General features: G+C 63.9%; 97 protein-coding genes and 5 tRNA genes (1 of these 102 running past the window's edge). 46 read left to right on the top strand and 56 right to left on the bottom strand.

The genetic code is table 11. The annotated features are described in order from the left end of the window. From C481_RS17460 to C481_RS17445, 4 genes are all read right to left on the bottom strand, one after another. Positions 1-909, bottom strand: partial view of a Na+/H+ antiporter NhaC family protein gene (locus C481_RS17460; RefSeq protein WP_006110647.1) — the 5' portion only. 765 nt of this gene lie to the left of the window's left edge; the window shows 909 of its 1,674 coding nt (coding positions 1-909); it begins with the start codon at positions 907-909; its stop codon lies off the left edge, out of view. A gap of 324 nt (positions 910-1,233) precedes the next feature. After that, complete coding sequence (locus C481_RS17455; RefSeq protein WP_006110646.1) at positions 1,234-2,319, bottom strand: aminopeptidase; 1,086 nt, start codon at positions 2,317-2,319, stop codon at positions 1,234-1,236. Positions 2,320-2,709: 390 nt separating this feature from the next. Continuing rightward, positions 2,710-4,491, bottom strand: coding sequence for an excinuclease ABC subunit C (locus C481_RS17450; protein WP_006110645.1), 1,782 nt, complete (start codon positions 4,489-4,491; stop codon positions 2,710-2,712). A 26-nt stretch (positions 4,492-4,517) separates the two neighbouring features. Continuing rightward, the gene (locus C481_RS17445; RefSeq protein ID WP_006110644.1) at positions 4,518-5,261 is read right to left on the bottom strand and encodes a hypothetical protein; all 744 of its coding nucleotides are present in this window, start codon (positions 5,259-5,261) and stop codon (positions 4,518-4,520) included. A 212-nt stretch (positions 5,262-5,473) separates the two neighbouring features. Between C481_RS17445 and C481_RS22310 the strand changes: the two genes are divergently transcribed. The 3 genes from C481_RS22310 to C481_RS17430 all read left to right on the top strand — a co-directional run bounded on the left by C481_RS22310 (position 5,474) and on the right by C481_RS17430 (position 7,712). Beyond that, entirely contained in the window at positions 5,474-5,743 is a 270-nt protein-coding gene (locus tag C481_RS22310) for a hypothetical protein (protein WP_006110643.1), read from the top strand. A 113-nt stretch (positions 5,744-5,856) separates the two neighbouring features. Further along, positions 5,857-6,783, top strand: coding sequence for an ABC transporter ATP-binding protein (locus C481_RS17435; protein WP_006110642.1), 927 nt, complete (start codon positions 5,857-5,859; stop codon positions 6,781-6,783). Continuing rightward, the gene (locus C481_RS17430; RefSeq protein ID WP_006110641.1) at positions 6,780-7,712 is read left to right on the top strand and encodes an ABC transporter permease; all 933 of its coding nucleotides are present in this window, start codon (positions 6,780-6,782) and stop codon (positions 7,710-7,712) included. Before C481_RS17435 ends, C481_RS17430 begins: the two co-directional genes overlap by 4 nt. Positions 7,713-7,772: 60 nt before the next feature. On the opposite strand, the gene C481_RS17425 is transcribed toward C481_RS17430, so the two are convergent. From C481_RS17425 to C481_RS17415, 3 genes are all read right to left on the bottom strand, one after another. Then, a complete protein-coding gene (locus tag C481_RS17425; RefSeq protein WP_006110640.1) occupies positions 7,773-8,174 on the bottom strand; it encodes a pyridoxamine 5'-phosphate oxidase family protein in 402 nt (133 codons plus the stop codon). A 100-nt stretch (positions 8,175-8,274) separates the two neighbouring features. Next, on the bottom strand, positions 8,275-10,371 hold the full coding sequence (gene ligA / locus C481_RS17420) for an NAD-dependent DNA ligase LigA (RefSeq protein WP_006110639.1): 2,097 nt from the start codon (positions 10,369-10,371) through the stop codon (positions 8,275-8,277). A 108-nt stretch (positions 10,372-10,479) separates the two neighbouring features. Further along, positions 10,480-10,908: a 2Fe-2S iron-sulfur cluster-binding protein gene (locus tag C481_RS17415; protein WP_006110638.1), complete on the bottom strand. Its 429-nt coding sequence runs from the start codon at positions 10,906-10,908 to the stop codon at positions 10,480-10,482. A gap of 221 nt (positions 10,909-11,129) precedes the next feature. On the opposite strand from C481_RS17415, the gene rio1 reads away from it, so the two are divergent. Beyond that, positions 11,130-12,005, top strand: a complete 876-nt coding sequence (gene rio1 / locus C481_RS17410; RefSeq protein ID WP_006110637.1) for a serine/threonine-protein kinase Rio1 — start codon at positions 11,130-11,132, stop codon at positions 12,003-12,005. 41 nt (positions 12,006-12,046) lie between these two features. On the opposite strand, the gene C481_RS17405 is transcribed toward rio1, so the two are convergent. After that, positions 12,047-13,702, bottom strand: a complete 1,656-nt coding sequence (locus C481_RS17405) for a bifunctional metallophosphatase/5'-nucleotidase (RefSeq protein WP_006110636.1) — start codon at positions 13,700-13,702, stop codon at positions 12,047-12,049. 322 nt (positions 13,703-14,024) lie between these two features. On the opposite strand from C481_RS17405, the gene C481_RS17400 reads away from it, so the two are divergent. Both C481_RS17400 and C481_RS17395 read left to right on the top strand, forming a co-directional pair. Beyond that, entirely contained in the window at positions 14,025-15,266 is a 1,242-nt protein-coding gene (locus C481_RS17400) for a tryptophan--tRNA ligase (protein WP_006110635.1), read from the top strand. A 120-nt stretch (positions 15,267-15,386) separates the two neighbouring features. Continuing rightward, positions 15,387-15,890, top strand: coding sequence for a YfcE family phosphodiesterase (locus C481_RS17395; RefSeq protein WP_006110634.1), 504 nt, complete (start codon positions 15,387-15,389; stop codon positions 15,888-15,890). A 51-nt stretch (positions 15,891-15,941) separates the two neighbouring features. On the opposite strand, the gene C481_RS17390 is transcribed toward C481_RS17395, so the two are convergent. Beyond that, positions 15,942-16,703, bottom strand: coding sequence for a proteasome assembly chaperone family protein (locus C481_RS17390; protein WP_006110633.1), 762 nt, complete (start codon positions 16,701-16,703; stop codon positions 15,942-15,944). 106 nt (positions 16,704-16,809) lie between these two features. On the opposite strand from C481_RS17390, the gene C481_RS17385 reads away from it, so the two are divergent. From C481_RS17385 to C481_RS17375, 3 genes are all read left to right on the top strand, one after another. Further along, complete coding sequence (locus C481_RS17385) at positions 16,810-17,370, top strand: KH domain-containing protein (protein ID WP_006110632.1); 561 nt, start codon at positions 16,810-16,812, stop codon at positions 17,368-17,370. A 167-nt stretch (positions 17,371-17,537) separates the two neighbouring features. Further along, entirely contained in the window at positions 17,538-19,199 is a 1,662-nt protein-coding gene (gene thsA / locus C481_RS17380; protein ID WP_049904736.1) for a thermosome subunit alpha, read from the top strand. A gap of 199 nt (positions 19,200-19,398) precedes the next feature. Then, the gene (locus C481_RS17375; RefSeq protein WP_006110630.1) at positions 19,399-20,451 is read left to right on the top strand and encodes an alanine dehydrogenase; all 1,053 of its coding nucleotides are present in this window, start codon (positions 19,399-19,401) and stop codon (positions 20,449-20,451) included. 125 nt (positions 20,452-20,576) lie between these two features. Here the strand turns inward: C481_RS17375 and C481_RS17370 are convergent, their stop codons facing one another. The 3 genes from C481_RS17370 to C481_RS17360 all read right to left on the bottom strand — a co-directional run bounded on the left by C481_RS17370 (position 20,577) and on the right by C481_RS17360 (position 23,697). Further along, complete coding sequence (locus C481_RS17370; protein ID WP_049904735.1) at positions 20,577-21,182, bottom strand: glyoxalase/bleomycin resistance/dioxygenase family protein; 606 nt, start codon at positions 21,180-21,182, stop codon at positions 20,577-20,579. Positions 21,183-21,316: 134 nt separating this feature from the next. Next, positions 21,317-22,762, bottom strand: a complete 1,446-nt coding sequence (locus C481_RS17365) for a sugar porter family MFS transporter (RefSeq protein WP_006110627.1) — start codon at positions 22,760-22,762, stop codon at positions 21,317-21,319. 173 nt (positions 22,763-22,935) lie between these two features. Beyond that, positions 22,936-23,697 (bottom strand): YqjF family protein, encoded by a 762-nt coding sequence (locus C481_RS17360; protein WP_006110626.1) that lies wholly within the window; start codon positions 23,695-23,697, stop codon positions 22,936-22,938. A 287-nt stretch (positions 23,698-23,984) separates the two neighbouring features. On the opposite strand from C481_RS17360, the gene C481_RS17355 reads away from it, so the two are divergent. Then, positions 23,985-24,896 carry a transcription initiation factor IIB gene (locus C481_RS17355; protein WP_006110625.1) on the top strand — a complete coding sequence of 304 codons (912 nt, stop codon included), beginning with the start codon at positions 23,985-23,987 and terminating at the stop codon, positions 24,894-24,896. Positions 24,897-24,988: 92 nt separating this feature from the next. Here the strand turns inward: C481_RS17355 and C481_RS17350 are convergent, their stop codons facing one another. Both C481_RS17350 and C481_RS17345 read right to left on the bottom strand, forming a co-directional pair. Continuing rightward, on the bottom strand, positions 24,989-27,091 hold the full coding sequence (locus tag C481_RS17350; RefSeq protein WP_006110624.1) for a minichromosome maintenance protein MCM: 2,103 nt from the start codon (positions 27,089-27,091) through the stop codon (positions 24,989-24,991). Between the two features lie 227 nt (positions 27,092-27,318). Then, on the bottom strand, positions 27,319-28,005 hold the full coding sequence (locus tag C481_RS17345; protein WP_006110623.1) for a DUF502 domain-containing protein: 687 nt from the start codon (positions 28,003-28,005) through the stop codon (positions 27,319-27,321). A 284-nt stretch (positions 28,006-28,289) separates the two neighbouring features. Here C481_RS17345 and C481_RS17340 point away from each other — a divergent pair, with 284 nt between their 5' ends. Then, on the top strand, positions 28,290-29,444 hold the full coding sequence (locus C481_RS17340) for an ATP-binding protein (RefSeq protein ID WP_006110622.1): 1,155 nt from the start codon (positions 28,290-28,292) through the stop codon (positions 29,442-29,444). Positions 29,445-29,715: 271 nt separating this feature from the next. Continuing rightward, positions 29,716-29,928: a hypothetical protein gene (locus C481_RS17335; protein ID WP_006110621.1), complete on the top strand. Its 213-nt coding sequence runs from the start codon at positions 29,716-29,718 to the stop codon at positions 29,926-29,928. A 246-nt stretch (positions 29,929-30,174) separates the two neighbouring features. On the opposite strand, the gene C481_RS17330 is transcribed toward C481_RS17335, so the two are convergent. Further along, a tRNA-Pro gene (locus C481_RS17330) sits at positions 30,175-30,247 on the bottom strand. Between the two features lie 82 nt (positions 30,248-30,329). On the opposite strand from C481_RS17330, the gene C481_RS17325 reads away from it, so the two are divergent. Then, on the top strand, positions 30,330-30,584 hold the full coding sequence (locus C481_RS17325; RefSeq protein WP_006110620.1) for a pro-sigmaK processing inhibitor BofA family protein: 255 nt from the start codon (positions 30,330-30,332) through the stop codon (positions 30,582-30,584). A 195-nt stretch (positions 30,585-30,779) separates the two neighbouring features. On the opposite strand, the gene C481_RS17320 is transcribed toward C481_RS17325, so the two are convergent. From C481_RS17320 to C481_RS17255, 13 genes are all read right to left on the bottom strand, one after another. Continuing rightward, complete coding sequence (locus C481_RS17320; RefSeq protein ID WP_006110619.1) at positions 30,780-32,846, bottom strand: DEAD/DEAH box helicase; 2,067 nt, start codon at positions 32,844-32,846, stop codon at positions 30,780-30,782. Between the two features lie 329 nt (positions 32,847-33,175). Continuing rightward, the gene (locus C481_RS17315) at positions 33,176-34,294 is read right to left on the bottom strand and encodes an ABC transporter substrate-binding protein (protein ID WP_049904733.1); all 1,119 of its coding nucleotides are present in this window, start codon (positions 34,292-34,294) and stop codon (positions 33,176-33,178) included. Positions 34,295-34,445: 151 nt separating this feature from the next. After that, positions 34,446-35,369, bottom strand: a complete 924-nt coding sequence (locus tag C481_RS17310) for an ABC transporter ATP-binding protein (protein ID WP_006110617.1) — start codon at positions 35,367-35,369, stop codon at positions 34,446-34,448. Next, positions 35,369-36,478, bottom strand: coding sequence for a FecCD family ABC transporter permease (locus C481_RS17305; protein ID WP_006110616.1), 1,110 nt, complete (start codon positions 36,476-36,478; stop codon positions 35,369-35,371). The genes C481_RS17310 and C481_RS17305 overlap by 1 nt, the downstream gene beginning before the upstream one ends. Positions 36,479-36,606: 128 nt before the next feature. After that, positions 36,607-36,972 (bottom strand): cupin domain-containing protein, encoded by a 366-nt coding sequence (locus tag C481_RS17300; RefSeq protein ID WP_006110615.1) that lies wholly within the window; start codon positions 36,970-36,972, stop codon positions 36,607-36,609. 522 nt (positions 36,973-37,494) lie between these two features. Continuing rightward, positions 37,495-39,339, bottom strand: a complete 1,845-nt coding sequence (locus C481_RS17290) for an acyl-CoA carboxylase subunit beta (RefSeq protein ID WP_006110613.1) — start codon at positions 39,337-39,339, stop codon at positions 37,495-37,497. A 3-nt stretch (positions 39,340-39,342) separates the two neighbouring features. After that, complete coding sequence (locus C481_RS17285) at positions 39,343-41,136, bottom strand: acetyl/propionyl/methylcrotonyl-CoA carboxylase subunit alpha (RefSeq protein WP_006110612.1); 1,794 nt, start codon at positions 41,134-41,136, stop codon at positions 39,343-39,345. Positions 41,137-41,145: 9 nt separating this feature from the next. Continuing rightward, positions 41,146-42,312, bottom strand: coding sequence for an acyl-CoA dehydrogenase family protein (locus C481_RS17280; protein WP_006110611.1), 1,167 nt, complete (start codon positions 42,310-42,312; stop codon positions 41,146-41,148). 129 nt (positions 42,313-42,441) lie between these two features. Then, entirely contained in the window at positions 42,442-44,169 is a 1,728-nt protein-coding gene (locus C481_RS17275) for an acyl-CoA synthetase (protein WP_006110610.1), read from the bottom strand. Positions 44,170-44,414: 245 nt separating this feature from the next. Further along, positions 44,415-45,854, bottom strand: a complete 1,440-nt coding sequence (locus C481_RS17270; protein WP_006110609.1) for a UbiD family decarboxylase — start codon at positions 45,852-45,854, stop codon at positions 44,415-44,417. Then, positions 45,851-47,422, bottom strand: a complete 1,572-nt coding sequence (locus C481_RS17265; protein ID WP_006110608.1) for a UbiD family decarboxylase — start codon at positions 47,420-47,422, stop codon at positions 45,851-45,853. Before C481_RS17265 ends, C481_RS17270 begins: the two co-directional genes overlap by 4 nt. Next, entirely contained in the window at positions 47,419-48,003 is a 585-nt protein-coding gene (locus C481_RS17260) for a hypothetical protein (RefSeq protein WP_006110607.1), read from the bottom strand. The genes C481_RS17265 and C481_RS17260 overlap by 4 nt, the downstream gene beginning before the upstream one ends. Before the next feature lie 198 nt (positions 48,004-48,201). Then, a complete protein-coding gene (locus C481_RS17255) occupies positions 48,202-48,396 on the bottom strand; it encodes a cold-shock protein (protein WP_004267330.1) in 195 nt (64 codons plus the stop codon). 207 nt (positions 48,397-48,603) lie between these two features. Here C481_RS17255 and C481_RS22770 point away from each other — a divergent pair, with 207 nt between their 5' ends. The 5 genes from C481_RS22770 (at position 48,604) to C481_RS17230 (ending at position 55,062) form a co-directional block, all read left to right on the top strand. After that, positions 48,604-48,798 (top strand): hypothetical protein, encoded by a 195-nt coding sequence (locus C481_RS22770; RefSeq protein WP_006110606.1) that lies wholly within the window; start codon positions 48,604-48,606, stop codon positions 48,796-48,798. Between the two features lie 146 nt (positions 48,799-48,944). After that, entirely contained in the window at positions 48,945-49,409 is a 465-nt protein-coding gene (locus C481_RS17245; protein WP_006110605.1) for an Lrp/AsnC family transcriptional regulator, read from the top strand. Between the two features lie 305 nt (positions 49,410-49,714). Then, complete coding sequence (locus C481_RS17240; protein ID WP_006110604.1) at positions 49,715-51,214, top strand: proton-conducting transporter transmembrane domain-containing protein; 1,500 nt, start codon at positions 49,715-49,717, stop codon at positions 51,212-51,214. Then, positions 51,207-53,789 carry a DUF2309 domain-containing protein gene (locus C481_RS17235; protein ID WP_006110603.1) on the top strand — a complete coding sequence of 861 codons (2,583 nt, stop codon included), beginning with the start codon at positions 51,207-51,209 and terminating at the stop codon, positions 53,787-53,789. The genes C481_RS17240 and C481_RS17235 overlap by 8 nt, the downstream gene beginning before the upstream one ends. 256 nt (positions 53,790-54,045) lie before the next feature. Beyond that, complete coding sequence (locus C481_RS17230) at positions 54,046-55,062, top strand: NADP-dependent oxidoreductase (protein ID WP_049904743.1); 1,017 nt, start codon at positions 54,046-54,048, stop codon at positions 55,060-55,062. 100 nt (positions 55,063-55,162) lie between these two features. On the opposite strand, the gene C481_RS17225 is transcribed toward C481_RS17230, so the two are convergent. The 3 genes from C481_RS17225 to C481_RS17215 all read right to left on the bottom strand — a co-directional run bounded on the left by C481_RS17225 (position 55,163) and on the right by C481_RS17215 (position 58,332). Further along, positions 55,163-55,960 (bottom strand): ABC transporter permease, encoded by a 798-nt coding sequence (locus C481_RS17225; RefSeq protein WP_006110601.1) that lies wholly within the window; start codon positions 55,958-55,960, stop codon positions 55,163-55,165. Further along, positions 55,960-56,988, bottom strand: coding sequence for an ABC transporter ATP-binding protein (locus tag C481_RS17220; RefSeq protein ID WP_006110600.1), 1,029 nt, complete (start codon positions 56,986-56,988; stop codon positions 55,960-55,962). Before C481_RS17220 ends, C481_RS17225 begins: the two co-directional genes overlap by 1 nt. An 81-nt stretch (positions 56,989-57,069) precedes the next feature. Continuing rightward, entirely contained in the window at positions 57,070-58,332 is a 1,263-nt protein-coding gene (locus tag C481_RS17215; protein ID WP_049904742.1) for a site-2 protease family protein, read from the bottom strand. Between the two features lie 233 nt (positions 58,333-58,565). Between C481_RS17215 and C481_RS17210 the strand changes: the two genes are divergently transcribed. Both C481_RS17210 and C481_RS17205 read left to right on the top strand, forming a co-directional pair. Beyond that, entirely contained in the window at positions 58,566-59,096 is a 531-nt protein-coding gene (locus C481_RS17210) for a 50S ribosomal protein L16 (RefSeq protein ID WP_006110598.1), read from the top strand. 256 nt (positions 59,097-59,352) lie between these two features. Next, on the top strand, positions 59,353-60,216 hold the full coding sequence (locus C481_RS17205) for an ATP-grasp domain-containing protein (RefSeq protein WP_006110597.1): 864 nt from the start codon (positions 59,353-59,355) through the stop codon (positions 60,214-60,216). A gap of 167 nt (positions 60,217-60,383) precedes the next feature. Here C481_RS17205 and C481_RS17200 read toward each other — a convergent pair whose 3' ends face one another. The 3 genes from C481_RS17200 to C481_RS17190 all read right to left on the bottom strand — a co-directional run bounded on the left by C481_RS17200 (position 60,384) and on the right by C481_RS17190 (position 63,357). Next, positions 60,384-60,785, bottom strand: a complete 402-nt coding sequence (locus C481_RS17200) for an Hsp20/alpha crystallin family protein (protein ID WP_006110596.1) — start codon at positions 60,783-60,785, stop codon at positions 60,384-60,386. Between the two features lie 89 nt (positions 60,786-60,874). Continuing rightward, entirely contained in the window at positions 60,875-61,888 is a 1,014-nt protein-coding gene (locus C481_RS17195; RefSeq protein WP_006110595.1) for a type II glyceraldehyde-3-phosphate dehydrogenase, read from the bottom strand. A gap of 101 nt (positions 61,889-61,989) precedes the next feature. Next, the gene (locus C481_RS17190; RefSeq protein WP_049904741.1) at positions 61,990-63,357 is read right to left on the bottom strand and encodes an outer membrane protein assembly factor BamB family protein; all 1,368 of its coding nucleotides are present in this window, start codon (positions 63,355-63,357) and stop codon (positions 61,990-61,992) included. Between the two features lie 197 nt (positions 63,358-63,554). Here C481_RS17190 and C481_RS17185 point away from each other — a divergent pair, with 197 nt between their 5' ends. The 6 genes from C481_RS17185 to C481_RS17160 all read left to right on the top strand — a co-directional run bounded on the left by C481_RS17185 (position 63,555) and on the right by C481_RS17160 (position 69,185). Further along, positions 63,555-64,514 (top strand): aminopeptidase, encoded by a 960-nt coding sequence (locus C481_RS17185; protein WP_006110593.1) that lies wholly within the window; start codon positions 63,555-63,557, stop codon positions 64,512-64,514. A gap of 26 nt (positions 64,515-64,540) precedes the next feature. Then, entirely contained in the window at positions 64,541-65,521 is a 981-nt protein-coding gene (locus C481_RS17180) for a winged helix-turn-helix domain-containing protein (protein ID WP_006110592.1), read from the top strand. A 77-nt stretch (positions 65,522-65,598) separates the two neighbouring features. Beyond that, on the top strand, positions 65,599-66,651 hold the full coding sequence (locus tag C481_RS17175; protein WP_006110591.1) for a M23 family metallopeptidase: 1,053 nt from the start codon (positions 65,599-65,601) through the stop codon (positions 66,649-66,651). 126 nt (positions 66,652-66,777) lie between these two features. Next, positions 66,778-67,431, top strand: coding sequence for an HVO_0476 family zinc finger protein (locus tag C481_RS17170; RefSeq protein ID WP_006110590.1), 654 nt, complete (start codon positions 66,778-66,780; stop codon positions 67,429-67,431). Positions 67,432-67,647: 216 nt separating this feature from the next. Then, positions 67,648-68,313 carry a protein-L-isoaspartate(D-aspartate) O-methyltransferase gene (locus C481_RS17165; protein WP_006110589.1) on the top strand — a complete coding sequence of 222 codons (666 nt, stop codon included), beginning with the start codon at positions 67,648-67,650 and terminating at the stop codon, positions 68,311-68,313. A 125-nt stretch (positions 68,314-68,438) separates the two neighbouring features. Continuing rightward, a complete protein-coding gene (locus C481_RS17160) occupies positions 68,439-69,185 on the top strand; it encodes a protein-L-isoaspartate O-methyltransferase family protein (RefSeq protein ID WP_049904740.1) in 747 nt (248 codons plus the stop codon). A gap of 219 nt (positions 69,186-69,404) precedes the next feature. Here the strand turns inward: C481_RS17160 and C481_RS17155 are convergent, their stop codons facing one another. From C481_RS17155 to C481_RS17130, 6 genes are all read right to left on the bottom strand, one after another. Further along, complete coding sequence (locus tag C481_RS17155) at positions 69,405-71,519, bottom strand: bacterio-opsin activator domain-containing protein (RefSeq protein WP_006110587.1); 2,115 nt, start codon at positions 71,517-71,519, stop codon at positions 69,405-69,407. Positions 71,520-71,706: 187 nt separating this feature from the next. After that, positions 71,707-72,120, bottom strand: coding sequence for a group I intron-associated PD-(D/E)XK endonuclease (locus C481_RS17150; RefSeq protein WP_006110586.1), 414 nt, complete (start codon positions 72,118-72,120; stop codon positions 71,707-71,709). Positions 72,121-72,249: 129 nt separating this feature from the next. Further along, positions 72,250-72,322: transfer RNA gene (locus C481_RS17145), tRNA-Asp, on the bottom strand. Next, positions 72,314-72,395 (bottom strand) — tRNA-Asp (locus C481_RS17140). The genes C481_RS17145 and C481_RS17140 overlap by 9 nt, the downstream gene beginning before the upstream one ends. 474 nt (positions 72,396-72,869) lie before the next feature. Then, positions 72,870-72,942 (bottom strand) — tRNA-Asp (locus tag C481_RS17135). Then, a tRNA-Asp gene (locus C481_RS17130) sits at positions 72,939-73,011 on the bottom strand. The genes C481_RS17135 and C481_RS17130 overlap by 4 nt, the downstream gene beginning before the upstream one ends. Positions 73,012-73,317: 306 nt before the next feature. Here C481_RS17130 and C481_RS17125 point away from each other — a divergent pair. The 7 genes from C481_RS17125 to C481_RS17095 all read left to right on the top strand — a co-directional run bounded on the left by C481_RS17125 (position 73,318) and on the right by C481_RS17095 (position 83,358). After that, positions 73,318-73,545 carry a DNA-directed RNA polymerase subunit H gene (locus C481_RS17125; RefSeq protein ID WP_006110585.1) on the top strand — a complete coding sequence of 76 codons (228 nt, stop codon included), beginning with the start codon at positions 73,318-73,320 and terminating at the stop codon, positions 73,543-73,545. Then, positions 73,546-75,126, top strand: a complete 1,581-nt coding sequence (locus tag C481_RS17120) for a DNA-directed RNA polymerase subunit B'' (RefSeq protein WP_006110584.1) — start codon at positions 73,546-73,548, stop codon at positions 75,124-75,126. Between the two features lie 6 nt (positions 75,127-75,132). Then, entirely contained in the window at positions 75,133-76,962 is a 1,830-nt protein-coding gene (gene rpoB / locus C481_RS17115; RefSeq protein ID WP_006110583.1) for a DNA-directed RNA polymerase subunit B, read from the top strand. A gap of 4 nt (positions 76,963-76,966) precedes the next feature. Further along, a complete protein-coding gene (locus C481_RS17110; RefSeq protein ID WP_006110582.1) occupies positions 76,967-79,894 on the top strand; it encodes a DNA-directed RNA polymerase subunit A' in 2,928 nt (975 codons plus the stop codon). Beyond that, positions 79,887-81,086, top strand: a complete 1,200-nt coding sequence (rpoA2, locus tag C481_RS17105) for a DNA-directed RNA polymerase subunit A'' (protein ID WP_006110581.1) — start codon at positions 79,887-79,889, stop codon at positions 81,084-81,086. The genes C481_RS17110 and rpoA2 overlap by 8 nt, the downstream gene beginning before the upstream one ends. 3 nt (positions 81,087-81,089) lie before the next feature. Continuing rightward, positions 81,090-81,527 (top strand): NusA-like transcription termination signal-binding factor, encoded by a 438-nt coding sequence (locus C481_RS17100; protein WP_006110580.1) that lies wholly within the window; start codon positions 81,090-81,092, stop codon positions 81,525-81,527. Positions 81,528-81,846: 319 nt separating this feature from the next. Further along, a complete protein-coding gene (locus C481_RS17095; protein ID WP_006110579.1) occupies positions 81,847-83,358 on the top strand; it encodes an aldehyde dehydrogenase family protein in 1,512 nt (503 codons plus the stop codon). Between the two features lie 38 nt (positions 83,359-83,396). Here the strand turns inward: C481_RS17095 and C481_RS17090 are convergent, their stop codons facing one another. Continuing rightward, positions 83,397-83,951, bottom strand: coding sequence for a 4-vinyl reductase (locus C481_RS17090; protein ID WP_006110578.1), 555 nt, complete (start codon positions 83,949-83,951; stop codon positions 83,397-83,399). A 418-nt stretch (positions 83,952-84,369) separates the two neighbouring features. Here C481_RS17090 and C481_RS17085 point away from each other — a divergent pair, with 418 nt between their 5' ends. From C481_RS17085 to C481_RS17075, 3 genes are all read left to right on the top strand, one after another. Further along, positions 84,370-84,798, top strand: coding sequence for a 30S ribosomal protein S12 (locus C481_RS17085; RefSeq protein ID WP_004267302.1), 429 nt, complete (start codon positions 84,370-84,372; stop codon positions 84,796-84,798). Positions 84,799-84,800: 2 nt separating this feature from the next. Then, a complete protein-coding gene (locus C481_RS17080; RefSeq protein ID WP_006110577.1) occupies positions 84,801-85,409 on the top strand; it encodes a 30S ribosomal protein S7 in 609 nt (202 codons plus the stop codon). 171 nt (positions 85,410-85,580) lie between these two features. Then, a complete protein-coding gene (locus C481_RS17075; RefSeq protein WP_006110576.1) occupies positions 85,581-86,921 on the top strand; it encodes an MFS transporter in 1,341 nt (446 codons plus the stop codon). 27 nt (positions 86,922-86,948) lie between these two features. On the opposite strand, the gene C481_RS17070 is transcribed toward C481_RS17075, so the two are convergent. Further along, the gene (locus C481_RS17070) at positions 86,949-87,710 is read right to left on the bottom strand and encodes a DUF5781 family protein (RefSeq protein ID WP_006110575.1); all 762 of its coding nucleotides are present in this window, start codon (positions 87,708-87,710) and stop codon (positions 86,949-86,951) included. A gap of 218 nt (positions 87,711-87,928) precedes the next feature. Between C481_RS17070 and C481_RS17065 the strand changes: the two genes are divergently transcribed. Continuing rightward, complete coding sequence (locus C481_RS17065) at positions 87,929-90,115, top strand: elongation factor EF-2 (protein WP_006110574.1); 2,187 nt, start codon at positions 87,929-87,931, stop codon at positions 90,113-90,115. Positions 90,116-90,320: 205 nt separating this feature from the next. Here C481_RS17065 and C481_RS17060 read toward each other — a convergent pair whose 3' ends face one another. From C481_RS17060 to serS, 3 genes are all read right to left on the bottom strand, one after another. Next, complete coding sequence (locus C481_RS17060; protein WP_006110573.1) at positions 90,321-90,650, bottom strand: HalOD1 output domain-containing protein; 330 nt, start codon at positions 90,648-90,650, stop codon at positions 90,321-90,323. Continuing rightward, positions 90,647-91,582, bottom strand: coding sequence for a DUF7344 domain-containing protein (locus C481_RS17055; RefSeq protein WP_006110572.1), 936 nt, complete (start codon positions 91,580-91,582; stop codon positions 90,647-90,649). The genes C481_RS17060 and C481_RS17055 overlap by 4 nt, the downstream gene beginning before the upstream one ends. A gap of 219 nt (positions 91,583-91,801) precedes the next feature. Further along, complete coding sequence (gene serS, locus C481_RS17050; protein ID WP_006110571.1) at positions 91,802-93,181, bottom strand: serine--tRNA ligase; 1,380 nt, start codon at positions 93,179-93,181, stop codon at positions 91,802-91,804. Between the two features lie 118 nt (positions 93,182-93,299). Here serS and C481_RS17045 point away from each other — a divergent pair, with 118 nt between their 5' ends. After that, on the top strand, positions 93,300-94,508 hold the full coding sequence (locus C481_RS17045; RefSeq protein WP_006110570.1) for a potassium channel family protein: 1,209 nt from the start codon (positions 93,300-93,302) through the stop codon (positions 94,506-94,508). A gap of 159 nt (positions 94,509-94,667) precedes the next feature. Here the strand turns inward: C481_RS17045 and C481_RS17040 are convergent, their stop codons facing one another. Both C481_RS17040 and C481_RS17035 read right to left on the bottom strand, forming a co-directional pair. Next, positions 94,668-95,132, bottom strand: a complete 465-nt coding sequence (locus tag C481_RS17040; protein WP_006110569.1) for a fluoride efflux transporter FluC — start codon at positions 95,130-95,132, stop codon at positions 94,668-94,670. Next, positions 95,129-95,548, bottom strand: a complete 420-nt coding sequence (locus C481_RS17035; protein WP_006110568.1) for a CrcB family protein — start codon at positions 95,546-95,548, stop codon at positions 95,129-95,131. The genes C481_RS17040 and C481_RS17035 overlap by 4 nt, the downstream gene beginning before the upstream one ends. 235 nt (positions 95,549-95,783) lie before the next feature. Here C481_RS17035 and C481_RS17030 point away from each other — a divergent pair, with 235 nt between their 5' ends. The 3 genes from C481_RS17030 to C481_RS17020 all read left to right on the top strand — a co-directional run bounded on the left by C481_RS17030 (position 95,784) and on the right by C481_RS17020 (position 99,855). Continuing rightward, on the top strand, positions 95,784-96,695 hold the full coding sequence (locus C481_RS17030) for a cation diffusion facilitator family transporter (protein WP_006110567.1): 912 nt from the start codon (positions 95,784-95,786) through the stop codon (positions 96,693-96,695). A gap of 45 nt (positions 96,696-96,740) precedes the next feature. Next, positions 96,741-97,661, top strand: coding sequence for an MBL fold metallo-hydrolase (locus tag C481_RS17025; protein WP_006110566.1), 921 nt, complete (start codon positions 96,741-96,743; stop codon positions 97,659-97,661). 151 nt (positions 97,662-97,812) lie between these two features. Further along, positions 97,813-99,855 (top strand): AMP-dependent synthetase/ligase, encoded by a 2,043-nt coding sequence (locus tag C481_RS17020; RefSeq protein WP_006110565.1) that lies wholly within the window; start codon positions 97,813-97,815, stop codon positions 99,853-99,855. 151 nt (positions 99,856-100,006) lie between these two features. On the opposite strand, the gene C481_RS17015 is transcribed toward C481_RS17020, so the two are convergent. Continuing rightward, positions 100,007-101,101, bottom strand: coding sequence for a phosphotransferase family protein (locus C481_RS17015; protein ID WP_006110564.1), 1,095 nt, complete (start codon positions 101,099-101,101; stop codon positions 100,007-100,009). A 159-nt stretch (positions 101,102-101,260) separates the two neighbouring features. On the opposite strand from C481_RS17015, the gene C481_RS17010 reads away from it, so the two are divergent. Next, positions 101,261-103,303, top strand: coding sequence for an AMP-dependent synthetase/ligase (locus C481_RS17010; protein ID WP_006110563.1), 2,043 nt, complete (start codon positions 101,261-101,263; stop codon positions 103,301-103,303). Between the two features lie 162 nt (positions 103,304-103,465). Here C481_RS17010 and C481_RS17005 read toward each other — a convergent pair whose 3' ends face one another. The 3 genes from C481_RS17005 to C481_RS16995 form a co-directional block, all read right to left on the bottom strand. Then, positions 103,466-104,044, bottom strand: coding sequence for a hypothetical protein (locus tag C481_RS17005; RefSeq protein ID WP_006110562.1), 579 nt, complete (start codon positions 104,042-104,044; stop codon positions 103,466-103,468). A gap of 104 nt (positions 104,045-104,148) precedes the next feature. Beyond that, a complete protein-coding gene (locus C481_RS17000; protein ID WP_006110561.1) occupies positions 104,149-104,748 on the bottom strand; it encodes a magnesium transporter in 600 nt (199 codons plus the stop codon). Next, positions 104,745-105,317, bottom strand: coding sequence for a magnesium transporter (locus tag C481_RS16995; RefSeq protein ID WP_006110560.1), 573 nt, complete (start codon positions 105,315-105,317; stop codon positions 104,745-104,747). The genes C481_RS17000 and C481_RS16995 overlap by 4 nt, the downstream gene beginning before the upstream one ends. 137 nt (positions 105,318-105,454) lie before the next feature. On the opposite strand from C481_RS16995, the gene C481_RS16990 reads away from it, so the two are divergent. After that, positions 105,455-107,146: an aldehyde ferredoxin oxidoreductase family protein gene (locus C481_RS16990; protein WP_006110559.1), complete on the top strand. Its 1,692-nt coding sequence runs from the start codon at positions 105,455-105,457 to the stop codon at positions 107,144-107,146. Positions 107,147-107,174: 28 nt separating this feature from the next. On the opposite strand, the gene C481_RS16985 is transcribed toward C481_RS16990, so the two are convergent. From C481_RS16985 to C481_RS16975, 3 genes are all read right to left on the bottom strand, one after another. Next, positions 107,175-107,537, bottom strand: coding sequence for a hypothetical protein (locus tag C481_RS16985; protein ID WP_006110558.1), 363 nt, complete (start codon positions 107,535-107,537; stop codon positions 107,175-107,177). Positions 107,538-107,651: 114 nt separating this feature from the next. Further along, complete coding sequence (locus tag C481_RS16980; RefSeq protein ID WP_006110557.1) at positions 107,652-108,647, bottom strand: M48 family metalloprotease; 996 nt, start codon at positions 108,645-108,647, stop codon at positions 107,652-107,654. 174 nt (positions 108,648-108,821) lie between these two features. Continuing rightward, the gene (locus tag C481_RS16975; protein ID WP_006110556.1) at positions 108,822-109,958 is read right to left on the bottom strand and encodes a thiolase family protein; all 1,137 of its coding nucleotides are present in this window, start codon (positions 109,956-109,958) and stop codon (positions 108,822-108,824) included. A gap of 151 nt (positions 109,959-110,109) precedes the next feature. Here C481_RS16975 and C481_RS16970 point away from each other — a divergent pair, with 151 nt between their 5' ends. Both C481_RS16970 and C481_RS16965 read left to right on the top strand, forming a co-directional pair. Next, on the top strand, positions 110,110-110,871 hold the full coding sequence (locus C481_RS16970; RefSeq protein WP_049904738.1) for a DUF5806 family protein: 762 nt from the start codon (positions 110,110-110,112) through the stop codon (positions 110,869-110,871). A gap of 332 nt (positions 110,872-111,203) precedes the next feature. Then, positions 111,204-112,046: a hypothetical protein gene (locus C481_RS16965; protein WP_006110554.1), complete on the top strand. Its 843-nt coding sequence runs from the start codon at positions 111,204-111,206 to the stop codon at positions 112,044-112,046. 211 nt (positions 112,047-112,257) lie between these two features. Here C481_RS16965 and C481_RS16960 read toward each other — a convergent pair whose 3' ends face one another. Further along, entirely contained in the window at positions 112,258-113,163 is a 906-nt protein-coding gene (locus C481_RS16960; RefSeq protein ID WP_241434705.1) for a hypothetical protein, read from the bottom strand. A gap of 314 nt (positions 113,164-113,477) precedes the next feature. Continuing rightward, the gene (locus C481_RS16955; protein ID WP_006110552.1) at positions 113,478-114,182 is read right to left on the bottom strand and encodes a lipoyl protein ligase domain-containing protein; all 705 of its coding nucleotides are present in this window, start codon (positions 114,180-114,182) and stop codon (positions 113,478-113,480) included. Between the two features lie 73 nt (positions 114,183-114,255). Here C481_RS16955 and C481_RS16950 point away from each other — a divergent pair, with 73 nt between their 5' ends. After that, positions 114,256-115,206: a hypothetical protein gene (locus C481_RS16950; RefSeq protein WP_006110551.1), complete on the top strand. Its 951-nt coding sequence runs from the start codon at positions 114,256-114,258 to the stop codon at positions 115,204-115,206. The last annotated feature ends 137 nt before the right edge of the window (positions 115,207-115,343 follow it).

Below are 115,343 nucleotides of genomic sequence, written 5' to 3'. Positions count from 1 at the left end.
TCCGGGCGTCACGCCAGCGGCCTGGAAGCCGGTGATCGTCGCTCCGCCGATGACGACGGTGACGAGGACGGCTACCGGGACGACGAACGTCCGGAGCAGCGGGTCGTCGACGGCGGGCTCGCCGAGATCCTCCTTCATGCTCTGGAGCGGGGTGGCGTCCTCCCGGGTCACCTTCCCCGTTCGCTGTGCGCGCGTTTCGGCGTCGAGCATCTCGCCGAAGTCCCGCCGGGTTAGCACGATGATAAGCACCATCAACAGGGCCAGCAGACAGTAGACGTTGAACGGGATCGACCAGAGGAACGTCCCGACGGCCGAGGGGGTCTCCCCGCTGATCGTCTCGGAGTCGTAGACGTCCTGAATGAGGCCGATCTGAAACGCGACCCAGCTCGAGATGCCGAACGTTGCAACCGGTGCGGCGGTCGAGTCTAAGATGTACGCCAGCTTTTCGCGCGACATCCGAACCTCGTCGGCGATATCCTTGACGGCCGAGCCGACGATGGCGGTGTTTGCGTAGTCGTCGAAGAACCACACCAGCCCGAGCAGCCACGCGGCCAGCCCGACCCGGCGGTGCGAGTCGACTCTCGTGGTGGCAGCCTGAGCGACGGCGACCGAGCCGCCCATCCGCCAGACGAGCGCGATGCCGGCACCCAGCAGGAACGTGAACGCGATGATCTCGGCGTGGAACGTATCGTCTCCGTAGGAGGCGACGATCCACCCGAACGCTTCCACGACGGCCACGAACGGGACGGCAACGAACTCGAGTGCGGTCTCCGCGCCGTCCGCTGCGATGATCGCGCCGCCCGCCCAGATGCCGATGAACAACGACAGCAGCGCCCGTCGGGTGACGATAGCGAGCGCGATCGCGAGCAGCGGTGGTACCAGCGATAGCGCACCGAATTCTGATGTCATGCTACTGTGGTTCATGGTATCATGATTTAAAAGGTACTGTGATTGCCCGCCCTTCATTGATTTGAGCTCCAAGAGCCGCGGATCCTTCGCTCGAGTGACTCCGTTGAAATCATTGACGATTGATAGGAACGGTCTGCTGAATACAGGGGATAGATTCAGCGTGATACGTGTGTCCGGTTCAGATCAAGTTGGCTCAATCAGCCGGTTCGAAGGTAGTCGAACCACTCACTCTATCCTGAAACATAGTGATTCTCCCGATGCCGTCACGTCTCCCGAATCTATACCCCGACTCTGACCTGAACTAGTGCGGTTCCTCGCTGGCCACTAACCATCGAAGCCTTCCTCCCAGCGAAACGTCCCGTTGCACTGGATGACCTCTCCGTCGACCTCCAGCCGGGTCTCCCCGCGGGTCATGTCGGTGATAAGATCGGTGTGAATAGCGCTCTGATTGCCCGTTTCGCCATCGGGAAGGCATTCGTTGTAAGCGCTCCCGACCGCAAGGTGGACAGTGCCGCCCATCTTTTCGTCGAAGAGAACGTTGTCAGTGAAGCGGTCGATACCACGGTTCATCCCAACACCGAGTTCACCTAGTCGTCGGGCACCCGCGTCGGTCTCGAGTAGTTCTCCAAGCGCAGTCTCACCCGTCTCAGCCGCGTGGTTGACGACCTCGCCGTCTTCGAAGCGGAGTCGGACGCCCTGGACGCGTCGACCCTGAACGGTCATCGGGACGTCGAAGTATACCTCGCCGGTCGTATGAGAGGGAACGGTGTACACCTCGCCGCTCGGGAGATTGACGGAACCATCGCCGATGACGGCCTTGCGACCCTCAATAGACATCGTGATGTCCGTGCCGTCCATGCCCTTCACAATTCGCACCTCACTGCCAGCGTCGAGCAGGGTCTTTAACTCTGCCATCTCATCGGCGAAGGCCTCCCAGTCGCGGAGCACGGCGTCGTAAACGAAGTCCTGATACGCCTCGTAAGTCATCCCGGCCTGCTGTGCGTGGGCCCGAGTTGGATGGACGGTCTTCACCCAGTCAGTCGCCAGCCAGGCTTCGCGAACCGGCTCGGTCGGCCAGGCGTGGCGGACCTCTTGGGGGACGTCCGCGAAGGTAGTCGTATTCCGCGACCCGACGAGAAGGAGTACTGAGTCGGTTTCCTCGTAGAGTGCGAGTTCGTGGGCCGGGGTTTCGTCGAAATCACGGTCATGAGCGCGGAGATACGCTCGTTCTATTTCGTCTGAGACGTACGTTGTGACTGGATGGGCACCGACAGCCCCGAGTTTCTCGGCGACGGCCACGCCGAGTTCGTGTGCGCCCTCACCGACCGCGATGACGACATCGTCACCCGCCTTAATGCTCCCGCTCCATTCGACGAGCACCGCGGCGTGCTCCCGAACTCGTTCGTCCATACCTACCAAGCCGCCGCCCCCAATTTAACCGTCCCCATATCTCCCGCAACTGTAATTTCACCCGAAATTTTCTAGTAAGGGTAGTCGGCTAGCTGCCCCTGCATCCCTTCCGGTACGGACTGACGATCACGGAATCGAGACGGCTACGGAAACACCGACGAGATTGATAGTTACACGGTCTACCTCTACCGATTCGATTGGAGCTTATTTGAACTAATCCCAGTGCTGCATACGCGCATTCTATTCGGTGCGGGTACGAAACCCCATCATGCATTTAGGAGTTCAACAGAGCCGTTAGAGTGAAACGATCGAGTGTCGGTGACACCGATCCGATCTATACGTGCGCTTCCGGCGGAGCGCTCCCGACAGAAGTCATCGGTCGACGCTACATCACAGCCGCTCCTTGACCGTCCGTGCCGTCTTCTCGCCGACGCCCGAAACACTTTGCAAGTCCGCTACGGTCGCCTCGCGGACGTTCTCGACGCTGCCGAACCGCCCGAGGAGCCGCTTTCGCGTTTCGGGGCCGATTCCGGGCACGTCATCGAGCACCGTCGACACGTCGTCGCGCAGCGTCTGGTGGTACTGCACGGCAAAGCGGTGGGACTCGTCGCGAACTCGCTGCAGGAGGTGCAGGTGCGGCGCGTCCGCGGGCCAGGAGAACTGCCGGTCCGGCGTGATGACCGTCTCCTCGGCCTTCGCGAGCGCGACGGCGGGCACGTCCCAGCCGACCTCGTCGAGCGCGTCGCGGGCGGCCTCGAGCTGGCCCTCGCCGCCGTCGATCAGCAGGAGATCGGGGTCGGACCGATCGTCCCGTCCCTCGACGGCGCGGCGGGCGCGCCACGCGAGCAGCGCGTGCATGTTATCGTAGTCGTCGTTTTGGTCTCGCAGTTTCTTCCGGCGATAATCTGCCTTCTCGGCGCTTCCGTCGACGAACGTGACGTTGCTTCCCACTGCTGACGTTCCCTGAGCGTGGCTCACGTCGAACCCTTCGATCCGCCGGGAGACATCGAGTTCGAGCGCGTCGGCGAGCATGCCACACTCGTCGCGGCGGCCGACGTTCCGGCGGGCGTTCTTGAGCGCGAGATCGACGAGTTTGGCCTCGCGGCCGGCCCCCGGAACCCGAACGGAGACGGTCTCGGCGTCGAGCCAGGCGGCGACCTCCTCGTCGCCGTGGCGCTCGGGGAGGAGGAGCGCGTCGGGCAGGTCGCGTTCGGCGTAGTACTGGACGATGAATGCGGCGAGGACGGCGGGGACGCCGCCCCGTTCGATTTCTCCTGCTCCCGTCGCGGCCGCGCCGGGTGCGTCGAGCGTGTGGCGCTCTCGATCCACGAGTTTGCCGTCCTCGGCTCGCAGGCGGGCGACGGTTGCGTCCTCGCCTTCGATCGCGACGCCGAGTACGTCGACCGCGCGCTCGTCGCCGACCGACTGGACCGCCTCGCCGCCTTCGCCGTGGAAGGCCTCGACGGTCTCGAGCCGGTCGCGGAGGTTCGCCGCGCGCTCGAAGTTCCGCTCCTGGGCGGCGGCCTCCATCTCCCGGCGCAGCGGATCGGTGAGAATGCCCGCCTCGCCCTCGAAGAAGCGCTCGACCGCCGTCACGTCCGCGACGTAGTCCTCGAGTTCGATTTCGCGGGTGCAGGGGGCGGTGCAGAGTCCCATCTCGTGGTCGAGACAGGGCCGATCCCTGTTTGCGTACTTGTGGTCCGAACAGCCGCGGACGCCGTAGGTTTCCCGGAGGGCTTTCACGACGGTTTCGACCTGTCGCTTGTTCGTGTAGGGGCCGAACACGGTCGGCCCGCTGGCAGTGCCTTGTGCCTCGCCGTCGGGATCGCGGGTGATCTCGATCCGCGGGGCCGGGTGGTCGGTCAACTGTACCATCGGGTAGGACTTGTCGTCCTTGAGCCGGACGTTGTAGCGGGGCTGGTGGCGCTTGATCAGGTTGGCCTCGAGCAAGAGCGCCTGCGTCTCGGTGTCGGTGACGGCGATTTCGATCCCGTCGGCGCGGTCGACCATCCGTCGGATGCGCGCGCTCCGCGGGTCGGCGTAGGAGCCGACGCGACTCCGGAGGTCGACGGCTTTGCCGACGTAGAGCGTCGTTCCGTCGGCCCGGAACTGGTAGACGCCGGGCTCACGCGGCAGCGATCGCGCGCGGTCGCGAACCCCGTCAGCGTTCATCACCGGTCCTAAGGCGTCGACGGCTTTCAGCCTGACTCATCGCGACCGCGCCAGCGGTCGCCCCGCGGGTGGGATTCGCCCGACTCCGAGGACCGGCTGAACTCGGCTCTCTCGGCCGGCGAACGCTGATCGGCCGTCGGACCCGGCTGAATGGCCTCGCTGAGACTGAGCGTGATCGGGGCAGCGTCGTCAGTCTCGCCGAGCGGAACGGCGATGTCGTCACCGCCGGCGACTTGGAGGACGAGTTGCCTCGATCGTGAGCGGATGTAGAGCCCGGCGAAGACGGCGGCAAGCGCGAGCGAGAGGATGCCGCCAACGAGGACGCCGGTATCGAGTATCTGGAACAGTACCCCGAGTGTCTCGAACGTGCTGTCGACAGCCGCAGTCGTTCCGGCGGCATCTCCGGCGTCGGTTGCCGTTCCCGCCCTGTCTCTGGCGGCTGTTCCGTCCAGTTCGAGTTCGGGAACCAACTCGCCGAAGGAGACGACTGCCGCGGTGGTAAGCAGCGTGAGTCCGATCGCGCCGGTCAGGAGGCTCCGGAGCAGGTGTCTCGTCGATCCGCTTTGGCTGACGGTGACGTGTTGGACGTTCGGGCGGTCGACGTGACGATAGGGGTGCGTCCCTGGTAGGCGTGAGCGACTGGAGCGATCGAACGCGAGAACGCGGTGGCTCGTGACGACGATCGTCGCGGTTTCGAGTTCGAGTCGCCGCTGTTCGGCTTCGCCGTCGTAGTGCAAGGCGTCGACGTGGTGTGTCCAGTTGACAGCCATCTGAATCGGAAGGTGAGCCGCATCGGGCGGGCGCTGGCTCGCGGTCGTCGTGAGTCGTTGCCCCAGAGTGCACCGCCGGGGGTCAAGTACGCTGGGGCGTTCTGCTGTGTGTGCGAACGCCGACCGGACGGCCACGCGACGGCTGGCTGCGCTGGCCCGGCACCCGGAAGCGACGCGATACTTTCTCGGTGGTCCGGCCGCAATTCCCGGGTATGTCTGACCCGACGGTCCGGTGCTGGCTGGTCGAACGCGACTTCGGCGCGCGAAACATCGTCACGCTCGTCTACGCGACGCCGGACGGATCGCAGTACCACCAGCGCGAACGATCCTCGACGGCGCTTCGAACGGGGCCTGCGGTCACTGCGGCGACCGACGTTCCCGAATCGGACCTCGAACCGGTCGACGATGCGGAAACGCGCGAACGATACGCGACCGAAGTTGACCGCGTCCAAGCGCAATACGAGCCGGACGACTCGATCTGAACTCGACGGTTCGATCACGACTAGTCGGAATCGGTTTCTTCACCGTCCATGTTCGGGTGTATTATCCTCCCCAAGTGGCAACTCTTATCGGTGAACGCCGAGATGACTCAGCCATGCCTGCACTTCGCGTCGACGAACTGACGAAGTCCTACGGGCAGACGCTCGCGCTCGATACCCTCTCCTTCGAGGTTCACGAGGGCGAGGTGTTCGGCTTTCTCGGTCCGAACGGCGCAGGGAAGTCGACGACGATCAACGTCGTGCTCGATTTCATCCGGCCGACTGCGGGACGGGTCGAGGTCCTCGGTCTCGACGCTCAGGCCCACAGCCGCGAGATTCGCTCGCGGACCGGCGTCCTCCCCGAAGGCTATCAAGTTTACGACCGCCTCACCGCCCGCCAGCACCTCGAGTTCGCCATCGAGTCGAAAGGAAGCGACGACGAGCCGGAGGCGCTGCTCGAACGGGTCGGCCTGACCGACGCGATCGACCGGAAGGCCGGCGGCTACTCGAAGGGGATGGCCCAGCGGCTCATGCTCGCGATGGCGCTCGTGGGCGAGCCGGACCTGCTCATCCTCGACGAACCCTCCACCGGGCTCGACCCCAACGGTGCCCGCGAGATGCGCGAGATCGTCCGCGAGGAGAACGCTCGCGGCGCGACCGTCTTCTTCTCGAGTCACAGCATGGAGCAGGTCGAGGCGGTCTGTGACCGCGTCGGCATCCTGCAGGACGGCCAGATGGTCGCCGTCGACTCCGTCGAGGGGCTGCGCGACTCCATCGGCGGCGGCACCTCGCTTCGGGTCACCGTCGACCGGATCGACGACGACGCCCTCCAGGCGGTTCGGTCGCTGCCGACCGTTTCGAACGTCGCCGCCGAGGACCGCGATCCGCCGACGATCACCGCCCAGGTCGACGGCTCGAAAACGACCGTCCTCGCTGAACTCGAAGACCACGGCGTCGAGGTGCGGGACTTCTCGACGACGGAGGCATCGCTCGAGGACGTGTTCCAGTCGTACACGACGGGCGCGGAGGTGACGGCGCGATGAGCGCCGAAACTGGAACCGACGCTAGCGCGTCGAGGACGGGGACGACGTCCAGTACGAGTTCGGTCAACCCGGACAGCGTTCGCGCAGTCGCGCGCAAGGACTTTCGGGATTCGATCCGCTCGTGGGTGTTCTGGGGCCTGAGCATCTTCTTTTTCATGCTGTTGGTTGCGACGACGGGGATCATCTCCTACTTCGGGGACGATATCGCCGCCCAGGGGCAGACGACGACGGCCCTCGTCGGTTTGGTGCAGGGGATCACGAGCCTCGTCATCCCGCTGATCGCGCTGATCCTTGGCTGGAAGTCGATCGCGGGCGAGCGCGAGTCCGGCAGTCTCAAGATACTGCTCTCGCTCCCGCACTCGCGAAAGGACGTGCTGCTCGGGAAGCTCATCGGCCGCTCGACCGTCCTGTCGGTCTCGCTGATCGCCGGATTCGTCCTCGCTGCTATCGTCGTCGCCGCGTTACTCGGGAGTTTCAGCGTCGCCGACTACGCGGGACTGCTCGCGGTGTCGATCCTCTACGGCGTCGCCTACACGAGCCTCGCGGTTTCGCTCTCGTCCGTAACGCGGTCGACGACGATCGCCGGCGCTGCGATGTTCGGCCTCTTCGTCCTGTTTTACATCATCTGGGACACCGTTATCGTCGCGCTTTCGATGTTGATGAACGCGGGATACCTGCCCCAGAACGAGACGACCGCCCAGGCCACTTTGCTGTTTAATAGCCTCTCGCTCAACAGCGCCTACCAGAACGTCCTCTCGCTCGTGACCTCGATGGGCGAAACTTCTCCGCAAACCGTCGCCCTACTCGAGGGCATGTTCGGTAGCGTCCCGTTCTATCTGCAGGACTGGTTCTCGTTTATCATCCTGCTCGCCTGGATCGTCGTTCCGATCGCGATCGCGCTCTATCGGTTCGACCGCGTCGATCTCTAAGCGCGGTTCGCGTTCGCACTCTCGTTTCTGTTTGCGTTCGCCGCCACGTTCGCGTTCACCCTATTGTGCGGCGTGGCGAACCTCTTCAGGTTCGATCGAGATGATGACCCGCTCGCTCTGGATCGGATTCTGGTACTCCTCGTTGCCCGTATATCGCTGTGCGAGTTCGTCGATGTGCTCGCGCGCACCGTCGGTCGTGATCTCGTCGACCGAACCCGTCACGGAGAGCATGCGATAGGGGCTGTCGGGATCGGTCATGCTCACGCCGATCCGCGAATCGTTGCTGGCGTTTTTCGTCTTCCGTCGGTCTCGTTCGGTGTTGATAAGCAGGCGATCCGCGTCCGCGTCGTAGTCGATCCACACGGGCGTGACGTGCAGCTCGTCGTCCGGTAACACCGTCGCCACGTGAGCGAACGTTTTCTTCTCGAACAGATCGTGGAAGTCGTCTGGAATCGACGCCATAGCCGCGGTACACCGTTCTGGTACTAAGTTACGCACCCTTCATGCCACTACAGGTGACTGCCATCCGCTGCAACGAGTTCGCCACCGAGCCGATAGCTCGTCACTCCGCGCTCAACTCGACGCCCCGTGCCGCGAGTGCAGCCCTGAACTCGCCCTCGCCGTCGTCGAGGATCGGCACGTCGTTTTCTTCTGCGGCGTCTAACTTCGTCGCGCCCGGGCTCTCGCCGGCGACGAGAAAGTCCGTGTTCCCCGAGACGCTTCCCGTGGCGTTCGCGCCGTGGGCTTCGACGAGTTCCTGCGCCTCGCTGCGGGTCAGTTCCGCGAGCGAACCCGTGAAGACGAACGTCAGCCCGTCGAGTTCGTCGCCGCCGGTCTCCGCTGTCGCCTCCTGCGGCGAGACGTGCGCCAGAATCGCGTCCACCGCTTCGGCGTTGGCCTCGCTCGCGAAGAACTCGTGGATCGTCTCGGCGACCGTCTCACCCACGTCGTCGACGGTCTCGAGTTGTTCCGGGTCGTCCTCGGCGGCCTCGCGGACGGCGTCGAACGTCCTGAACTCGCGGGCGAGTTCGCGCGCGGTCGCCGGGCCGACGTGGGGGATGCCGAGGGCCGAGAGGAAGTCGGGAAGCGGCGGCTCGCGGCTGTCCTCGATTTCGGACAGCAGGTTCTCGGCGCTGGTCTCGCCCCAGCCGTCGAGTTCGGTCAGGTCCTCGCGCTCGAGATCGTAGAGGTCGGCGACGGATTCCACCAACCCGGCGTCGACGAGCTGCCGAACGCTCTTCTCGCCGAGCCCTTCGAGGTCGAGGCCGCCGTCGCCCGCGTAGTACTCGATCGATCGCCGAAGTTGTGCGTCGCAGGCCAGGCCGCCGGTACAGAAGGCGATCGGGCCGTCGCGTTCGATAGCGCTGCCGCAGACGGGACAGCGGTCGGGGAGGTCGTAATGGCCGGTACTCCCTTTCTCGACGACGTCCTCGACGTAGGGGATCACGTCGCCGGCGCGCTGGACGCGGACGGTGTCGCCGACGTCGACGTTCTTGGCCTCGATTTCCTCGGGGTTGTGCAGGCTCGCTCTGGAGACGGTGACGCCGCCGACGTCGACCGGTTCGAGCAGGGCGACGGGCGTCACGCGGCCCGTGCGACCGATCTGGACGGCCACGTCGGTGATCGGCGTCACCTCGGCGCGGGCGGGGAACTTGTAGGCGAAGGCGTAGCGGTCGTGGCGCGCCGTGCGGCCCAGTTCCTCGCGGGCCTCGCGCTCGTCGACCTTGATGACGACGCCGTCGATCTCGTAGTTCAGGTCGTCGCGGATCTCGTGCATGCGGTCGCGGTAGTCGATCGCCCCCTCGATGTCGTCGACGACCTCGACGCGCTCGTTCGTCCGCAGGCCGTAGGCGGGAAAGCGCTCGAGTTCGTCCCGGTGGCTGTCGGCCAGGTCGCTCGCTTCGAGCACGTCGAAGTAGAAGACCTGGAGCGGGCGGTCGGCGACGATCGAGGGATCGAGTTGGCGGATCGTCCCGGCGGTCGCGTTTCGCGGGTTGGCGAAGGGTTCCTCGCCGCGTTCGATCCGCTCGCGGTTGTGTGCCTGGAAGGCGTCTTTGGGCATGTAGACCTCGCCCCGAACCGCGAGAAAGTCGGGATAATCGCCGTGGAGACGCTGGGGAACCGAGCCGATGGTGCGGGCGTTTCGCGTCACGTCGTCGCCCTCGCGGCCGTCGCCGCGGGTGACCGCCCGCGTCAGGCTGCCGTCCTCGTAGACGAACTCCATCGAGACGCCGTCGAACTTGGGCTCGCAGACGTAGTCGACGTCGCCGACCTCCCGTCGGACGCGCTCGTCGAACTCGCGGACGTCCGCCGCGTCTCCGCTGTTGTCGATCGACAGCATCGGCGCGACGTGCTCGACCGTTTCGAACGCATCGATGGGTTCGCCGCCGACGCTCCTAGTCGGACTGTCCGGATGGGCGAGGTCGAAGGCCTCCTCGAGTGCTTGCAGCCGGGAGAAGAGCGCGTCGTAGGTCCGATCGGCGATGATCGGGTCGGTTTCGACGTAGTACCGGCGGTCGTGCTCGCGGATGGCCTCGCGTAACTGTGCGACCTGTCTACGGGCCTCTTCTGCTGAGAGCGCATCGACTGGGCTGAACTCGGTCGGCGGATCACGAAGATACGGATTGTCTTCGTCCGCGTTCTCGTCGGCGAGGGACATTCTTGGTAGAGCGTTGCTATGCGCACCCGTTAACGTTACCGCAGTCGCTTGTCCGTCGGTGGCGCGACGATAACGGCTCACGGTCTGAGAGCGCGACGACGGGAGCGACTACTTCCACGGACTGTCGCCGACTTCCGCGCGCACCCTCGGCCCCACCTCGATTCGACAGTCGGCTCTTGGCAGCGCGATACACAGCAGCGCATAGCCGTCGGTGCGTTCGCGCTCGTCGAGCGCCCGCGGCGGCCGTCGGTAGTCGACGGCGGTCGCGGCGTCGGGGTGGTGGTCGCTCCGATCGCCGGACGGCGTCTCGAGTTCAGGTTCGGTTTCGGCCTCGGCCTCGGCTTCGGGTTCAGGTTCAGGTTCGCCGTCGACGGCGAGCACTCGTCCCACGCACGTCGTGCAAGTCCCTTTCCGACAGTCGGACGGGAGCCGGACGCCGGCCCGCCGGGCGGCCTCGAGTATCGTCTCGCGCTCGTCGACCGCGATCGTTTGGGTCGGGCCCTCGGTCCGTTCGAGCGTCACGTCGTAGCTGGTCATCGGTCGGCCGTCACCATCGGCTGGACGTTGGCGCGGTCGGTCGTGGTCGGGGGCCTGTTCGCGTTCATGGTCTCGTTCTGCGCTCCGTTCATCTGTAACCCTACGACGCGAAGCGAAAAAAGACAGGCCCGACATACTGATTCGAGGCGGGTGAAAGCCGTCGGTTCACCGGCGAGGGATACCCGGTCCTTTACCCGCCTGCGCCCCCTACCACGGAGTAGATGGGACAGGGAACGGACGCGGAATTCGGGTTAGTCGACCTCGACGAGGCCGAGACGCCGGGCGACGAGTGGGAGGAGATCGACGTGTCGGACACCGAAGCCGACCGAATCGCCCGCAAACGCGATCGCAAGTTCGAGCAGTTCGAGGAGCGTATCAAGGACGCCGACCAGTTCAAGGTCGAGCAGTCGGTGTTCGACGATGCAACGTTCGCCGCGCTGTACAAACTCGTCCAGGACGGCTACGTCGAGGCCTTCGGCGGGCCGCTCTCGACGGGCAAGGAGGCGAACGTCTATCACGCGCTCGGCGACGACCGCGACGTCGCGGTCAAGGTCTACCGGATCAACGCCTCGAATTTTCGCCAGATGCGCGACTATCTCGAGGGCGACCCGCGCTTCGAAGGCCTGGGCGGCAAGAAGAAAGACGTCGTCCTCGCCTGGACCAAAAAGGAGTTCGCGAACCTCCGGCGGGCCAAGAAAGCCGGTGTCCGCGTCCCCGAACCGATCGCCACCGAACGAAACGTGCTCGTCATGGAGTACATCGGCAACGCCGAGGGCCGGGCAAAGCGCCTCGGCGAAGTCCACATCGAGAATCCCCAGACCGCCTACGAGGTCATGCGCGAGTACATGCGCCGCCTCTACGCGGCCGGCATCGTCCACGGCGACCTGAGCGAGTACAACGTCGTCTTCCACGAGGGTGAACTCGTGGTGATCGACCTGGGCCAGGCCGTCACCGTCCACCATCCCAACAGCCGCGATTTCTTAGAGCGCGACTGCGAGAACGTGTCGAGTTTCTTCTCCCGGCAGGGCTTGGACGCCGACGCCGACGACCTCCTCGAGTTCGTGACCGATCCCGAGCCGGACCCGTCCCGGGACTGAGTCGGTTCGATCCTCGCCCGATCGCCTTCGCTGAGACTTCCTCAGACCGTTTCGATTCGTCCCTCGATGATCGGCGAAATCGTCCCGTTCGTCTCGATCGTCGCCATCGCGAGCGCCGACAACACCGTTCCTTCGTCCGGCGGAACTAGCACGGCGGACTCCTCGAGTTCGTCGTACCCGTCGCCGCCGCCCGCGAGGAAATCGTTGGTCCCGAGTTCGTACGTCGCGTCGGAATCGACCGAGTTCTCGCCGACGCGCAACTCTTCGACGCGGCGACCCGCTTCGGCGTCGGGATCGTACGCGAACGACAGGCCGCTGACCTGCGGGAACCGACCGTGACCGTCCGCCACCGCGCTGACGCCGTGTTCGATCGCGCCCTCGAGAGTCTCGCCGGAAACCTCGAGTTTCACCGTTCGGTTCGGGAACGGAAGGATATCGACGACCGTTCCGCGGGATAGCTCGCCCGCCTCGTACAGCCGATCGCTCCTGATGCCGCCGCCGTTCTGTATCGCCACGTCGGCGTCGACGTCGTCGCGGATCACGTCCGCGAGCCAGGTACCGAAGTTCGACTCCTCGCGACGGACCGTCTCCGCGCGGACGTCGAGATCGACCGTCGTTTCGCCGATCACCTCGCCGAGTTCCTCGTCGAGTCGCGCCTCGTAGTCGACGAGTAGCTCCCGAACGCCCTCGTGCGGGTCGACCGCACTGTCGTCCACGAGCGCCGCGAGATCGTGGCGCTCGAACGCGTACTCTTCGATAGCACCGCTCTCGCCCTCGCTCTCGATAGCGATCTCGAGGTCGAGTTGTCCGACGTAATCGAACTCGTCGCCGACGTACGAGAGGAGCGTCTCGTTTACCTCGACGGGCTCGTCCACGACGGACGCCGTGTGATCGCCGACGACGACGTCGATCCCGTCGACGGCGGCGACGAGTTCCTCGGCGACCGAACTCGCGAGGTGCGAGAGGACGACGATCACGTCGGCACCGTCCGCTTCGAGATCGGCGACGACGGCTTCGGCGGCACCGACGGGTTCGAGCACCTCGGCCGCACCGTCGACCGACGTGACGTCGGGCGTGTTCTCAGGTGCGAACCCGGTGAACCCGACCCGTACGCCGCCGATCTCTTCGGTCGCGTATCGAACTGCCCCCTCGTCGCTCCCGAAGACCGCCTCGGCGTCGCTCTCGAGAACGTTCGCGCTCACCCAGGTAAACTCGCTCGCGGCGATGTTCTCGCGCAGGCTTTCGGGACCGTTGTCGAACTCGTGATTGCCGATCGTGTTGTACGAGACGGGGCTCTCGTTGAGAATCGTCGTCACGTGGTTGCCGTCGAAGACGGACGATTCGACGGACATGTGCAGGTCGTCCCCGTTGCCGACCGCGACGGCGTGATCGGCTGCCGCGTACAACTCCTCGATCAGCCCGAAGTAGTTCGCGACGTTGTGGGGCTCGCCGCTGTTACCCAACCGTCCGTGGATGTGCGTATCGTGGAGGAGTCGGAGGGTCGTCCTTTCGTTTTCGGGCCCGTCACCGTTTCCGTTCCGTTTAGTTCCCTTCTCTCCGCTCGGTTCACCGTCGGTTCTCGCGTCGCTCGTCGCGGGTTCCTCGTTCGAGCACCCGGCGAGCGCGGCCGTTCCGGCGACCCCGACGCGAGTCAGTAACCGACGCCGTTCGATCTCGGGCCCGTTGCGCTCGGACATACTCCCTTTCTTTCGGCGATCGTAATGTAATATTGTAATAGTTCTACATTGAGGTACGTTATCACGCGGGTCGCTATAGCGTCGTCCGTCCTGACGCGACCCCGCGGCGTAACGTTCAATGGAACCGGGTTCGTACCGTGATTCGATGACGACCGCTCTCGAGCGGCGGTGGCGCTGGTCGGTCCCCTCGAGAGCGGACAGTACCGTCGCGGCTGTCGGCGCGACCTAACTCGTCGGTCGCAGCGGCGGTCGCTCCCTCCGTTCTGTGTCGGTTCTCGTTCCGCGCCGTAGCCACTGCAGTCGAATCCCACCGCCGATACGAATGTCAGATCCAACCGACAATCACCGCGAACCGAACGCAACCACCCCTCCCGAAGCCGACGGGTCTCGCTCGAGCGACGAGGCCGACGAGTTCACCGTCACACCGTACGCCGTCTCGGGCGAGGTCAATTACGACAAACTCGTAGCGCGCTTCGGCGCTGCCGAACTGACGGACGAACAGATCACACGCTTTCCCGACCACCCGCTGCTCCGCCGCCGGACGTTCTACGCCGGCCGGGACGTGGACGACTACCTCGCGGCCGCCGGGGCGGGCGACCCGCACGCGGTCGTCACCGGCAGGGGGCCGTCGGGGCCGATGCACCTCGGCCACGTCCTGCCGCTCTATCTCGCAAAGCGCTTCCAGCGGGAGACGGGCGCGACGGTCTACGTCCCGCTGTCGGACGACGAAAAGTTCCTCGCGAAAGAGCAGTCCTTTGCGTCGATCGGCGAGCACACCCGCGAGAACCTGCGGGATATCCTCGCGGTCGGGTTCGACCCCGCAAGGACGCGGATCGTGATCGACACCGCCGACGCGGACGTGCTCTACCCGATCGCGGTCCGCCTCGCGAAGCACCTCACCCCGGCGACCGTTGAGGCCGTCTACGGCGAGCAGGACACCGTCGGTCTGCAGTTCTACCCCGCTGTGCAGGCGACCCACCTCCTGCTTCCGCAACTCGTCGCCGGCCGACAGCCGACGCTCGTCCCCATCGCCGTCGACCAGGACCCACACGTTCGCGTCTGCCGCGACGTGGCCGCGAAGGAGGCCCTTCCGGTCCGAAAACCGGGCGCGCTGCTCGGGCGCTTCCTCCCGAGTCTCGCCGGCCCCGGGAAGATGAGTTCGTCCGGCGACGCGCCCTCGATCGAACTCACCGACGATCCGGAAACCGTCGCCGAGACCATTCACACGCACGCCTACACCGGCGGACGCCCGACGCTCGAAGACCACCGCGAGAAGGGCGGCGACCCGACGGTCGACGTTCCCTTCCAGTATCTCCGATACTTCTTCGAACCGGACGACGACGAACTCGAGCGCATCGCCGCGGCCTACCGCGCGGGCGACCTGCTGAGCGGCGACCTCAAAGACCTCGCGATCGAGCGCATCACCGACTTCCTCGCCGCCCACCAGCGCCGGCGGAACGCGCTCGATGAACTCGCGACCGAACTCGAGCCCTACCGGCTCACCGACGAGGAACGGCGACGGGCGCTCGATAGCGCCGGGGTGCCGTCGGTCGTCGGAGTCTGATCGCTGGGCCCTGGGCCCTGTTCCTGATCGTCCGATCCTGGCACTGTTCGACCCTCCGGGAAGGCCGCTATCGGGAAATCGGACCCAACACATTTGTCGGTCGCCCGCGGGGAACTGCGTATGAACATCGGCATCGTCGCCGACACCCACGACAACGTCGACGCGGTCGAGCGCATCACCGAGATTTTCGAGGACGAAGGCGTCGAGATCGTCGTCCACTGCGGCGACTTCGTTGCGCCGCTGATCGTGCCGTACTTCTCGGAATTCGAACTCCACGGCGTTCTCGGGAACAACGACGGCGACGCTCGCAACCTGCAGACGGCCTTCGACTCGCTCGGCGGCGGGAGCGAACTCCACGGCCGGTTCGCAGCTCTCGAGTTCGACGGGCTCTCGATCGCCGTCCTCCACGGCGAGTCGATGGACGAGGTGCGGGCGATCGCCGCCGCCGACGAACACGAGTTCGTCTGTTACGGTCATCACCACGTCAACGAACGCACCGAATACGGGGGAACGACGCTGCTGAACCCGGGGGCGCAGTTTCCGACGACGGCCGCGGAGGACCGGACGGTCGCGATCCTCGAGACGGGTTCGGAGTCAGTGCGGTTCCGCTCCGTCCCGGAGTAGTGCCGGCACTGTCCGGTTCCCCCAGCCGCTGCTCGGCCGGCGAGCCACGCGTTACATATACATCCGGTCGTCGGGAAGCGTTCGTCCCTCGAGCGGGGTGTCCTGGGACTCGATCGCCGCCATGCGCTCGGCGAGTTCGGCGTAGTATCTGGTGAGCGCTTCCGAGCGCTCGCGCAACGGCTCGGTGTCGATTTCGAGGTCGTAGTGCGCGGTCAGGAACGCGAGATAGCGAAGCGCCGCATCGAGATCCGGTCCCGGCGGGTGACTCGGCGTCACCAGGACGCCGACCGGCGGGACGTCGCCGTCGAACCGGCGGGTCGTGAGTTCGCCGGGCACGCCGTCTAAGATGCCGCCGCTGAGCGGCGTGCTGTCGGCGTCGGCTAGCCGTTGCCGTTGGTAGTCCGGTGTTGCCACCGAGAAGACCTCGTGTTCGTCGGGACCGTGCGGAAACGGGATGCCGTGCAAGACGGTGAGGTCGTCGAGCGCCGTCTCGGCGAGCCAGTCGACGACCGCGTCGGTGAACGCCTCGGCGGTCCAGACCGGGATGACGGTTTCGCCGAGCAGCACGCAGCAGTCGTCGTCGTCGCTCGCGTAGAGGCGGATCGGACGACGCGGCTCGCCGTTTCGGAACGGAACGACGGTCGGCAGGTTTTTCGTCCGCACGTGACCGATCTGGGTGAACTCGAGTTGCTGGACGAGGTAATCGGCGGCGGTGAGACCCGCCAACCCGAGATTCGAGAGGGAGAGGAACAGCGGTCCCTCGAGCCGGTCGGTGGCGCTCGTGACGAGTTCGTACTGCGGGTCGGTCGCCATACGACCGGTACGCTGAACTCGAGTATAGTTGCCGGCCCTGCGGACGGGTCGGCGGTGCTCGTGCGGGGACCAAGGTCTTAACCTCACGCAGCGAATACCCGGGTGTATGCAGCACGTGAAGATTCCGCAGGACCGGATCGGAGTTCTCATCGGTGAGGGCGGCGAGACGATGCGCGAGATCGAGGCGGAAGCCGAAGTGCGATTGGATATCGACTCGGAGGACGGTGCCGTCGCCGTCGAGACGGTCGGCGACCCCGTTCGCGGCCTCAAAGGCCCCGAAATCGTCCGTGCGATCGGGCGCGGATTCGCTCCCGAGGAGGCGCTGCAGTTGCTCGAAGACGACATGATGCTGTTCGACGTCGTCGACATCGACGCGGCGGCCCGGAACAAGAACGACCTGAAGCGCCAGAAGGGCCGACTCATCGGCGAAGGTGGCCGAACGCGCGAACTCATGGAGGAACTGTCGGGCGCATCGGTCGTCATCTACGGCTCGACGCTCGGTATCATCGGCACGCCGCCGCAAGTCGATGCGGTCCGCAGCGCCGCAGAGATGCTTCTCGACGGCGCGCCACACGGCACCGTTTACTCGTTCCTGGAGGAGCGACACAACGAGATGAAACACCAGGGGATGCAGTACCACCGCTTCCCCGGCTCCGGATCGTCTTGATCTGTCGCTTGACTCCCGTTTTTCGTTCGGTTCACTCATAAATAACCGCCGGTCGTTCTCTCTCGAAGCGATAGCCCCCGTCGATTCAGGCGCTCTGAGTGAATTGACACCAAAGGATTTATATAGAATAACAATCAATCCTTCGGGTGACTATGGCGCAACAGCAGATGGGCAACCAGCCCCTTATCGTTCTCTCGGAGGACAGCCAGCGAACCTCCGGGAAAGACGCGCAGTCGATGAACGTACAGGCCGGCAAGGCCGTTGCCGAGTCCGTCCGCACGACACTCGGACCGAAGGGGATGGACAAGATGCTCGTCGATTCCTCGGGCAACGTCATCGTGACGAACGACGGCGTCACCCTCCTCTCGGAGATGGAAATCGACCACCCGGCGGCCGACATGATCGTCGAAGTCGCCGAGACCCAGGAGGACGAGGTCGGCGACGGCACCACGAGCGCCGTCGTCGTCGCCGGTGAACTCCTGAGCCAGGCCGAGGACCTCCTCGATCAGGACATCCACGCGACCACGCTCGCGCAGGGATACCGCCAGGCCGCCGAAGAGGCCACGGAGGCCCTCGAAGAGATCGCAGTCGATGTCGACGAGGACGACGACGAGATCCTCCACCAGATCGCCGCTACCGCGATGACCGGCAAGGGCGCAGAGAGCGCCCGCGACCTGCTCGCCGATCTCGTCGTCGACGCCGTCCAGTCCGTCTCCGACGGCGACGACGTCGACACGGACAACGTCAAAGTCGAAAAGGTCGTCGGCGGCTCGATCGAGAACTCCGAACTCGTCGAGGGCGTCATCGTCGACAAGGAGCGTGTCTCCGACAACATGCCGTACTTCGCCGAGGACGCCTCGGTCGCGATCGTCAACGGCGACCTCGAGATCAAAGAGACCGAGATCGACGCCGAAGTCAACGTCACCGACCCGGACCAGCTCGAGCAGTTCTTAGAGCAGGAGGAGGCCCAGCTTCGCGAGATGGCCGAGCAGGTCGCCGACGTCGGCGCGGAAGTCGTCTTCGTCGACGGCGGCATCGACGACATGGCCCAGCACTACCTCGCACAGGAGGGCATCATCGCCGTCCGCCGCGTCAAGTCCAGCGACCAGTCCCAGCTCGCCCGCGCAACCGGCGCAACGCCGGTCTCAACGGTCGACGACCTGACCGAGGACGACCTCGGCTTCGCCGGCAGCGTCGCCCAGAAGGAGATCGCCGGTGACCAGCGCATCTTCGTCGAGGACGTCGACGACGCACAGGCCGTCACGCTCATCCTCCGGGGTGGCACCGAGCACGTCATCGACGAGGTCGACCGCGCCATCGAGGACTCCCTCGGTGTGGTGCGGACGACCCTCGAGGACGGCAAGGTGCTCGCCGGCGGCGGCGCGCCCGAAGTCGAACTCTCGCTTGCGCTGCGCGACTACGCCGACTCCGTCGGCGGGCGCGAACAGCTCGCCGTCGAAGCCTTCGCGGACGCGCTCGAGATCATCCCACGCACGCTGGCCGAGAACGCAGGACTCGACCCAATCGACTCGCTCGTCGAACTCCGCGCCGACCACGACGGCGGCAACGAGGCTGCCGGACTGGACGCATTCACCGGCGACACCATCGACATGGGCGAGGAAGGCGTCTACGAGCCGCTTCGCGTGAAGACCCAGGCGATCGAATCCGCCACCGAAGCGGCCGTTATGCTGCTTCGCATCGACGACGTCATCGCCGCCGGCGACCTCGCGGTTGCCGACGACGACGACGAAGAAGACATGCCCGCCGGCGGTGCCGGTGGCATGGGCGGTATGGGCGGCATGGGTGGCGGTATGGGCGGCATGATGTAAGCGAGGGACGACCCCCTTACACGCGACTTCCCGACCACCATCGCCGACCGCTTGCGGCGGCCCATTTTCTGCCGTTTGCCGTTCGTCTCCGCGCTCCAACCGGATAGCACCCGCTCAATCCGTCGCTCGGTCCACGTTCACACTCGCGCCGCGACCACAGGAAGAACCACTTAAGGTTCCGCCCGCAATATTCGCGGATATGAACACCATTCTTCTGGATAGCGACGATGTCGACGAGAACATTCGGATGGGGGCTCTCATCGACGCAGTCGAACAGGCCTTCGGCGCGTTCGAACGGGGAGACACCCAGATGCCGGCCAAGTCCTATATCGATTTACCCCAATACAACGGGGACTTTCGCTCGATGCCGGCCTACCTGAACGTTCGAGGGAGCGACGCCTCCTCGAGCCAGTCAGGATCACGGCGGGATGCTGACGCTGCCGATGGGTGGGACGCCGCCGGCCTGAAGTGGGTCAACGTCCACCCGGACAACCCGACCGACCACGATCTGCCGACCGTGCTGGGGACGATGATCTACTCGGACCCCGAAACCGCGTTCCCGCTTGCGATCATGGACGGAACGACGCTCACGATGAAACGGACCGGAGCCGCCGCGGCCGTCGCGACGGATCACCTCGCCGTCTCCGACGCCACGAGTCTCGGCCTCGTCGGCGCGGGCGTCCAATCGTACACTCAACTCGACGCGATCAGCGAGATTCGCCCGATCGAGGAGGTCGTCGTCTCGGACCTCGACGAGGAACGCGTCCAGCGCTTCATCGACGCCTACGACGACGAGTTCACCGTTCGCGCCGGCTCGATCTCCGAGGCCGGTCACTGTGACGTGCTCTCGACGGTGACGCCCGTTCGCGACCCGGTCGTCACGCCCGAGGACGTCGGCGAGCACACGCACATCAACGCCATCGGTGCCGACGCAGAGGGCAAACACGAACTCGCAGACGAACTTCTGCAGGCGGCGACGGTCGTCATCGACGACCACGAGCAGTGCACTCACTCCGGCGAGATCAACGTGCCCTACACCGACGGCACGCTCACCGACGCCGACATCCACGCCGAACTCGGTGAACTCGTCGTCGGCACGACGGACGGCCGCACGGCTGAGACGGATGTGACGGTGTTCGACTCGACGGGACTGGCAATTCAGGACGTTGCCGCAGCACACGTGGTGTACGAAAACGCGAGCGAGAGCGACAGCGGCTCGCGGTTTGGGCTGATCGATACGGACGTGCAGTAAGGGCAAGGAAAGAAACTGTAGGGCGCCGGGCAACGGTTCCGTCTCCCGAACCGGACTTGGTCTCGCAGTACTCTCTTCCCGATCCCAGTTCTACCCGGGTCGCAGCTACTCGAAACGGACGCCGTCTATGCACCAAGGAGTTCTGCGACGTCTATTCTCCTCGACTTTCGGTCAGTAGCGATCGTGAACGACTCCAGCCAGATCTCTTCACCGGATTCGATCGTCAACTGCGGTACGGCCCCGAATACAGAATCGAAATACGTTCGCACCGCACCGGCCTCCGGTACCGAGAGCAGTGCGTCCTCGATATGGTATGCGGCATCTCTGTCCCGTTCCGCCGTTCCTCGCTCCCCGTCAGCCCTCGGGTGCAACTCAACCCGGAACGTCCACGGCGTCATCACGAACGTCCGCCGGCTGTTCTGCCGAACGGACGCTCCACGCGAGCGCGCCCGCTCGAGCGTCCCATCGAAATCCGAACTGCGAAGGCCGAGATGATCAATTCGGGACCGCTTCCCAGGGGCAAGCGTGATATCTACGTTCCCCCGACGATGAACCTGCAGTTTGAATCTGAACTCGTCCGGAACGGCGTCTTCGGGACCGAGCGATCGACTCTCTCCACGAACGGTCCCGAAACGGCGCTTGCAGGGGAGTCCCTCCCGCTCGAGTCGATCGGCCGCGCTCTCTACGTCGGGTGTATTGAAGTGAAGGTGAAACAGTGTTGGTCCGTCCATAGTTGACTCAGGCGAGTAACGGAGATAATGATGCGGATTCGGGAGAAAGGAGTGAGGACCGGCGAACCGGGCGCGGTTCACATCACTTCAGCTCGGCTTCGACCGTCGCTCGTCGCTGTCGTCTCTCGTCGGTGTCAGTCGTCCGTTTGAACGGCGTCGGTCCGGTCCGTCGCGGACGAATCGGATCCGATAGAGGTGTTCCGGAGGTCGGCCTCGATCTCCTCGAGTGAGCGCCCCTTCGTTTCCGGGACGAGTCGGTAACAGAAGACGAGGGCGACGAGCGAGAGGATGCCGTACAGCCAGAACGTTCCGGACTGCCCGATGACATCGACGAGGCGGAGGAACGTGAGCGAAACGAGCAGGTTTGCGGCCCAGTTGAGTACCGTCACAACCCCCATCGCGATGCCGCGGACCTCCATCGGATAGATCTCCGAGATGAGCAGCCAGAACGCCGGCCCGAGGCCGATGGCGAAGAACGCCACGTAAAGCATTAGACTGCCGGTCGCGAGCACACCGAGTCCGCCCGAGAGGCCGGGCAGATAGTAGACGAGGCCGGCGATGCCGAGCATCGCCGTCATTCCGGTGAGGCCGGTCAGAAGCAGCGGTCGGCGGCCGGTTCGGTCGATCAACGCCACCGCGACGGCGGTCATGATGACGTTGACGACTCCGATTGCGACGGTTGCAAGGATCGAGTTCGTATCTCCGAAACCGGTCGACTCGAGGATCCGCGGCGCGTAGTACATGACCGCGTTGATCCCGGTCACTTGCTGGAATATTGCCAGTCCGCTGCCGACGACGAGCATCGGAACGATCCACGGCTGAAACAGATCGCGCAGGCCCCCGGTTTCGCTCTGGATAGTCTCCGTGATTTCGCGTAACTCGGCGTCGATCTGGTCCTCGGTCCGAATCCGCGAGAGCACGTCGCGGGCGGTCTCCTTGTAGCCCTGTTCGTAGAGCCAGCGCGGGCTCTCGGGCATGAACAGCATCCCGACGAACAGGATCGCTGCGGGGACCATCCCGAGGCCGAGCATCCAGCGCCACTCGCCGCCGCTCGAGAACGCGTAGTTCACGATGTAGGCGATGAGGATCCCGCTCGTAATCGTCAGTTGGTTTAACGCCACCAGCGACCCGCGGATCTTCGGCGGTGCGATCTCCGAGATATACAGCGGCCCGACGACGGAGGCGAAGCCGACGCCAACACCGTCGAGGATACGTCCAACGATCAGTATCTCAGTGTTCGGCGCAATCGCCATGATAAGCGAGCCGACGAAAAACACGACGGCCCCGACCAAGATGAGCCGCCGGCGTCCGATCCGATCCGCCAGCCGACCGCCGAGCGCGGCCCCGACGATCGCCCCGACCATCGCGCCGCTGACGATCACCCCTTCGACGAGAGACGGGTGGATCGACTGGCCGAATAACATCGTTATGTCGAACGTGTCCTTGATGTACAGCATTGCACCGGAAATCACGCCGGTATCGAACCCGAATAAAAGGCCGTTGAGCGCGGCTAACGCCGCAACTACGTACACGAACGAGTTCTGATTCCCAGTGGCTGTGTCTGTCTCTGAGAGTGCCATCGATTGTGTGCCATAATAATTATCTCGGATGATAGTAACATATCTATCGATCTCGGCAGGAACCGTTCAACCAATCTATAGATTAGTCTATTGAGGATTATATTTACTTCCAATACTGGCTTTCCCGGCGAAAATTCCGGTACGTAGTTTTCTCACCGCCGCCTGAAATCCGTTTAGAGTCGGCGCGGGATCGAGCCCGTCATCTCGAGTTCGTCGCAGTAGTAGACGAGTGGCTCATCGCGCGTCGGTGCCAGCCCGAGCGCGTCGAACATCGTATTCTCGGTGATGGTCGCCTCGGCTGGCTGGAGCGGCCACGGATCGTGTGCGACTTCGCAGACCAACACGCTGTCGCGATTCGGTGCATAGAATCGCCTCCGTTCGGTCAACCAGTGTTCGAGCGTTCCCGAATCGGGCGTCTCGACTGGGCCGGTTGGACGATACGTTGCGGCGAACCAGGGCGGTTCCGCACCTCCACCTGCACTCGGATCCGTATTCGCCGCTCTCGTTGCTTCGGGTTTCCGTCCCGACCGCATCGCGTCCTGGAGCCGCCGCTGCCAACTGGATGCATGCAGTCGCCGACTCGAAAATCGAATGCCCTCACCGCCGCCACCGACGTGCATCTTCGCCGGGAAAACCGGGAGTCGAGTGAGCCACCCGGCTACGCTTGCGAGGAGTTGCTGGCCGACATCGACACTGAAAAAGTACAGCCCCGGATCACCGCGGTACGTCACGTACGTCCGAACGTTGAGTTCCGCAAACGCGAATCGCGTACTCGCCGGTGTCCCGCGGAAACCGACGTTCGTGAGCACGAACGGGAGCACGCTAAGCCACGCCGTGCCGTCTCGGGTGTCGACCGTCAACTCGGACGGAACGTGGGGCCGAATCCGCTCGGGGTCGATCGGCCAGTTCACGAACAGTCCGTGTCGCAACGTCATCGATCCAACGTGTGGCAGCCGCCGTCCTGAACTCGACCTAAGCGGGGACCGATGCCGTCTCGCCTGTGTCCCTATCATCTCGATCCCTGATCCTCTCTGTCCACTCCACTGAACAGATGCATAAAACGACCCGTTGTCTGCCAAAACCGGTGGCCGTTCGGTGCTTTTCTTCTCCCCTTCTCCTCCCGAAAACCTGTTCCGTTCCGCCACGATATCCCTTAGTTTTCTACACTTCGATTATTTTAAATACTCTGGATTACTCAACACAATACGAAGATTACTTACCGATGGCACAATCCGATTCGTCTCCGACCTGTCCGGAGTGTGGTGGGTTCCTCCGACTGACAGCTACCGAAACCGTCTGCGAGGACTGTGGACTCGTTCTCGGCGAAGACCCGATCGATCGCGGTCCCGAGTGGCGCTCGTTTGCGGACGATGACACCGATCGTCGCCGAACCGGCGCTCCGCTCACCCGTTCTCGACACGATCGCGGTCTCTCGACGCAGATCGGCTACGGTTCTGACTCGGTCTCCGACCGTAGTACCCGCATTACCGGCCGGAAACGCCGACAACTCTCGCGTCTCCGCCGCGAACACACTCGAGCCACGATTTCGACGAAAGCCGAGTACAACCAGGTTCTCGGCTTCACCGAAATCAAACGGATCACGGCACGCCTTTCCCTTCCCGACTGCCTCCGTGAACAAGCCTGTGCGCTGTTCGACTCCGCCCAATCCGAAAATCTCCTGCAAGGCCGCTCCATCGAAGGCTTTGCGGCCGCCTGCGTCTACGCGAGTTGTCGGGTTCGATCGCTCCCCAGAACGATCGACGAAGTCGTCACCATCGCCGCGGCCACCGAAGCCGAACTCAAAGCCGCCTACGACGCACTTAATCGCGACCTAGGTCTCCCAACCGGTCCGATCGACCCCGGGCAGTACCTCCCGCGCTTCGCTTCGAACCTCGACCTCGACACAACCGTCGAACGCCGCGCCCGTGACCACCTCGATTCCCTCATCACTGCAAACCGTATTGGCGGCCGCAACCCGAGCGGCGTCGCCGCTGCCTGCCTCTACAAGGCCGCTTGTGACTGTCCGCACACCGAGTCGATCACGCAAACCGCCGCTGCCGAGGTCGCCGATGTCGCAACAGTAACGATCCGCTCGACACTCACCGAACTCCGCTCGCTTTCTGCCGACTCCTGACCGGTCCCGCCTCGTCCTCCTCGCTCGTCCGCCTGGTCCCGTGTTCTTTCGTCCGTCTCGAGCGCTACGCTACGTTCCGACTCGTGGGGCTATCACGTCGTTCGTAGCGTATCCATACTCGGCTCGTACACCTCTCCTTTCTGCTTTAGCTTCTCGATCTCGTGCTCTGCCTTCGATTGATCCAATCCGATCTCTTCGGCTCGCTCCATGACGATATCGACCGGCGCACCCTCGTCGTACTCCTCCTCGATATCGCTGATGAGTTGCTTGAGATTCTTGATCCGATCACGCTGGGACTTCGACGTCCCCGCCTCGACGATGTCCGCATCGAACTCGCCCGTCTCCGGATCCACCCCCACGTCCTGCAAACACGAGCGAACGATCTCGATCACCTGCTCCGCATCCGACTGCTCGACGGTATCCGACAGCCGAACTCGTGCACTCGCTTCCGAGAGGCGGACCAGCGCCTCGAGTTTTCGCGCCGTGACGGGGACGGCCGCGTCCTCGTCGGTTCCCTTCGAACGGAGGTTGACGTAGAAGTCTCGAATCGCCTCGCGGGCTTCCTCGGTCATCCGCGGGTGACAGTTTTGCTTGGCGTACGCGATGTACTTCCGGAGGAGTTCAGCGTCGATTACCGGATCGACCTGCTCGGTCATCTCCTCGAGTTCACCCTGGCTGACGTCGATGTTGGTCATCTGCTCGCGTTGGGTGGTCAGTTCGCCGGCGTAGTTGGTGGTGAGAATGTGCTCTGCGAGATTGCGGTCTTTCTCCTCGTCGGGGGTGTCCGTGACGGTGAAGATCAGGTCGAATCGGGAGATGAGTGCCGGTTCGAGGTCGATCTGCTCGCTGATGGGTTCGTACTGGTCGAAGCGGCCGTACTTGGGGTTGGCTGCGCCGAGGAGCGAACAGCGGGACTTGAGGGTGGCGTTGATGCCGGCCTTCGAGACGGAGATTTTCTGCTGCTCGAGGGCCTCGTGCATGGCACTCCGATCTTCCGACCTCATCTTATCGAGTTCGTCAACGGCCGCAATCCCCTGATCGGCGAGGACGAGTGCGCCGGCTTCGAGCGTCCACTGCTGGCCGTCGCCGAAGTCGTCTCGTACCGCCGCCGCGGTCAGACCCGCCGAGGATGAGCCTTTCCCGGAGGTGTAGACGGAGCGGGGTGCGATGTTCTGGATGTAGCCGATCATCTGCGATTTGCCGGTACCCGGATCCCCGATAAGGAGCATATGAAGGTCCCCGCGGATCCGCGATCCGTCGGGTAAGTGCTTCGTGACGCCGGAGAACAACTGGAGCGTCATCGCGAGTTTCTCCTGCTCGTAGCCGTAGATGGAGGGCGCGATGGAGCCGACCATCTTCTCGTAGACCTCCTCCTGGTTCGAAATCTCGTAGATCTCTTTCTTGTCCTCGTCGGTGATGTCCATGTCCTCGAACTGCTCTTCGTCGATGTCGACGGACATCCCCTCCATGTAGAAGTCGAACACCGGCGTCTTCTCGCCTTGATTGCTCTGTTGTTCGAGCCGCAATACCCCGGTTGCGGAGACGTGGTCGCCGGGCGTCACCTCGCCGGTGATATCGTCCTCGACGTGTACGTCGAGTGATTGGGGCGTCTCACCGCCGCGGAGTCCTTCGGGACTCTCCTGAATGCGAAGCTTCTGGGAGTCGACGAACTCGGACTGGTCGAAGTTGACCTTGAACGGCCCCTGTCGCTCGCAGCCCTGGCACTCGTGGGGTTCCTGGAAGTCGCCGCTCGACTGGGGAACACGGCTGAGTGTGCCACAGAGCTGGCACTCGAAGGCTGCCTCTTCGATCTTCGGGCGGACGTCCGTCGCCTTGCGGACGATGCCGTGGACCTCCACGAGCGAGTTCATGTCGCGGGCGCGGATCTCGCGGATTTCGGGGGTCTCCGTCTCGGGCAGGTTTTTGATGCGGACGTGGGCCTGGCCGAGGCTGACGTCGATCGGGAGGTCGTAGAGGCGAAGCGCTTCCTCGGCGTAGCGCTGGAGTTGTTCCGGTTGAGCTAAGACATCGTCAGCCAGATCGGGATCGAATCGATACAGGTCCTGCCAGTCGACGTGAAGCGATCGCTGCTCGTTGGGATACTGCTGCGCAAGCTGCTTGATCTCGTTGTCGTAGTAGTTGCGGAAGAACTGCTCGAATGCGTCGACGAGTTCAGAATTTCCCGCTTGCGCCATTACACTGTGGTAGGGCTGCCTTCGGGTATAAATGGTTGCAAAGCAGATCGGAACTGGTTGCGGTGAGTCTCACTGTGGCTGACGTGCGGTGCGGAAACCGGGTGATAGCGGGCGTCGATGTTTCTCTCCGCCTATCTGCCCGTCTGTCTAACCGGACGATCGTGATAGTGAGATCGCTATCCCTTCAGCCGGACGGTCACTATCGACCGTCCGTTGTATTTTATGCACTAAACCGGTGATTCGGAGGGAGTGGACGGTTCGGTCTCCGTCTCGGTTCCGATTTCGCCGGAGGCAACACCCAGCGTCGCGATGGATCGAATGGCTTCCTCGACGGTGACGTCCACGTCGTAGACGTGTTTTGCAGGCATGTGCATGACGAAGCCGTTAGTCGTCGGATTCGGTCCGAGCGGAACCATGACCGTCACCATCGCACCGCTGTCGAGTTGGCCTTCGATCACGGATGGCGTCGTTGCAGTGAGAAAGGCGAGCGTGTAGGCGTCTCTGTGAGGGAACTTGACGAGTTTCACGTCCTTGAATTGGTCCGTCTCGTCGTCGAGCAACAGCCGACTGGCCCGGCGGACGCTTTCGTATACGGTGCTGATGCCGGGAATGGTTTCCATCGTGGCGTGAACTCGTTTCGAGATGTATCGACCGGGGGTGTAGTCCGCGATGATACCGACGAGGAGGAAGAAGGCGACCAGCGACGCGAGCGTCACCAGTTGAACGACTGCGGTTGGTGGATCGTTCGGGAGCGCGTAAATGATTCCGTCGACGACGGGCGAGAGAACGCCGAGGACGAAATCGACGACGACGAGCAAGATAACGAGCGTAATCACGAGCGGAATCGTCACGACGACACCGTTGACGAGCCATCGTTTAAGCGCAGTCTGAACGCTGGTTCGACGAGCCGTCATGCATACAGCGTGTACTGCGGGTGAGGGTAGTCGTTCGGCTTGCAGGACCGATATCGAGGACCGGTATGGAACTAACGGCACCGGGCCCGTTCCTGTCAGTTTACCCTTCACCTGTGGGGTACGGACCGCGTCGACCCGGTACTCTTCTTTCCCGGTAAATGCGATTCGGTCGACCATGTTTCGAGACGATAGCTATTCTCGGCTCGTGTTCGAATCACCATCAGAGCGGTAACAAACTATTAACACACAAGGTCTATAATCAGCCCTGATCCACACGTATTGTCATGCTCCCGTGGGATCGCCTGGGAACTATTACCGGTGGGAGAACCGTCATCCTCGCCCTCGGCGTCCTGTACCTCGCACTTGCTGTAACCTGGGTGTCTCTGCCGATAGCCCAGGAATTGTCCCTCTCGAGCATCCTCATCGTCTCCAGTTTTATCGCCGGGCCCGGCCTCGTCCTTCTCGGCGGCGGGTATCGTTTGCCCCAGACCGACATCCATCCTCGATTCTACGCCACTATCGCGGGCTGGTGTCTCGTCGGTATCGGGGCGATGCTCGCCATTCTCGCGCTCTACAACCTCCAGCCCGGCCCGGCGCTCGCTAACCCGGTCCGATCCGTCCTTCTCCTCACTGGATTCAGTTCCGTCGCCGGATACGGCGTCGGCACCTACGCCGCCCAGGCGAAAACGCACGCCTATCGACTCGAACGACAAAACCGCCTTCTCGAACGAACACAAGCGCAACTCGAGGCATCGAACGAACGGCTCGAACAGTTCGCGTACGCGGCCTCTCACGACCTCCAGGAACCGCTCCGAATGGTGACGAGTTACCTGCAACTTATCGAGCGGCGCTACGGAGATGAACTCGACGAGGACGCCGACGAATTTCTCGGCTACGCGATCGACGGCTCGGAGCGAATGCGAGCGATGATCGAGGGACTACTCGAATACTCACGCGTCGATACGCGGGGGAAATCGCTCGAACCCGTTGCTCTCGACGAGGTACTTGCGACCGTTCGAAAGGATCTCGAACTCCGGCTTACCGAGACCGACACCACTATCGAAACCGAGGAATTACCGCGTACTGTGGGCGATAAGAGACAGCTACGACAACTCTTCCAGAACCTTCTTTCGAACGCGATCGAGTATAGCGGCGACGAGCCGCCCCGGATCAGTATTTCCGCGAAACGTAGTGCTGACGAGTGTATCATCTCGGTTCGAGATACCGGCATCGGAATCGATCCCGCGGATCAAGACCGTATCTTCGAAGTGTTCCAGCGACTCCACACTCGTGAAGAAACGTCAGGGACGGGAATCGGGCTCGCCCTCTGTAAACGGATTGTCGAACGCCACGGCGGCGAAATTTGGGTTGATTCTACACCCGGCGACGGATCGACGTTCTCGTTTTCGTTACCAGCAGTAACCGATCGTCCCCAGTGATCCCGCGGTGACCGCGACCCTGCAACCAGCCCCGAAGACAACTCCGTGAACTGCCGGCTATAGTACCAACCGCAACGATTCTCACACCATCACACAACCGTCGTGCGATCGGGTGTGCAGCGACCCGCAGTCTATTCTAACACCAACTCCGCCGTTGCGCTCGGGAAGCGACTATTTCGGCCGCCGTACAGCGCCGGACCGAACCCAGTATCCGCGCTTGGTTGGCCAGTTCAAGTCCGTTGTTTATCGTTCTCAGACCCAAACGTCCGATATGGCTGCCGTTAGCGACCGACTCATAATTCTCCTGATCGCAGCTACCGGACTGCTCGTCCTCTTCGTCGGATGGGAACTGGCCCTCGTGGAAGCTATCGAAGTCAACCTCTCGGGCTGGCTCGAAGCAGTCTTATTCTTCGTTGCATTCGCCGTTTTCGCCGTCCTCGTGTTCGGTGTCTGGGCCGCTTTGAAACGGATCGACGGGGAGTAACGGATTCGCTCACAGCGTTCCCGTTCACCTGCTCGCTCGGCTTCGATCGCTCGACACCGCCTCTCGTCAGGCCGCAGCGGATTGCTGGCCACTCGCTGCTGCTCACCAACTTCTTCCGGGCAACTATGGGCCCGCTCGAATTTGAACCACGCCCGAAAACCTGCACGGAGCACAGAACCTCGGTCTCCCTTAAATCTGCACTCGTTCCAATGACTGTCGCTCACGGATTTGTTCGCGACAACAATATGGGATCGCCCGGATTTGAACCGGGGTCACGGGCACCCAAGGCCCGAAGTATACCAGGCTAACCCACGATCCCGTACCAACCCTTCTGAGTGGAGACCATAAAGGGTTTCGTTCCGTTCCGAATGGTTTTGTTCCTTGCCACGCTAGAGTCGCCTATGGTTACAGGACTCGAAATCCTCCTCCTGGTCCTCGTCCTCGCCGTTATTATCGGCGCATCGACGATTGTCCAGACCGTCCGCCCCTTCATCGTCAACGCCGTCGTTGGACTCATCGTATTATTCCTCGCGCAACTGTTTGGCCTTCCAGTTGCCGTTACGCCGATCGTCCTCGTCATCGTCGCGATCGGCGGCTTCCCGGGTGCCCTGCTCGTCATGCTCCTGTCTGTGTTCGGGGTCGCGTTCGTCCCCTGACGGCTAACCGCCATCATCAGTCTCTTCGCACCGCTCCACTTTCCGTTCTCAGCCCTCAGTTCTCGACTCTCAACTCTCGACTCTTAGCTCTCCACCTCCACTCCCCGCTCGACGCTCAACCCGTAACCGCTGTACTCTCTTCATCTGAAAACGAGACAACGACACGCTACTCGACCAGCCACGCAACTCACCCCGTCACAACTCCGCATCGCGGAGTTCGATATCCGCCACGAGTTCGGCCGGCGCGGCGTCCTTGCGGATGCCGTCGAGCAGGGTGAACGCCTCGTCCGGTGCCAGGAAGTGCTCCGTGACGACGCGCCCGAGCGGCGTGGGCTCGAAGCCGTCGATGAACTCGTACTGGAGGAGTTTGCCGATAGCGTGTTTCGTCGGAACATCGCCGAGCATGCGGTCGTTGAGCGCCTTCGCGGCTTTGCCGCCGACGGTGATGTTTGCGAGCGTCTCCTCGATTGCGGCGCGTTCGTCGTAGTGGGTCATCACCGACTCCATCTCGCCTTTCAGGAGGGTGAAGGCGACTTCGTCCTCGGACATCTCCATCGAGTTGTGGTAGGCACAGTCGGGTTCGACGAGGACGTAGACGGTCCCCTTGTCGTGGTAGTCCGGGCGGCCGGCGCGGCCGAGCATCTGGTGGAACTCCTGGACCGAGAGCCACTCGATGCCCATCGCCAGCGAGTCGAAGACGACCTGCGAGGCCGGGAAGTCGACCCCTGCCGCGAGTGCAGCGGTCGTGACGACGGCGGACAGCTCCTGGTCGCCGAACTGTCGTTCGACCGTTTTTCGGCGTTTGTAGTCCAGCCCGGCGTGATAGGGTGCTGAAGAGTACTCGAGCTTTCGAGAGATTTCGTGACACCGACGGCGCGAGTTCGTGAAGATGATCGTCTGGCCCCGATATCCCTTGGAGGATTCGGTGTCGAACTCGCGTTTGACGAGTTTGTTTGCGACGCGGACTTTCTCCTGGCCGTCGGCGAAGGTGACGTGGCGTTCGATGGGGACGGGACGCTCTTCGAACTCGATGAGCGTCGATTCCAGCGCGCCGGCGAGGTGTTCGGGGTTGCCGACGGTCGCGGAGAGGTAGACCCACTGGGAACCGTGATAGTCGTCGCGGCGCTCGGCTCGCCGTTCGCAGGTGTGTTTGAGTCGCGAGATCAGCCCGTCCAGTCGGTGGCCGCGCTCTTCCTCTTTCAGGGTGTGGACCTCGTCGATGACGACGGTACCGATGTCGCCCATGTCCTTGCCCGTTCGCAGGGCGTGGTCGATCCCTTCGTAGGTGCCGACGATGACGTCGGCGTTGGGGTCGAACTGGTTGCCGTTGTCGGTGATCCGACTCGCACCGACGCGGATGGAGACGTCGACGAGGTCGCCGTACTCCGCTTCGAAGTCCTCGTGTTTCTGGTTGGCGAGCGCGACGAGGGGGACGAGAAAGAGCATCTTCCCCTTGCCGTTGAGAACGCGGTTGATCCCGGTCATCTCGCCGACGAGCGTCTTCCCGGTTGCCGTCGCCGAGACGACCATCTGATCCTCGCCGTCGAAGAGACCGTTTTCGACGGCGAGGCTCTGCACCGGCAGCAACGTCTCGAACCGGTCCTCGAGCAATCCCTGCAGTCCCGGGTGCAGGTTCAGCGAATCCACCCGGACGGGATCGACCTCGTCGGTCGTCGCCGAGATTGTATCGAACTTCGTCAGATCCGGGTCGAGTCGCCCCTGAAGCAGGTTGACGATCCGGTCTAAGTCCTGTACTTCGAGCATGAGGTCCTCGAGTCGGTCCTTCGCCGCCCCCGTCACTTCGCCGCCGCCCGAGTAGGAAAGCTGACGCTCGAGTTCGCGGCGGGCGCAGTCCTGACAGATCCAGTCCGCGTCGTCTTTGACCGCCGTCTCCGTCGTGATCGGCGAGTAACGCCCGGCGGAGGCGCAGTAGCGACAGGTCCGAACGGTCTTGACTTTGTCCGCGAGCTGGTAGCCCGACAGCATCTCGGTCAGTTCCTGGCGGCCCTCCTGGGAGGTCTGCTCGGAGATCCGAATGCGCTTTGCGCGGCGCGCGAGTTCGACGAACTCGTCGGGTTGGCGCGGCTCTTCGCTCGATCCGTCTTTAAGCCGGAATTTGGCGGGGCGAGGGCCGGCCGACGTTTCGGAGAGGCCGAGCTTCGCACGGAACAGTCGCTTGCCGTCCCGTTGGACGACGAGCAGATAGTCGCCGCCGGTTTCGTGGCAGAAGATCGTTTCGACCTGCTGGACCTGCTTCGACACGAGACGTGATACACGCGTGGCGTACTTGAGCGATTCGGACTTCGGCGGTCGCCGTTGTCGTCAGTAACTGAACGCACGCGTGCGTCTCCGTCAGATGCAGCCTCCGGCTCGTTGACCGCAGCGACCGCCACCGTATTCGTCGGTTGCTGTCACCTCCCGGCGAACCGCTGTTGCAGTCGTAGCGTGGTGATCGCTTCGGCGTTGGCGGCGTTATTGCGACGGATCGTCTCGCCGTGACGCCCGTCGACGGAGACGGTGCGGACGACTACGCGTTCGTCGGCAACGAGGGCCGTACAGGGCCGCAGATACGGACTATTACCGCGTCTACGCTACAGGTCGCCGGCGACGATATCGCCGACGCGGTCGCGGTCGAACAGTTCCTCGTCGACGCCGTAGACCTGCCGTGCTGCGCGTTCGGTCAGCACCAGGTTGACGATCGGCCCCTGGTGGAGCGGGCCGCCGCGGTAGACGTCGCCGTTCTGGACGGCCGTCAACTCGCTTGCGACGTTGTGGTTCTCCATGTGCGAGACGACCGTGTCGGCGAACTCGTCGGCGCTTTTTTGCTCGTTGCCGCGGATCAACAGCACGTCCGGGTCGATCTCGAGGAGCAGTTCGTAGTCGACCTCGGTTCGGCCGGCGTGGAAGTCCTCGACGTCCGTCGTCGCGAACGCGTCCTCGACGCCCAGATCCCGCCACTGCTTGAAGCTCGTTCCCTCGTCGATGAGGTACGGCGAGAACGTCTCGGGCTCCTCGGCCGGCTGGGGCCACATGATGGCGACCGACGGCCGCTCGTCTTCCGGCGGGACGATGTCGTCGAGTTCGTTCTGGAACTCGTCGTGGAGGGTCTCGAAGGCCTCGTAGCGATCTTCCTCCTGGAAGACTTGCGAGAGGTACTCGAAGGCTTCGTACAGCGTCAAGTAGTCGTAGTCGTGCCACTCGTAACCCCGCGAGAAGATGCTGTTGCCGAAGAAGGGCGTACCGGTGTTTTCGATGGTTTCGATGTCGTCCTCGGTCCAGTTATCGGTTCGACCGCGGATGAAGTTCGGATCCATGATGAAGACGTCCACGTCCTCGCTGAGTTCCAGAAACTCCTCCGTGGTCAGTTCGTCCCCCCAGAGCGAGTCCATCCCGACGTCCTCTTTGTCGATGCTCAGGCCGGGTATCTCCTCGTAGTGTTGCGTGTGAAACCGCTCGGTGAGGTAGACGGCTTCCGGCGGGTCCTGGCCGAGCGCGACGCCCATGCCGGCCCAGGTGCCGTTGTTGGCGGCCCACGTTTCCGGAACGCCGGAGAACTCGACGTCGCCAACTGGCGGCATCGACACCGTGTATTCGCTTTCCTGTTCCGTCTGTCCGAGGGAATCGAGACAGCCGGCCATCGCACCCACGCCAGCAATTGTGCCACTGGTTCGAAGGACGGTCCGTCTCGTCCACGGTCGTCGATCACTCATCAGAATTTAGGTGAGCCTAAAATTATAAAAGTGTTCCGAAGGGGACCGTCTTCCAGTTCAATTCAGCGTCCTCCCGGATCGTTTCAGCGATCTCTCAACGGAGCGTCTCGATATTTGAATCCAGCCGCCGGTTTTTCATCGCCCGGTGGGACTACAACCGACTGTTCGGCAGCGCTTGCTTTGGAAGCACCTGGAGTTCGGGCTCGTATTCGACGGTCGCTTCGACGCCGAAGACGTCGGCGAGTAACTGTTCGGTCACGACCTCCTCGGGCGGACCCCAGTCGTAGAGTTCGCCGTCGCGGATCGCGACGAGGTAGTCCGCAAAACGGGCCGCCTGCGAGATATCGTGCAGGATGACGGCCACGGTGACGCCTTTCTGTTCGTTCAACTGCCGGATCGTCTCGAGGACGCGGAACTGGTGGTGGATGTCGAGGAACGTCGTCGGTTCGTCGAGTAACAGGACGTCGGTGTCCTGTGCCAGTACCATCGCGATCCAGGCCAGTTGTTTCTGGCCGCCGCTCAGTTGCCCGAGTTCGGTGTCGCAGATGTGTTCGATTCCCGCGAGTTCGATCGCGCGCTCGACCGCCCGGTGATCCTCCTCGCTGACCGAGTCGAAAAAGCCGCGGTGCGGGTAGCGGCCGTGATACACGAGGTCTTCGACGGTGATTGATCCCAGCGAATCGTTCTCCTGTGAGAGGACGCTCAATTCGCGCGCTAATTCTTTTTGACTGAACGAGTCGAGGTCCTCGCCGTGGATCCGAACCGTCCCCGCGTCCGGATCGAGATGGTTCGAGAGGGATTTCAGCAGCGTACTCTTTCCGCTCCCGTTGGGACCGACGAGTGCGGTTACCGCGGCTTCGGGAATGTCGAGGCGGGCGCAGTCGACGATGGTTTCTTCGCTCGTGGGGTAGCTGAGTTCGAGACCGTCGCCGACCAGTGCGCTCTCGACTGTCACGCCGTTGCTGTCGGTGATCTGTCCCGCTTCCGTCTCGTGTCCGTCTCCGTTTCCGTGTTTCTGTCCCTGTTCTTGTCCTCGTTCTTGCTCCTCCGTCGCGGAGTGGTACTGGTGTGCCATTAGAGTTCACCCATCGAGTGCTGTTTGCGCATCAGGTAGAGGAAATAGGGGCCGCCGATCAGGCCGGTGACGATGCCAACGGGTATCTGGGTGCCGCTCAGCGCGAGCCGCGCGCCGACGTCTGCGGTGACCATCAGCGCGGGGCCGGCGAAGAGACAGCCGACCATCAGCCGCCGGTAATCCCCGCCCAGCGTGTTGCGGACGATGTGGGGCACGACGAGTCCGAAGAAGCTGACGATGCCCGCGACGGCGATTGCGACGCTGGCCGCCAGGATCGCGACGGCCGAGAGGAAAAACCGAACTCGCTCGACCTGCATCCCGAGCGATCGGGCGGTGGTTTCGCCGAGCATCAGGACGTTCAACTGCCGCGAGCCGGCGAGTGCGATTCCGATCGCGACGATCGCCGGCACAATCGCGATCCGAACTTCTCCCCAGCCGGTTCCCGTCAGCGAGCCCGTCAGCCAGGCGATCGCCGTCTGGACGACCCCCAGATCGTCCGCGAAGAAGAACAGTCCCTGCTGGAGCGACTGGAAGACCATGTTGACGATGACGCCAGCGAGCACGAGTCGGACCGGGCTCGTTCCCCCTTTCCAGGCGATCACGTACACGACCACGAACGCGACCGTTCCGCCGAGGGCGGCGACCAGCGGCAGAAGATGCGAGAGCCCGCTGAAAACGACGAGCGTCGCCAGGACGGCGAATCCTGCACCGGAGCTGACCCCCAGTATGAACGGACTCGCCAGTTCGTTTCGCGTTACCGCCTGGAAGATCGCTCCCGAGACCGCAAGCGTCGCGCCGGCGATGATCCCGACGAACACTCGCGGCAGCCGGAGGTCCCAGACGACGACGCTCCCGGTGGTCATGTTCGGGAGTTCGGTGCCGAAGAGAAACGCCGACCACGCGTCGAGGCTGAAGATCACCGCGGGATTGAAAACCGCCTCCCACGTCTCGACGAACGTCATCGAGTATTCCCCGAAACTCACCTGTATCAGTCCGGCGACGACGGTAATGATTGCACTCGCCAGACAAAAGAGAACGAGCCGTCCGGTCACCCACCCCTCCCGCTCCCGGACGGCTGCATGCTCGTCAATCGACTGCGCTTCTGCCATCTGGTTTTAGGTAACCCTAAAAAGATATAGTAGTTGCGGTTGCAAAACCGTATGCCAACGACGCACAATCTTTGCTGGTCCCGGCGGCCGACATCGGAGGCGTTGCCTGCAGCCGGGCCCGACGAGGGTTACTCCAGCAGGTCGATCTCGTCGTCGCCGTTTGGCACCGCACAGAGGAACGCGCCCCGGTCGTCGCTCTCGTTTCGGTACCAGTGGACCGTTCCTGCGGGAATCAGCAGCGAGTCGCCGGCTTCGACCTCGTACTCTTCGTCGTTAATCCCGACCGTATACGCTCCTTGTAGTACGTACTGCTCGTGTTCGACCTCGTTCGTATGTTCCGGGACTGCGGCTCCCGCCTCGAGTTCAAATCGGCGGATCGCGAAGTTCGGCGCGCCGTGCTCCTCGGCGATCAGGACGCCCTTTTCGAGGCCGTCCGCGGCGTCCACGGCGTCGTACTCGATCTCGTTTCCGGTGCGGATCAGCGGCTCGGTCATAGCCGTCGGTATGGCGGCCACGACTAAAACAGCATCCGATCCGAATCGAGTTCAGCGCGCAGTGATCGATGGACGGATTCGAGAGTGAACTCGTCGGTTCGGTGTGTCACGTCGGGCGTCACCCTGGTCGCCTAACAGCGGGTTTATCGTGTCACTGTGCAAACGGGACGATATGGTCTCGATACCGACACCCATCCTGGCCGGTCTCCTTTTCGGCGTTGCTGCCCCCGTTCTCGTGTATCTGGATACGATCCGGCGGAACCTTTCGTTTCGGCTGCAGTGTCTCTGAACCGGTTTCGTCGGGGCCGTCAGTGTCGCTGGGATCGCGACGGCGACCGCCGTCGACAACACTCTCTACAACGTGGCTCTCGACGTGACCGGAAACGCCGCTCTCGTTCGGACGCCGCGAACGGTCGCCGTAATACACCTCCGTCTCGGCCTCGCGCTGTGTTCGGTCGCCGTTCTCACGTACGGATTCGGTAGCCGTTACGGACCGCTCAAACCGGCACAACGGGACCCGCGTTAGAGGATCGTCCCGTGTTTCTTGTCCGGCAGGTCCTTCTCGACCGTCTCGTAGAACGCAAAGCGATTCTCGAGTTCGTCGCGCAGTGAACTCGGCGGGACGATCTCGTCGATGACGACCTCGCTCGCCATCCGGTGGATGTCGATGTCCTCGCGGTACTCCTCGCGCAGTTCCTGCTCGCGCGCGGCGCGCTCGTCCGGATCGTCGATATCCGCGAGCCGGTTCGCGTAGACCGCGTTGATCGCGGCCTCGGGACCCATAATGGCGATCTCGCCACTCGGGAGTCCGATCACGCTCTCGGGGTCGTAGGCCGGCCCGGACATCGCGTAGATCCCCGCGCCGTAGGCTTTGCGGACGACGACGGACTGCTTCGGGACGGTGGCCGAGGAAGTCGCGTAGATCATCTTCTTGCCCTGCTCTAAGATGCCGTCTTTCTCGACCTGCGAACCGGCCATGAAGCCCGGCGTGTCACACAGGTACAGCAGCGGCACGTCGTAGGCGTCGCAGGTCCAGATGAACTCGGCGGCCTTCTCGGCCGCGTCGGGGAAGATCGCCCCGGCGCGGTGGTTGGGCTGGTTGGCGACGATGCCGATCGGCCGGCCGTCGATCCGGGCGAAGGCCGTGATGATCTCCTTGCCGTACTCCGGTCGGAGTTCGAGCACCGAGTCGGCGTCGACGACGCGCTCGATGACGTCGAACATGTCGTATCCGCGGTTCGGTTCCTGCGGGACGACGGCGTCGATGCCGTCGGGCGAGAGTCGCGGTGCCGTCCCCTCGGTCTGTGGCGGCTTCTCGTCGCTGTTATCCGGCAGGTAGCCGATCAGCTTCGCCACGAGTTCGCGCGCGTGCTCTTCGTCCTCGGCGATCAGGTCGGCGCTACCGGAGTGGCGGGCGTGGACGTCCGGGCCGCCCAGATCTTGCAGATCGATGTCCTCGCCGGTGACCATCTCGACCATCCGCGGCGAGGCGATGGCCATCGCGCTTACGTCTCGGACCATAACGGTGAAGTCGGCGAAGACGGGCGTGTAGGCCGCGCCGGCGATACAGGGGCCGTAGAGCACGCAGATCTGGGGAACGCGTCCGGAGAGCATCGAGTGGTTGTAGTAGTACTTCCCGATGCCCTCGCGGTTGGCGAAGAAGCCGGTCTGCTGGTCGATCCGGCCGCCCGACGAATCCATGAGATAGAGGACCGGACGGCCGGTCTTCAGCGCTCGCTGTTGCATTCGGAGGAACTTCTCGACGCCTTTCTCGGCCATCGAGCCCGCCTTGACGGTGAAGTCGTTGGCCATGAAGTGCAGGTCCCGGCCCTCGAACTCGGCCGCGCCCGTGATGAGGCCGTCCGCCGGCAGGTCGTCCTCGGCGTCGAAGTTGGCGAACCTTCCGTCCTCGAACGTGATTCCGTTTGGTTTGTCACCGCCTGACCCGTCGCCGTCGCCGAACCAGAGGTCGAGCCGATCGCGCACGAACAGCTTTCCCTGCTCCGGAAGGCGTTCCTTGTACTTCTCCGGGCCGCCCTCGAGTATCTCCTCGATCTCTTCGCGCAGGAGTTCCTCGCGTTCGGTCGGTTCGAGGTCGTCCCGCTCGCTTCCTCGGTCGCGGCTGCGACCGGCGCTTTGTACTGGTCCAGGACCGCTGCCAGCGCCCCCGATTCCGGTTCCGGCTCCGGTTTCGGTTTCGGTTCCGTTGTCCGGCGGCGACGCGCTCGCGAGGAGTTCGTCACCGGTCTCGGGATAGAGGTCGACGGCTTCGCCGAAGTGGGTCGCAAGCGCCGTCGCGACCGCCTGTATCTCGTTTTCGTCCTGTCCTGCCGTCTCTTTCACACTGAGTCTGAGTTCCATCGTCATTGCTCACTCCAGTACGATCAGCGGGTCGCCCATGTCGACCGAGTCGCCCTCGGAAACGGGAACTGCGGCGACGGAGCCGGCCCCCGGCGCGACCACGTCGTTCTCCATCTTCATCGCCTCGAGCACGCAGACCACGTCCCCGGCACCGATCTCGTCGCCGGGTTCGACGTCGACCGAGAGTACGGTGCCTTGCATCTCGGCCGTGATGGCATCGCCGGCCGCGACCTGTTCGGTCGCGGCTGCGCCGCTGCTCGAACCCGAACTCGCCGATCCCGTGGTCGTACCTGCGTCGGCTCCGCCGTTGCTCGCCACCCGCGGACGATCGTCCTCGACGAGCACGTCGAACCGCCGCCCGTCGACTTCGACGACGAGTTCGTGCTCGTCCGTGGCGTCGCCGTCTGCTCCGCTCCCGGCCGCGCTGGAGCCCCACCGCTCGACCGCCGCAACGAGTTCATCTGCGTCGACCTCGCGGTCGAGGTAGTCGGTCGTGTGCTCGCCCGCGCGGAACCGCTCGTCGTCTATCATGAGCCGGTGGAACGGCACGATCGTCTCGGGACCCGAGATATCGAAATGGCAAAGCGCGCGCCGGGAGCGCTCGAGACACCGCTCGCGCGTCGGCGCGCGAACGATCAGTTTCGCGATCATCGAGTCGTAGTCGCCGGCGATCTCGTCGCCCTCGGTAACGGCGTCGTCGACCCGAACACCGAGCCCTCCGGGCGGGACGTAGGTCTCGAGTTCACCCGGCGTCGGCGCGAACTCCGCGGCGGGGTTCTCGGCGTTGATTCTGAACTCGATGGCGTGGCCGTTGATGTCTACATCCGCCTGCGCGAAGGGAAGTTCCTCGCCGGCCGCGATTCGTAGCTGTTCCCGGACGATATCGATCCCCGTCACCTCCTCGGTGACGGTGTGTTCGACCTGAATCCGGGTGTTGACCTCCATGAAGTAGAACTCGCCGTCTTCGACGAGGAACTCGACGGTGCCCGCGTTCGTGTAGCCGGCTTCGCGGACCCCGCGGCGGGCGGCCTCGCCGATCGCTTCGCGCAGCGCCCCGTCGAGTGCGGGACTCGGCGCTTCCTCGATGACCTTCTGATGACGCCGCTGGAGCGAGCAGTCCCGCTCGCCGAGGTGGAGCACGGTGTCGTGCTCGTCCGCGAGGATCTGGACCTCGACGTGCTTCGGGGACCCGAGGTACTTCTCGACGTAGACGGTCGCGTCGTCGAAGTAGGCCTCGCCCTCGCGTTTCGCGCTCTCGAGGGCGTCTTCGGCTTCGTCCGCGCTGCGGACGATCTTCATCCCGCGACCGCCGCCGCCGCCGGCGGCCTTGATCGCGACCGGGTAGCCGAACTCGTCGCCGAGTTCGCGAACCTCGGCGGCGGAGTCGACGGGATCGCTCGTCCCCGGGACGACCGGCACGTCGGCCGCCTGCATGACCTGTCGGGCCGTCGTCTTCTCGCCGAGGGCGTCCATCGCCTCGCTGGGCGGCCCGACCCAGGTAATTCCCTCTGCATCCTCGACGCGCGCGGCGAACGCGGCGTTTTCGGCGAGGAAACCGTAGCCCGGATGAATCGCATCCGCGCCTGCGCGGTCGGCGACGTCGAGGATCGTCCCCTGGTCGAGATACGACTCGCTCGCGGGTGCGGGGCCGACGTTGTACGCCTCGTCTGCGAACTCGACGTGACCCGCGTTGCGGTCCGCGTCGCTGTAGATCGCGACGGTGTCGATGCCCAGTTCTTCACACGCTTGCATGACGCGTACGGCGATTTCGCCGCGGTTGGCAACGAGTAGTTTGTCGAACATGCTAATAGATCAGTAGGACTTCGGGAATCCGAGCTGCTGGCTGATGTGGTTGTACGCCATCTGCTGGGAGACCGGTGCGAGCCGGGTCAGGTTGATCTCTCGCCACCAGCGCTCGACGTCGTACTCCGTGGCGTAGCCCCAGCCGCCGAAGGCCTGCATGGACTGCTTGACGGCCTCGATGCCGGCCGCGACAGCGGTCGCCTTCGCGACGTTGGTCTCGTAGCCACACTCCTCGCCCTGATCGTAGCGCCAGGCCGCCTTCTCGCGCATGAGCGCGGCGGTCTCCATCTGCGCGTACGCCTTCGTGATCGGGAACGAGACGCCCTGGTGGGAGCCGATCGGCGCGTCGAACACCTCGCGCTCGTTGGCGTACTCGATCGCCGTGTTCGCGGCGAGTTTGCCGATCCCCGTCCCCGCCGCGGCGAAGCCGATCCGTTCGGGGTTGAGCATGTCGACCAGCACCCACCAGCCGTCGTCCTCGTCGCCGAGCATGTTCTCGGCAGGGACGCGTACGTCCTCGAGGAACACCTCGCAGGACTTCGAGTAGTTGATCCCGTGCTTTTCGATCGGCGAGACGTCGATGTTCGGGTCGTTCATGTCGACGACGAACAGGCTGATCCCGTCCGTCCCGCGGTCGACCTCATCGCGAGGCGTCGTCCGCGTGACGATGATCATGTTCTCGGCGCGATCCGAGAACGTGATCCAGGCCTTCTGGCCGTTGAGGACGTACTCGTCTCCCTCCTTCTCGGCCGTCGTTGCCACGTTCAGCGTGTTCGTCCCAGCCTCGGGCTCGGTGATCCCGATCGAGAAGTTGCGCTTCCCGTTCGCGATGTCCGGCAGGTAGGTCTCCTTCTGGGCCTCGGTACCGTACTCGCGGATGCCGACCGCGGCCATCCCCGCGGTGAGGACCAGGTACCAGGTTCCGGCCATGCCGCAGCCCTCGGCGCAGAGTGTCTCCATCGCCAGGCCCATCTCCTGCATTCCCATGCCGGCCCCCTCGTACTCCTCGGGGATCAACAGGCCGTGAAAGCCCGCGTCCGCGAGTTCAGCCCAGAAGGCTTCGGAGAACTCGCCCGCTCGTTCTTTCTCGCGCCAGTGCTCCGGCCCGTACTCGGCGGCGACGTCGGCCGCCGTCCGTCGGATCATCTCGCGTTCCTGCGTGGATTCGAAGTTCATGGTGTCTCTCCGTTGTGTCTGATTTCGTCGTCGCCGTATCGTGTCGATTGCGGGTCTCGGTAGTTGCTCCTTGGGACCCGCCATCCGCTGCTTGCTCCTTGCGACTCGTTACTTGCTGCTCGCTACTCCCTATTCGGCCTCCGCGGCCGCCTCGTCCTGTAACTCCGTCCGTCGGATCTTCCCCGTCACCGTCTTGGGCAACTCCTCGCGGAACTCGACCTCGCGGGGGTACTCGTGGGCGGAGAGTTCGGACTTGACGTGGTCCGTGATCTCGTCTTTGAGCGATTCCGTGGGCGTCGCGTCGCCGCCCGGCACTACGTACGCCTTCACGATGTTGCCGCGCTCGCGGTGGGGCTTCGGTACGACGGCCGCCTCCGCGACGGCCTCGTGCTCGCCGAGCGAACTCTCGACCTCGAAGGGGCCGATGCGGTAGCCCGAGGAGAGGATCACGTCGTCCGCCCGCCCCTCGAACCAGAGGTAGCCGTCCTCGTCCTTGTGCGCGAGGTCGCCCGAGAGGTACCACTCGCCGCCAGCCGTCTCGTCCGGCGAGGATCGCATCGTCTCGCTCTGCTCACCGCCGTCGGGACCGTCGACGAAGCAGTCGGCCGTCTTGTCGGGCTTCTCCCAGTACTCGGCGAAGAAGCAGGGGTAGTCCCCGCGCTGGGCGATCTCGCCCGTCTCGCCGGGGTCGAGCACCGCGCCGGTTTCGGGATCGACTACCTCCGCCTCGATGCCGGGTAGCGGTTTGCCCATCGATCCCGGTCGGACCTCCATCGTCGGGTAGTTGTTGACGATCATGTTCCCCGTCTCGGTCTGGCCGTAGGTGTCGTGAATGGTGACGCCGAGGGTCTCTTCGCCCCACTCGACGACGCCGGCCGAGAGCGGTTCGCCGATCGACAGCGCGTGGCGCAGGTCGAGTTCGGTCCCCTCGAGTACGGCCTCGTTTTCCCGGAGCATTCGGTAGGCCGTCGGCACCGAGAAGAGGACGCTGATCGGGTAGGTGTCGAGCAGGTCGGCCCACGCCTCGGGGTCGAACTCACCCTCGTAGGTGAACAGGGCGGTGCCCCGGAACCAGGCTCCGAGCGTGTTGATGGGGCCGGTCAGCCAGCCGAGATCGGCCGTCGACCAGTACAGGTCCCCCGGTTGGAGGTCGGCGGCGTAGCGCTGCGTCGTTGCCACGCCGACAACCCACCGGTGTTTGTGGAGGACGCCCTTCGCCGGTCCGGTCGTTCCGCTGGTGTAGTACAACAGCGCGTCGTCCTCGCCGCTCGTCTCGGCCGTCTCGTACTCGCGGCTCGCTCGCTCCATGGCCGCGCGGTAGCTCACGTCGCCGCGGCGAAGCCCCGTCCCGTCGTCGCTGACGACGATGACGTGCTCGACCGACGGCGCGTCTTCGAGCGCCGCCTCGACGGTGTCTCGGTTGTCGGCGGTCGTGACGATCGCCTTCGCGTCGCAGTCGTCGAGCCGGTAGGCGATGCCGTCCGGCCCGAACCGCTCGTTGACACCGCCGAAGACGGCACCGCGTTTCAGCGTCCCGACGAGCGCCACGTAGTGTTCGGGAATCCGCGGCAGATACGAGAAGACCCGGTCGCCGCGCTCGATCCCGAGTTCGGCGAGGAGGTTCGCGAACCGGTCGGTTCGCTCGGCGAGTTCCCAGAAGGAAAACGTCGTCAACTCGCCGTCCTCGCCGACCTGGTACAGCGCCACCTTCTCCTTGTTTTCGGCGTGGCGATCGCAGACCTCGTGTGCGATATTTATTCGCTCCGGGGCGTCCCAGTCGGCTTCCTCGTAACCGTCGTCCCACGAAAACGCCTGGCGCGTCTCGTCGTAGCCCGACAGGTTGTGGTCCGCTGGCATACTCCGAAGCGGTTACTCCGGTCGTGATAACTGTTCCGGTAATTTTTGCGCCGCCGAGGCAAACAATGAATCGTGTTCGTTGCCGAGCAGCCAGCGCACTCCGACGCCCGCTTGCGTAAACAGTTTCGTATACGCAAGACTCGAGCACGACTGTCCCTCCAAACCCGATCACGAATCGAACTCGCAGAATCGGGCCGACGCTACTCGTCCAGTCCTCCTACCGGCCCAGCACCACCGGCCACAAGCTAACTCCCGGAGCCGCTCGCTTCTTCGAACGCAGCATCGGACTCGAAGCCGAGCTCAGCCCATGAGTCGCGAACCGCCGCGCGAATCTCCGGCGGATAGGAGTCGGTGATCGACACGCGCGGCGCGATGAACTCGTCCTTCCAGCGGGGGTCCCAGGTGGCATCGACATAGAGTCGCGCGCCCGTCTCGTCGTCCCGGCCGTAGGCCGGCAGCCGGGCGGCCGGGGCGTCGGCTTCGCTGAACAGCCAGTCCCGCGAGGGGTGGGCTTTGACCCAGCTATCGCCGAGTACTTGCCCGAGATTTCGCGGCCCGGTCTCGGTGTCGACGACGATCACCTTGTCGAAGCAGTCGGACAGCGAAAACAGCAGGTTCGCCAGTTGCCACTCGAAGCCGGCGTAGAGGATTTCTGAGGCGACCAGACAGAGCCCGAGCCGTCCCTCCGCCGGGAGCAACAGCCAGTCGACCGGTGACACGCCCCAGTAGCTGTTGACCCGATCGCACAGCGTCGCCGATAACGAGAGCGCCGCCAACTGGAGGTCGTCCGACAGCGCCGCTCCGAGCGGCGCGTACGGCACGACGGGGTCCTCGCGGGAGAAGACGGCCTCGGCTTCGAGCGTCAGCGTCGTACTCGGGACCAGGTGCTCCCAGAACTCGCGCTTCTCGGACCGGGTGTCGGGCTGGCGGTCCGCAACGGCGGTCTCGATGACGACCTCCGCTGAACTCGGGACGACGCCGCCCGCGGTGGGAATGAGCGGGACCGTCGCGCCGACGCCGCGGTCCTCGATCGGCGTCGCGAGCCGGTCGGTGATCGCAAGCAAGTGCGCCGCCGCGAGTGCTTCCGACGGGACGCCGAGCGCGATCGTGGCGGACGCGCCCGTCGAGAGCCGATCGTGGGCGGCGATCGCCTCGGGAACGCGGGCGCGGATCGTCCGTCCGTCGAGGATCGTGCCGTGAATCGGTGCCCAGTACGATCCCGCGTCGGCGCCGATCGAGAGCACGCCAAGCGTGAACCGGGGCCAGGCCTCGTCCGGCGGCGTCGGCAAGCCCAGCTCCCGCACGCCGAGTTCGGTCGCCGCGGCGGCGCGTTCGACGTAGGTCACGTCGCGTTCTGCCCGTCGCTCGCCGAGTGCGAGCAGGGTCTCGAGCACGTCGACGTACGCCGGATCGCGGTCGACTCCGAGGCCGAGCCCGAGGCGGGTCCAGGGATACCGGCCACGGGGTTGTCCCCGCGTTCGACCGCGCGTCTGGTCGATACCGCCGTAGACGCCGCTCGCGAGTTCAACGCCGGCTCGACCATCGGTCGTCAACTCGATCGCGGGACCGTCGGCTCGAAGCGCCTCCGCGGCGACGACCTGCGGGGAGAGACCATCGGGACGGTCGAGCGCGCAGCAGTCGTCGGTTCGACGGAGGAACTCGAGGTGATTCCGGAAGGCAGTCATCGGTTTGATCGGTGGGTCGTGGTCCCGGTGTCGGTGCTGGTGTTGGCGTTGGCGTTGGCGTTGGCGTCGGTGTCGGTCACATAGTGGGGTTCGACCGCCCCGTCGACGCCGGCCGTCGAGAGCAGATCGCGGGCGCGCTCGCGATCCTCGCGCTCGCCGATCGCCCGCGTCGGTCGGTCTCCGGCCGAAAGCGCATCGACGTACGCCTTCGCCGTCTTCGACTTCGAGGTTCCGACCGCCGCGTTGCCCTTCTCGTCGGGCGTCTGGTAGATGTTCAGCGGCACCTTCGGCATCCGCTCGACGCCGAACTGGTGGAAGTCCGTCGCCGGATCGGCGTGCAGCGCGAGCGCTTCCACCACCGCACGCGGGTGCAGCGGGTTGACGTCGGCGTCGACGAAGACGAAGCAGTCGATGTGGAGCATCCCCCAGGTCGTGAAGATGAAGTTCGCGAGTTCGTGCAGGTAGCCCGCGTAGGGGCGGTCCGTCGCGATCACCCAGACCGTCCGCTCGGTGAACGGCCAGGGAGCGGCCATGCTCACGTCATAGCCCGCGGCGCGCAGTCCGAGGGTAGCGTCCGGCCCGCCCGCTGCAACCTGGAGCGAACTCGTCGAGTTCTCGGCATAGCCGACGCCCGATCCGCCCACACAGAAGGGGAGATACGGCTGCTTGCGGTGGGTGATCGCGTCGACCGCGAGGGCGGGCATCGATCGCCGCGGGCCGTTGACGTAGCCGAAGTAGTCCCCGAACGGCCCCTCGTCGAGGCGTTCGTCCGGCAGCACGCGGCCCTCGATGACGAGTTCGGCCGACGCCGGGACGCGGAGGTCGTTCGTCTCGCAGGGGACGAGGTCGACCGGCGATTCCTGGAGGCCGCCGGCGAACGTCGCTTCCTGGCGGCCGACTGGAATCCACATCTCGCTTGCGGCCGTCACGGCCGGGGGCGTCCCGACCGTCAGCGCGACCGGCATCGCCTCGCCGCGGCGTTCGAACTCGTAGTAGTAGCGATTCGGCAACTGTTCGCCGGCGAGAAACAAGAGACTGGCCTGCGAGCGGCCGTGGATCATCGCGCGGTGGCGCGACCACCGGCCCCACGCGCCGTCCCGATCGGGCGCGACGAGCGTCGTCAGGGTCGCGTACCGACCGCCGTCTTGCTGGTGGATGTACGGCCAGGGAAAGTCGAGCAGATCGGCCGCCGAGCCGGTTCGGACGACCTCCTTGCAGGGGGCGGTCGCCGGATCGACGACGGTCGGTTCGCGCCGGTCCGCAAGTCGATCGATCACCCGTTCGTAGTACGCCGGTCCCGACAGCCCCGCCGGATCGGGCAGCTCGAACGCCCGCGAAAGGTGCTCGAAGACGCGCGCGCGCGGCCCTCGATAGGGATCGCCGACGAGGCGGGCGTCCGTCCCCTCGAACTCGACGGTTTCGAAGATCGGAATCCGTTCGTCGGTGGCGTTTGCCCGCATCGTAATCGCGCTCGCCTCGAGATCCCACGAGACTGACGTCTGGATCTCGTTGGCTGCGCCGGCATCGGTGAGCAACCGCAAAAAGTCTCGAAACGTCTCGGCGGTCATCTGGCCCCGGACCGGTCGGTTCCCGTCTCCCGTTCCGTTACCACGACGGCGGGATCGTCGGCGTCTGAGACGGCGTTAGCGTCCGTTTCCTCACGGCTTACACCCGCGAGCGCCTCCCGCAACGGGTCCGCGTCGTAGGCCGTCCGAATCTCGTCGTAGGCTTCGAGCACCGCCGGATCGCGGTCGGCGAGATGCTCGAACAAGATCGCTCTGACGGCCGCCGCCGTCGACTCGTAGCGGCCGGTCTCGACGAGATACCGCAACAAAACCGTCAGATCGTCGGACCGGGTGTTGACCACGTTCGAGCGCTCGCGCTGCTCGTCGGCGAGTCGCTCGAGTCGCTCTCTTTCGACCGCCTCGTCGACGAACTCGACGTACCACTGTTCGGTCGTGTTTTCGTGTGGCCCCCTGACGACCGACAGCGGCTTCGGATCGTCGAGCCGATCCGACTCCCTCGCGACGTGAACTCGCGCCTCGAAGATCTCTTTCGTCTCCGGATCCCGGATCTGGAGATGCGTTACGGTCTCGTCTGTTCCCGTCTCTGGCAGGTGCTCGTCGGCGGTAATGTACTGGTTCGCCATAGTCGAGTTCATGGAGGTGCGGATCGCGACCGCGTGTGGCCCACGACCAGCGAGTCTTTCGAGAGTACAGAATCGAGCGAGATAAAAGGTCACGTTTGTCCACGGGAAGACACGTTCTCCGCACAACCCTGACACACGGTGCTGTTGCTCGCCAAAATAAAATACTGCAGTCAAGTGCCGATACCGTACGAATCCGCCTTACAGGCGCTCGACGTTCGTCGCGCGCGGGCCCTTGGGGGCCTGCTCGATTTCGAACTCGAGTTCCTGTCCTTCCTCAAGGTCCGGGCCGCCGATGTCTTCCATGTGGAAGAACACGTCGTCGTCCGCGTCCTCAGTCTCGATGAATCCGTAGCCGCCAGTGTCGTTGAAGAAATCAACGGTTCCTTTCGCCATTGCCTCTAAAGAGAACGTCCCTGTATGCATAAACCCTGCGACTCGACATATTTGCCGATAGATCGTCCGTGCGTCCTCTTTTGGCGAGTTTAGACGAATCGAGGTCTCTTTCGATTCGACTGGCCAACCGAGACCGCGTCGAAGAACGCGGGTCGCCTACGTACTCCGGGTCTGAAACTATATGCTTTGGGGGTGCTATCATATGTCATGGATGGGGTCTTAAACGAAACAACGAACACCGTTCACAAGCACAAGACCGGCCGCTCCGACTTCAGAACACACTGCGGCGCGACGTCGCACGTTACGCACGATCGGCTCCGCCTCGTCTCGATTGACCGGACGACGACGGACCGAAACGTCTCCCGGTGTGGTCGCTGTTTCTCCGACGCAGGCGGGTACTAACCGAGCCGTTGCCGTCCTTCTCCTCGAGTCGAAAGCGAGGCGTGCGAGGCCGGCTCGAGACCGGCGAGCGCCGGTCCGTCGGACCCGGACCCGGTCCGCGGGACGCAGGCGAAGTCCCTTATATTCGCCGGTCGAAACGACGCGGTATGTCCGAGTACGAGCTCGACGCGGTCGACCGGGAGATCCTCTACGCGCTCCAGGAGGAGGCCCGGAACCTTTCGTCCGGCGAGATCGCCGAACGGACCGACGCGTCCTCGAGTACGGTCCGCAAGCGCATCCAGCGCCTCGAATCGGAGGGGGTCATCAAGGGGTACAGCGCCAACATCGATTACATGAAGTCCGGGTATCCGATCCGGATGCTCCTCTTCTGTACGGCGCCGATTCCGGACCGAGGCGACTACATCGACGACACTCTGGACATTCCCGGCGTCGTCTCGGTGCAGGAACTGGTAACGGGCGAGGAGAACCTCCTCGTAACGGCCGTCGTCAAGAACGACCGGGACATCACGCCGATCGCGCAGGAGATTTCGGACATGGGCCTGACGATTACCGACGAGGTGCTCGTGCGCAGCCACGAGTCGACCTCGTTCGACGAGTTCTCCGCGGAGTGACCGCACCGGTGCGGATTCCCGGCTCGATTTTTATACCACCTCTTCTCGCCCGCCTTCGACGATAACGGCGGGTGAGCGGCGTCTCAGTCGTGCCAGCGCGATTGGCCCTCCGGATCGTCGTCGGATCGGCAGGTTGGTTCACGGCACTTTTTGCGGTAGATCATGCTGTTCTCTCACACGGTATTTAGCGAACGATTTGTTCGAACAGCAGGATATAATAACCAGGGTGTTCAAAGAGCTGGTAACGCGACCAGACGGATCGACCCGTATGAACGCCCGCGCTGGTCGAAGGTGATACTCGATACATGACCGACGAACGCTCGATCGACGCCGTACAACTCTCGGAACTGACGACGACGGACGATTCGGTCGTCCCCCGGGCGTCGACGCGGCTGGTGTGGGCGCTGTTTCTCTGTAGCGTCGGCGTCCTCGCGCTGACGGTCAACCGCGGCGAGCCGTGGACCGGCGTCGACTACGTGGTCGTCGACGGCCTGACCGCGGTGCTGTGGATGGTGGTCACCTTCTTCAGCGGCATCGTCCACAGCTACTCCCGGCGCTACATGGCGGGCGACCGCGACCTCGAGCGCTTTTTCGCCCGCGTGCTCGGGTTCACGCTCGTCGTGATGGCGCTGACCGCGGCCGATCACGTCGCGCTGTTCGCGGCGGCGTGGCTCGCGATGGGGCTGCTGATGGCCGGCCTCATCGGCCACGTCCGCGACTGGGAGCAGGCCCGGGCCGCCGGTTCGCTTGCGCGTCGCTACTTCGTCGCCAGCAGCGCGGTGCTCGCCGGCAGTCTGGCGCTGCTTGCCTGGGAGACGGGAACGACATCGATCGCCGGAATTCTCGGCGGTCTCAGGGATGTTTCCGCGACGATCGGCCTCGTCGCCGCCGGCGGGATCGTCCTCGCGGCGCTGATCCAGTCGGCGCTAGTCCCGTTCCACGGGTGGCTGCTGTCCTCGATGACGGCGCCGACGCCGGCCTCGGCGCTGATGCACGCCGGCTTCGTCAACGCGGGCGGCGTCCTGCTGACCCGCTTCGCGCCGCTGGTTTCCGACCACCTCGCGATCATGTCGGCCGTCGTCGTCCTCGGCGCGGTCAGCGCCCTGCTAGGGCAGGCGATGTTGCTCGTTCAGACGAACGTCAAGCGCAAGCTCGGCAGTTCGACGATGGCCCAGATGGGCTTTATGATCCTCCAGTGCGGTCTCGGCTTCTTCGCGGCCGCGATCGCCCACCTGATCCTTCACGGCTGCTACAAGGCCTACCTCTTCCTCTCGTCGGGAACTGCTGTCGAGGAGGTCGCGCCCGCATCGACGGCCACACACGCCGGCCACACCGAGTTCGGCTTCGCGAGCGCCACCGTCAGCCTGGCGACGGCCGTCGGCGGCGGCGTGCTCTTCGGCGCCCTCACCGGAAAGGCGACGGGCCTGGCGTTCGGCAGCGGGACGATCCTGACGCTCGTGGTGGTCCTGACGACGCTGACCGCAGCGCGGGACATCCTCAACCGGACGACCCTGCCGCGGGCGGTTCGGTTCGTCAGCGTCCCGCTGGTCGTTCTCACCGCGATCGGCGGCTACGCCCTGCTGTACAACGCGATCTCGGCGGTGGTCCCCTCGGCGATGACCCACACGTCAACCGACGTGACGATCGCCCACGGCCTCGTCGTCGCCCTGTTCGTCGGGGCCTACCTCGCAACTGAATTCGGGTGGCACCGCTCGAGCGAGCGCCTCTACGTCTCGCTGGTGAACCTCTCGCAGCCCGATTCCGCGACCGTGCTCACGACCAAGGACGAGTACAACGATGTCTAAGCAGCCTTCCCAATCCGAACTCGAACGCGACGCCCGAACCGAACGGACGCTACAGCAATCCGATCAGGCGACGGACCGCCTCGAGACTGGCCCCGACGCCGATCAGGACCCCATCGCCGCGACGATCGAGCGCGCGGTCGAGCGGGTCGGGGCCGTCTGGCCGCTGTATTCGTTCGTCACGGCCAACCCTCTTTCGGGGTTCGAGGACCAGCCGTTCCACCGAGCCGTCGCCGACGGCGAGCGCCTGTTCGGCGGACGGGGGTATCCGCACCCCGACATCTTTCGCACGGCCTGGGAGCGCGGCCAGATCGACCCCGACGTGCTCGCCGTTGAACTCGAGGCCCACGGGATCGCGGACGATCCCGAGTCCCTCCTCGAAGAGATGGCCGCGGCCGAAGCGGCGCGCGACGCCGACGCTGAGCCCGACGAGGCGACTGAGATCCTTGACCGCGTGCTCTCGAAGTGGCTCGCCGCCTTCCTCGACGAAGGGCAGGCCAAGTGGCCGATGCCGAACCGCGAGGAGGGGTTCTACGCCGCCTGGCGTTCGATGGTCCCCTATGACGGCGACGTATCCGGCTGCGACGACTCGTCGGACCTCCCCGAGACGGCGACCGAGGCGCTCGAGTCGGTCCTCGACGAGTATCCCGAAGGCCGGTGGATCGACATCGCCGAGCACCACTTCGCCGCGCTGCCGGGCTGGACCGGGTTCATCAAGCAGCGCGTCGACGACGACACCGACCCCTGGCAGTCGACGTATCCGATCACGCTGCGCGAGTACCTCGCAGTGCGGCTGACGCTCGCGGAGTTACTGGACGCGCCGATCGAGCCCTCGAGCGACGACGAGCGCGGCGCCGATGCTGGCGACGAGAGCGAGGGTGAAGACGAGACGCCCCCGCTCCCCGAACTTTGGCTGACCGCCTGGGAGAAAAGCTATCGCGAGCGCCTGCTCGAGCAACTCGACGGTTCGGTGACCGAACCCGCCGATGCGGGCGAGTCGTCGCGGCCGGCCGCCCAACTGGTGTTTTGCATCGACACGCGCTCGGAGATCATCCGCCGTTACATCGAGGGGCAGGGCCGCTACGAGACCCACGGCTACGCCGGCTTCTTCGGCGTCCCGATGCGCTACCGCGGCTACGACGCGACCGCCGCCGTCGACGCGTGTCCGCCGATTGTCGACCCCGAACACCGCGTGGTCGACCGGCCCGACGACGAAGAGACGATGACGAAACGCGACCGCTGGACCGGCCTCGCGAAGGCGACCCGGAAACACTTCAAGCGGCTCAAGGCCAACGTCGTCGCCGCCTTCCCGTTCGTCGAAGGCGGCGGCGCCGCGTACGGCTCGGCGATGGCCGCGCGGACGCTCGCTCCCTCGGCGATCGCCTCGCTCGAGAACGCCGTCGAGGAACGTGTCCCGAGCCAGCACGAGTTCTGTTCGCCGGTCCTCGATTACGACGACCACGACGATCACAGCCACGCCGACCACGACCTTCCGCAGGGCATGCGCCCCGAGGAGAAGGTCGAGTACGCCCAGAACGCCTTCGCGCTCATGGGCTGGACGGAGTTCGCCCGGCTGGTCGTTTTCACCGGCCACGCGAGCGAGACGACGAACAATCCGTTCGACTCGAGCCTCGACTGCGGGGCCTGCGCCGGTAATCCCGGCGGCCCGAACGCACGCGTGCTCGCCGAAATCTGCAACGATCCGGACGTGCAAGCCGAGCTCCGCGAGCGCGGGTTCAACATCCCCGAGGATACGGTTTTCCTCGCGGGTGAGCACAACACGACGACCGACGAGATCACCCTGTTCGACGAGGGCGTCCCCGAGAGCCACCGCGAGGACCTCAAGCAGCTGCGGGCCGACCTCGAGCGCGCGCAGGCCGGCGCGGCGGCCGAGCGCCTCGAGTCGATGACCGACGATACCGATGTCGACCCCCGGGAGGCCGTCGCCGAAGTCGAACGGAAGGCCGCCGACTGGGCGGAAACCCGCCCCGAGTGGGGGCTGGCCGGCAACGCCTCGTTCGTCATCGGCCCGCGCGAGTTGACCGACGATGAGAGCTTAGACGGCCGCGCGTTCCTCCACTCCTACGACTGGACGACCGATCCCGAGGGCGAGGCGCTGGAGGCCATCGTGACCGGGCCGCTGGTCGTCACCCAGTGGATCAACAACCAGTACTACTTCGCGACGGTGGACAACGGCGTCTACGGCAGCGGCTCGAAGGTCACGCAGAACCCGCTCGGCAACGTCGGCGTCGTGCAGGGTAACGGCGGCGATCTGATGACCGGTCTCCCGCTCCAGTCGCTGCAGCGCTCCGACGACGAGCCGTACCACCAGCCGCTCCGGCTGACGGCGGTCATCCACGCGCCGCGCGAGCGCGTGACCGAGATCCTCCGCCGCCACGACGAGGTCGCCGAACTGCTCGACAACGGCTGGGTCGCGGACCTGACGGTCGTCGATCCGGAGCGTGATAACGAGGCGTTCCACTATCGGGGCGATCTCGAGTGGACATCGCAGTCACAGACGGCAATGTCGGCCCGCGATCGGGGACAGGGACGGATTTCAACGGCGGCGCAGGATTGATCCGTTGCTTACTGAGCGCTGATTGCCGACTCTTTTTCTCCGTCTTATCCTCTTCGGTGCTACTCCGGCGTTACAGTTCCTCGCGCTTCTCGAGCCTGTGGATCGTAATCGAAACGACGTGGACGAGCACGAAACGCAGGAAGCCGACGACGAAGCCGCCCAGCTCTCGAGGCCCCTCTCACCCCCGTCGATTGCAGCACCGGCACCGACTTCCGCGAGCCGGTGTTTCATCTGTCGCCGACCGCTACGACTCGGTATGGCAGAAACCAGACGGTGGCGACTCGCCAGCCGCCCCACCGGCGAACCGACCCGCGACAACTTCGAACTCGTAACCGTCGACCGTCCCGAGCCCGGTCCGGGCGAGGTCCTCGTGAAGACCCTCTACCAGTCCGTCGACCCCTACATGCGCGGTCGAATGCGCGACGCCGAGTCCTACGCCGAGCCCTGGGACGTCGGCGACCCGATGCAAGCCGCCATCGTCGGCGAAGTTCTCGAGTCGAACCACGATCGATTCGAGGCAGGGGATGTCGTTACGGGCGATCTCCTGTGGGCCGAACACGCCGTTACGGATGGGGACGAACTCCGCCCTGTCGACCCCGACCGCGGCCCGGTCTCAACCGCCCTCGGCGTCCTCGGCATGCCAGGCGTGACCGGGTACTTCGGCATGCTCGATGTCGCCGACCCCACGCCCGGCGATACCGTCGTCGTCTCGGCCGCCGCAGGCGCTGTCGGTTCCGTTGCGGGCCAACTCGCCCGTCTCTCGGGTGCTCGCGTCGTCGGAACCGCCGGCAGCGACGAGAAATGCGACTGGCTCACCGACGATCTGGGATTCGACGACGCGATCAACTACAAGGAGGTCGACGATCTTGGACAGGCGATGGCCGAAGCGTGTCCCGACGGCGTCGACGCGTACTTCGACAACGTCGGCGGCCCGATCACGGATGCCGTCTGGCGGCTGTTGAACGTCGACGCCCGCGTCGCGGTCTGCGGGCAGATTTCGATCTACAACGCCACGGACGTACCGACCGGACCGCGAAAACTCGCTAAGTTGATCGAAACCCGCGCCCGCGTCGAGGGATTCCTCGTCAGCGACTACGACGACCGCCGGAACGTGGCCCTCGACCGGCTCTCGACGTTCATCGCAGACGACGCCCTCCACTACCGTCACAACGTCGTCGACGGCTTCGAGAACGCACCCGATGCGTTCCTCGGACTGTTCGAGGGCGAGAACATCGGGAAACAACTCGTCCAGGTCGCCGAACGCGACGCCTAGAGGCGGACCGCCGTCCGCGAACTCCGACCGGGGATTTCGAACGATCGTTTTCCGTCCGTCGTTCGATGCTGAGTCGGGCGTGCATCGCTCGTCCGACGACTCAGTCCGTCAACCCGTATCCGATCTTGAACAGGTAGACGTCGAGTGTGAGGACGCCGGCTGTCAGCACGACCAGCACGCCGAGCGAGAGCAGCGGCGCGAACTCGCCGACGGAGGCCGGTGTCACCGCGAACATGTCGGAGTAGCCGAGCAGCCCGTACCGGACGCTATCGACCATGTAAACCATGGGGTTCAACAGCGAGACGGCCTGCCAGACCGGCTCGAGCATGGTCAGCGAGTAGAAGACCGCGCCGAAGAACACCAGCGGGCGAAGGATGAACTGATTCATCACGGTGAGGTCGTCGAAGTCGCGAGCGATCAGCCCACCGATGATCCCGAAACCGGCGAAGAGCGCGGCGATGACGACCATCGTTACGACGAGGAACACGGCGTGTTCGACGGTGACCGGAACGAACAGAGCGCCGATGACGGCGACGATGACGCCGACAATCAGCCCGCGAACCGCGCTCGCGGCGACGTAGGCGACGACCATCTCGACGTAGGACAGCGGTGAGGTCAACGTCTCGTGAATATACTCGTTCCACCGCCCGTGGAAGATCGAGAACGAGGCGTTCTCGAAGGCGTTGGAAATCACCCCGAGGACGACGAGTCCCGGGATGAGAAAGAGGATGTAGCCGATGCCGTCGACGGGCTCTTCGATGCGCCCGCCGAGAATCACCCCGAAGACCGCGAAGTAGAGCACGTTCGTAATCGCCGGCGGCATGAACGTGTTCTTCGGCCGGCGGACGAACCGCAACACCTCGCGCTTGAAGAGCGCGCGAAAGCCGACGGAGAGCATCAGGCGACTCCCTCCTGTTCCCGCTCGGATTCGTATCTCGACCCCGGATCGTCATCGGTCTCGGCGGCTGAACTCGGTGCATCCGATCGCGTCACCGAGCGATCCTCCTGTCTCGTCATGTCGACGAAAATCTCCTCGAGCGACGTGCGCGAAATCTCGAGATCGGCGATCTCGTAGCCCATCGTCTCGAGTTCACTCAGCAGTTGCGGGGCGGTCGAGCCGCCGTCGTCGACGCGGACTTCGAGGTGGTCGCCGGTGACGGTCACGTCGTGGGCGTACGCGCCGAGTTCGTCCGCGACGGTGGCTGCGGTGTCCGGCGGCGACTCGAGGCGCACGTCGACGGTATCGGTGCCGCGCTGTTTGAGGTCGTCCGGCGTGGCGACGGTGACCTTGTGGCCCTCGTTCATGATCGCGACGCGGTCGCAGAGGCGTTCGGCCTCTTCGATGTAGTGGGTCGTCAGGAGGATCGTCGTCCCCTCGTCGTTGAGTTCGGTGACGAGGTCCCAGAGGTCGTGGCGCAACTGCACGTCGACCCCGGCCGTCGGCTCGTCCAGGATGAGGAGGTCGGGATCGGTGACGAGCGCCCGTGCAAGCAGCAGTCGTCGTTTCATCCCGCCCGAGAGCCAGTCGAAGCGCTCGTTGCGCTTGTCGTAGATACCGACGCGTTTGAGTACCTCGTCGGCCCGTTCGGCGGCCTCGTCCTCCGAAATCCCGTGGTAGCCGGCCTTGTGCATCAGCACTTCCTTGATGGGGAAGAACCGATCCACGTTGAACTCCTGTGGCGCGAGGCCGATGGCGTCGCGCGCCTGGCGGTAGTCGTCCTCGACATCGTAGCCGAAGACCCGCGCCTCGCCGCCGGATTTGCGGACGAGGCCGACCAGCGTGTTGATAAACGTCGTCTTGCCGGCCCCGTTGGGGCCGAGCAGGCCGAAGAACTCGCCCGACTCGACGGTGAGCGAGAGTTCGTTCAGCGCTCGGAGATCACCGTAATCCTTCACGAGATCGACAGTATCGATGGCCGGTGGCATCGACACATCGTCAGCCACGGCTGCGGTTAAGAATGTTGGTCTCGGCACGGGAGACGGGTGTTTTAGCGGGAGAACGGGGTGTCAGTCCGCACGCTGTGTCTGTGAGAGTCCGACGGCACCGCTCTTCTGGACGATATCGAAGGCGGTCATGACGTCGGACCGCGAGATCAGGCCGACGAGGTCGTCGCCTTCCCGTGGCTCTCTCAGTTCCGTGGCGGACTCCGTAGAGCCATCGGTGCCGAGGGGCTGGGTTTGGGTTCGTGTCGGCGACTGTCGTTCGACGACGAGGAGGCGTCCGATATCGTGCTCTCGCATCCGTTCGATCGCGGTCATCGCGTCCGAGCCCGCCGAGATGGTCTGGAGGTCCGTCGTCATGATCTCCTCGACCGTGTAGGCGTCGCGTTCGACGGGTTTGATCTCGCGGGCGTCCGAGAGCGTCACGAGGCCGACCAGCCGTCCGTCATCGAATCCGCTCGCATCGATGACCGGATAGCCCGTGTGCCGTTCGCTGAACATCCGCTGCACCAGCTCTGCGACCGACGTCTCCGGCGAGACGGTGTGAAGATTGCCCGCGGGGGTCATGATGTCGGCGACGGTCACGTCCTGGAAGGCGGCTTTCATCGTCACCTGCTGGGCCTCGCTCGAGGCCGCGATGTAGACGAAGAAGGCGATCCCGATGAGGATGATATTGAGCTGAAACAGGCCGAACAGCCCCATCAGAACCGCGAGCAGCTTCCCGACGCTCGCGGCCTGCTGGGTCGCTTGCGCGTACGGCCTCGACCGGGCGAGAAACGCCCGCAACACGCGTCCGCCGTCCATCGGGAACGCCGGCAACATGTTGAACGCGGCGAGCGCGATATTCAGGATTGCAAGATACGCGAGAACGAACCGCGCGCCGTCGAGTCCGACCGGCGCCACGGTAAAGAGGACGAACGAGCCGACGCCGACGAGCACGGAGACGATCGGCCCGGCGACCGCGATCGTGAACTCCTGTCGCCAGTCCTCGGGCATCTCGGTGAACGACGCAACCCCGCCGAACAACCAGAGTGTAATCGAGTCGATCGGAAACCCGTACCGCTGGGCCGTCAGCGAGTGCCCGAGTTCGTGTAACACGACGCCCACGAACAACCCGAGCGCCGCCGCGAGACCGAAGAGCCACGGATTCACCCCGGACGTGATGTACCCGATGTCGATTCCGGCACCGAGGGTGGTGTTCAGGATGTCCGCAACATCGCCGATCTGGGACCCGATGAGGTACGCAAACAGCGGGAGCACCAGCAAGAACGTGATATCGAGTTTGATCGGTATTCCGAAGAGAGAGCCGATCCGGAAACTCCTCAACATGCCTTGTGTTACCCCCGGCGGAACCATAAAGACGCCGCCGAATTCCACCGACTGTGGCGGTTCATGTCGCGACGTTCGATCCGCGACTCGCACTGTGGCCGGCCCCGATCGAGTCGTCGTTTCGAACTCCGATAGATCGATCCGTCGGACGGCGTACCGATACTGAACTCGAGCGCGTGCTTCGAAGGCTTTATCCGGACGGTAGGCCTCCGTTTTCGTAAGTAACCACAACCATGTCCGACAAACCCGCCTCCATGTACCGGGAAATCAGCAAGCCAGCCTACACGCGACGCGAGTACATCACTGGCATTCCCGGCTCGAAGATTGCACAGCACAAGATGGGCGACCTGCAGGCAGACGCCGAGGATTACCCCATCCAGATTAGTCTCATCACGGAAGAGGAAGTCCAGCTCCGCCACGGTAGCCTCGAGGCTTCCCGGCTCTCGGCGAACCGCCACATGCTGAAAAACGCCGGCGAGGGCAATTACAAGATGATCCTGCGCAAGTTCCCCCACCACGTCATCCGGGAGAACAAGCAGGCGACCGGCGCGGGTGCAGACCGTGTTTCCGACGGGATGCGCCAGGCGTTCGGGAAGATCGTCGGCACCGCCGCCCGGATCGATCAGGGCGAGCGCATCTTCACGATCTGGTGTGACGTCGACGACGCCGAGTTCGCCAAGGACGCGCTCCGTCGTGCGTACAACAAGATCTCGCCGCCGTGTCGCGTCGTCGTCGAGAAGGGCGAAGAGCAGCTGATCGCGTAAAACCGAAGTTTTGCTCTGCGGACGCGGCTTCGCCGCGCCCTCGGCAAAAATTCGATTAAAAGCACTTCTCCGTCCGTTCCCTCACTCCAGATAGTCGTTCGTCCGCATCAGTCGTCGGCCCGTTCGTTCGCTCGGCTCACTCGCGGTCGGGAACGGTGCGATTGCCCCCTTCCGCCGAGTCGCACTCCCGGTCTCGGAGTGCATTCAGGTCGCAGTCTCGAGCAGCTTTTTACCGCTTCCATCCTGACTCCCGAGCATGATCGATCTCGCGGTTGCCAACGACCAGGAGACGTTCCGGCGGATGCGCGACCCGCTCGCCGAGCGCGGCGTTCGCGCCCACCACGTGCCCGTGAGCGAACGCGTCATCCCGCTCGGAGACCCGCCGTGGTCGCCCGACGAGTTCAGCGCTGGCTTCGTCTATCCGGGGCGGCTCATGGAGGGTGGCGTCGCCGATGCGCTGCTCGACGTGTCGTGGCTCAACGACCGCGATGCCGTGCTCACCTCGCGGAACAAGGCCGACGTGCTCGCCCGACTCGACCGGACCGGGCTCCCGGTCCCGCGGACGGAGTACGTTTCGAACGACGTGTCCGAGTCCGAACTGACGGCCGTCTTCGATCGGTTCGAGCCGCCGGTCGTGGTCAAACCGAACTCGACGACGCGAGGCGTCGGCGTCGCGAAGGCTCACGACCTGGATTCGTTCCTCGGTATCTGTGATTACCTCTCGCTGGTCCACGACTATCGAGCGACCGGCGACCGCTCGTTTCTCGTCCAGGAGTTCCTCCCCGAGGCGACCGATTACCGGGTGATGGTCCTCGAGGGCGAGTATGTGGGTGCGGTCGAGCGTCGACTTCCCGATGATGCGATTTCATCGGGACAGTGGAAACACAACGTCCATCGGGGGGCGGAGGCCACCGGCGTCGACCTGCCGGAGCCGTGGCGTGAACTCGCCGAGTCGGTTGCACGGGCGCTCGAGATTCCGTTCGTGGGGGTCGATTTACTCGTTACGGGTGAGGCGGTCGTCGTCAATGAAACGAACGCGCGACCGACGATCGACGAGGAGACGAAATACGAGCCGGACTTTTACGATCGGCTTGCGGCTGCGATTCGTTCCCGGGCGTGAGTAGCCGACTGACGAGTTCTCGAGCAAAGCGCGTCTTTCCGTGTGCTGCTCTCGCGCTCTCATGCCCTCGTGCTACCGCTCAGCGATATCGATACTCGATGGATGGTGAACGATGAAGGACGAGGGGGGATAGTGGGCGGCTGAAACGACTGTTTGACCGCGAAGACTTATTCGAGACTGATTCCCGAGGACTGCTCTGCGGGATCGAAGACGACCTCGAGAACGCCGTTGTTGTAGGTTGCGGAGGCCGTGTGTTCGTTGACGCGCTGAGGGAGGGTGATGCGTTCGTCGTACTGACGGTGGTCGCTGCCGGCGGAGATGGTCAGCGTCTTGCCGTCGCACTCGAGGTCGATGTTTTCCTTTTCGACGCCGGGGAGGTCGGCGACGACGCGGAGTTCGTCGTCCGTCTCGTGGATGTCGACGTGGGTGTCCATGCCGAAGCCGCTGTCGATATCCCGAGAGGTGTTGAAGTTGACGTTCGCATCGCTGTTGTTCATCATCTCGTTCATCATCCGCTCGATCTCACGAAAGAGGTCGTCGAAGGGCTCGTCGCGGTCGTCTCTTCGCATAAGGACTGGTAGTGGCCCGTGCGGGAAAAACTTTCTGTCGGAACTAGTTGTTTCGATGACCGGTGTCTGGCTGTGCGTTTGGCCTGGCTCTAGAAGCCGATTCCGAGCGCCTCGTTGGTCGTCCGGATGCTTTCTTCGGCGTCGGCGCTACCGGTGACCGCCCGGATCGCGTCGACGTTCTCGGGGACGACATCGCTTTCCTGATGAATTCCCTGGAAGAGATACAGGTCGCGACCGACGGTCGAGATGGACTCCTCCCAGACGGCGTTCTCCCAGATGTCGCCGCGCGGACGGCCCGCGTCGAGGGCGTACTCCTTGAGCTTGCCGCTGCCGTCGATCGACATGCGTTCCGGAATCAGGAACAGGCGCGACTCGTCGCCGAACAGGTCGCGAACCTCGGCGGCGTCGACCGCTTCCTCGAGCGTGACGTTGAGGCTGTGCATGTGCATCAGCGTCGCCGGCACCTTCATTCCGAGCGTGTCGATGTCCAAGTCGTCGAAGATCGTCTCCACGTCGGGGCCGTGGTGGGACGGAATCGTCACCGGGTCCGGAAGGACGTCGTTGATCGGACCGCGGGAAGTCTGGCCGGGATCGCCGCCGCGCCGGACGAGCGTCGCGCGGACCTTCTCGACGCCGAACGTTTCGCGAAGCGGCGCGATGACGCGCGAAAGGCCGGTCGTGTTACAGGAGACGACCCGGACGTGATCGGCGTCGACGGCGTCCTCGAAGTTCGAGCGGGCGTTGAAACTGGTGTCGACGAGTTCGGCGTCCTCGCCGCCCTGGTAGAGCGCGGGCGTGTCGTACTCCTCGTACAGCGATTTGTTCTCGGCACCGATACCGGAGGGCGTGGCGTCGACGACGATGTCCGCGTCGGCGACGAGTTCGGCGACGGGCCCGGCGATGTCGAGGCCGGCGGCCGCGAACTGATCTTCGCGTTCCTCGATGGCGGCGTAGAGGGGGAATCCCTTGTCGATGGCCGTTTCGGCCTCGAAGTTCGGCCGCGTCTTGGCGACGCCGAGGACTTCCATGTCGGGCTGGGCTCGGACGGCGTCTGCGACGCGTTTGCCGATGGTACCGTAGCCGTTGATCGCGACCTTGATCATTGTCTGTATCCGGCAGTCCACTACCGAGTCGGATAACCGTTTCGAGGCTTCTCGGGGGATTTTTACTCGGTTGAGAGTTTCCAGGCGGGTTCGATCGCGGCTCAAAAGCGGAGTCCGTACACGGCATCTCGAGTGCCGACGTACACGAGTTCGTCGACGACGTGGCTCCCAATATCGGCGATCGGCACCGCCGAGTGATTTTCGCCGCCGAACTCGTACCGGTGGATCGCGTCGGCGGTCACGACGTACACCGAGCCGTCGGCGGCCGAAATCGAGCGGGGTTCGGTTTCGGTTTTCGGTTTCGGTTTCGCGCCCGCTTGCTCCTTCTCGCCGCCGAGTTCAGTCGACCACCGTTCGTCGCCGGTGAGCGCCAGCGCGCGCAGGGTTGCGGGATCGGAGTCGGAGTCCGCGTCGGAAGCGATGTAGGTGCGCTCGTCACCGTCGGTTTCGGCGCTCGCAGCGACGTGGATCGTCCGATCGGTATCCGTATTGGTCTCGTCGCACCAGCGTTCCGTTCCGTCCGCGGCGTCCATCGCGAAGAGGTCGTCTCCGCGAACGACGAAGACGGTCCCCCGGACGACGGCGCGGAGTCGCTTCACCGATTCGAGTTCGGTCGTCCAGCGTTCGGTGCCGTCGCCGGCCGAGACCGACCCCACGCGCTCTCGCGTCGTGAAGAAGACGGCGTCCGTAACTTCGAGCGACGAGAGCCGGTTCCCGGCGTCGTAGCGCCACCGNTAGAAGACGGCGTCCGTAACTTCGAGCGACGAGAGCCGGTTCCCGGCGTCGTAGCGCCACCGTTCGTCGCCGTTCGCGAGGTCGAGCGCGCAGAGGACCTCGTCGTCGGTGACGTACGCGGTGCCATCGACGACGGTTTCGACCGTCGGACTCGGTGGTGCGGGGTCGCTCTTTCCCTCGTCCTCGCCCCCGACCGAGACGGCCCACAGTTCGTCGCCGCTGTCGCGGTCGAATCCGCGGACGACCCCGTCGTCGCTGCCGACGACCAGCAATCCGTCGGCGAGACGCGGCCGGTGATAGACGCTTCCCGTCTCGCCCGTCCAGCGCTCGGTGCCGTCCTCGGAGAGCGCGTAGACGGACCCCGAGCCGCTACCGATCGCGTCGTCGCCGTAGCCGGTGTAGACGAACTCGTCGACGATGGGTGCTGTGTACGAGCTGTACCCACCCGTTCGTCCGAAGCGCCACTCGGGCTCGCCGGTCGCGGCATCGAGAGCGAGGACGCCGCCGGTGCCGTCCACGAAATCCTCTCGCCCGTAGAGGATGCCGTCTCGAACGGTTTCGACGCTGCCGCCGGTGTCGTACCTCCAGGCGATCTCGTCGTATTCGTCGATCTCGTCACCGCCGTTCGGCGCACCGTCTGCCGACGCGTCGAGACACCCCGCAACGGCGACGGTACCGACCGCCCCGGCCGCGCCGACGACGCGGAGGACACCTCGGCGAGTGAACTCGTTCATACGGTGATCGTCGCGAGTCGTCCCCATAACTATCAGCCAAGGTGAAATGTTCGTTGTAGCGATTCCAAAAGAGCGTTTGGCGTCGGCTACTGCGTCGTCGCACCGGCAGACGGACCGTAGCCGATCGGCTATCGAGTTCACCAGCGTGGAACCGCCGGAGGGGAAGACATATTCGCTCGCCGTGCCCACGCTGAGGTATGTCCGCTTCTGATTCCGATCTTCGCGGTCCGTCCACGACGGCCGTCGAACAGTGTCTGGCGCTCGAGTCGGGCGAATCCTGTGCGATCATTACCGACGACAAGCGCGAGCCGATCGGCGAGGCCCTCTACCAGGTAGCGAGCGAGATCACGGACGACGCGGTGATCGTCCGCTACCCGCCGGGAGAAACCCACGGCGGCGAACCGCCCGCGCCGGTCGCGGCCGCGATGGCCGGCGCGGACGTCGTCCTCGCCCCGACGACCAAGAGCCTGAGCCACACCCGCGCCCGCACCGAGGCCAACGAGGCCGGTGCGCGCGTCGCCACGCTCCCCGGCATCACCGAGGAAGTCTTCACGACCGGTCTCGACGCCGACTACGAACTGATCGCCGACCACTGCGCCGACGTTCGCGAACAGGTCGACGGCGCGGGCGAAATCCGCGTCACCGCGCCCGCAGGAACCGACATCACGTTCGGGATCGGCGACCGCGAGTTCCTCTCGGACACCGGCATCGTCCACGAAGCCGGCGTCATGTCGAACCTCCCCGCGGGCGAGGTGTTCGTCAGCCCCGAGACCGCGACCGGCACGTTCGTCGTCGACGGGACGATGATGCCCCACGGCCTGCTCGATGACGAACGGCCCCTCTCCTTCGAGGTCGAGGACGGCTTCGTCACGGACATCTCGGACGACGACATCCGTGAGACGGTCGAGAGCGCGGCCGAAGACGTGGGCGACGCCGCCCGTAACCTCGCGGAACTCGGTATCGGAACCAACGTCGCCGTCACCGAACTCGTCGGCTCGGTCCTGCTCGACGAGAAGGCCGGCGGTACGGTCCACATCGCTATCGGCGACGACGCCGGTATCGGCGGCGACGTGGAAGCGCCGATCCACCTCGACGGCATCATCCGCGAGCCGACGGTGTACGCCGACGGGGAAGAACTCGACCTGCCGGGACAGTAACCGGCTTCGCTCGCACATCGGTCGCCATGGACGACACGACGGACGACTCCGACGCCGAGATGGACGCGAATACGAACAGGGAGACGGACGCGGACGAGTTCACCGCGGAAAACGCAGATACGGACGCCGCCGCTCCCGCGCGCGTCGATCCCGCGGACGCCTTCGCCGCGCTCGGGAACTCGATTCGCGTCGATATTCTTCGGGCGTTCCTCGAGCACCAGCAGGCGGCGGCCACTCCGGTCGTCCAGTTTTCGACGCTCAGGCGAGCCGTCGGCCTCCGCGACTCCGGCCAGTTTCGCTACCACCTCGAGCAGCTCCGGGGCGCGTTCGTCGAGAAGTGCGACGGCGGCTACCGACTCACGTACGCGGGCTCAGCGGTGCTCACCGCGATTGTCGCCGGAACCTACACTGACACCGATACGCTCGGACCGACGCCGCTCGACAGCGCGTGTACGTTCTGCGAAGCGGCCGTCTCCGCAACCTACCGAGACGGGGTTCTCACCGTCTCCTGCGGGAACGAGCATCCGCTTTTCGTCTGGGCGCTGCCGCCGAACGCGGCGGCGGGCGCGTCGATCGAACACTTGATCGAACTCGCGACGACGCTCGCCTTCCAGTCGTACGAACTGGTCGTCGACGGCACGTGTTCGGAGTGCTATTCGTCGATCGCGCCCGGGTTCGAGTCGACCGGCGACGGCACCGACGACGCAGCCGGACGGTCAATCCGTTTTACCGCCGCCTGCGACGCCTGCAGCGCTGCCTGGTCCGTTCCGGTCGGATTCGTGCTCCTCACCCACCCCGAAATCGAACGGCTGTACCACCGCCAGGGCCGCCCCCTGCGAACGCAGTACTGGTGGGAACTCGAACCCGTCACGTCCGCCGTCGAACTCGAGTCGAGCGAGACGGACCCGCCCCGCGTTCGGTTGTCGGTCGACATCGGCGATACGACCGTTCGGGCGACCCTCGACGAAACGGGCTCGGTCGCTGAACTCGAGTTCGCTACTGACTGAGTCGCGAAAGATATCGGAATGGTTATAGAAACGTTCTTCGCCAAACGTTGATCCCGACTCGGTCTGTGGGGAGCAGTATGGCAATACGACATCCGGTCGATTCGGATGCGGGGGCTGATCCGGGCCGGCTGAGGGCGATCGCGCGTCGCCTTCCCGATCCGATAACCGTCTCGTTACTCGGATTTCTGTCGATTCCCGGCTACCTGTTCGACTCTCTCGAGGGGCTCAAACTGTTCGCGCTCTTCTTTCTGGCGGCCTTTTGGCCGATTCTTCAGTTGATCCCCGGACTACTCTCGGGTGCGGGTTCGGACGGCGACCGGACGGACCCGGCACCGAGGGACTGGCTCGAGACGGACGACCGGGGAACGTCCCTTCGGATGGTCGTTTCGATGCTCCTGATTCAGTTCCAGCCCGTGCTGTTGGTCACCGGGATCGGACAGATGGCCGGCCAGTTGCCGGTCCTTGCGCGGTATCGAGGGAGCCTGCCGTCGCCTGCGGACCACGAGAGCGAGGTTGACTACCGGCTGCCGTTCGAGGGGACCTGGACGGTCATCAACGGGAGTCCGGACCGCGAGTATTCACACTCCTGGGGACTGTACGCCCAGCGGTACGCCTACGATTTCGTAATCACCGACGAGGACGGCCGAACGACCGATGGGGATCGAGGACCGCCAGACGAGTACTACTGTTTCGGGGAGCCGATCCTCGCTCCCGCCGACGGGACCGTCGTGAGCGTGCGAAACGACCACCGCGATTACCACCGGACCGACGGCTGGCTGGACCCGCTCCAGCGGAGCATCCTAGGAAATAACGTGATTATCGAACACGACGGCGAGTACAGCGTTCTGGCCCACCTCCAGCGCGGTAGCGTCGCGGTCGAACCGGGCGACTGCGTCGCCCGGGGACAGCGGATCGCCCGCTGCGGGCACTCGGGGAATTCGACGGAACCGCACCTCCACTTTCACGTGCAGGATCACCCGAATTTCTTCCTCGGGGCCGGGCTCCCGGTGCAGTTCGCGAACGTCAGAACGGCGCACCCGGACGCGGAGTCGCGTTCGCACGAGCGCGGATACGTCCACGCAGGCCAGCGGGTGACGCCCATCGGCGACGAAACCGAACCGACCGAGTGACGGCTGACCACGATTACCTGACGACTGCCCACCCGAGACAGGTGGCGAGAACGCCCGCCGCTACCGAGCGCTCGGACCGATTCGCGGTCCAATCGCCTTTTAGGCACGTAGCGTCTACGCCGTGCTATGAACGATATTCCGGAGCGCATTCCGACGGCGTGTCCGTCGTGCTCGCCGGACCTCGAGACGGTCCACGAGGTCCTCACCGAGGGCGGCGGCACCCTCACCGTCCGTTGTAGCGAGTGCAGCCACGTCCACAAGATCCAGCCCGAACGAGAGCGCGAGATCACGCTTGACGTCATCGTCTCCCAGGACGGCGAGTCCTTCTCGGCGAACGTCACCACCCCCGAAGACGAACCCGTCGAAGTCGGCGACGAGTTCATCCTCGAAACGGAGGCCGTCCTCTCGACGGTCCGCGTGACGAGCATCGAACTCGAGGGGCACAAACGGGTCGAGGAGGCCCCGGCGGACGAAATACAGACCGTCTGGACGCGCGAGGTCGACAACGTCTCGGTCAGCGTGACGATCCACCCGCAGGACGGCTCGCGGGACGACAGCCGAAGCATTACGGTCCACGTCCCTGGCGACTACGAGTTCGAGGTCGGCGAGATCGAGGAGTTCGGCGACGACGAGTTCGAAATCGATGCTTTCGTCGTCCGCGATGCGGTTCAGGGGTATCACCGCGACCGATACGAAATGGAAGGCGATACGGTGCCCGCAAAGGACACGAAGCGGGTCTACGCGTACGATCAGACGACGAGTGCGTGGTCCGCCTGGTAGGGGGCCTCCGTGACGTGCTGTCGCCGACCCGATCCGGTGACGGATGGGACGGCGCTCGCGTTCCGTGCCGAGCCGGCGCTCGGTAGTCGACGATACCTGCCGTCCACTGTCCCGGCGCTCGTGGCACCCGTACTCGTTTTCGACCGCGGCCTGCGGCCCGCGGCGGCACGCACGTGCGCCCGTTATGCTCTTGCTCCTGAGCGACGACAGACGACCATGCTCGATCGCTTCGGCCGCGACGATTCCGACGACTACGAATCCGCTCGCGAGCGGCTGGTTCGAACCGTCGCTCGCCGTATCGACGACGAGCGCGTGCTCGACGCTCTCGAGTCGGCCCCGCGTCACGAGTTCGTTCCCGAGAATCGGCGCGAAAGCGCCTACGCCGACCGTCCCCTGCCCATCGGCGACGGCCAGACGATCAGCGCCCCGCACATGGTCGCGATCATGGCCGCGCGGCTCGACCCCGATCCGGGCGACGAGGTGCTCGAAATCGGCACCGGCTGTGGCTACCACGCCGCCGTCACCGCCGAACTCGTCGGCGCGGCCAACGTTTACAGCGTCGAGTTCAGCGCTGAACTCGCCGAACCAGCCCGAGAAACGCTCGCGGAGACCGGCTACGGTGACGTCTCCGTTCGCGTCGGCGACGGTCGCGAGGGATGGGCCGAACACGCGCCCTACGACGGTGTCTATTTCACCTGTGCGACGGCGTCGATACCCGATCCCGTGATCGAGCAACTCCAGCCCGAGGGGGCGATCCTCGCGCCGATCGGAACCGGCCGGCAGACGCTCGTCGAGGCGACGAAACGCCCGACTGGGTCCGGAACCGAGGCGCTCGATCGAACCGAACACGGGGCGGTTCGATTCGTCCAGATGCGCGGCTGATCGTTCGGTGACGGTGCCCCTTACGGATGGACGAGGCGAGCACCTCGGGGTCGTCCGAGACGGCGTCCGCGAACCGACCGCAGCGCAAGCGCGCCATTCATACTCGCTCGTCGGATACGTCGACTATGGACCCCGCGGTACTGCGAGAGGACATGGTCGACGGACTCGAGTCCCCGGCCAAGGACGTCCTCCAGAACGAGGCCGTCGCCGTCGCCATGCGGGACGTGCCCCGCCACGAGTTCATCGACGACGATCGCACGGCCTACGCCGATCGCGAGCACGAGGTCCTCGGGACGCGCGTACTCGCGCCGAGTACCGTCGCTCGGCTCTTCGACGCACTCGCGCCCACCGCCGACGACTCCGTCCTCGTCATCGGTGCCGGCGTGGGTTACACCGCCGCACTCGCGGCTGAACTCGTCGGCGAGACGAACGTCCACGCCGTCGACATTGCGCGGCCGCTCGTGATCGAAGCCCGACGGAACCTCGCGGATGCGGGCTACGACGGTGTGCTCGTCGACTGCCGAGACGGCGCGGATGGGCTTCCCGAGTACGCCCCGTTCGATCGTATTCTGCTCGAAGCCGCGGTCGTCTCGCCTCCGCGTGCCGTAGTCGAGCAACTAGCCGCAAGTGGTCGGCTGGTCGTTCCACAGGGCACCCAACAACAGCGACTCGTCGCCGTCTCGGCTGATGGGTCACGCTCCGAGCGAGGCCCGGTTTCGTTCAATCCGCTCCTCGTCGACGGCGAGCAACTCGGCGCTATCGAACGAAATCGGATGGCTCGTGAGGACCGCGAACACGCCCGTCGGCGCGCCGAGTCCAGACGAGGCTGGGAACAGGACTGGATCGAGTGGGATCGCGCGGTCGACCACTGACACTGTTGTGTTCTCCAGCAGGAACGATCGGCACAGTACTGACTCACCGGTGTTCGTTATAGTGTCACTGCGTTACGGTGAGACGGAATTACGGAAAGTGGGGGGGTGGGGGATTAGGGGGGTGGCGACAGCCTTCGCAGATCGCCACTTGTCGGTACGATTGGCTGGTGGTTAAGTATGGTTTCTAGCTATGTAGGTGCCCCTTCATAGACATACTAATTATTTAGATGACCGACCAAGCGCCAGCGCGACGAGCTTTCGCTCCGCAGCCCGAAGGTGGTACTGATACGTCGGCGAAGAGACGTCGAGCACCCCTGCGAGGTCCTCGCCAGTACTCTCCCGGGGCCACTCGAAAAAGCCGCTGTAGTGTGCCGCCTGTAACGCCTCGTACTGCCTGTCGGTCAACTCCTCTTCGAGGTGGGTGTCCAGTTGCTGGGCCGACCGCGCACTCGCCGTCTCGCGTCGCGCCTCGAGTTCGGTGTCCGGGTAGCGTTCGCTGATCGCCTCGAACAGCGTGCGCGCTTCGACCTGCTTTGGCACCTCCAAGACGAGCGTCGAGGTCCCCGCCTCGGCGACCGCAGTCCGAACCGTCACGTCGTACGTCCGCAGTACGTCGATAAGCGGCGTCGTCGATCCCGTCACCTCGAAGAGCGTCTCGTCGTCGCCGTCCGAGACGACCGAACAGGTCTCGATTACTGCCCATTCGTCCGCAACTGGGCGGAGGTCCACCGACGACGGCGCACTCACGAAACAGACGAACTCGTCGTTCGGTCGGTCGATCACGCCCGCGACGGTGAGCGGTTCGTCGATACGGGTCGTCAGTCGATTGAAGAGCAATCGGGGGTCTCGACACTCGAGTTCGAGTTCGAGTCGGCTGTCCGTAAGCATCGCTCGCGTTCGTTCGACCGAGTGAATCGCATGGCCGATGGTTTCGCCGAGTTCGGCAAGCACCTCGCGCTCGGCGTCGCCGATCTCGTCGCCGCCGCCGATATGGACCAGCAGCGCGCCGAACTCGCGCTCGCCGTCCGTGAGTGGTACGGCGAGGACACGTTGGAAGCCGTAAGTCAGCGCCTCCGCTCGCCGTTGTTCCCAGGGCTCGGCATCGAGTACGTCGCGAACGACACAGGGTTGTTCGGTCGCGAGCGTCTGCCGGATCAGCGCCACTTCTGGAGCCTGATCGCTCGCCTCCCGAATGCGATCCATGTACGCCGCATCGACGCCGGTCCAGGCCGTCGGCACCGGTGGGTCGTCGCTTGCGATCCAGGCGAACCGGTAGCGGTCGGTGTCGGCAAGCCGTTCACAGACGGTCGATTCGATCCCGCTGCGCGTCGAGGCCTGTGCGACTCCGTGGTTGATCTCACGGATGATCTCGTTGATGTGGTTGAGCCGCGTCAACTCCTCGTTCTGACGTGTCAACGTCCGGTCGTGCTCGCGGAGCAACTGTTCGCGTTCCGCCCGATCGAGCGCCGCTTCGGTATTCGCCGCCAGTATCTCGACGACCTCGGCCGTCGTCTCGTCGAACGACTCCGCGTCCGTCCCCGCAACTAACGCTCCGTGCGAGCCGAGCGGAACGACGATTTCGCTTCGCTGAACCAGCTCGGTCTTCAAAATCCCACCCGGCCGCGTACACGCCTCGTACCGGGTCGTCGTCCCCGCCGAGAACGCTTCCCAGACGAGGCCGTCTTCGCGCGCGGCTTCGATTTCGGAATCGACAACCCCGCACACCTCCTCGGCCGACGCCGATACGACGTGGTCGAGCATCCGCGCCGTCGACTCGAACGCGTACGCCGCAGCAGCGACCACACCTCCCATCTCCGCCGCCGTCTCGACCGCCGTCTCGTAAATTCCCGCCTTCGTTTCGGCCCGCATCAACTCCCGCGTCGTCTCGTGGAGCGTCGTCACCGTCCGCTCGTAACGGCGCTCGCTCTCGCGCAACTCCGTCTCCGCTCGATACTGGGCGACCGCGTTCGTAATCTGATTCGCGAGCAACGCATACTGCTCCTGCCCCGTCCCCTTTTGCAAATACTGGGTCACTCCCGCGTCGATCGCCTCGCTCGCAACCGCCTCCGACCCTCGTCCCGTGAAGAGCACAAACGGAACCTCCGGATCGTCCTCTCGAACGCGTTCGAGCAGCTCCAGCCCCGTCAAATCCGGCATCTCGTAATCGCTGACGATACAGTCGACATCGCGTCGCTCGATGAACTCGAGCGCCTCCTCCCCGCTCGTTGCTGCCTCGACGACGAGTTCAGATCGTTCGCGTTCGAGCATCTCTCCGGCGAGGTCGGCGAATCCTGGCTCGTTGTCGACGACGAGGACGGTGATCGACTGTGACATAATCGGGGCGGTAGCTTGCGTTCTCATCCGCTTTCCACGAATCACGCGATCGTGGAGCGGTAACTACTGCTATAACTGACTAATGTGTACTAAAAATTATCCTTCCAGTGCTCGATGTGTTCACCTGCTACCGACATACTGGTTCACTGGCTATATAATAGGTCTCTAGTATCGGTGCTCACAGTCACTACAGCACTTCATCGAAGCGATATTCAGCGGCCAAATTCACGCTCGGATGGTCGATTTTAGGGGACTTGAGCCGCAAATATGTGCTTTTCGATCCGGCCTCCTCGACCGGGACCCAGTACAATTTATCTGTCACCGGACAGCGGACAGCAAACGCATTGATCGTCTCGCCGTAATCAACCCTCGTCACAGTCCCGTCGACCGTCGTCTTACTGGTGGTCTTGAATCGGAGGACTGCGCCGTCCTCTTCTCGCCACCCGGTTTTACACTGTACTCGGACCAGTTCAGCGCCAGTGTCCAGTACGAGATCATACTTTTCGTTGTCCCCGAACGGCACCGAGACCGTATATCCCGCTGCAATCAACCAACTCATGACCTTCGCTTCTGTTTCATCTCCTGTTTGTTTGGTACTCATAACCGCTATAATATATGGACGAGTCTTCACATAATAACTCGCGGATGGTGTCCTCCTCGACTCCCTGATAAAATCAGCCTTTAAGAGAAATCATGATAGCATTGCTTACGAAGTTAATATCGAAGAAGACGCCCGAGGCGGGATTTGAACCCGCGTCACGACCGTGACAGGGTCGTATGATGGGCCACTACACCACCCGGGCTTNCCGAGGCGGGATTTGAACCCGCGTCACGACCGTGACAGGGTCGTATGATGGGCCACTACACCACCCGGGCTTGCAACTCTTGATTTCCCGGTGAGAGTATTAAGGGTTTTGTTCTGGACTCGTTATCATGTGCTAATACGAACAGGTACGAACTCGCCGCTGGTGAACTCTATCTCGTACACGTGACCGTGGTCTCCGCCACCAAAGTCCAATTGGCCGGAGAAATAGTCAGGTCCCCAAAACGAGTTCACGCGACTTGGTTGTCACAGACTGGTGCCGGTCGGCCCGGACGAAGGCGTGAGCCATCATCGTCGCGAGACTGTCGCCAACTGTTGGATATCTTGTCCTCTCGTCGAATTCGTTTGCGGAAGAAGACGCCCAAAGCAAGAGTTGAACCCGACAGAAACGTTCCGGGCTGCGGTCGCTGTTCGACTGATTCGGGCATACGACGCTTTGTGTTCAAATTCCGATTCTGTCGCGCTTCAATTCAGTGTGTTTGTGACGCGACTGTATCGATCGCTTACTGAGTTAATATCGAAGAAGACGCCCGAGGCGGGATTTGAACCCGCGTCACGACCGTGACAGGGTCGTATGATGGGCCACTACACCACCCGGNCCGAGGCGGGATTTGAACCCGCGTCACGACCGTGACAGGGTCGTATGATGGGCCACTACACCACCCGGGCTTGCAACTCTTGATTTCCCGGTGAGAGTATTAAGGGTTTCCAATTGAACGCGCCGTGGTACGGGAAATCGGGACACAACTATCCGCGACTTTCGATTATTGTGTGGGTCCCTCACACGACCCACAAGGAATTTAACTGAGAATCGGCTATTCACGAGTGTGATCGGTTACTCCGGTCAGGTCCGCCCGGTCGAACAGCGACGCTTCTGAGTCGAGTTAGAAACCGTTAAATGCCTGCCGCCGCTACGTGGCTGTAGTATCTCGTGACAGCCGCTTCTCTCCCAATAGCGCACACGCACATCAATACATGGTAGACGTAAGCCAACACGAACTCGTGCCGGACCACTCCATCCTCGAGGAGGAGACGCTCGAGGAGGTCCTTTCCGAGTACGACATCGACCGCACAGATCTGCCGAAAATCAAACGGACCGATCCCGCGATCCCGGACGAGGCGGAGCTCGGCGACGTCATCAAGATCGTCCGCGACTCACGCACAACCGATCAGGCAGTCGTATACCGACTTGTGGTGGAATAAATGGCAATAGAACTCAACCGCGAGAAACGACGGGACATCTCACGCGAATACTTCTCGAGGGAACGGCTCGCAGAACATCACTACCGCTCGTTCAACTCCTTCCTCAACCGGGGGATGCAGGAGGTCGTCGACGAGAAGGAAACCATCGATACGGATATCGGCGACAAGGAAGGCGAAGAACCGGTCCACGTCGAGCTTGGCGACGTGCGTGTCGTCACGCCCCGCGTTCGGGAGGCCGACGGCTCCGAGGAACTCCTCTACCCACAGGAGGCCCGCCTCCGAAACATCACGTACTCCGCACCGGTCTTCATGGAGATGTCGATCGTCAAGGGCGAAGAAGGCGACCAGCGAGTCGTCGACTCCACGGAGACGAAGATCGGTCGGATGCCGATCATGGTCGGCTCCGATAAGTGTAACATCGCCGGCTTCTCGGACGAGGAACTGATCGAGATCGGCGAAGATCCGGCGGACCCGGGGGGCTATTTCATCGTCAACGGCTCCGAGCGCGTGCTGATGACCAGCGAGGACCTCGCGCCGAACAAGATCCTCGCCGAATACGACACCAAGTACGGCGACGAGATCCAGGTCGCAAAGACCTTCTCCCAGCGCCGTGGCTACCGAGCGCTCGTTCTCTGTGAGCGAACTCGCGACGGCCTGCTCGAGGTGAGCTTCCCCTCCGTCTCCGGCTCTATCAACTTCGTGACGCTCGTGCGGGCCCTCGGCCTCGAATCGGACGAAGAGATCGTCCACAAGGTCTCGAACGACCCCGAGGTCGTCAAGTACATGCTCGAAAATCTGGAGGAGGCGGACGTCCAGACCGAGGAGGGTGCCATCGAAGAACTCGGGAAACGCGTCGCCTCCGGCCAGGGCAAGAACTACCAGCTCAAACGAGCGAACTACGTTATCGACCGCTATCTCCTGCCGCACCTCCACGAGGACGGCGTCGAGGAAGAAGACGTCCGAATCAACAAAGCCCACTACCTCTGCCGGATGGCCGAGGCCTGCTTCGAACTCGCGCTCAACCGTCGCGAGGCAGACGACAAGGACCACTACGCCAACAAGCGGCTGAAGGTCTCCGGCGACCTGATGAAAGACCTGTTCCGGACGGCGCTGAACAAGCTCGCACGCGACGTGAAGTACCAGCTCGAGCGCGCCAACATGCGAAACCGGAACCTGTCTGTCTCGACGGTCGTCCGCTCGGACGTACTCACCGAACGCCTGGAGCACCCGATCGCGACGGGGAACTGGGTCGGCGGCCGCTCGGGCGTCTCCCAACTGGTGGACCGAACCGACTTCATGGGGGTTCTCTCGCACCTTCGTCGCCTGCGCAGTCCGCTTTCGCGCAGCCAGCCGCACTTCGAAGCGCGAGACCTCCACGCAACCCAGTGGGGACGCATCTGTCCTTCCGAGACGCCGGAAGGACCGAACTGTGGACTGGTCAAGAACTTCGCGCAGGCGATGGAACTCTCTCAGAACATCGAGGACGAGCAATCGCTCAAACGTGAACTCGCCTCGATGGGGGTCGAAGGGATTCCCGGTCTCGAAGGCATCGAACGAACGACATCACCGGCAGACGACTAATAAATCATGAGCAGCCAACAACGAGACGCCAAGGTCTACGTCAACGGGTCGCTGGTGGGAACGCACCCGAACCCGCACGAGCTTGCAGCACAGATCCGCGAAGCACGACGAATCGGCGACGTCAGCGAGATGGTCAACGTCTCGGTCAAAGAACGTACCCGCGAAGTGATCGTCAACGCCGATGCGGGACGCGCTCGCCGCCCGCTGCTCGTCGTCGAAGACGGCGAACCACGCATCTCCGACCAGGAGATCCAAGCCCTCCAGAACGACGAACTCGAGTTCGAGGATCTCGTCGATCACGGCTACATCGAGTTCATCGACGCCGAGGAGGAAGAGGACATCTACGTCGCCGTCGACGAGGACGACCTGAACGAGGAGCATACCCACCTCGAGATCGACCCGCAGCTCATCTTCGGGATCGGTGCGGGGATGATTCCGTACCCGGAGCACAACGCGTCACCGCGAATTACGATGGGGGCGGGGATGGTCAAGCAGTCGCTGGGGCTGCCCTCGGCCAACTACCGAATTCGGCCGGACACGCGCCAGCACCTGCTGCACTATCCGCAGCTCTCGATGGTCAAGACTCAGACGACCGAGCAGATCGGCTTCGACGACCGACCCGCGGCCCAGAACTTCGTCGTCGCCGTGATGAGCTACGAGGGGTTCAACATCGAGGACGCACTCGTCATGAACAAGGCCTCGGTCGAGCGCGCACTCGCCCGATCGCACTTCTTCCGGACCTACGAGGGCGAGGAACGCCGATACCCGGGCGGCCAGGAGGACCGCTTCGAGGTCCCCTCCCAGGACGTCCGCGGCGCGCGCGGTGAGGACGCCTACGCGCACCTGGACGAAGACGGCCTCGTCAACCCCGAGACGGACGTCGACGAGAACAGCGTCTTGCTCGGCAAGACGAGCCCGCCGCGATTCCTCGAGGAGCCGGACGACATGGGCGGCCTCTCGCCGCAGAAGCGCCGTGAGACCTCCGTTACCATGCGCTCGGGCGAGTCGGGCGTCGTCGACACCGTCACGCTGATGGAAGGCGAGGACGGCTCGAAACTCTCGAAGGTTTCCGTGCGCGACGAGCGCATTCCCGAACTCGGGGACAAGTTCGCATCCCGCCACGGACAGAAGGGCGTCGTCGGCCACCTCGCACCCCAGGAGGACATGCCCTTTACCGAGAACGGCGTCGTGCCGGACCTGATCGTCAACCCGCACGCGCTGCCGTCGCGGATGACGGTCGGGCACATCCTCGAGATGATCGGGGGGAAACTCGGTGCGATGGAAGGACGGCGCGTCGACGGGACGCCCTTCCTCGGCGAAGACGAGTCCGAACTCCGCGACGGGCTTGAGGATGCCGGCTTTAACTCCGCCGGGAAGGAGACGATGTACTCCGGCGTGACGGGCGAAAAAATCGAAGCCGAGATCTTCGTCGGGATCATTTTCTATCAGAAACTCTATCACATGGTCTCGAACAAGCTGCACGCCCGTTCGCGCGGGCCGGTGCAGGTGCTGACCCGCCAACCGACCGAAGGGCGGGCCCGCGAGGGTGGCCTCCGTATCGGGGAGATGGAACGCGACGTCTTCATCGGCCACGGTGCCGCGATGACGCTCAAGGAACGACTCCTGGACGAGTCCGACCGCGAGTTCATCAACATCTGTGGGCAGTGTGGGATGAGTGCGGTCGAGAACGTCGAGCAACGACGCGTCTACTGTCCGAACTGCGGCGAGGAGACGGACATCCACGAAATCGAGATGAGTTACGCGTTCAAGCTCCTGTTGGACGAGATGAAGGCGCTGGGAATCGCACCGCGACTGGAACTGGCAGACGCTGTCTAAAACAATGCGAAACAGTACACCAAAAGATATCGGATCGATCAACTTCGGGCTGATGGAGCCCGAGGAGTACCGGGAGATGAGCGCGACGAAGATCATCACCGCCGACACCTACGACGACGACGGCTTCCCCATCGACATGGGGCTGATGGATCCACGGCTCGGCGTGATCGACCCCGGACTGGAGTGCAAGACCTGCGGGAAGCACTCGGGGTCGTGTAACGGACACTTCGGCCACATCGAACTCGCCGCGCCGGTCATCCACGTCGGCTTCACGAAGCTCATTCGCCGGCTCCTGCGCGGGACCTGTCGTGAGTGTTCGCGCCTGCTGTTGACCGAAGACGAACGCGGCGAGTTCCGCGACCAGATCGACGAATCGCGAAAGCTCGGGCGGGACTTAAACGACGTGACGAAGGCCGCGATTCGGCAGGCCCGAAAGAAGGATCGCTGTCCGTTCTGCGGCGAGATCCAGTACGATATCGACCACGAGAAGCCGACCACCTACTACGAGGTCCAGCAGGTCCTCACCAGCGAGTACTCCCAGCGGATCGCCGGCGCGATGCAGGGCGACGAGGAGGAAGGCATCGAGCGAACCTCGCCGGACGAACTCGCCGAGGAGACCGACATTGAACTCTCGCGGATCAACGAGATCCTCTCGGGATCGTTCCGTCCGCGCGAGAATCAGCGCAAAGCGATCGAGAAGGCGCTGGATATCGACCTCACGGAAGAGGACACGAACAAGCTGATGCCGAGCGACATCCGGGACTGGTTCGAGGCCATTCCGGACGAGGACATCGAAGTGCTCGGCATCGATGCCGAGCGCTCGCGCCCGGAGTGGATGATCCTCACCGTCCTCCCCGTCCCACCGGTGACGGCGCGACCGTCGATCACGCTCGACAACGGCCAGCGAAGTGAGGACGACCTCACGCACAAACTGGTCGACATCATCCGGATCAACCAGCGGTTCATGGAGAATCGTGAGGCCGGCGCGCCACAGCTGATCATCGAGGACCTCTGGGAACTGCTGCAGTACCACGTCACCACCTTCATGGACAACGAGATTTCGGGGACGCCGCCGGCTCGCCACCGCTCCGGTCGGCCGCTCAAGACGCTCTCGCAGCGCCTGAAGGGCAAGGAAGGGCGCTTCCGCGGCTCGCTGTCCGGGAAGCGTGTGAACTTCTCCGCACGGACCGTCATCTCGCCGGACCCGACCCTTAGCCTGAACGAGGTCGGCGTTCCGGACCGGGTCGCAAAGGAGATGACCCAGACGATGAACGTCACGGAGCGAAACCTGGAGGAGGCTCGTCGCTACGTCTCCAACGGGCCCGAGGCCCACCCCGGCGCGAACTACGTCCGCCGACCCGACGGTCGCCGACTGAAGGTCACCGAGAAGAACTGCGAGCAACTCGCGGAGAAAGTCCAGGCCGGCTGGGAGGTCAACCGTCACATGGTCGACGGCGACATCGTCATCTTCAACCGCCAGCCGTCGCTCCACCGGATGTCGATTATGGCCCACGAGGTCGTGGTTATGCCGTACAAGACGTTCCGGCTGAACACCGTCGTCTGCCCGCCGTACAACGCCGACTTCGACGGCGACGAGATGAACATGCACGCGCTGCAAAACGAGGAAGCTCGTGCAGAGGCCCGCGTGCTCATGCGAGTTCAGGAGCAGATTCTCTCGCCGCGGTTCGGGGAGAACATCATCGGGGCCATTCAGGACCACATCAGTGGGATGTACCTCCTGACCCACGACAATCCGCGGTTCAACGAGACGCAGGCGCTCGACCTGCTGCGTGCGACTCGGATCGACGAACTGCCCGAACCGAGCGGCATCGACGACGCCGGCGAGCCGTTCTGGACCGGCTACGACGTCTTCTCCGAACTCCTGCCGGACGACCTGAACCTCGAGTTCACCGGCACGGTCGGCGACGAAGTCGTCATCGAGGAGGGCCAGTTGATCGAGGGAACGATCGCCGAGGACGAGGTCGGCGAGTTCGGCGGCGAGATCGTCGACACCATTACGAAGGTCTACGGCAACACGCGCTCGCGGATCTTCATCAACGAGGTCTCGACGCTGGCGATGCGTGCGATCATGCACTTCGGGTTCTCGATCGGCATCGACGACGAGACGATCCCGGAGGCGGCACAGGAGCGCATCGACGAGACGATCGAGGACGCGAACGATCGCGTCGAGGAACTCATCGAGGCCTACGAGCGCGGTGAACTCGAATCGCTGCCGGGCCGGACGCTCGATGAAACCCTCGAGATGAAGATCATGCAGACGCTTTCGCGGGCCCGCGACAACGCCGGGAACATCGCCGACGAGCACTTCTCCGACGAGAATCCGGCGGTCGTCATGGCGAACTCGGGCGCGCGTGGGTCGATGCTCAACCTGACCCAGATGGCCGGTGCCGTCGGCCAGCAGGCGGTTCGCGGCGAGCGGATCAACCGGGGTTACGAGGATCGTACCCTCAGCCACTATCAGCCGAACGACCTCTCCGCGGAGGCACACGGCTTCGTCGAGAACTCCTACACCAGCGGTCTGACGCCGCGAGAGTTCTTCTTCCACGCGATGGGTGGCCGCGAGGGCCTGGTCGACACGGCAGTCCGGACCTCGAAGTCGGGCTACCTGCAGCGGCGGCTGATCAACGCGCTCTCCGAACTCGAAGCGCAGTACGACGGTACGGTTCGGGACACGAGCGATACGATCGTCCAGTTCGAGTTCGGCGAGGACGGAACCTCGCCGGTCAAGGTTTCCTCGGACGACGACAACGATATCGAGGTCGCCCAGATCGCGGATCGCGTCCTGGACTCGGAGTTCGCCTCCGAGGCCGAGAAAGAGGAGTTCCTCGGCATGACGCGCCAGCCGACGAACCTCTCCGAGCACGCGGATACTCGCTTTGCCGAGGAAACGGAGGTGCCTTCGGATGACTGAGGTCGACTACGCCGTCGACGACGACACGATCGCCATTGTTGAGGACACCACTCTCCCCCGGCGGCTCAAGGATGAGGTCTATGCAACCCTGGAGGACCGCGGCGACGCGACCGTCGAAGATGCGGACGAACTCGCGAAGGCGGTCGAGGCACGCTACATCGACACCCGCGTCGAACCGCTCGAACCCGTCGGAACCGTCTCCGCACAGTCGATCGGGGAGCCGGGGACGCAGCTCACGATGAACACGTTCCACTACGCGGGAGTCGCAGAGATCGACGTGACCCAGGGGCTGCCGCGACTGATCGAACTCGTCGACGCTCGGAAGACGCCGGATACGCCGATGATGACGGTATATCTCGAGAATGAATATGCGACCGAACGCGAGAAGGCCCACGAAGTCGTCTGGAATATCGAGGCGACGAAGATCCTCGCCTTGGGTGACGTGTCGACGAACGTTGCCGATATGCGCGTTCAGATTTCGCTCAACGAGGAGACGCTCGAAGAGCGCCTGATCACGCCCGACGAGGTCGCTGAAATCATCGAGGATAACCTCGGCGTGAAGGCGATTCAGAACGGTACCGAAATCGAGTTCGGTCCGGAGGAACCGTCCTACCGTGACTTGCTCCAACTCGTCGAGGAACTGCGAGATATTACGTTCAAAGGGATCGAGGAGGTCTCTCGCGTTGTCATCCGTCGCGAGGAATTGGACGACGGCGGCGAGCAGTTCGTCCTCTACACCGAGGGGTCTGCCTTCGGCGACGTGCTCGAGATCGACGGCGTCGACGCCTCGCGGACGACGTGTAACAACATCCACGAGATCCACCGCAACCTCGGTATCGAGGCCGCCCGCGAGGCCATTATCGAGGAGACGAACAACACGCTCGCAGAGCAGGGCCTCGACGACGTGAACGTTCGTCACCTGATGCTCGTCGCGGACATCATGACCAATCGTGGCGAGATCGAGTCGATCGGCCGCCACGGCATCTCTGGATCGAAAGACTCCGTCCTCGCGCGGGCGGCGTTCGAGGTGACGGTTAATCACTTGCTGAACGCAGCGATCCACGGCGAGATCGATGAACTCGACGGTGTCGCGGAGAACGTCATCGTCGGCAAACCGATCAAACTCGGGACCGGCGACGTCGACCTGCGGATGGGATCGATCAATCCCGGAACCGGCGGCCAAGCAGACTGATCGATGGCGGTAACCCTCGACGACGACGCCCGGCAGTATCTCGAGACGTTCGAGGAGGTGACGGGTGCAGACGGTATCGACTGCATTATCGACACCGAGGCTGGCGGCGCACGAGTTCAGTTGACGATCGTCGTCGCGAGCGGTCAGTTGGGCGAGGCGATCGGGCCCGACGGACGGACGGTAACGCAGTTTCAGGAGCGTATCGGCCTGCCGGTTCGGCTCGTCGAAAACGCCGACGATCCGGAGGCGTTCGTCGCGAACGCGTTTGCACCCGCAGCGGTGTACAACGTGACGATCAGCGAGAACAACGATACGGTCGCCTACGTCGAAGTCGCCGATTCCGACCGCGGCGTTGCGATCGGGTCGAACGGTCGCACGATCGAGACCGTTCGTCGGCTCGCTGATCGACACTGCGGGATCGACGACGTACAGCTTATTTGAGCGGCTCCGGTCGCTTCGATATCTGCCTTCTCTGTTGAACTGTTCCTGTTAAAGTCCCCCTGTTGAACTGTCCCTGTTGAACTCGCGGGTGACCCGTTCAGTGACAGTGAACGAAACGAGTGGCCGAGCCACCAGACGCAAGCGGCTGGTTTGACATCGAACTCTTCGGTTCCGATTCGGCTGTTTAGTCGACGATACTTAATAATACGTACGTATCTCTTTCGGTGATAGTCATTGCTGTATAGGCCTATACAAGTAGTTTTTGGCTATGAGTATCATAACCAAAACAATAAACAGTATTCACTGAGACGAAGTTCGTATGCCGGGCACGAACGATTTCCCTGCCGAAGAGAGTGTTATAGATGAACTCGATATCGCGCCGGAGGACGGATGGAACGCGCTGTATCTCGACGGAGACTGGGTTCCGGCCGGTGACCGAGACCTGATCGAAGTCGAAAATCCCGCGACGCGGACAACCCTGACGAGGGTTCCTTCGAGTACCGTGGACGATGTCGACGAGGCGTACGCGATCGCGGACGAGGCCCAGGAAGCGTGGGCGAAGCGACCGCCGCAGGAACGTGCCGGAATCGTTGCGGATGCCTGTGCGCTGCTGGGTGAGTACGCCGAGGACCTTGCAACACTGTTTGCGGTCGAGTGCGGTGGTGTCCAGCTGAAGGCCGACTTCGAGACGCAACTTGCCCAGGGGACGATGGAGGTCGGGTCCGGACTGGCGATGCGCGACGGCGGCCGCCGCAAGGAGTCGGTGACGCCGGGCAAGGAGAACCTGCTCGTGCGCGAACCCGCCGGCGTCGTCGGCGTCATCACGCCGTGGAACTTTCCGCTGTATCTCTCCAGTCGGGTCGTCGCACCGGCTATCGCGCTGGGCAACAGCGTCGTGCTAAAGCCAGACGAACACACCCCGTTGACGGGCGGCCTCGTGCTCGCGAAGGTCTTCGAGGAGGCCGGCCTGCCGGCGGGCGTCCTGAACGTCGTCCCCGGCTACGGCCACGAGATCGGCGACCACTTCTCGGGTCACTCGGTCCCATCGGTGATGGCGTTTACCGGGTCCTCGGAAGTTGGTCGCGGCGTCGGACAGCGCGCCGTCGGCTCGTACACGGAACCGGCGCTAGAACTGGGCGGCAACAACGCGCACATCGTGCTCGAAGACGCCGACGTAGAGCGTGCGGTCGACGCTGGCGCGTTCGGTTCGTTCACTCACCAGGGCCAGGAGTGTATCTCGATCAACCGCCATCTGGTCCACGAGTCGCTGTACGACGAGTACGTCGCAGGGCTTGCAGACCGAACCGAACAGCTCCCTATCGGCGATCCGCGCGAAGAGGGGACGCTCGTCGGCCCGGTCATCAACGAGAGCCAGCGCGACAAAATCGTCGGATTCCTCGAGGAGTCAATCGCACGTGGCGCGACGGTCGAGGCCGGCGGTAACCACGACGGATTGTTCATCGAACCCACGGTGCTCTCGGATGTCACGGCCGATATGCCGGCCGCCTGCAACGAGCACTTCGGTCCAGTCGCCCCGGTTATCCCGTTCGAGACCGACGAGGAGGCGATCCGTATCGCCAACGGCACCGACTACGGGCTGTCGGGATCGGTTCACTCAACTGATGTCGCCCGGGCGCGCGACGTGGCCGACGCGTTAGAGACAGGAATGGTTCACATCAACGACCAGCCGCTGAACGACGAACCCCACGTCGCGTTCGGCGGCGTCGGTGCGTCGGGCATGGGCCGGTACAACGACGAGTGGATCATGGATACCTTGACGACGCTAAAGTGGATCTCGATCCAGCGCGAGCCGCGCGAGTATCCGTACTGACGTCGAATTCGAATTCGAATTCGAAAATCCGTAATCGGTTAGATCCACTCGACGCGGTACTCACAGTGCTGGCCGCCCTCCGACCGACACTGATCGCCGACCTCCTCAACCGTGACGTGGCTGTCGGCAAATTTCTTCGCAACGCCCTTGATAAGCCCCTTGTCGAACTCGCACGGATAGGGGTTCTCACAGATCATCACTCCCTCGTTCGATCCCGCTTGCTCGAACTCGTAGGACCCGATCTCCGAACCGCGGTGGTTCTGAGTATACGCCTGATTGATCCCCGGTAGCGCGTTCTCGACTTTGGACAGTTCTGGCGGGAATTCGACGTGTTCGGGGACGTTTCGACCCATATTCCGCATCCTGACATCGCCGTACTCATCGCGCATATCGTACAGGGCGGCGAGCGGGATTTTGAGTGAGTACCACTCCTCGCCTTCGATGTCCTCAAGGCCGTGCTGGGCGAGTTTGGTAGTCACCTGTTTGCCCACGAACGTCGAAACCGATTCGCCGGCAGCGATATACGACTGCGGACTCCGGCCGATCACCTCCGCGTCCTCGAGTGATCCCTCGTACCCGATTCGATCGTGCACCGTCGGCAGTTCATCATCTGATCGTGAGCTACTGTCACTAGAACCGAGAAGTCGCTGAATCCAGGAATTGGCGAGAAGTACTGTATTGAGTGTCATGCTGGTTGCAGAATGTGACCCGCCTAACTAATAGCTTCTCGTTACTCATACGATTTTATTCATATCCGTAGAACCATCACTAACTAAGAATTTACGGGAACGGCTGTCACTTCACTCACATCGACCGCGGTCTGGCACGGACGCCCGGTGCCGTTCGGGAACCTCCAGTCTGCCGAGGCCCGCTAATCGACGCTCGAGCGATAACTCGAGTTCACGAAACACGCTCAGATCCGGCGAGCGGGGTACATCGAGCGCTCTCGTGGCGTAACGGCGGATCGAAACAGGGATGCTTAAGTGTCTTCGTCGGATAGCGACGGACACTATGGCAAACGGCAAGTACGCCGCGCGTAAGCTCAAGAAGGACCGCCAGAATCAGCGGTGGTCCGACTCTGACTACGCGCGCCGCGCTCGCGGACTTCGCGAGAAGTCCGACCCTCTCGAGGGAGCGCCACAGGCACGAGGTATCGTACTCGAAAAGGTCGGCATCGAAGCCAAGCAGCCCAACTCGGCGATCCGAAAGTGCGTCCGCGTGCAGCTGATCAAGAACGGCAAGCAAGTCACCGCGTTCTGTCCCGGTGACGGCGCAATTTCGTTCATCGACGAGCACGACGAAGTTACCATCGCCGGTATCGGCGGGGCAAAGGGTCGTGCAATGGGTGACCTCTCCGGCGTCAACTACAAGGTCGACAAGGTCAACGGCGTCGCACTGAAAGAACTCGTTCGCGGAAACGCGGAGAAACCGGTGCGATAACCATGGCGGCAGAAGATCAACCGGACCCGGACGCCCCAGCAGGCGGTGCAGATGTCGGTGCACAGCTCTTTGGCACGTGGGAAATCGACGAAATCGCCTACGAGGACCCCTCGACCGAGCGCTACATCACGGTGACACCGGTCGCACACACCGCCGGTCGCCACGCCAGCAAGCAGTTCCAGAAGTCCCAGATCTCCATCGTCGAGCGCTTTATCAACCGCCTCATGCAGACCGAGGAGAACACGGGTAAGAAACAAAAGACGCTCAGTTACGTCCGCGAGGCGTTCGATCTCATCCACGAGCGCACCGAGGAGAATCCGATCCAGATTCTCGTGACGGCCGTCGAGAACGCAGCGCCGCGCGAGGAGACCGTCCGCCTGAAGTACGGTGGCATCTCGGTCCCGAAGGCCGTCGACGTCGCGCCCCAGCGCCGCGTCGATCAGGCGCTGAAGTTCCTCGCCGAGGGCGTCCACAACGACTCGTTCAAGTCGTCCACGTCGGTCCCTGAGGCAATCGCCTCTCAACTCACCGGCGCAGCGAACTACGACGTCCAGACCTACGCGGTCAGTCAGAAAGAGGAAAAAGAGCGCGTCGCGGCGGCCGCTCGCTAACGCCGATCGAGTCTTTCTCCTCCGCCGATTTCGTCACCGCTCGCAGTCACAACTGAACTCGAGCAGCGCAGTTCTCCTCTGAATAACTACTCTATTAGCAAATATGTATGATTGTTTACATAAACTGCGATCAGGGAACGACTAAACGGGACGCCACGCGACGATAGCATAGTGCTGTCCCCCGCCGATCGTCTTCCGAACACGACGATTCTGACGTACTACGGCTACCAAGCGACCGACTCGGTCGGATTCATCTGGCCGGTCTTCACGCTCTTTTTGCTCTGGAACGACCTCTCGTTTACCCGGATCGGGCTATTGAGCGCTATCTCCGCCGTTCTCATCGTCCTTCTCGAGGTTCCGACCGGCTACGTTGCCGACCGAATCGGCCGTCGGAACGCCCTCGCGCTCGGAATGACGTCGATGACCGCATCAGTCGTCGGATTCGTCGTCGCCGATGCGTACTGGCAGTTCGTCGTCCTCTACTCGCTGTGGGCCGTTTCGATCGCGTTTCAATCGGGAACCGCCGACGCCTGGTTGTACGAGACGCTCGCGACGGACCTGCGCAACGGCGACAACGACGGCAACGGCGACTACGACGAGTTCACTCGCGTGCGTGGTCGCGGCGGGGCGATCTACGAGTACACGTCGGCGGTTACGATGATCGCCGGCGGACTGCTCTACGTCGCCCATCCGACGTATCCGTTCGTCGCATCGGCGGCGTTGCACGCCTGCGGGATCGGCATCGTTCTTTCGCTTCCGCAGAACACACGCGGTGCTGGTGAGACGATTGCGACGGATCGGGTCGGCGTTCGCGAGTCGCTGTCGATCATCCGGACGGACCTGCTTTCGGGGTCGTTGCGCCCGTTCGTCGCCTTCATCGCGCTGTTTTTCGCCGTCGTCAACGCGGCGGATACCTTCATCCAGCCGATTGCGGAGGCTGTACTCGGTCGGGTACTCGATTCGATGGCAGCGATGGGTGCGAGCGCGGGCGGCGGGACGGGCGCTGGCACAGCGATTGGGGCGACTGGACTCCCAGAGCCCGCACTCCTGGGCGTGCTCTATGCTTGCTTTGCCGTCGTCAGCGCGATCGCGAGCGATAGCGCGGCCCGCGTTCGTGAACTCGTCGGAATTCGTGCAGTGCTTGTGTGGGTACCCGTCGCCGTCGCAGTGGCGCTTGTCGCGCCGGCGGTTCTCCCGCTGCTTGCAATTCCGGCGTTCGTGTTTCTGAAAGGGGCCGCTGCGCTATCGAAGCCGCTGGTCACCACGTACGTCAACGATCGAATCGGGTCGACCGGACGCGCAACCGTCCTGAGTGCGATGTCGATGTGTTATGCGGTCGTTCGTGCCCCGTTGAAGCCAGTTGCGGGGTACGTCGCCGATCTCACCGGTCCGCTCGAAACCGTGGCGTTGCTCGGCGGGTTCTTCCTGCTCGGGGGTGCGACGCTCTCGCTCGTCTCCGCTCGGCGCGTCGTCTCCGCTGAGCGTCACACGACGCCGTCCGAACGCACGTGACCGGCCGAGTCCGCAGGAGTGCGGGTATCAGTCCGCTGCGGGGTCGCTCATCGAGACGTACGAGCGCGTCGCGTCGACGAGCGCCTTCCGATACGTGCTCGAATCCGTCTCCCGCCCGAGTTCACGAAAGCGTCGCCTGAAGCCGTCGAAGTCGACCTCGGGGGCGTCCATGGCGGCCGCGTGGGCGAGATCGTACAGTCGGTGCGTGTGCTCGTCGTCGACGAGGTCGTGGCGCTCCGCGAGCGCGAGCGCGAACGCTGCGTTGACGGCCGTGATCTCGGGATCGGCGCTCGGCGAGAGTCGTCGCAGTCCCGGCCGCGACGGCGTGTCCGGGCGGTTCGCGACGGCCATTGCGAGACCGGACTCGAGAAAGGAGAGGAGTTTCTCTCCCGGGCCGACCTCGAGCGTGATGTCGTCGGCGTAGATGTCTTTCATGTGGTTCGCGATCTGGTAGCAGTGAGAGAGTTTTCGCTGTTCGACGCTCTTGCCGGCGAGTGCGAGATAGAGGACTTCTTCGGTCGATTGGGTGTGCGAGGGATGTTCCTGTTCGTGTCTGGCCATGTGGGCGAACTCGTGGAGGGCGAGTTCACGGGCCATCGCGCTGGAGGCGGCCTGTCGGGAGATGTTGAGGACGTGGCGGTTCTCGTAGTGGCCGGCCCAGGTACGTTCGTCGGGGTCATCGCGCAAGCGCACGTAGACTGGCCGTGAGAGGTCGTGTTCGGTCTCGAAGAGATCTTGGGCGCTGAGAAAGGGAGAGGTCGGACCGGGACCCTGAATACGAATGTCCATGTGCAAGGATAGCAAGGGATGGGCAGGTATGTCTCTTACGCCGGGTGGCAGTCAGTGGAACTCGAGCGCGGAGCGGACCGCGACTCCGTCGGCCCTCTTAGTGCATGTTATTCACTCACGCAAAATGGATATTCAACGGCACGAACGGGGGTACGCGTCGGATTCTGCCGCCGACGAAACACTACCCTTTTGACCCCGCTACCGGTATTGGGGGGTATATGGGCCGACGTAAGAAAATCGTTCAAGAGTGTGAACGGTTGATGGACGACCCGGAGAACATCCGGAACATCGCCATCGCCGCTCACGTCGACCACGGAAAAACGACGCTTACCGACAACCTGCTGGCTGGTGCGGGCATGATCTCCGACGAGACTGCCGGCGAGCAGCTCGCGATGGACACCGAGGAAGACGAGCAGGAACGCGGGATCACCATCGACGCGGCGAACGTTTCGATGACCCACGAGTACGAAGACACCAATCACCTCATCAACCTCATCGACACGCCCGGTCACGTCGACTTCGGTGGCGACGTGACTCGCGCGATGCGTGCGGTCGACGGTGCGCTCGTCGTCGTCGACGCCGTCGAAGGGGCCATGCCCCAGACCGAGACCGTCCTGCGACAGGCGCTTCGCGAGGGCGTCAAGCCGACCCTGTTCATCAACAAGGTCGACCGCCTGATCTCCGAACTGCAGGAAGGTCCCGAGGAGATGCAACAGCGCCTGCTCTCGGTCATCAGCGACGTCAACGAACTCATCCGCGGCATGACCGAGGACATGGACGACATCGACGACTGGACCGTCTCCGTCGAGGACGGCACCGTCGGCTTCGGATCCGCCCTGTACAAGTGGGGCGTCTCCATGCCGTCGATGCAACGGACCGGTATGGACTTCGGCGAAATCATGGAACTCGAGCGCGCGGACAAGCGCCAGGAACTCCACGAGCGGACGCCGCTGTCGGACGTCGTGCTCGACATGGTCTGTGAGCACTTTCCGAACCCGGTCGACGCCCAGCCCCGTCGTATCCCGCGCATCTGGCGTGGCGATGTCGACTCGGATCTCGCCGAGGGCATGCGCCTCGTCGATGAAGAGGGAGACGTCGTCCTGATGGTCACCGACATCGGGATCGACCCCCACGCCGGCGAAATCGCCGCGGGCCGCGTCTTCTCCGGCACGCTCGAGAAGGGCCAGGAGCTGTACGTCTCCGGTACCGCCGGGAAGAACCGCGTCCAGAGCGTCGGCATCTACATGGGTGGCGAGCGCGAGGAAGTCGACCGCGTCCCGGCGGGGAACATCGCCGCCGTCACCGGTCTCAAGGACGCCATCGCCGGTTCGACCGTCTCGAGCGTCGACATGACGCCGTTCGAATCGATCGAACACATCTCCGAGCCGGTCATTACGAAGTCCGTCGAGGCCCAGAACATGGACGACCTGCCGAAGCTCATCGAGACGCTACGACAGGTCTCCAAGGAGGACCCGACGATCCAGATCACCATCAACGAGGACACCGGCGAACACCTCATCTCCGGCCAGGGTGAACTCCACCTCGAAGTCATCACCCAGCGTATCGAGAAGAACCAGGGCATTCCCGTCAACACCGGCGAACCGATCGTCGTCTACCGCGAGCAGCCCCAGCAGGCAAGCGCCGAAGTCGAGGGCATCTCGCCGAACCGCCACAACCGGTTCTACATCTCCATCGAACCGATGACGAACGAACTCGTCGAGACGATCCAACTCGGCGAGGCCTCGATGGACATGCCCGAGCAGGAACGCCGTGAGGCCCTTCAGGATGCCGGCATGGACAAGGACACGTCCCAGAACGTCGAACACATCCACGGGACGAACATCCTCATCGACGACACGAAGGGTATCCAGCACTTGAACGAGACGATGGAACTCGTCATCGAGGGGCTCGAGGACGCACTCGACAACGGCCCGCTCGCCAACGAGCCGGTTCAGGGGACGCTGATCCGCCTGCACGACGCCCGACTCCACGAGGACACCATCCACCGCGGCCCGGCACAGGTCATCCCGGCAACCCGCGAGGCCGTCCACAAGTCGCTGATCGACGGCCAGATCAAGATGCTCGAACCGATGCAGGACGTTCGTATCGACGTTCCGAACGACCACATGGGTGCCGCCTCCGGCGAGATCCAGGGCCGTCGTGGCCGCGTCGACGACATGTACCAGGAAGGCGATCTGATGGTCGTCGAGGGCATCGCCCCCGTCGGCGAGATGATCGGTTTCGCCAGCGACATTCGCTCTGCAACCGAAGGCCGCGCCTCCTGGAACACGGAAAACGCCGGCTTCGAAGTCATGTCCGATTCGCTCCAGCGCGAGAAGATCATGGAGATTCGCGAGCGCAAGGGCATGAAGCTCGAACTCCCACCGGCGATCGAGTACATCTAAGCGCCTTTCTTTTCGACCGACGCCGTCGGTCTTTCTTGCTTCGAACGGTCGAGTCACCCGCAGCAACGGCGGAGCCGCCACGCCACGCTCCGGCCGCCCGACCGGCGATCACTATCTTCGCAACTCGCGAGTGTCCACGACGGCCGGTCGTTCATCGAGAACGAGATGCAATCACCGAACGCAGAGTCGCGATAGCCCGGCCCGGTTAGGTGTCCGTGTTCTCGTTCGCCCCGGCCCCGTCTCTCTCCCGCCGCACGTGAACCCCTTCACGAGTCACCGTCACATCGCAACCGCTGTACGTAAACGAAAACTCGGCCTGGACCGCCGCACTCGTTTTCTCGTACGTCTCGTCGATCTGCGCCGGATCGATAACCGTATACAGCGGCTCGAGTTCAAGTACCGGCGTGTTCGTCAGTGCGGCGACGGCCCGAACGATCGTCTCGCTCGGGGGTTGGTCATCGGTGAACTCGTGGGTCGATTGGACGGTTGCTGGCGGCGGTTCGTCGTCACCGCCGGATCGTGAGGTGTCGGTCATGGTTCGAATGGAAGTTCGCCCGTGAAGTGGTCGCTCTGATAATCGAGGTGGTCGAGGCGTGGTCCGAGTAGTTCTCGGACGAGGACGACGAGTGGATTGGTTGTTCCCTCGCCGATCATTGCGGTTTCGGTGGGTTTGATTGTCGTCTGGCTCCCGTTTTTCGTGTTGTGCGTGGTTGCAGTTTCGGTTTCAGTCTCGGACCCCGTCTCCGTGTCAGTTGTCGCTGCGCCATCGGACGGCGGCTCCTCTTGTAGCGAGAGCAACACCTTCTCACGGTCGGCCACGATGAGGCGATTGAGGCGCGGATACCGCGATGGCTCGTTCATCCAATCTAGCTGTGGCTCCCAGATGGTCGTTTCCGGAACGTTATTCCGGAAGAACCGTCTGACGTCGGGGTTCTGCGACCCGGCATAAAAGTCCACCCCGCGCTCGATCGCCCGCGTCGTGTGCGGAAGACAGCCCTCATCGAGCAGATCAACAGATGTATAGATGATGAAGAGTTCATCGTCGGCTTTGTCCGCCAGTTCGCGGCTGTAGTCGTAGATCGCTGCCTCTGTCTCGAGTATGCCGATCGTGTCGGGGCCACGCTTGCCGCCGAATCGCGAGAGGAACTCGTCGAGGAGATCGAACTCGAGCCATTCGGGATCGATGATGGCGTGGTCTCGGGCGGAAACGACGTTCTGCTCGGGGTCGTACGCGGCGAGTTCAGCGTCGTTGAGGCGGGGTAAGCGGGCGTGGTGCAGGGAGAGGCGCATCGAGTCGAGACGGCGGTCGTAGGTTGTTGCGTCGACAACGGTTGCGTCGCGAGAAACGAGTTGGTCGGCGAGCGATGCCACGGAGAGCGGTCGGGATGCGTCGTCGAGAATCGTCAGAATCGCACGGTTGTCCGGGTTAGCGATCAGCCGGATGACTCGTTCCTCGTATGACGCCATAGCCGTTCGTTCGATTGTCTCACAGTTAAACGTGACCGGTGGGTCGATGCTGCAGTCAACGCTCCAATTAGTATTGGAAACTCGTTCGAGAGACGGAGCTATTTTCCGCTGTTAATTCGTTTTGGCGGTTCGTTTGGGCGTCACGAGTGATGGTGCGGGTGCGCGTTGGGAGTCCCAGCGGCATCGGTTCGAGCGGTTCCGATCGCCGTCGGCGAGCCGTTACTCTCGTTCGCCGGCACCGAGTGCGCTCTCGCCGACTTTCTCGTGGCCCTCGATGCGCTCTTGGCCGCCCATGTAGGGGCGCAGCGCCTCGGGGACCGTGACGGTGCCGTCCTCGTTCTGGTAGTATTCGAGGACGGCTACCATCACGCGGGGAATAGCGACGCCCGAGGCGTTCAGGGTGTGGAGGTACTCTGCCGACTCGTGGCGCTCGGGGCGGTAGCGAAGGCCGGCGCGGCGGGCCTGGAAGTCCTCGAAGTTCGAGGCGGTTGAGACTTCGAGCCAGCGACCGCCTTCGTCGGGGCCGTCGTCCATATCGTCCGCAGGGGCCCAGACCTCGAGATCGATCTGCTTGGTCGCCTTGAAGCCGAGATCGCCGGTACAGAGTTCGAGCACGCGGTAGGGGAGGTCGAGACGACGAAGGACTTCCTCGGCTTCGCCGAGGAGGGTTTCGAGTCGGTCGTAGCTCTCCGCGGGTTCGACGAAGTTGACGAGTTCGACTTTGTTGAACTGGTGGACGCGGACGATGCCGCGGGTTTCGGTGCCGTGTTCGCCGGCTTCGCGTCGGAAGTTCGGCGTGTAGGCCTGGTGTTTGAGCGGGAGGTCGTCCGTGAGGAGGATGTCGTCGGCGTACATGTTGGTGACGGGGACCTCGGCGGTGGGGCAGAGCCAGAGGTCGTCGTCATCGTAGGGTTCGTCGTTGCGGCCGCCGAGCCGGTAGGCGTCGTCGGCGAACTTCGGGAGTTGGCCGGTGCCGCGCATCGACTCGCTGGTGATCGGGACCGGCGGGACGATGTCGACGTAGCCCTGTTCGCGGTGCACGTCGAGCATGAACTGGATGAGCGCGTGTTCCAACCGTGCGCCGTCGCCCTTGAGGAAGTAAAAGCCGGAGCCGGTGGTCTTCGCGCCGCGTTCCTCGTCGATGATGTCCATCTCCTCGCCGAGGTCGTAGTGGGGGACGATCTCGTCGGGGATCGTGCGCAGTTCGTCGAAGCCCCAGCGCCGGTCCTCGACGTTGTCAGACTCGTCATCGCCGATGGGAACGCTCTCGTGGGGGAGCTGCGGGATTTCGAGGAGGCGGTCGTCGAGTTCGTCGCGCAACTCCGCGGCTTCGGCCTCGACGGTTTCGATCTCGGCTTTGAGCTCCTTTGATTCCTCGATGGCGGCTTCTCGCTCCTCGTCTTTGCCGTCGGCGACGAGTTCGCCGATGCGGTCGGTGATCTCGTTGCGTTCGTGGCGGAGTTCGTCGCCGCGGGCTTTGAGTTCGCGCCACCGTTCGTCGAGGTCGATGAGGCCGTCGAGGTCGATGTCATCGCCTCGGTGGTCGAGCGCCTCGCGAACGGTCTCGGGCTGTTCGCGAAGAAGGGTTCGGTCGATCATTGCTCGTGGGTTCTGTGTGGCCGTCCAAAACCGTATCGGAAGGCGGCGTGCGATTCCGTGATAGCTGTGACGGGACCGGCGGGAAACGTTTTTTTCGACGCGGCGGGTTTGTCGAGGTATGGACCCGTTCGAGGGGGAGACTGCGGCGGTGTCGGTCGAGTACGAGCCCCGTAGTGTCAAGGATATCCTGGTCGAGATGAAGGATACGGCGGAGCTGTTGATCGATCTCTCGTACTCGGCCGTCTTGCACCGTAACGACGACCTCGCGCGGGAAGTGCTGCGCTTAGAAGAGCGCATGGACGTCCTCGAACTGCAGGCACGGATGAGCCTCATGATGGCGGTTCGAAATCCCGACGACGCGGAGCAACTGGCTCCCGTTCTAGGGATCGTCGCCGCGGCGGGCGACATCAGCGACGCCGCGGGCGACATCGCGAAGATCATCTTGGAGGAGGTCGGGTTGCCGGAGGCGATGCGGGCGGCACTTCCCGAAGCGACCGAGACGCTCGTTCGGGGCGTCGTCTCGCCGGACTCCGCGTTCGCCGACCGCACGCTGATGGACATCGATCTGGAGTCCGAGACCGGCGTCCGAGTGATCGCCCTTCGGCGCGGCAACGAGTGGTTGCTCAATCCCGGCCCGAACACGACGGTCGCGAGCGACGACGTTGCGCTCCTTCGCGGCCCGGATACGTCGATCGAATCGGTCTACGAGACGCTCACCGGCACGCCCTACGAATCCCCCGCAGTCGACGTTCCGGACATCGACGACCTCGAACGGGCGGTCGACACCATCGTCCACATGAAGAACCTCTCCGAACTCGCCGTCGATCTGGCTTACAGCAGCGTGCTGTTCGACAGCGAGGCCCTCGCCGAGGAGGTCCGCAATCTGGAGGTCGAAGTCGACGCGATGGAGTCTCGGTTCGAAGCCTGGACGCTTCGAGCGGCCGCCGACGCCGACGATCCGGTCGTCCTTCGGGGACTCATCCAACTGGGCAACAGCACGGAGGTTATCAGCGACGCTGCGGCCGACATTAGCGAGGGCGTCCTCCGCGATCTCGATGTTCATCCGGTCGTCCAGATGGCCGTCGAGGAGAGCGACGAGATCATCACCCGCGTTCCGGTCGAGCGGGAGAGCACCCTCGACGGCGCGACCGTCATCAGCGGCGTCCCCGACACCGATTCGACCATGTCGGTGATCGCAATCCGCCGCCCCGACGAGGGCTGGTTACTCGTCGGCGACTCCGACACGACGGTGCAGGCCGGCGACGTGCTGATTTCGAAGGGGACCCGGACGGCTGCGGCGGCGTTCGACGACCTGTCTCAGGCGTGAGCCGATCGGGCTGAACTGACAGTTTCAGCCGCGGTGTGACGAACTCCCGGCAAATCGAAACGACGATCGACGAGGCAAACGAGAACCAGTCACGGCGGGTCGATGCAATCGCACTGGGTATTTCGACGCTTACAGCGCCGACGAGGCCGTAGACCGCGGCTAAACGGGCCCCAGCGCGACGACGATCCACGCGAGACCGATTCCAGCGAGTGCGAGACCGAGATTCGCACCGGCATTGCCGACCGCGAGTAGCCGATCACCGCGCTCGTACGACTGCACCGTCTCGACCGAGAACGACGAAAAGGTCGTGAACGCCCCGCAGAGACCAGTTCCAAGCAACTGCAGGACCGACTCGGTCGCGCCCGCAAACATCGCAAGCGCGAAGGCAAAACTGCCCACGACGTTCACCAGCAGCGTCGGCCAGGGGAATCGGTCGCTCGAGAGCCGTTGATACACGCCGTAGCGCAACACCGCACCGATCGCACCGCCGGTCCCCACGACGTGTGCAGGTTCGGGATCGAACGTGACCGCTGCGATACTAACGTCCGGGACGGACACCAACGCGAACGGTCCGCCGATCGCCGTCCAGAGTTCAGCAAGCGACGCCGCGGCGGTCGCGCTCATGCCGTCTCACCGCCGGTCGTCGCGGCGGCCGGATCGCCGAGTCTGCGGGCGAGTTCACGGCCGGCGAGGACGCCGGTAAAGCCGAGGCCGTAGTTGCCGAGGACGATGGCGACGAGCAGGAGGGGGGCGGACGCGAGTGCGGATTGGATGGCGAACGTGCTGTAGGTTGTCAGCGAAGAAAGGAAGCCGGTCGTGAAGACGACTCTCGATTTGCGCGCGACGAGGCCGGTGTACTGGGATTCGTAGACGAGAAACCCGAGCGCGAAGCTGCCGATGACGTTGACGAGCAGGACGGACTGGACGTCGGAGAGCAGGCCCATCGCGAAGTAGCGGAGATTCGCGCCGGCGAAGCCGCCGACGGCGATCAGTGCGAGCGTTTCGAGTCGAACGAGGGGGTGGGGCTGGGATGCTGCCATGGCTGCGTAGTGGCAGGGACCGTCAGCCGGCGGTCGGTGCCGGCGGTTGGGTCGGGCGGGCCCCATCGCCCGAAGGGGGTGGTCACCACGTTTAAACCGCGTCGTGATTCGAACCGTCTTACTAGGCGGTCGTTCGCACAGGTTGATGAGCGTTATGACCTGCGACCGTTCCGGGACGCTCGCGGCGGTCGGTCGGAAGGAAAAGACCCAAGGTTAGACTGGCTCTAAACCGTCCATGGACAGTGTCGAGGACGAGCGACGCGGGTTCCGACGGGCATCGTGGGTCAACGTCCTCGGCAACGTCGCGAAAATCGCAGTCGAAGGGGCTGCGGGACTCGTCTTCGGGAGCGTCGCCCTCCTCGCCGACGCGGCACACTCGATCGCGGATCTCATCGCCAGCATCGTCGTCTATATCTGGGGACAGAGTTCGTACGACGAACCCGACGACACCCACCCCCACGGGCACGACCGCATCGAGCCGCTGACGGCGCTGTTCGTCGGCGCCGTCATCGCACTCCTCGGATTGAACCTGCTCTATCGCTCCGTCGAGGGACTGCTCACCGAGGTCGACGTCACCTTCAGCCCGCTGTTGCTCGGCTCGCTCGGCTTCGCAATCGTCGATATGTACCTGGTCTACCGGTACACGGTCGCAATCAACGCGGAACTCGACTCGCCCGCCCTTTCGGCGCTCGCAGCCGACTGTCTGAACGACATCTACACGTCGCTGGCCGCCGTCGTCGGCATCATCGGCGTCGCGTTCGGCCAGCCCCAACTCGATCCCGTCGCCGGCGGGCTCGTCAGCCTGCTGGTCGTCTACCAGGGCGTCGAAATCGGTCGCGAAAACGTCGACTACCTCGTCGGTGCCGCCCCGACGCCCGAGAAGCGAACGGCGGTGCTCGACGTGCTCCGGTCCCACCCCGACGTGCAGGGCGTCCACGATCTGACCGTCTTCTACGACGGTCCCGTCCTCGAAGTCGAAGTCCACGTCGAGGTCGACGGCGAACTCCCCTTCCGGCGCGCCCACGACATCGAATCAGAACTCGTCGATCAACTCCGCGGACTCGAGGACGTCGGCGACGCGCACGTCCACCTCGATCCGTCCGGCATCGGCGAGTGGAAGAATCAGCCGGACGAACTCGAACGGTAATGCTGGGACACGAGCTTTTATCCCGTCCGCCGACGGGCTTCCGGTATGGACATCGGTGACGTTCGCGAGGTGACCGCCGGCGACTGTTCGGACCTGTACTACCTCGATACCGGCATGTACGAGACGAGCGGCTACGGAGCCGTCTATATTCTAAACGACGACCGGCCGGCCATCGTCGAAACCGGTATCGGCACCAACCACGACCTGATTCTCGACGCGCTCGCCGAACTCGACATCGATCCCGCCGACGTCGAGGTCGTCACGATGACACACATCCACCTCGATCACGCGGGCGGCGCTGGCTTCCTCGCGGAGGCCTGCCCGAACGCCGACATCTGCATCCCCGCCGCCGGCGCGAGCCTGCTCGCCGACCCCGGCAAACTGGTCGCCGGCACGAAAAACGCCGTCGGCGACCAGTGGCAGTTCTACGTCGAGCCAAAGCCCATTCCAGAGGACCGAATCGTCGAACTCGAGGGCGGCGACGCGATCGATCTCGGCGACCACGAACTCCGCGTTCACGGCGCGCCCGGCCACGCGTTCCATCAGGTCGTCTTCGAGGACCCCGCAAACGACGCCGTCTTCACCGGCGACGCCGCCGGCATCTGGATTCCCAATCGCGAGGAAATCGTCGAAACCTCCCCGCCCTCCGACTTCGACCTCGAACAGTGTCTCGAAGACGTCGAACTGCTCGCCGAGATCGACCCCGACGTCCTTCTCTATACGCACTTTGGCCCTCGTTACGTCGGCGACGACGCCGAACGCGTGCTCGAGGAGTACGCGACCGTCCTCACCGAATGGGTCTCCGCAGTCGAGACCGAGCGCGCCGAACTCGACGCCGACGAGGACGTGATGGCCCACTTCGCGTCCGCGACCGAGAAGGGCGAGGCCTGGAACGAGCAGAAAGCAAGCGCCGAGGCGGCGATGAACGTCCGCGGCGTTATCGGTTATCTTGACAGCCGAGAGTGAACTCCCGGTTGCGCGACGCTCCCGCCGCTTCGAGTTCAGTTCCCGAATCCGCTCGTTTCCGGGACGGTCGGCGCTCACACCTGAATAAACGAATCGTCGAGTGAAACCAGTTTCATCACGTTTTATCGCACAGGAACGACTCTGAACGGATATGAACTGGCGGGACACCGAACGCGAGTACGACGACGAGGTGATCGGGACCACGACGCTCGGTCGGCTGTTCGAGGACGCGGCCGAGCGGAACAGGGACCGGCCTGCCCAGCGATACAAGGGCGGCATCTACGATCGTTCGCTCACCGGCACCGACTCGGACGCCGTGCTTCCGCCGGCCGAACCCGATGCCTTCCGGGCGATCTCGTACGCCGAGATGCGCGACATCGTTCGGAACCTCGCCGCCGGCTTTCGCGACCTCGGCGTCGAATCCGGCGACCGGGTCGGTATCTTCAGCAACACTCGCATGGAGTGGGCCCAGACCGACTTCGCGCTGCTCGGGGCCGGCGCGGTCGTCACCACCGTCTACACGAGTTCGTCTCCCGAGCAGGTGTCGTACTTGCTCGACGATCCCGACGCGGACGGCGTCGTCGTCGAGAACCGAGAACTGCTAGAGCGGGTGCTCGCCGTCGAGGACGAACTCGAACTCGAGTTCATCGTGTCGATCGACGAGCTGCCGGGGACGGAGTACGACGACCGGGACGACGTGCTGACGCTCGCGGAGCTTCACGATCGCGGTGCCGCGGTGTTCGACGCCGAGACCTACCAGGAGTGGGTCGACGAACCCGCGGTGGACGATCTGGCGAGTCTGATCTACACGAGCGGGACGACCGGGCAGCCGAAGGGCGTCCGGCTCACCCACAGCAACTTCCGGGCGAACGTCAATCAGATCCGCAAGCGCTTCGCGCCGCGGCCGGACAGAGACGCGGACGTGCCGGTTATCGACGCCGAGAGTCAGGCGATGTCGTACCTGCCGCTGGCGCACGTCTTCGAGCGGACGGCGGGACACTTCCTGCTGTTCGCAAGCGGTGCCTGTGTCGCCTACGCGGAAAATCCGGATACGCTCCAGGAGGACTTCAGTATCGTTCGGCCGAACACGGCGACCAGCGTCCCCCGCGTCTACGAGAAAATTTACGATACGATCCGCGAACAGGCGAGCGAGTCGCCGGTCAAAAAGCGTCTCTTCGAGTGGGCGACCGACGTCGGCGTCGCGTACCAGCGTGCCGACTCGCCCGGCCCCGTGCTCGCGGCAAAGCGAGCCCTTGCGGACAAACTGGTCTTCTCGACGGTCCGCGAGGCGCTCGGCGGCGAAATCGAGATCCTGATCAGCGGCGGCGGCAGCCTCTCACCCGAACTCTGTCGGCTCTATCACGCGATGGGACTCCCGATCTTCGAGGGCTACGGCTTGACCGAAACCTCGCCGGTCATCGCAGTCAATCCGCCGGACGACCCGCGGATCGGGACGATCGGTCCGACGGTGACCGACGTCGACGTCTCGATCGACGAGAGCGTCGTCGACCAGGACGCCTTCGACGATCCGGGGGCGGTCGGCGAACTCCTCGTCCGCGGGCCGAACGTCACCGAGGGCTACTGGAATAAACCCGCGGCAACCGACCGGGCGTTCGCCGAGGCTGCGGCCGAGGACGCTGCTGGAGTCACGTCTCAGCCCGACGGTGGCGCCGTACTCGATACTACGGACGACTCGACCGCCGAGCAGTGGTTTCGCACCGGCGACGTCGTCCACTTGCGCGGGGACAACTACATCGAGTTCCGCGACCGCGTGAAACAACTGCTCGTCCTCTCGACCGGCAAGAACGTCGCTCCCGGTCCGCTCGAGGACGCCTTCGCCGCCAGCGAGGTTATCGAGCAGTGCATGGTCGTCGGCGACGGCGAGAAGTTCATCGGCGCGTTACTCGTCCCCAACGTCGAGCACATCCGGGCGTGGGCGGACGAACAGGGCATCGACCTGCCCGACGATACCGACGCCATCTGCGACGACGAGCGCGTTCACGAGTACGTCCAACGGGAGGTCGACCGGGCGAACGACGGCTTCGAAAAACACGAGACGATCAAGCGATTTGAACTCGTTCCGGTCGAGTTCACCGAGAAAAATGAGATGCTGACGCCGACGATGAAGAAGAAACGCCGCGTCATTCTGGACCGCTTCGAGGGCCGTGTGGACCGGATCTACGAGGACGCGTGAACCATCAGGGAATCGTCAGGAGCGGTTTCGAGCGAGCAGCCCGCTGTTCTCGTAGCCAGCGTCGCGTTTTCATACGGACTGCTGTCAGTCGTTTCCGGCGCAACCACGAACCGTCCCGGGTTGCGCCGGCGAATCGGTACCGCAGACCCTATCAGTCGATGCGGGTCCGCACGTCCGCGCTGATGCGGTCCATCACCGCCGTTTCGGCTCCGTCGGGGAACTCCAGGTGGCGGAAGTCGTTCATGACCCGGACCATCGCGAGCGCCTCGTAGAGCGGTTCGGGGGCCGAAACGTCTTCAGCACGGTCCGGCGCTGTCTCCCGGTAGCCGGACAGCATCGCGTCGCGGACGAGGGGCCGCCGGTCAGAGACATCGGGAAGTCCTGCGAGAAACGCCCCGCTGTAGAGGTACACCGCGAACTCGAGGTCGAAGGCCGCCGGCACGGCGAGCGTGTACCCCCAGTCGAGCATCGCGGTGATCTCGCCCGTTTCGGGATCGATGAGGAGATTGTGGAGTCCGTGATCGTTTCGCCCCAGGACGGGATCGAACGGTCCGTCGAGTTCATCGATGGCCGTTTCGACCCACCGGCGGAGTTCGGGTGTGAGATCCGAAAATCGGGAGTCCGCGTGCCGGTCGAGTTCACGATCAGCGTAGTTGCGTAGTGCGGTTGGCCACGCTTCTCGCGGGGGTTCGACGGTCAGGGTCGCCGGATCGCCGGCAGGCTGACCGCCGACGAGTTCGGGGCCGTCGTGACGGACGTGTCCGAACCGGTCGACCGCCGAAATCGCGTGCAGTTCGGCCAGGTACTCGCCGGTTTCTCGAGCGAGTCGCCGGAGCGAGGCGTCTTCGAGTCGGCACACGCGCTCGTAGGCGACTTCCTCGCCGGACAGTGCGCGCATGAGATAAAACGGCGACGGCAGGGAGTCGTGATCGTCGACGACGCCGCAGACCGGCGGAACCGGAATCGACGTGTGAGCGTTGAGAACTGCCTGAATCCGAGACTCGGTCGGAATGCTCCACGTCTGCCCGTCAGGAGTGGCTTTCAGGTATCCCTCTCGCGTCGCGTTCCCGTCGGCACCTTCTCCGCCGGAACCGATGATGCGGTACACGGAACAAAAGCCGCGCTCGACCGCTGTTGCCTCCACGAGTTCCGGTTTCGGTTCCGGCTCCCACTCCCATTCTACGGAGCGAAGCATCTCTTCGATGGTCGATTTCGACAACTCCTGTGCCGCTTGACCGTCGCCCATACGCCAGGTTTCCGGGCTTCCGATAGAACTGTTTCGGTGGTGTGGGTTACGTACGCACACCTCGACTATCGTACGCCGCTCCTATCCTAATATCATAATAAACAGTCCTGAATTCCCTGTACTTTCAAGAGTTCCCCGCTCCTCTTGGTATAATATACCATGGATTGGCAGACCGCGGAACGCGAGTTCACGAGTCCGGTGCTGGGTATGGAACCGTTGGGAGGGATGTTCGAGGCGTCGGTCGAGCGCCATCCGAACGCGATCGCCCAGCAGTACCAGGGCGGCATCTACGATCGCAGTCTCTCCGGGACGGCGGTCGACCCCGCCCCACACGGCGACTACGAGAGCCTGACCTACGCGGAGATGGCCGAGATCGTCCGCCCGCTGGCCACCGGCTTCCGCGACCTCGGCGTCGAGGCCGGCGACCGGGTCGGTATCTTCGCCCAGACGCGCATGGAGTGGGCCCAGACCGATTTCGCGCTGCTCGCCGCGGGTGCAGTCGTGACCACCGTCTACAAGAACTCCTCGCCCGAGAAGGCACACTATCTGCTCGACGATCCCGGTGCCAGCGGCGTCGTCGTCGAGAACGCGGCCGTCCTAGAGCGGGTGCTCGCCGTCGAGGACGAACTCGAACTCGAGTTCATCGTGTCGATGGACGAGCTCGGCGGTGCGGGCGAGGACGCGGCAACGGACTGCTACACGCTCGCCGAGGTCTACGAACTGGGGGACGAGCGGTACGATCCGGATGCGTACGAGGAGTGGCTCGCAGCGCGCGACCCGGACGACCTGGCGAGCATCATCTACACGAGCGGGACGACGGGGAAGCCGAAAGGCGTCGTGCTCACCCACCGGAACTTCCGGACGAACGTCAACCAGGTCTACCGGCGCTACGGCCCGCGACCGGACAAGGACGCGGACACGCCGGTCATCGACGAGAACAGTACGCTCGTCTCGTACCTGCCGCTGGCGCACGTCTTCGAGCGGACGGCGGGGCACTTCCTGCTGTTCGCCGCAGGGGCGACCGTCGCTTACGCCGAGAGTTCGGATACGTTGAAAGAGGACTTTCGCACGGTCCGGCCGACCGGGGCGACGAGCGTCCCGCGGGTCTACGAGAAGATTTACGATGCGATTCGGGAGGAAGCCACGGAGTCCCCGATCAAGGAGCGCATTTTCGACTGGGCGACGGACGTGAGCCGAGCCTACTATCGGGCGGACGATCCCGGACCGATCCTCGAGTTCAAGCTCTCGGTCGCGGACAAACTGGTGTTCAGTAAGGTCAAGGCGGCCCTCGGCGGGAACGTCGAGATGCTGGTCAGCGGCGGCGGGTCGCTCTCCGAGGACCTCTGCACGCTCTATCACGGCATGGGACTGCCGATTTTGGAGGGATACGGGCTCACAGAAACCTCGCCCGTCGTAACGACGAATCCACCGGAGGCACCGAAGATCGGCACTGTCGGGCCGGCGGTTATCGACTGCGACGCGACCGTCGACGAGTCGATCGCGCCGGACGGCGATGCCGCCAGCACGCCCGGCGAAACTGGCGAACTCCTCGTCCGCGGACCGAACGTCACCGAGGGCTACTGGAACAAGCCGGCGGCGACCGACCGGGCCTTTACCGAGGACGCGCCGGGGGAGAGTGCAAACGACGCCGACCGAGACGGGGGCGCGTCCAGGACCGACGCGGACGACGGGTGGTTCCGCACCGGCGACATCGTCACCATCCGCCCCGACGGCTACATCGAGTTCCACGAGCGAACGAAGCAACTCGTCGTCCTCTCGACCGGCAAGAACGTCGCGCCCGCGCCGATCGAGGACACCTTCGCCGCGAACGAACTCGTCGAGCAGTGTCTGGTCGTCGGCGACGGCGAGAAATTCATCGGCGCGCTCATCGTACCGAACATCGATGCCCTCGAACGGCGTGCCGAGACCGAGGACGTTGCGCTGCCGGACGACCCGGCAGCCATCTGCGATCACGAGTGGGTCCGCGAGCGGATCGGTCGGGAGGTCGAGGCCGTCAACGAGGACTTCGAGGCCCACGAGACGATCAAGGAGTTCCGACTCGTGCCGATCGAGTTCACCGAGGAAAACGAGATGCTGACGCCGACGATGAAGAAGAAACGCCGGACGATTCTGGACGCGTTCGCCGACGAGGTGGACTCGATGTACGCCGAGGAGTCGACGGAGCAGGCTCCGGAGGCCTGATACGGACTGCTGTCAGTCGGTTCTGGAGAATCGCAACCCATCCCGCGGCGTCCTGTGGGTGCGCCGAGAAACCGGTACAGCAGACCGTCTGAAACGCAACCGCTGTTCCGTTTCGCGGATGGCGGTGACCACACGCCGAGTGGCGGCGCAATCCAGTGCTCGTTACGCGTCCGCCGAGATCGGTTCTTCGACGGTCTTCTCGTTCTCCCGGTAATCGACAATCGTGAACTCGACGGATTCGGGGTGATCCTCCCCGACTGACACGCGAACGAGAGCGGCTGGAAAGGCCAGTGCGCCATCGCCTTCGGTTGGATCGTCGCCGATCGCTGTTGCGGTTCCGGTGAACGTCCCGGGCGTTCTGTCGAGTTCGCGGACGCGGATTCCGAGGAAGTCCCGTTTCGGCCAGACCGACGTCACGCGGACGAGAAGTTCGGTGTCGAAGTTCGTTTCGTCGACGAACGCGCGACTTGAAGGCGTCTCGCCGTCGTGATCGGCAAACGAAAGCGTTCGATGGACGTCCGCGCTCGAGTCGAATACGTCGAGTTGTCCCGTGACCGCTCCGTCGAATTGCAGCGATGACCCTTGTCGAACCCCCAACTGCTGGATGTCGTACTGGATGGTCGTTTCGGCGGCTGCCGTAGACGGGTCTTCGCCGCCGGTATTCGGCAGGGACGACTGTAGGCAGCCACCGGCGATGGAGAGACCGATGCCGGCAGACGCGAGAAGATGACGGCGGTGCATGCTCGCATCTCACCACGCGTGGTAGATAATGACTGGGATGGGTGAAACAGGCGTTGTACCGTCTGCCGCCTCAGAGACCGATCGAGACCACCGCCAAGACCGCCTCAGAGAACGATCGAGACCACCGCAAAGAGGATGAGCACGCCGGTGATGTCACAGACGTTCGTGACGACGGGAATCGTCGTGTCGTCGGGGTCGTAGCCGAGCCGGTAGGAGACGTAGACCGCGGTCGTACTGACGATGACGACCCAGACGGCAAGAAGCATTCCGCTGGTGACCGTGATCACCAGCAGCGGGGCGAGTCCGAGTTCGCCACCCAGCAGGTGCCCGATAGCCCAGGAGGCGATGCCGAGCAGGACGAATACCGTCCCCGCGAGGCCGACGATCGCCCCGACTGTCGCTCGCAGATCCGGATTGGTCGGCGAGAACTCGAACGTCCCCAGGTGTAACTGCGTCGAGAGGCGGGCGCACATGATCGAGCCCAGGTTTCCGGCGGTCCCGATCATCACCGGGACCAACACGAGCAACGCGGGGTTCGTCAGTAACGCCGCTTCGAAGGTCTCGAGGACGGTTCCCGACACCATCTGCAACACCGACAGGACGGCCAAGAGCGGGACGAGCGTCGTGACGATATTCCGGATCGTCCAGTCGCCGATGTGATCTCGCCCGAGTTCGTCGCCGGCGCGGGCCTCGTCGGCGCTCACAGTAGTGCCTCCGTCACGGCGATCCCGACCAGCAGGAAGAAGACGCCGAACACGTCACCGACGGTCGTCACGACGGGGCCGATGACGTTGTCGGGGTCGAGGCCGCGGCGATAGCCCTTGAAGATCACGGGAAGCAAGACGCCGAGCATCGCGACGGCGCTCAAGAGAGCGGCGACGAAGAGGATAATCACGAGTTCGAGCAACGCAGCCTCCCGTCCCAGGGCTAGCATTACGGCCCAGGTGAGAACGGCGATAAACAGCGAGACGATCATGCCGTTCAGGAAGGATGCGATAATGGCGTTTCTGAGCCGCCCGCTCCACTCGAAATGAGGGTCGAGCAGTCCCTGGTGGAGCGCGCTCGACAGCCGCGCTCCGAGCGAGCCATAGACCCCACCGCGGGTGGCGAGAAAGGCCGGCAACAGCAACAGCAACCCGGGAACCCGGCTGATTCCCTCACGCATCGTTTCGCTGCCGAGCAGCGTGCCGGCGAACAGGCCCGCGACGAGACTGACGACGATCACTGGTAACGCCTGCCGATAGATGTCGGCGGCGGAGTCGTGGCCGGTCATTATCGAAGTCGTCCAGTGCCGATACATTAAGCGTTGGCTGATTCGACGGACTCGCCGTTCCAACGGTGATGCCCGCGTCTTCCCCGCTGACAACGTACCGGTACCGTTTTGCCACCGCACGTCCCACGGTATCGAGTATGAAGCACGTCCGGGGGCCACTGTGTACGATCGATGTCGGGGAACAGACGAGCGAAACCGAACAGATCGACGACCTCCTCGAGTCGGCAATCGGCGGCCGCGCGCTCGGGACGAAACTCGCTCACGCTCGCATCCCGTTCGACGCCGACCCGCTCGGGGCGGACAACAACCTGTACTTCGCGACCGGCCCGCTCCAGCACGCGACCATGAGCTTTACCGGCCGCATGTCCGCAACCGGCGTCTCGCCGCTGACCGACGGCCTGCTCTCCTCGAACGCCGGCGGCTTCCTCTCGCGTAACTTCACCGCAACCGGCTACAGCGCCGTCGAGATCACCGGCGCGAGCGACGACCTCGTCATCGTCCACGTCACCGACGACGGCGTCTCGTTCGAAGCCGTCCCCGAACTCGAAGAAGCGACCGTACCCGAAACCTGCGCCTACATCGACGACGAACACGGACTCGGTTCGGAGCACACCGTCGTCGTCGGTCCCGCCGGCGAGAACGAAGTTCGCTTCGCCTCGATCATGACCTCGGAAGAGCGCGCGTTCGGCCGCGGCGGCCTCGGCGCGGTGCTCGGCGCGAAGAACGTCAAGGCGATCACCTTCGACGGCGACTCCACCCGCGAGGTCGACCTCCCGTCGCTCCAGATGGAAATCCACGGCGAGGCCGCCCAGTCCGACAGCCCGATGCGCGACCAGGGGACGACCTCGGTCGCAACGTACGCGAACATGGTAGAGGCCCTGCCAACGCGGTACTTCTCCGAACTCTCCTACGAACACATCGACGACATCAGCGGCGACCGCGTCGAGGAGAAAAAGTACAAGAAAGGCACCTGCTCGGCCTGCGCGTTCGCCTGCAAGCTCCCGACGAAAGACGAGGAGACCGGCCTCGAGACCGAAGGCCCCGAGTACGAGACCCTGATGGCCTTCGGATCGAACTCCGGCGTCGACGACATCGTCGACGTGATGAAATCGAACAAGCTCTGCGACGAACTCGGCCTCGACACGATCTCGGCCGGCGACGTCGTCGCCGCCTACCTCGCCAGCGAAGACGAGTTCGGCGACGCCGACCTCATTCACGAAACCGTCGAGAAGATCGCCTACCGCGAGGGCATCGGCGACCAACTCGCAGAGGGCGTCGCCCGCTGTCACGACGAACTCGGCGTCGACAACTGGTCGGTCAAGGGTATGGAGTTCGCCGCCCACGACGGCCGCACGCTGAACGGCCAGGGCCTCGCCTTCGCGACCTCGAACCGCGGTGCCGACCACATGTACGCCGAGTTCTACCCCTACGAGTACCCGCTGGTCGACGCCGACGACGCCTTCGACAAGGCGGGACTCGAGAACAAGCCGCCGAAGCTCGTCGAACTCGAAAACATCAACGCGATCAAGGACAGCGCCGTCCTCTGTAAGTTCTCCCGGGACTTCATGACGACCGAGCGGTTCGAGACGCTACTCGACGCCGACTACGAGGAACTGCTCGCGATCGGCAGTGACGTCGTCGCCCTCGAACGCCACTTCAACAACCAGCGCGGCTTCGACCGGGCGGACGACACGCTGCCCTACGAGATCCCGGACTTCGAGCGGGGACTCGACGAGTACTACGACGAACGCGACTGGAACGACGACGGGACGGTTCCCGCGAGCGAACTCGAGACGATCGATTCGGAGACGGCACCCGCGGACGACTGAGTCGTCACGACGGTACTCCGCTATGGCACTACTCCGGCGGTGAACTCGACCGGTCGTTTTCGTCGCTATCCTCGTCGGTCCACGCGCCAGCGTCTCCCTCCGGCGTCAGTCGGTCGTCCCCGCGGGACCGAAGCGGCGTGTCGTCGGCCCGCGAGGGGTGGATATTGAAGTTGTTTCCCCGGTAGGGATCCGTTTCCGGATCGTAGTCGAGTTCACTGCGCTCGAAGAGGTAGATGAAAAAGCCAAAGAGCGGGAGCACGGCGGTGATCGCTGCCCACTTCGCGGGAGGCTCGAGCCCGACTTTCCCGGCGTCGTAGTAGGTGAACACGGTCAGCCCGACGTGCCAGGCGAGCGGAATGCCGACGACGATGGACAGGAGCAGCGGATCCATGGGAATTAGCCGACGTACGTGCTCGATGGTTGTAAATCGACTGTCGGTGCTCGCGACCGCGTTGCGTTGCTCCGTTCGATTTTGATTTTGGTCTCGATCTCGGTCTTTGCAGTCTTACTCTCGGTCCCGTTCCGATTCCAGCCCCCGTTCGCGTTCGAGCGACCGAAGCGTCTCGAGTCGGTCCTCGGTCGGCGGGTGGGTCGTAAAGAGTCGCCACTTCAGCCGGTCGAACCACCGGTACGACGGTTCGATGTCGCCCTCCGGGCCGAGGCGAATATCTCGACTCCCCGGATCGGCTTCGAGCGGCAGAATCGAGAGCGACGAAACGCTTTCGACCGCTCTGAGGTCCCGGGTCGGCGTCGCTTCGATTCGATCGTCGAGGGTGGCCAGGGCGGTTGCGAGAACCGCGGGCGATCCCGTCACTTCGGCGGCCGCGCGGTCGGCGGCGCGCTCGCGAACACGAGCGAGAACGGCCGTGATCGTTCGTCCAGCGACCCAGACGGCGTTCGAAATGAACAGCAACGGAACGATAACGATCGACGCCGCCCCCTTGCCCGCCGGTTCGGGAAGGCGCGTTCGCAATCCCGCCGCGAGCACCACCGGAACCGAAAGCGCCGTCATCACCATCGCATCCCTATTTTTCACGTGGGCGAGTTCGTGTGCGATCACCGCCTCGAGTTCATCCGCATCGAGCGCATCGATCGTGCCCGCGGAGAGCACGAGGTGAATCGCGTCCGGCCGGTAGCCGACGACCATCGCTTCGGGTGCGTGACTGTCCGAAATCGCGATCGTCGGTACGGGCACGTCGAGCATCGTTGCGACCGTCGTCGCCGTCCGGTACAGTTCCGGTTCCGCGTCGCCGTCGACCGGCGTGGCTCCCGCGAATCGTTCGACCGTCGAAACTTGGGTGAACTCGAGGGCGGCGATAGCTCCCAGTAGACAGACGCTGATCACCGACGCCGCCGTCACCGGTTTCTCGACGCCGACGATCGACAGGAGTCCGTAGAACACGCCCCAGATGCCGGCAATGAAGCCGATCAGGACGATCCCGAGCAGCGCAAGAGAGACGACCATCCGCAACTGGAGTAGTCGGCGGTTGGCCGTCGTCATCGTCGGTCGAGATCCCACCGTACAGTAGCCGGGCGGTGTCGATGGGAGAACCGATCCAGCGTATCCATATCCGAACGGAACCTGTCCGCAACAAAACGTGTGTCGGTCCGCCGCGATACTCGTTCGACAGACGAATCGGTGGTCCGAGGCGACACCCGAACGGGTTCACCCGGCTTAATTCACGTCGAACTCGATCGCTGCACCCTGGCCGAAGCCGACGCACAGCGTCGCCAGTCCGAGGCCGCCGCCGCGCTTCTGGAGTTCGTTGATCAGCGTCACCGGCAGGCGCGCACCGGAGGCGCCGAGCGGGTGGCCGATGGCGATTGCGCCGCCGTTGACGTTGAAAATCTCGGGGTCGATGCCGAGTTCGTCGCGGGAGTAGATCGACTGGCTGGCGAAGGCCTCGTTGAGTTCGACGAGGTCGTACTCGTCGATGTCGCGGCCGTTGCGCTCGAGCAGGCCCCGCGTTGCGGGGACCGGACCGATGCCCATGACGGTCGGATCGACGCCGGCGACGTTGTTCATGCCGATTTCGGCCATGATCTCGAGGTCGTGGTCCTCGGCGAATTCCTCGCTCGTGACCAGCAGGGCGGACGCACCGTCGGAGATCTGGGAGGCGTTGCCGGGCGTGACGGAGCCGTCGGACTTGAAGACGGTCGGCAGTTCGGCGAGTTTCTCGGCGGTCGTGCCGGGGCGCAGGCCCTCGTCTTCCTCGACGGTGCCGTCTTCGGTTTCGATCGGGACGATCTCGTCGTCGAAGCGTCCTTCCTCGGTGGCCTCGACGGCGCGTTGCTGGCTCTGTGCGGCGTACTCGTCCTGTTCCTCGCGGCTGACGCCGTACTCCTCGGCGACCTTCTCGGCGGTCATCCCCATCTGGAGTTCGCCCATGTTGTACAGTTCGGCCATCTTCGGGTGGACGTTCGGGGTGTTTTCGCCCATCGGGACGCGGCTCATGCTCTCGACGCCGCCGGCGATGACGGCGTCGCGGTTGCCGGCGGCGACGGCGTCCGAGGCGGAGATGACGGCCTGCATCGAGGAGGCACACCAGCGGTTGATCGTCGTCGCCGGGACGCTCTCGCCGAGTTCAGAGAGCAGCGCGATGACGCGAGCCAGGTTGTTACCCTGTTCGCCGCGCTGTTGGGCACAGCCCCACATCAGGTCGTCGACGTCCTCGCCGGAGAGGCCGGTTTCGGCCAGGATGTCGTCGATGAGCGGGACCGAGAGGTCTTCGCTGCGAAGATCGGCGTACACGCCGTCCTCTTTGCCCTGTGGTGTCCGCACGGCCTTGACTACGACTGGCGTCTGTGACATACTGTACCGAAGATCCTTAACGGACTTAAATCCGGTCGAACTCCGAAGGATGCGGATGGAGTTTATCTGGACGGCGCCGGCCCACCGGCTTCTACCGGCGGTGTCGCCGTCGAGAACAACCCTTATCTCGCGCGTCTCGGAATACACGGCTATGGACGAGGACGGACCGAACGAGCGACGAGAACTCGATCAAACGACCGCGACTGATGAGTCCGCCACCACCGCCGTGACAGCCGACGACGCAGCCGAGTCCGCATCCCGCCCCGAAACGGAATCGGAATCGGAATCCGCCGGAACCGACTCGAACTCCACCGGAACCGACCCCGCTGCAACCGACGCTTCCGAACCCGACTCGGATCCTGACGACACGTCAGCCGGCTCCATGCCAGGCGTCCCGGACACCGAACCCGAAGAAACCGACGTCCCCGACGACGTCCAGAAGTACGCCCGCTTCAAGAAAATGGACGGCGCACAGTACGACCGCGTCAACGAGTTCTTGCGCGACCGGACCTACATCACCGCCCGCGAGTGGGCCATCGCCCGCCTCTGTGCCGACTTTCGGACCGAAACCGGCGTCGAGATGACCAAGATCGGCGAGAACCTGCCCGAACTCGTGCCGTTCATGACCGACACCTACACGCCCCAGGCGGTCAACCAGGCCCGCTCGTCCTTCGAGGACAAGGTCCGCACCGCCGGAGCCACCTTCCTCTACGGCGCGATGTGCGACTTTTTCACCGCCGAGGAACTCGACGACGTGATGTACGAATCCACGGAAGTCGCGAAATTCCTGCTCGAAGTCGAAGGCGTCGACCTCTCCGTCGAAGACGAACTCGAGGCCGAAGAGCGCATCTCGAGCGTGATGCGGGAGGTTCGAGAGGCGAGCGAGGAACTGCGGGCGGAAGACGACTCGTAAACCACCGCCAAACGGCGAAAGCGATCGAGTTCATTCGGCCGACCGGTGGTGCGGTTGAAACGAGCCGGGATGTCGTGACTGTTGTGGCAACGGGAACTATCCGGACTTGATGGTAATCACCGTGGAATACTGTTTTTGCTACTGGGACGGTCAGGTAGCAAATTCGATACTATCCACTGGCGTATGAGAGTGGGACGTGCATGGCTGAATATCCCGCTGGCGGTGATCGGCACGCGCCAGCACGGCATTCCGAGGCGGAATCGACCGATCGCTCTTCGACCAGATCAATTGACGCTGGCGTCACGCGTCGACAAACATTACGTGCGGGCGGTGTGCTCGGTGCGGGGGGTCTCCTCGGTATTCTCGGGAGTAGCACCGACCGTGTTGCAGCAGCGTGTGACCGGCCGGACGACGTGATTCACCTCGACTACGACGACTACGATAGCTGGGACGATATCTACCGGCTGTCGAACGGTGACAGCGAGACGCTCGACCTCGTCACCGATCCGGTCTACTCCGAGAACACCGCGTTGCAACTGCAGGTTCGTGAGGGCAACCACTGGGGCGCGAGCATGCACTACGGCTTCGAGGACGGCCTGTTCGAACTCACCGGCCGCGTTCGATTCGGACTCGACACCGGGTGGGGAATGGACGGCCGTTACCCGGCGAACTGCCGGCTCTGGAACTGTGCAATGGCGCTCGGCGAGGGCAGCGCTGGCGGCGGTATGCCCACCGGTTCCAACGGCTGGAGTAACCGGATGTACATCACCAATCGAGATTCCGATCCCGAGGGCCCGTTTTACCTCCTCTCGCACACGTACCACCTCGATCAGAACCAGGACCACGACTTCATCATGGACGGCGAGGAGTACGCCTACGGGCAACCAGAAATCGTCCCCGGGAACTGGTACGAGTTCAAATATTACGTCTGCGTGAACACGATCACGAACGGCGTGGCGAACCCGGACGGCATCGTCCGCTACTGGCTCGATGACGAACTCGTCTACGAGCGCACGAACTTCCGGTTCACGGAGGACCACGACGACAACATCATCGACTCGAACGGGCCGGCCGGTCACTACGGCGGCCGATACGAGGCGCCCCAGAACCTCTATGCGTACTACGACGATCACTCGATGGCGTTGAACGGTCGACTCGAGTTCGGTCCCTGCTGAGACGGGCCGCCGTCGGTCAGTATCGGCGCACCCGAGACCGTCCTGCGGTCGCCCGGAAAATCGGCACAGCGGACCGTCTGAGTCGGACTTGCGGCCGGTGTCTGCCGAGTCGGTTGCCCGCGAGCAGTACGGTCGACTCGCGGACGACGTTTCCAGTTACAGTTATCGCGAGAGAGAGCGAGAGTGAGGGGGCGATCCTGATCGGGCCACGTCATTCGGCCGGATTCGGTTGCATCTCGGCCGGCGACACCGACGAAACGTGCTCGCTCGAGACGGCGTCGCCGATCGGGGCGCGGATCCGTGCGTCGTCGATGGCCTCTTCTAGCGTATAGACGGTAGTCGTTGGAATGTTACCGAACGAGCCGATCGGCTGCGTGTGCGTTTCTATTGTCACGTCGGTGAACGCGATATGGAAGTCGAGTGCGATGTGTTCGACGGACCACTCGCGGCGGATCTGTTCCATGACTTCGGAGAAGGTCGATTCGTGGGGTCGCGTTTCGGGCGTCCCCGCGAACGAAATCCCCGCTTCGAATTGGGTCGGTAAACTGTTCGGTTCGATTCCGTCGTGTGGGCCGGGGTTCTGGGTGCCGCGGTCGGCCTCCAGTTGCGGGGCAGACGTCTTCCAGAGGTGCGCCCAGGCCGGGTCCGCAACGGAGTCGGTACGCCGTCCGTTATCTCGTAGTTCGGTCGGCCCGTTCGTCGTTTCCCCGTTCTGTTTGTAAACGACACACTGCAACTGAAGGTTCCGAGCGGGACCGTTCCCTCGGTTCTGGAGCGTTACGTGGAGCGTATTTTGCTCGGCACCGACCGCTTCGAGGTCGATAATCGGTCGGTGGTTGGCCTTCAGAAAGGCCGTTTGTTGTTCCATCAGATCCGCCTGCGTCTGCTGGATCGACGCCATGAGATCCTGTATCTGGTACGTCCGCCAGAACAGGAACACGAGTATGACGGCGAAGACGATCGTGAGAATATCGGCGACGTCGATGAGAAAAAACCCGTCGGGGAGTGCTTGCGCGGGGCTCATTCTCGCTGCGAGTTCGGCCGTCCCCTCGAGGCGTCCCATCGCCCCATTCGTCTCGATTGCCCCGTTCCCCAGGTCCGTGTCAGTGTCGTGCATCGAATCATGATTCTCCGGATGCGATTCGGTGCTGTCCGGTCGCCGTGCGTTTCGTGTGGTCACTGGCAACGCTCCCCGTTCGCTGCCGCCGAAAGCGCGGTTATCGACCGTTGTATCCGCTCCCGCGTGCGAGTCGGGTCCGAACCGATCGCTGATCGCGTCTTTTAGCCATCGAATTGTAAATGTATCGGCCAACCGTCTGAAAAGACAGACTTTCGGATTATAGGTGTCCGATCGAGACCCGCCCGGCGGTCCCCGCCCCCCGCTTTCGTTTCCGGGGCCTCGTTTTCCGTCGAGTTCGCTGTTTCGACCGCCTACGTCACGGCACTGACCGTCACGTTCGCCGCGTCTTCCTCGCCGATGAGAGCATCCTCGAATCGCGCTCTGACGACGGCGGAATCGATCCGGCCGTCTGTGGCCGCGATCGTTCCGACCGAGTCGGGATCGAACGCCACGTCGAGTTCGTCATAGACCGCATCGAGGACGGCTGCGAGTTCATCGCGGTTATCGACGAGGACGATGCCGGCAGTGACCGCCGCGTCCTGCCGGACCCGTTGGGCGAGCCCGACGAGCTTTTGCAGTGAGCCGCCCGCCGCTCGCGTCGAAACCGAGTGCGAGCCGGGACAGAACGCGTTCGACGGTTCGCCGCGGACCGTCTCGCAGTCCAGTTCCGAGAGCGCGCGCTCGACGGCTGCGGTGAGCCGTTCGTAGCGCTCGTCGGTCCCCTGCCGGAAGTCCGCAACGGGGTCGGCGCGAGCGAAGGCGAGCGTCGTCTCGCCGTCGTAGGCGACCGCTCGGCCCCCGACGTCCCGCTCGACCGATGGAAAGCCGTGTTCGTCCGCGAGTTCGCGAGCGCGGTCGTATCCCTCCAGCCGACGATCCCGGCGGCCGAAGGCGGCCTGCCGGTGGGGCGTCCAAACGCGAACCGCGGATTCGCCGTCGGCCGCGATATCGAGCAGACGTGTTGTCACCTGCCGATCCGCGTCGATCGTCTCGGCGCGACCACGGAGCACTCGCATACACAGCCCGTTCGTGTCGACGCACCTAAACAGTCCCGCTGCACAGACGAACGTGACCAGGTGAACTCGGCCGATGGCCGCCACAACTTCCGTTACACTCCCCGAATCGGTACTCGCCCAGTACGCTCGCTTCTCGCTCTATAACTCGCCGTATCCCGCACACGACGCCGGCTGTGCGATCGACCTCTACCCCGAGCCACCCTGCGACGGCCGGACGACCATCGCGCCGAGTCCCGTCTCCGGGACCGTCCGCGAGACGCGAACCGTCCGCGCACCGCAGCAACCCTACGCCGTCGAGCACGACCACCTCATCCTGATCGACTGTGAGGGCCCCGACGATTGCGCCGGATTGACCGCTCGGCTCCTCCACGTCGACCCGACGGTCGCGGCCGGCGACCGCGTCGACCGCGGCGACTCGCTCGGTGAACTCGTCCGCGCCGGGTTCTTCGCCCCGTGGGTCGACAACCACCTCCACGTCGGCTTTCGCAGCCCCGAACAGAACCCCTATCGCGCATCGGGGTCGCTGCCGCTCGAACTCGGCGTCGATCCGCAACCGCTCGACTGGGACGGCACGGGGACGGTCGTCGCAACCGGCGACACCGACGCTATCCTCGACGCGCCGGCACACCCGAACCCGGGTGCCGAGTTCGCCGGCGTTCACGCCGACAGCGGTGAGCCGAACAGTTCGAGCCGGTCCTCGTCGGAGCGCCACTCCGACGGTGGCGGCGTCCTCGACGGCGGCCTGCCGCACTACGACGGCGGCGGACTCCTCGCGAGTTCAGGTGCAGGGCCAGCCGCGGCCGAACTCGTCTCGCTAAACGGGGACCGGCTCGGCGTCCGCTCCGGTGACGATGGACGATCAATCGCGTGGGACGACGTGACCGTCACGGCGAACGGGGAGCCGATAACGGGGCTGTCGCTGTTCTGTGCGCGCGATTCGGACTTCGGTGTGAAACTCATCTGTCCGGAACGAGCGTTCGAGATCGGCGACGCAGTGCAGGTTCGCGTTCGACCGGAACGGTAAGCGACGCGATCGCTCGTTTCCCTGCGGAAGCAGTTCGCTACCGAGCGATCGAAATAGTTGCCACGAGACGAACACCAAAGCGCAGTCATCAAGACAGTTGGTGACAGCTGTCTCTTATACACATCTCTGAGCGGGCT

It is taken from the genome of Natrialba asiatica DSM 12278 (genome assembly GCF_000337555.1).
GTDB lineage: Archaea > Halobacteriota > Halobacteria > Halobacteriales > Natrialbaceae > Natrialba > Natrialba asiatica.
Note: the sequence above shows the minus strand (reverse complement) of the source record. Positions and strands in the feature narration are given on the sequence as shown.

Coding starts and splice junctions, on each gene's coding strand:
- C481_RS17455 (WP_006110646.1), bottom strand. CDS start 2,319: ATGGACGAACGAGTTCGGGAGCACGCCGCGGTGCTCGTCGAATGGAGC.
- C481_RS17450 (WP_006110645.1), bottom strand. CDS start 4,491: ATGAACGCTGACGGGGTTCGCGACCGCGCGCGATCGCTGCCGCGTGAG.
- C481_RS17445 (WP_006110644.1), bottom strand. CDS start 5,261: ATGGCTGTCAACTGGACACACCACGTCGACGCCTTGCACTACGACGGC.
- C481_RS22310 (WP_006110643.1), top strand. CDS start 5,474: ATGTCTGACCCGACGGTCCGGTGCTGGCTGGTCGAACGCGACTTCGGC.
- C481_RS17435 (WP_006110642.1), top strand. CDS start 5,857: ATGCCTGCACTTCGCGTCGACGAACTGACGAAGTCCTACGGGCAGACG.
- C481_RS17430 (WP_006110641.1), top strand. CDS start 6,780: ATGAGCGCCGAAACTGGAACCGACGCTAGCGCGTCGAGGACGGGGACG.
- C481_RS17425 (WP_006110640.1), bottom strand. CDS start 8,174: ATGGCGTCGATTCCAGACGACTTCCACGATCTGTTCGAGAAGAAAACG.
- ligA (WP_006110639.1), bottom strand. CDS start 10,371: ATGTCCCTCGCCGACGAGAACGCGGACGAAGACAATCCGTATCTTCGT.
- C481_RS17415 (WP_006110638.1), bottom strand. CDS start 10,908: ATGACCAGCTACGACGTGACGCTCGAACGGACCGAGGGCCCGACCCAA.
- rio1 (WP_006110637.1), top strand. CDS start 11,130: ATGGGACAGGGAACGGACGCGGAATTCGGGTTAGTCGACCTCGACGAG.
- C481_RS17405 (WP_006110636.1), bottom strand. CDS start 13,702: ATGTCCGAGCGCAACGGGCCCGAGATCGAACGGCGTCGGTTACTGACT.
- C481_RS17400 (WP_006110635.1), top strand. CDS start 14,025: ATGTCAGATCCAACCGACAATCACCGCGAACCGAACGCAACCACCCCT.
- C481_RS17395 (WP_006110634.1), top strand. CDS start 15,387: ATGAACATCGGCATCGTCGCCGACACCCACGACAACGTCGACGCGGTC.
- C481_RS17390 (WP_006110633.1), bottom strand. CDS start 16,703: ATGGCGACCGACCCGCAGTACGAACTCGTCACGAGCGCCACCGACCGG.
- C481_RS17385 (WP_006110632.1), top strand. CDS start 16,810: ATGCAGCACGTGAAGATTCCGCAGGACCGGATCGGAGTTCTCATCGGT.
- thsA (WP_049904736.1), top strand. CDS start 17,538: ATGGGCAACCAGCCCCTTATCGTTCTCTCGGAGGACAGCCAGCGAACC.
- C481_RS17375 (WP_006110630.1), top strand. CDS start 19,399: ATGAACACCATTCTTCTGGATAGCGACGATGTCGACGAGAACATTCGG.
- C481_RS17370 (WP_049904735.1), bottom strand. CDS start 21,182: ATGGACGGACCAACACTGTTTCACCTTCACTTCAATACACCCGACGTA.
- C481_RS17365 (WP_006110627.1), bottom strand. CDS start 22,762: ATGGCACTCTCAGAGACAGACACAGCCACTGGGAATCAGAACTCGTTC.
- C481_RS17360 (WP_006110626.1), bottom strand. CDS start 23,697: ATGACGTTGCGACACGGACTGTTCGTGAACTGGCCGATCGACCCCGAG.
- C481_RS17355 (WP_006110625.1), top strand. CDS start 23,985: ATGGCACAATCCGATTCGTCTCCGACCTGTCCGGAGTGTGGTGGGTTC.
- C481_RS17350 (WP_006110624.1), bottom strand. CDS start 27,091: ATGGCGCAAGCGGGAAATTCTGAACTCGTCGACGCATTCGAGCAGTTC.
- C481_RS17345 (WP_006110623.1), bottom strand. CDS start 28,005: ATGACGGCTCGTCGAACCAGCGTTCAGACTGCGCTTAAACGATGGCTC.
- C481_RS17340 (WP_006110622.1), top strand. CDS start 28,290: ATGCTCCCGTGGGATCGCCTGGGAACTATTACCGGTGGGAGAACCGTC.
- C481_RS17335 (WP_006110621.1), top strand. CDS start 29,716: ATGGCTGCCGTTAGCGACCGACTCATAATTCTCCTGATCGCAGCTACC.
- C481_RS17325 (WP_006110620.1), top strand. CDS start 30,330: ATGGTTACAGGACTCGAAATCCTCCTCCTGGTCCTCGTCCTCGCCGTT.
- C481_RS17315 (WP_049904733.1), bottom strand. CDS start 34,294: ATGAGTGATCGACGACCGTGGACGAGACGGACCGTCCTTCGAACCAGT.
- C481_RS17310 (WP_006110617.1), bottom strand. CDS start 35,369: ATGGCACACCAGTACCACTCCGCGACGGAGGAGCAAGAACGAGGACAA.
- C481_RS17305 (WP_006110616.1), bottom strand. CDS start 36,478: ATGGCAGAAGCGCAGTCGATTGACGAGCATGCAGCCGTCCGGGAGCGG.
- C481_RS17300 (WP_006110615.1), bottom strand. CDS start 36,972: ATGACCGAGCCGCTGATCCGCACCGGAAACGAGATCGAGTACGACGCC.
- C481_RS17290 (WP_006110613.1), bottom strand. CDS start 39,339: ATGACGATGGAACTCAGACTCAGTGTGAAAGAGACGGCAGGACAGGAC.
- C481_RS17285 (WP_006110612.1), bottom strand. CDS start 41,136: ATGTTCGACAAACTACTCGTTGCCAACCGCGGCGAAATCGCCGTACGC.
- C481_RS17280 (WP_006110611.1), bottom strand. CDS start 42,312: ATGAACTTCGAATCCACGCAGGAACGCGAGATGATCCGACGGACGGCG.
- C481_RS17275 (WP_006110610.1), bottom strand. CDS start 44,169: ATGCCAGCGGACCACAACCTGTCGGGCTACGACGAGACGCGCCAGGCG.
- C481_RS17270 (WP_006110609.1), bottom strand. CDS start 45,854: ATGACTGCCTTCCGGAATCACCTCGAGTTCCTCCGTCGAACCGACGAC.
- C481_RS17265 (WP_006110608.1), bottom strand. CDS start 47,422: ATGACCGCCGAGACGTTTCGAGACTTTTTGCGGTTGCTCACCGATGCC.
- C481_RS17260 (WP_006110607.1), bottom strand. CDS start 48,003: ATGGCGAACCAGTACATTACCGCCGACGAGCACCTGCCAGAGACGGGA.
- C481_RS17255 (WP_004267330.1), bottom strand. CDS start 48,396: ATGGCGAAAGGAACCGTTGATTTCTTCAACGACACTGGCGGCTACGGA.
- C481_RS22770 (WP_006110606.1), top strand. CDS start 48,604: ATGGATGGGGTCTTAAACGAAACAACGAACACCGTTCACAAGCACAAG.
- C481_RS17245 (WP_006110605.1), top strand. CDS start 48,945: ATGTCCGAGTACGAGCTCGACGCGGTCGACCGGGAGATCCTCTACGCG.
- C481_RS17240 (WP_006110604.1), top strand. CDS start 49,715: ATGACCGACGAACGCTCGATCGACGCCGTACAACTCTCGGAACTGACG.
- C481_RS17235 (WP_006110603.1), top strand. CDS start 51,207: ATGTCTAAGCAGCCTTCCCAATCCGAACTCGAACGCGACGCCCGAACC.
- C481_RS17230 (WP_049904743.1), top strand. CDS start 54,046: ATGGCAGAAACCAGACGGTGGCGACTCGCCAGCCGCCCCACCGGCGAA.
- C481_RS17225 (WP_006110601.1), bottom strand. CDS start 55,960: ATGCTCTCCGTCGGCTTTCGCGCGCTCTTCAAGCGCGAGGTGTTGCGG.
- C481_RS17220 (WP_006110600.1), bottom strand. CDS start 56,988: ATGCCACCGGCCATCGATACTGTCGATCTCGTGAAGGATTACGGTGAT.
- C481_RS17215 (WP_049904742.1), bottom strand. CDS start 58,332: ATGTTGAGGAGTTTCCGGATCGGCTCTCTCTTCGGAATACCGATCAAA.
- C481_RS17210 (WP_006110598.1), top strand. CDS start 58,566: ATGTCCGACAAACCCGCCTCCATGTACCGGGAAATCAGCAAGCCAGCC.
- C481_RS17205 (WP_006110597.1), top strand. CDS start 59,353: ATGATCGATCTCGCGGTTGCCAACGACCAGGAGACGTTCCGGCGGATG.
- C481_RS17200 (WP_006110596.1), bottom strand. CDS start 60,785: ATGCGAAGAGACGACCGCGACGAGCCCTTCGACGACCTCTTTCGTGAG.
- C481_RS17195 (WP_006110595.1), bottom strand. CDS start 61,888: ATGATCAAGGTCGCGATCAACGGCTACGGTACCATCGGCAAACGCGTC.
- C481_RS17185 (WP_006110593.1), top strand. CDS start 63,555: ATGTCCGCTTCTGATTCCGATCTTCGCGGTCCGTCCACGACGGCCGTC.
- C481_RS17180 (WP_006110592.1), top strand. CDS start 64,541: ATGGACGACACGACGGACGACTCCGACGCCGAGATGGACGCGAATACG.
- C481_RS17175 (WP_006110591.1), top strand. CDS start 65,599: ATGGCAATACGACATCCGGTCGATTCGGATGCGGGGGCTGATCCGGGC.
- C481_RS17170 (WP_006110590.1), top strand. CDS start 66,778: ATGAACGATATTCCGGAGCGCATTCCGACGGCGTGTCCGTCGTGCTCG.
- C481_RS17165 (WP_006110589.1), top strand. CDS start 67,648: ATGCTCGATCGCTTCGGCCGCGACGATTCCGACGACTACGAATCCGCT.
- C481_RS17160 (WP_049904740.1), top strand. CDS start 68,439: ATGGACCCCGCGGTACTGCGAGAGGACATGGTCGACGGACTCGAGTCC.
- C481_RS17155 (WP_006110587.1), bottom strand. CDS start 71,519: ATGTCACAGTCGATCACCGTCCTCGTCGTCGACAACGAGCCAGGATTC.
- C481_RS17150 (WP_006110586.1), bottom strand. CDS start 72,120: ATGAGTACCAAACAAACAGGAGATGAAACAGAAGCGAAGGTCATGAGT.
- C481_RS17125 (WP_006110585.1), top strand. CDS start 73,318: ATGGTAGACGTAAGCCAACACGAACTCGTGCCGGACCACTCCATCCTC.
- C481_RS17120 (WP_006110584.1), top strand. CDS start 73,546: ATGGCAATAGAACTCAACCGCGAGAAACGACGGGACATCTCACGCGAA.
- rpoB (WP_006110583.1), top strand. CDS start 75,133: ATGAGCAGCCAACAACGAGACGCCAAGGTCTACGTCAACGGGTCGCTG.
- C481_RS17110 (WP_006110582.1), top strand. CDS start 76,967: ATGCGAAACAGTACACCAAAAGATATCGGATCGATCAACTTCGGGCTG.
- rpoA2 (WP_006110581.1), top strand. CDS start 79,887: ATGACTGAGGTCGACTACGCCGTCGACGACGACACGATCGCCATTGTT.
- C481_RS17100 (WP_006110580.1), top strand. CDS start 81,090: ATGGCGGTAACCCTCGACGACGACGCCCGGCAGTATCTCGAGACGTTC.
- C481_RS17095 (WP_006110579.1), top strand. CDS start 81,847: ATGCCGGGCACGAACGATTTCCCTGCCGAAGAGAGTGTTATAGATGAA.
- C481_RS17085 (WP_004267302.1), top strand. CDS start 84,370: ATGGCAAACGGCAAGTACGCCGCGCGTAAGCTCAAGAAGGACCGCCAG.
- C481_RS17080 (WP_006110577.1), top strand. CDS start 84,801: ATGGCGGCAGAAGATCAACCGGACCCGGACGCCCCAGCAGGCGGTGCA.
- C481_RS17070 (WP_006110575.1), bottom strand. CDS start 87,710: ATGGACATTCGTATTCAGGGTCCCGGTCCGACCTCTCCCTTTCTCAGC.
- C481_RS17065 (WP_006110574.1), top strand. CDS start 87,929: ATGGGCCGACGTAAGAAAATCGTTCAAGAGTGTGAACGGTTGATGGAC.
- C481_RS17060 (WP_006110573.1), bottom strand. CDS start 90,650: ATGACCGACACCTCACGATCCGGCGGTGACGACGAACCGCCGCCAGCA.
- C481_RS17055 (WP_006110572.1), bottom strand. CDS start 91,582: ATGGCGTCATACGAGGAACGAGTCATCCGGCTGATCGCTAACCCGGAC.
- serS (WP_006110571.1), bottom strand. CDS start 93,181: ATGATCGACCGAACCCTTCTTCGCGAACAGCCCGAGACCGTTCGCGAG.
- C481_RS17045 (WP_006110570.1), top strand. CDS start 93,300: ATGGACCCGTTCGAGGGGGAGACTGCGGCGGTGTCGGTCGAGTACGAG.
- C481_RS17040 (WP_006110569.1), bottom strand. CDS start 95,132: ATGAGCGCGACCGCCGCGGCGTCGCTTGCTGAACTCTGGACGGCGATC.
- C481_RS17035 (WP_006110568.1), bottom strand. CDS start 95,548: ATGGCAGCATCCCAGCCCCACCCCCTCGTTCGACTCGAAACGCTCGCA.
- C481_RS17030 (WP_006110567.1), top strand. CDS start 95,784: ATGGACAGTGTCGAGGACGAGCGACGCGGGTTCCGACGGGCATCGTGG.
- C481_RS17025 (WP_006110566.1), top strand. CDS start 96,741: ATGGACATCGGTGACGTTCGCGAGGTGACCGCCGGCGACTGTTCGGAC.
- C481_RS17020 (WP_006110565.1), top strand. CDS start 97,813: ATGAACTGGCGGGACACCGAACGCGAGTACGACGACGAGGTGATCGGG.
- C481_RS17015 (WP_006110564.1), bottom strand. CDS start 101,101: ATGGGCGACGGTCAAGCGGCACAGGAGTTGTCGAAATCGACCATCGAA.
- C481_RS17010 (WP_006110563.1), top strand. CDS start 101,261: ATGGATTGGCAGACCGCGGAACGCGAGTTCACGAGTCCGGTGCTGGGT.
- C481_RS17005 (WP_006110562.1), bottom strand. CDS start 104,044: ATGCACCGCCGTCATCTTCTCGCGTCTGCCGGCATCGGTCTCTCCATC.
- C481_RS16995 (WP_006110560.1), bottom strand. CDS start 105,317: ATGACCGGCCACGACTCCGCCGCCGACATCTATCGGCAGGCGTTACCA.
- C481_RS16990 (WP_006110559.1), top strand. CDS start 105,455: ATGAAGCACGTCCGGGGGCCACTGTGTACGATCGATGTCGGGGAACAG.
- C481_RS16985 (WP_006110558.1), bottom strand. CDS start 107,537: ATGGATCCGCTGCTCCTGTCCATCGTCGTCGGCATTCCGCTCGCCTGG.
- C481_RS16980 (WP_006110557.1), bottom strand. CDS start 108,647: ATGACGACGGCCAACCGCCGACTACTCCAGTTGCGGATGGTCGTCTCT.
- C481_RS16975 (WP_006110556.1), bottom strand. CDS start 109,958: ATGTCACAGACGCCAGTCGTAGTCAAGGCCGTGCGGACACCACAGGGC.
- C481_RS16970 (WP_049904738.1), top strand. CDS start 110,110: ATGGACGAGGACGGACCGAACGAGCGACGAGAACTCGATCAAACGACC.
- C481_RS16960 (WP_241434705.1), bottom strand. CDS start 113,163: ATGCACGACACTGACACGGACCTGGGGAACGGGGCAATCGAGACGAAT.
- C481_RS16955 (WP_006110552.1), bottom strand. CDS start 114,182: ATGCGAGTGCTCCGTGGTCGCGCCGAGACGATCGACGCGGATCGGCAG.
- C481_RS16950 (WP_006110551.1), top strand. CDS start 114,256: ATGGCCGCCACAACTTCCGTTACACTCCCCGAATCGGTACTCGCCCAG.